Origin of the sequence: Pantoea sp. MBLJ3 (assembly GCF_000816655.1) — a bacterium.
In the GTDB taxonomy this organism is placed as follows: domain Bacteria; phylum Pseudomonadota; class Gammaproteobacteria; order Enterobacterales; family Enterobacteriaceae; genus Pantoea; species Pantoea eucalypti.
Map to the genome: position 1 here is coordinate 113,694 of NZ_JSUT01000003.1, position 113,221 is coordinate 226,914.

Below are 113,221 nucleotides of genomic sequence, written 5' to 3' on the forward strand. Positions count from 1 at the left end.
GTCGGCACCGGTTCGATCAAAGGCTTTGCTATTACCACCGCAATTGGTATCGCGACCTCAATGTTCACCGCGATTATCGGTACCCGTGCCATTGTTAACCTGGTTTACGGTGGCAAACGCATCAACAAGCTGTCTATCTGAGGAGTGCGTTGTGGCACAGGAATATAACATTGAGCAGTTAAACCACGGGCGTAAAGTCGTCGACTTTATGCGCTGGGATAAGCTGGCCTTCATCATTTCAGGACTGCTGATTCTTGCCGCGATTGCGATCGTGGGTGTGCGTGGTTTTAACTGGGGCCTCGATTTCACCGGTGGTACGGTGATTGAGATCGCGCTGGAAAAACCGGCCGACCTTGAAGTCCTGCGTGGTGATCTGGTGAAAGCGGGCTTTGACGAGCCGCTGGTGCAGAACTTTGGCAGCAGCCGTGACGTCATGGTGCGTATGGCACCGGTGACCGGCCCGGCGGGTACTGAGTTAGGCAATAAAGTGGTGTCGGTGATTAACCAGACTACCCAGCAAAACGCGACCGTTAAGCGCATTGAGTTCGTTGGCCCGAGTGTGGGTAGCGACCTGGCGCAGGCGGGTGCGATGGCGCTGCTGTCTGCACTGATTGCGATTCTGATCTATATCGGTTTCCGCTTTGAGTGGCGTCTGGCGCTGGGTACCGTGCTGGCGCTGGCGCATGACGTGATCATCACCTGCGGCCTGCTGGCGCTGTTCCGCATTGAAATCGACCTGACAATTGTTGCCTCGCTGATGTCGGTGATTGGCTACTCGCTTAACGATAAAATTGTGGTCTCTGACCGTATTCGTGAAAACTTCCGTAAGATCCGTCGCGGCAGCTCTTACGATATTACGAACGTGTCACTGACACAGACGTTAAGCCGTACCCTGATTACCTCGCTGACGACGCTGGCGATGATCCTCATCCTGTTCGTGTTTGGTGGTGCGTTGCTGAAAGGCTTCTCACTGACCATGCTGATTGGTGTGACGATTGGTACGATTTCATCCATTTATGTCTCTTCGGCGCTGGCGCTGAAGCTGGGCATGAAGCGTGAACATATGATGGTGCAGAAAGTCGAGAAAGAGGGCGCCGATCAGCCTTCTATCCTGCCTTAATCACGCGTCAGAAATAAAAACGGGCAGCCAACAGGCTGCCCGTTTTTTTTGCACCGCGGCTATGGGTTAGCGGGTGCGGCAGGGGAAGTCTGAGTCGGCGCATCCCCGGTTACGTTATGCACGCGGACATAACCCAATTGCTCCGGTGTCAGGCCACTGAGCCGCAGCGGGATGCTGGTCGAATGCTGGGGCAGCAACGAGGCCGGCACCGTGACGGCCTGGCTCAGACTGTCGCTGTTTAGCGGTTTACCGGTCGCCGGGTCGAGCTCACCCCAGATCACCGTCGCATGCAGGGCGGGCAGAGGCCGGTCGTCCATTGAACGCACAGTCAGGGTTGCCCGCGAGCCGCTGGCTTCAGCGGTCACAGGCGACAGCGTCAGTCGCAGTGTGCCGAGCTGGGTTTGCAGAGCCACTGGCGTTTTCGCCTGCGGCACCAGCCATGCGCCTTGTTGCAACTGACTGTTAAGCTGTCCCTGGATTTCCAGTGCACTGGCCTGCGTGGTCAGGTGCTGCATCTGCTGATTTAGCTGACTCACTTCCTGATGCAGCTCTCTGACCTGCGGATTGCCTGCCGTGGTGCTGCAGCCACTCAGCGTTACCAGAGAGAGCGCCACCGGAATCCAAACCATCCTGCTCATAAGTTATCCTTGTCCGTTATTTTGGAATACGTAAAACCTGGCCAGGATAGATCTTATCAGGATGCGAGAGCATTGGCTTATTCGCTTCGAAAATCTTGTTATATTCGTTAGCGTTGCCGTAAACCTGTTTGGAAATCGCGCTCAGCGTATCGCCTTTTTTCACGGTGTACAGCTCTGACTCGACCGCGGTATCTGTCACGGTCACCTTGTCTTCAACTTTCGTGATGCCTGCAACGTTACCTGCAGCAATCAGAATCTTTTCTTTCAGCTCCTGGGACAGGCCATCACCGGTCACGGTCACGGTGTCGCCATTGACCTTGACGTCGACCTTGTCGCTGTCAGGCAAGCCGAGCTTGTTAATGTGATCCTGCAGCTTTTTATTCTGGTCATCTCCGCCGTTTACCGCGTCCCAGAGTTTTTCACCGGCTTCTTTCACAAAGTTAAACAGACCCATACAACCTCCAGAGTGTTAGTGGAAAATTTTACTTGCAGCTCTTAAAGCGTAGTCCCTTTTGCCGCAGACGAAATTTAGCCGCGTTTATCCTGCGATGAGAAGCCCGGTAAAGGCACGGAAGAGATTTTGTTGATTCGCAGTTCGCGCTACACTGTCAGACCCATCACTCTCGCGTCAGGAAACGTCATGCATTGCCCATTCTGCTCCGCTGTGGACACCAAAGTGATTGATTCTCGTCTGGTTAGTGAAGGCTCTTCGGTGCGTCGCCGCCGCCAGTGCCTGGTGTGTCATGAACGCTTCACCACCTTTGAGGTGGCGGAACTGGTGATGCCACGCGTGGTGAAGAGCAATGATGTGCGCGAGCCTTTTAATGAAGACAAAATGGCCAGCGGGATGATGAAAGCGCTTGAGAAACGTCCGGTGAGTGCCGATGCGGTTGAAAGCGCTGTGAACCATATTAAAACGCAGTTGCGCGCGACTGGCGAACGTGAGATCCCCAGTAAACTGATTGGCAATCTGGTGATGGATGAGCTGAAGAAGCTCGACAAAGTGGCCTATATTCGCTTCGCCTCAGTTTACCGCAGCTTTGAAGATATTCGTGATTTTGGCGAAGAGATCGCCCGGTTACAGGATTAAACCATGGATGAACTTTACATGGCGCGCGCGCTGGAACTGGCGCGACGCGGTCGTTTTACGACCATGCCGAACCCCAATGTCGGCTGCGTGATTGTGCGCGATGGCGAAGTAGCAGGCGAGGGCTGGCATCAGCGTGCCGGTGAACCGCATGCCGAAGTTCACGCCCTGCGCATGGCGGGCGAAAAAGCCCGTGGTGCAACCGCCTATGTCACGCTGGAGCCCTGCAGCCATCATGGTCGCACACCGCCCTGTTGTGATGCGCTGATTGCTGCTGGCGTTAGCCGTGTTGTGGCCGCGATGCAGGACCCCAATCCGCAGGTCGCAGGACGCGGGCTGCACCGTCTGCATCAGTCAGGCATTGCGGTCAGCCACGGCCTGATGATGCCGGAAGCGGAAGCGCTGAATCGCGGCTTCCTCAAGCGGATGCGCACCGGCTTTCCCTGGATTCAGCTCAAGCTGGGCGCGTCACTGGATGGCCGCACGGCAATGGCCAGCGGTGAAAGCCAGTGGATAACGTCGGCTGCGGCCCGCCGGGATGTCCAGCGTCTGCGTGCGCAAAGCGCCGCAATCCTCAGCAGCAGCGCTACGGTGCTGGCGGACGATCCCTCGCTGACGGTGCGCTGGTCTGAACTTGATCCGGAGAGCCAGTCACTGCTTGATGAACAGCAACTGCGTCAGCCGGTGCGGGTGATTGTTGACAGTCAGAATCGCGTCACGCCGCAACATCGGCTCATTTCTCAGCCGGGCGAAACCTGGCTGATGCGTCATCAGCCGGATCAACAGCACTGGCCCGCTGAGGTGACGCAGATTGCCGTGCCGCTGCGCGAACAGCAGCTGGATCTGGTGGCGATGATGATGCTGCTGGGACAGAAACAGATTAACAGCGTCTGGGTTGAAGCGGGTGCCTCACTGGCCGGGGCGCTGTTGCAGGCCGGGCTGGTCGATGAACTGATTGTTTATCTGGCACCTAAGCTGTTGGGTCATGAAGGACGTGGCCTGTGTCAGCTGCCGGGGCTCAGCTCGCTCGCTGACGCGCCTGCCTTCCGTTTCAGCGACGTCCGGCAGGTCGGTGACGATTTACGCCTGACCCTGACACCCCAATAACACGGTCGGAAAAGCGAGAGCACGCCGCCCAAGAGTATGATAGAATCCGCCCCCCTGCGCGGGGCTAACCAAACCCCTGAAAGGATAAGTATGAAAGTTATCGAAGCTGCTGTTGCAACGCCTGAGGCCAATGTTGCCATCGTTATTGCGCGTTTTAACAACTTCATTAATGACAGCCTGCTGGATGGCGCAGTTGATGCCCTGAAACGTATCGGCCAGGTCAAAGATGACAATATCACCGTAGTCTGGGTGCCAGGTGCCTACGAACTGCCTCTGGCAGCCCGTGCGCTGGCTAACTCCGGCAAATATGATGCGATTATCGCACTCGGCACCGTCATTCGTGGAGGCACTGCCCACTTCGAATATGTGGCGGGTGAAGCCAGCTCCGGTATCGCCAGCGTTGCCATGAACAGCGAGATTCCTGTCGCGTTTGGCGTGCTGACCACTGAAAGCATCGAGCAGGCCATTGAGCGTGCCGGCACCAAAGCGGGTAACAAAGGTGCTGAAGCGGCTCTGACTGCGCTCGAAATGATCAACGTATTGAAAGCCATTAAAGCCTGATTTTTGTAAGGGGAATTTTGTGAAACCTGCTGCTCGTCGTCGCGCCCGTGAGTGCGCTGTTCAGGCGCTTTACTCCTGGCAGTTGTCGAATAACGACATTGCCGATGTGGAATACCAGTTTCTGGCGGAACAGGACGTCAAAGACGTCGACATTACCTACTTCCGCGAACTGCTGTCCGGTGTGGCGACCAACAGTGCGTATCTGGATGGACTGATGAAGCCCTATCTGTCGCGTCAGCTCGAAGAGCTGGGCCAGGTAGAAAAAGCTATCCTGCGCATCTCGCTGTATGAGCTGAGCAAACGTAACGATGTGCCTTATAAAGTGGCCATCAACGAAGGGATTGAGCTGGCGAAAGTCTTCGGTGCCGAAGACAGTCATAAATTTGTTAACGGCGTGCTGGATAAAGCCGGTCCACAAATTCGACCCACTCGCAAATAAACAAAAAGGCCGGCTTGCCGGCCTTTTTTCATTAAGGGTTAAGCGGAACGCAATTATGTCTTGTGGTGAATTTGAACTCATCGCACGCTACTTCAACCGCAGAACACGCAGCCGCCGTGATGTCGAACTCGGCATCGGTGACGATTGTGCGTTACTTAGCGTGCCGGAAAAACAGACGCTGGCGATCAGCACCGATACCCTGGTCGCGGGTGTGCACTTCTTACGGGATATTCATCCTGCCGATCTGGGTTACAAAGCCCTGGCTGTGAATCTCAGCGACCTTGCTGCTATGGGCGCCGATCCCGCCTGGCTGACGCTGGCCTTAACGTTGCCGCAGGTCGATGAAAGCTGGCTCTCGGCCTTTAGTGAAAGCCTGTTTGAACTGCTGGAATATTACGATATGCAGCTGGTGGGTGGTGACACTACGCGTGGCCCGCTGAGTCTGACGCTGGCGATTCACGGTCTTTTGCCGCAGGGCCGCGCCCTGAAACGATCCGGCGCGAAGCCGGGCGACTGGATCTTCGTGACCGGTACGCTGGGTGACAGCGCGGCGGGTCTGGCGTTGCTGCAGCATCACTGTCGCATCAACGATCCGGCAGTGCATGAAGCGCTGATTAAACGTCATCTGCGTCCGATGCCGCGCATTCTGCAGGGTCAGGCACTGCGTTCGCTGGCTTCTTCTGCGGTGGATATTTCCGACGGTCTGATTTCCGATCTCGGCCATGTGCTGAAAGCCAGCGGCTGCGGCGCGCGGCTTAACCTGGATGCGTTGCCGCTATCGGCGGCCCTGCGCGACCACTTCGAGCCTGAGCAGGTACTGCGCTGGGCGCTGAGTGGCGGCGAAGACTATGAACTCTGCTTCACTGTGCCAGAGGTTAATCGCGGCGCGCTGGATGTGGCGCTGGGGCATCTGGGCGTGCCTTATACCTGCATCGGACAAATAGCACCGGAGTCGGAAGGCTTGACGCTGCTGGATAATGGCAAGCCCGCCACCTTCCGTCACAAAGGGTTTGATCACTTTGATGCTAAATAACGACGTGGCCAAACGTCGCCTGCGGATGAGCAATCCCTGGCATTTGCTGGCGACCGGTTTCGGCAGCGGATTAAGCCCGGTTGTGCCGGGCACCATGGGATCGCTGGCGGCCATCCCATTCTGGTGGCTGATGACTTTCCTGCCGCAGGATCTCTATTCGCTGGTGGTGCTGGTGGGTATCTGCGTCGGCGTTTATCTCTGCCATCGCACCGCCAAAGATATGGGCGTACACGATCACGGCAGTATTGTCTGGGATGAGTTTATCGGCATGTGGATTACGCTGATGGCGATTCCGGTCAACAGCTGGCAATGGGTGCTGGGGGGCTTTGTGCTGTTCCGTATTCTTGATATGTGGAAGCCATGGCCGATTCGCTGGTTTGACCGCAATGTGCATGGCGGCATGGGCATTATGGTTGATGACATTATTGCTGGCGTGATTTCCGCTGCCATGCTCTATGGAATCGGGGTCTGGCTGGCGGCTTAACCGCCATGCTAAACGCCTGATAAGAGGTGACGCCCGGGAAGGGCGTCACGTCAGGTTTACTCGAATCCTACCGCCTGATGTGGCTGATAGACCTCTTCCAGCAGGGTAATTTCCTCGTCACTCAGCGTGACATCCACCGCCTTAACCAGATCGTCAAACTGCTCAGCACGGGACGCGCCAATAATCGGTGCCGTGACGGCAGGTTTGCTCAGCAGCCAGGCCAGGGCCACCTGCGCCCGCGTTACGCCTTTACCTTCCGCCACCATCGCCAGTCGTTCTGCAATCGCGGCATCGTTCTCTTCGGTGTTGTCATAAAGCTTTGCCATTACCTGGTCAGAGGCAGAGCGCGCGGTGTTTTCACCCCACGGGCGGGTCAGCTTGCCGCGCGCCAGCGGACTCCAGGGCAGCACGGCGATCTGCTCCTTCAGGCAGAGAGGATGCATTTCCCGTTCCTCTTCGCGCTGAATCAGGTTGTACTGATCCTGCATGCTGACAAAGCGGTGCCAGCCCTGTTCAGACTGCATCTGCAACGCCTGAGCAAACTGGCTGGCGTGCATTGACGAGGCACCGATGTAGCGGGCTTTGCCAGACTGCACGACGTCATGCAGCGCTTCCAGCGTCTCCTCCAGCGGGGTGTTGTAGTCCCAGCGGTGAATCTGCAGCAGATCGACATACTCCATGCCGAGGCGCTGCAGGCTGTCATCAATGGATTGCAGGATATTCTTGCGCGACAGGCCCTGTGAAAGATTAGTCAGGGGGAAATAGACTTTGGTGGCGACAACAACCTCTTCACGGCGGGCAAAATCTTTTAGTGCCCGGCCCAGAATCTCTTCGCTGCTGCCATCAGAGTAGCTGTTAGCCGTATCGAAGAAGTTGATACCTGCATCCAGTGCCTGCTGAATCAGTGGACGGCTGCTCGCTTCTGGCAGCGTCCAGGCGTGGTTGCCGCGCGTTGGCTCGCCATAGGTCATACAACCGAGACAGAGACGAGACACCTGCAGATCGGTGCTACCGAGTTGAATCGTATTCATGGTGAAGGCTCCTGCGAAAGTGCAAAGGTTACAGCATAGCAGGATGTTGCGCTCCCTGAGGGGGAGCGCAGCGAAGGGAGGTTACTGCGCCAGCCAGCGGGCGATCTGTTGCTGAATGCCTTCCGCGTCAAGCAGATAGTCATGACGCACTTCATCCTGCGTACCCTGCGGGATAAATTCATCCGGCAGACCGATGTTCAGCACGGGAACAGCCAGACGTTTCGCCATGATAAATTCATTCACGCCACTGCCTGCACCGCCTTTGATTGCGCCTTCTTCCAGCGTAATCAGTGAGTCGTGCGTGGCAGCGAGCTCAGCAATCAGCGCTTCATCCAGCGGCTTTACAAAGCGCATATCGACCAGAGTCGCATTCAGTGCTTCCGCTGTGGCGGCGGCTTCTGGCAACAGAGTGCCGAAGTTCAGAATTGCCAGCTTTTCACCCTGGCGTTTCACGACCGCTTTACCCAGCGGCAGGCTCTGCAGGGGTGCCAGCGGTGTACCGACACCGGTGCCGCGCGGATAGCGCACTGCACTTGGGCCAGCCTGATAGTGATAGCCGGTGTAGAGCATCTGCCGACACTCATTCTCATCGCTTGGGGTCATGATCACCATATCCGGCACACAGCGCAGATAGGCGAGATCAAACGCGCCCTGGTGAGTCTGACCGTCCGCACCCACAATACCACCGCGATCAATGGCAAACAGGACCGGCAGTTTCTGGATGGCGACGTCGTGAATCAGCTGATCATAGGCACGCTGCAGGAACGTCGAGTAGATGGCAACAATCGGTTTGTAGCCGCCAATCGCCATACCCGCTGCGAAGGTCACCGCATGCTGCTCGGCGATTGCCACATCAAAATACTGTTTAGGGAACTCACGGGAGAAGGCCACCATGCCGGAGCCTTCACGCATCGCCGGGGTAATCGCCATCAGCTTCGGATCGTCGGCAGCCATTTCGCACAGCCAGTTACCAAAGATTTTGGAGTAGCTCGGCAGACCTTCCGCACTTTTTGGCAGTTCGCCAATTGCCGGGTCAAATTTAGGCACGGCGTGCCAGGCAATCGGATCTTCCTCTGCCGGCGCGTAGCCTTTGCCTTTCTTCGTCATGATATGCAGGAACTGCGGCCCTTTCAGGCTGCGCATGTTGCTCAGCGTATTCACCAGCGTCAGCACATCGTGGCCGTCAACCGGGCCGATGTAGTTAAAGCCCAGCTCTTCAAACAGCGTACCCGGCACGACCATGCCTTTGAGGTGTTCTTCGGTGCGTCTTACCAGCTCTTTAATCGGCGGCAGGCTGGTCAGCACACGCTTGCTGCCTTCGCGCAGTCGCGCGTAGGTTTTACCTGACAGGATCTGCGCCAGGCGGTTATTCAGCGCACCGACGTTTTCAGAGATCGACATCTCGTTGTCGTTAAGGATGACCAGCATGTCTGGCTTGATATCACCGGCATGGTTCATCGCTTCAAACGCCATGCCCGCCGTGATGGCGCCATCGCCGATAATACAGGCGGTGCGACGGCCCTGGCCTTCACGTTCAGCCGCCGCGGCCATGCCGAGACCGGCACTGATCGAGGTCGATGAGTGTCCAACGCTTAAGACGTCATATTCACTTTCACCGCGCCACGGAAACGGGTGCACGCCATTTTTCTGACGAATGGTGCCGATGCGATCGCGGCGCCCGGTCAGAATTTTATGCGGATAAGCCTGATGACCCACATCCCACACCAGATGGTCAAAGGGGGTGTTATAGACATAATGCAGCGCGACCGTCAGTTCGACTACGCCCAGACCCGACGCAAAATGGCCGCTGGAGCGGCTTACACTGTCTAACAGATACTGACGCAGTTCATCACACAGCGCAGGCAACTTCTCTTTGGGCAGGGCGCGCAGCTCCTGAACCGTGTTTGCCAGCGCCAGTGTCGGGTATTTAGCAATATCAAAACTCATCAGAGACTCATTATGGAAGTTATTTGTCGCGTTCAATTATGAAGCTCGCCAGCGCCTGCAGTGCTGTAGTGTTATAAGAGTGCGCAGCGAGCAATTCTAAAGCATCAAGAGCTTCCTGATACAAATCCCGCGCTTTTGCACGGGCATTTTCAAGGCCTAACAATGAAGGATAGGTGCTTTTTCCCAGATCCTGATCGGCACCCTGGCGTTTTCCGATCACGGCCGTATCGCCTACGACATCGAGAATGTCGTCCTGCACCTGAAACGCGAGACCAATAGCCTCAGCATAGCGGTCGAGCAGCGGCAGCGCTTCACGGCCCGCATCGCCTGCCGTTAACGCGCCTAACCGGACCGCTGAGCGGATCAGCGCACCGGTTTTGTGGCGGTGGATCTGTTCAAGCTGGTCCAGATCGACAGATTTGCCTTCCGCCGCTAAATCCAGCGCCTGTCCGCCACACATCCCGGCTACGCCGCTGGCCTTAGCCAGTTCGGAGAGCATCATCAGACGGTATTCGGCACTGACACCCGGCATCGCTTCATCTGCCAGGATAGAGAAGGCCAGCGTCTGCAGGGCGTCGCCCGCCAGAATCGCCGTATCTTCGCCATATTTAATGTGACAGGTTGGCTGCCCGCGACGCAGTGCGTCATCGTCCATCGCAGGGAGATCGTCATGTATCAGAGAGTACGCATGGATGCATTCAACCGCGGCGGCGGGCGCATCCAGACTCGCCGGGTCGGCGTGGAGCATTTCACCGGTAGCGTAGACCAGAAAAGGACGCAGGCGTTTACCGCCTAATAATGCCCCATAATGCATGGCATTCACCAGAGGAGAACTCTGAAAAGGAAGTGGCTCTATAAAACGCGTCAGGGCAGCGTTCACCTGCTGCTGATAAACGTCGAGTAATCGGGCGAAATCCATTAGTCGTTTTCCGGCGTGAAAGCGGTGAGGTCGGCCTCTTTATCATCGTTCAGCAGAATACGAACCCGCTGTTCAGCCTGCTGCAGCGTCTGCTGGCCATTTCGCGCCAGCTGCACGCCGCGCTCAAATTCGTTCAGGGCTTCTTCAAGCGGCAGTTCACCACTTTCCAGACGGCTGACAATCTGCTCCAGCTGCTGCAATGACGTTTCAAAGCTGGCTGGCTGTTCGGCTTTTTTCGGCATATTTCGTGTCGACTCACGGTTGGGACATTATCTCGCAATCGGTCATGGTAGCTGAGACCCAATGATTAGCAAAATAATCAATGCGGCGGCTGATGAAGAAGCAGTCACCTGACAAAGGTGATATACTCCCGCGCCTCGGATGCGGTTGCGCATTGCAGCCCGCAATTTTGTGATTTTACCAGCTAAGTGCCGCCTGTTTTAGCACTTATTTGCCCAACGAAGCTGTGTCGCCATGAAGTTTATCATCAAGTTATTTCCTGAAATCACCATCAAGAGTCCGTCGGTGCGTTTGCGCTTTATCAAGATTCTTGCCAGCAATATTCGCAACGTCCTGAAAACCGTCAGCGACGACATCGCCGTTGTGCGCTACTGGGATCACATTGAAGTGCGGTCAAAAAATGCAGCGCTGGCGGACATTATTCCCGATGAGCTCGCCCGCATTCCCGGTATTCATCACGTTTTAGCGGTCGAAGATCGCGAGTACACGGATATTCATCACATCTTTGAACAGACGTTAGCGCAGTATCGCGACAGTCTGGAAGGAAAGAGTTTCTGTGTGCGTGTTAAGCGTCGTGGCAAGCATAGCTTCAGTTCGCAGGATGTGGAGCGCTATGTAGGCGGCGGTCTGAACCAGCATATCGAAAGCGCCCGCGTGCAGCTTAAAAATCCGGACGTGACGGTGAATCTGGAAGTTGAAGAGAATCGTCTGACGCTGGTAACTGCGCGCTACGAAGGCCTGGGTGGCTTCCCGATTGGCACGCAGGAAGATGTGCTGTCGCTGATTTCCGGCGGTTTCGACTCCGGCGTCTCCAGCTATATGCTGCTGCGTCGCGGCAGCCGTGTGCATTACTGCTTCTTTAACCTTGGTGGAGCCGCCCATGAGATTGGCGTCCGTCAGGTTGCGCACTATCTGTGGAATCGTTTTGGTCGCTCACACCGCGTACGCTTTGTAGCGATCAATTTTGAGCCGGTCGTCGGTGAGATCCTCGAGAAAGTGGATGACGGCCAGATGGGCGTAGTGCTGAAACGCATGATGGTGCGGGCTGCCTCGACGATTGCTGAGCGCTACGGCGTACAGGCACTGGTCACCGGTGAAGCGGTAGGCCAGGTGTCGAGCCAGACGCTGACCAACCTGCGTCTGATCGATAACGCGTCGGATACGCTGATTCTGCGTCCGCTGATCTCTCATGACAAAGAGCACATTATCCGAATTGCCCGTGAAATCGGCACCGAAGATTTCGCCAGCACCATGCCGGAATATTGCGGCGTGATCTCAAAAAGCCCGACCGTGAAGGCGGTGAAAGCGAAGATTGAGGCGGAAGAGCAGAATTTCGACTTCACGATTCTCGATCGGGTTATCGAAGAAGCGACCAACGTCGATATCCGCACCATCGCTGAGCAGACAGAAGAGGAGGTGGTGGAAGTTGAGACCGTCGCCTTGCTGAGTGAGAACGATGTGGTGCTGGATATCCGATCTATCGATGAGCAGGAAGAGAAGCCTCTGACGCTAAACGCGACGGAAGTGAAATCGCTGCCGTTCTATAAACTCAGTACGCAGTTTGGCGATCTCGATCAGAATCGCACCTGGCTGCTCTACTGCGACCGTGGTGTGATGAGCCGTCTGCAGGCGCTCTATCTGCACGAACAGGGCTTTAAAAACGTTAAAGTTTACCGCCCGTAGTCACGTTTCAGAGCCAGTCAGCACCTGTTCAGGACTGACTGGCTTTCTCGTTTTAAGCCTTAGTATTTAAGCCTGATAGTCATAAATGCCGGGAGCCAGCACCAGCTGTGCGGCAACCTCGCGCGCCATCTCTTTTCCCACCAGCAGATCAATCAGCTTCAGCGCAAAATCCATTGCCGTGCCGGGTCCCTGACTGGTCAGCAGATTAACGCGCGGATCCCAGACGACACGGCGCTCCATCCACTTATCTGCCGGAATGGTCTCTTTTAAGCCGGGGAATCCGGTCATGTTACCGACCGGGAAGAGATCGTGGGGGATCAATACGGTGCCTGCCGCTGCGCATATCGCGGCGACAATTTTCTCATTGAGATGAAACTGACGCACCGTTTCGACTAACAGCGGACTGTCACGGAAAGTCTCAGCCCCTTTAAGGCCACCAGGCAGGACGATGGCGGCGAAGTCATTGTCGGCGACTTCAACCAGTGTGACGTCAGCCAGCAGACGCACACCGCGAGAGCAGACGATCTCCCGGCTGCCATCGCTTTCGACGCTGGCGGTAACAACGTTTAGCCCGGCCCGAACCAGCAGGTCGATAGTGGTGACAGCTTCGGTTTCTTCACTGCCATGTGCCAGGCAAACCAGCACCGATGCGTTCGCGGTCATAATGGGACTCCTTGCGTTTTACAATGTCATACAGACGGGTGTTCTCCGTCAGCACCAGGCCGTGCGTCCGGGCGCGGCGCAGCAGAAAGCCGCTGATATAGTCGATTTCGGTGAGCCGTTGCGCGCGAACATCCTGCAGCATTGAAGAGGTGTTGGCCGCAGTGCTTTCAATCACGTCGAAGATGATGTCCTGAAGGCTTTCACTGGCTATGCTCTGGCCTTCGCGCTCCATGACCCAACTGATCTCTTCACACAGTTGCGCGATCTGTTCCGGATAAGCACGCAGTGCACCGTTCTGACACGCATATTCCACGCTGAGCGGGTTGATGACGCAATTGACGGCCAGTTTGCGCCAGCAGGCGGCCCGGATATTGTCATGCCAGGCAACGTCGGGCAGGGCAGGGTGCAGGATATCGGCGAGATCGCTATAAGCGGCGCTTTTACGGTTGCCGGGGCCGATATGGGTGATACCACTGGCAATGTGTTTGATGACGGTGCCATCGCGCATCGCCGCATGGGTAGTGACGCCGCGCAGCAGTGGCTGAGTCAGCCCTTTCAGCTCTTCAAGCGTCCCCATGCCGTTGTGCAGCAGCAGCACCGGGCAGTTCTTCTGCAGCACGCTCTCCAGGTTTTTCACCGCAGGCGAGACCTGCGGGGCTTTGAGCGTGACGAGCAGCAGCTGGCTTTCCGCCAGAAAGAGCGGATCATTGGCAATAAACGTGCGGTTCGATATGTTGCCTTGTGGGTCAACCACATTGGCTGAACAGTAGGGCTGCGGCACCCGCAACCATCCCTGTACCTCATGTCCCTGGCGGGCCAGTGCTGTCAGCCAGACCTGTCCCAGCGCACCGCAACCTAACACGGTAATTTTCATGCTGCCTCCCGCTGGCGGGCTATCCATCTATTATTCATTGTCACACTTTCATTATAGCGTTGTGTGCAGCCTGATTTTATTTAGCACCTTAAGACGCGTATTATGCATGTCACTTTAGCGTCAGGAGAAGAAGAGATGCCATCTTTCGATATCGTTTCAGAGGTCGATCTGCAGGAAATTCGCAATGCGGTGGAGAATGCCAACCGTGAAGTGTCTACCCGCTTCGATTTCCGCAACGTGAGCGCCGAGTTTGAGCTCAACGAAAAGAATGAAACCATCAAGATCACCAGCGAGTCTGATTTTCAGGTTAAGCAGCTGGTCGATATTTTGCGTGAGAAGTTACTGAAGCGCGGGATTGAAGGCGGCGCCTTAGAGGTGCCCGAAGAGATTGAGCATAGTGGCAAAAGCTGGGCGGTCGATGCCAAACTGAAGAAAGGCATTGAAAGCGACGTCGCGAAGAAGCTGGTGAAGCTGATTAAAGACAGCAAGCTGAAAGTGCAGACCCAGATTCAGGGTGAAGCATTGCGTGTGACCGGCAAAGCACGTGATGATTTGCAGGGCGCGATGGCGATCGTGCGCGGCAGTAATCTGGGCCAGCCGTTCCAGTTTAAAAACTTCCGCGATTAAGCGGGATTGGCTGAGTTTTCAGCATGAATGCAGTGATATAAACCCGGCTAATGCCGGGTTTTTTGTTTTCTGGCAGGAGCAGCGCTGCATCGTTCCAAATTTGTGAGCCGTATGAATAAAGGCGTGGTTTGTGACGTCAGTGGCATCGTGTGCTGGCTTGCATCTCTTTGAAGAAGTGGGTGTGAGCTGTAGGGCGTCTGTGCGATCACGCACTTGCTCAGGGAGCCTGTGCCTTTCGCAAAGACGCAAAAGCGCCATCCATGGCGGCTCAGCGCGGGCCATCCATGGCCCGCGATGCTTTGCTACAGGCACAGGCTCCCATCGCTATGAATTTCTGAGTTGTCTGTAAGAATGGTTATGCGGGTTGGAGGTTGCTTAGAAACTTAAATGCGGGTGAACCATTCAGCAACTCAAAAGCTTAGGAGGCGAAGGGAATACGGCCAGAGGAGGAAAGCGTCCCGCGCCATGGATGGCGACATTTGCGACTTTCCGATCTGACCTTGCCCCCTGCGCCAGCTCGATCCTGAAGCGAAACGAGCTGACGTTATCACCAAACTTTTTTAAGCTAGCAACTCCCCAGCAGCGCTTCCAGTTCAGGGCGGCTGGTGACCTTACTATCAATTTTGATATACGCGCTTTTCTCTTCCGGCACGATAAACACGGAGTTAACGCCAGGCTGCGCTTTCAGGCGCTGCTCCAGATTTGGCACAGCCAGAGCCGCATCACTCAGCACGATGCGCAGGCTACTGACATAAGGCGGCTCCTGCATCGTCATGCTGACAAACAGCCAGGCCGCAGCCACCATCGCGCCAACCAGGAACACGGTCTGAGCATCGAAATGACCAAATACCCAGCCACCCATACTGCCACCAACGGCCACACCCAGGAACTGGCTGGTGGAGTAGATCCCCATCGCCGTACCTTTATAACCTGCAGGGGACTCTTTACTGATCAGTGAAGGCAGGATGGCTTCCATCAGATTAAAGGCGAAGAAGAAGAGCTGAACACCCACGACCAGCGTCCAGAAATGACCTTCCGCGCCCCACAGTACAATCTCAGCAATGACAATCATCCCGACGCAGCCGACAAACACGCGCTTCATACGACGCTTCACTTCGGCATAAATAATAAACGGCACCACGCCGGCAAAGGCGATAAGCATAGTGGAAAGATAAACTTTCCAATGCTCGGGGGCCGGGAATCCAGCCTGCTCAAACTGTCCGGGTAACGCCACAAAGCTCGACATCAGCAGAACATGCAGGCAGAAAATACCGATATTGAGCTTTACCAGACGCGGGTTAGCCAATACTTTGCGGAAGCTGCCTTTCACCATACCCGATTCACGGTTCAGGACATGATGGGAAGCGGACGGCACCACAAGCAGGGTAATCACGATACCCAGCGACGCCAGAATCGCAATCATCCAGAACAGCGCATGCAGACCCAGCGCGTGCGTAACAATCGGGCCGACAACCATAGCAATCGCGAAGGTCACGCCAAAACTGATGCCGATAAACGCCATTGCTTTGGTGCGGTTCTGCTCACGGGTTAAATCGGATAACAGGGCCATTACGGCAGCCGCAATCGCGCCTGAACCCTGCAGCGCACGACCCAGAATAATGCCCCAGATGGAGTCGGTGCAGGCGGCGATAACGCTGCCCAGAACAAACAACAACAGTCCGCCGACAATTAACGGCTTACGGCCGATGCGATCGGAGAGCAGACCAAAAGGAATCTGAAAGATTGCCTGAGCAAGGCCATAGATGCCAATCGCCAGACCGATTAAGGTTTCACTTGCGCCCTGTAATGCCATGCCATAAGTGGTCAGTACCGGCAGGACCATAAACATTCCCAGCATGCGCAGGGAAAAGACCGTACCGAGGCCCCATGTGGCGCGCAGCTCCACCGGAGTCATTTTATTATCGTTCATTCCAACCTCTGTTAATGTGCTGCTTTTATTCTAGGTGGCGGGGCAGGGCGGGTAAAACAATAGTTTTTAAGCAGTGGTAACAAAAAGAAAGGGCGCGATAATCGCGCCCTTTTCATGCTGTATCGGTGCCAGTTACCAGACGTAAGTCAGCAGGTCCTTTGAAGCCGGAGCCAGCGAATCTACCGACATCATCACGCTCAGCGCGGTGATGGTCACGATAGAAAAGACAAACAGCTTGCGTGCCCAGACACGGTCATCTGCGGTTTTGTAACCCGATAACGCCATGCCCAGCCACCAGACGCTGACCGCAGCAGCCACAACCAGATATTTGTAACCCGCGTAGCCACCCAGCGTCAGCATCAGCGTGGCAATCATAAACGCCAGAATATAGAGCGTAATATGATTCTTAGCCACGGAAATGCCTTTCACCACCGGCAGAACCGGGATGTTCGCTGCCTGATAATCTTTAAAGCGGAAGATAGCAATCGCGTACGAATGCGGCATCTGCCACAGGCTAAAGATCGCCAGCAGGATTAACGCACCAGCATCAAACTGGTTAGAGACTGCACAGTAGCCGATAACCGGCGGCGCAGCACCTGACAGACTGCCAATCAGCGTTCCGTAAACGGAATTACGCTTCATGTAAAGACTGTAGATACCCACGTACACCACGAAGCCCATCACCGCCAGCCACATGGCCAGCGGATTAGCACCGAAGTAGAGCAACGCAAAGCCGGCAATACCCAGCACAGTGGCATAAACCAGGCTTACTTTCGCGGAGATGAGGCCTTTTACCAGCACCCGATTCCTGGTTCTCTCCATCTTGATGTCAATGTCGCGGTCAATCACGTTGTTGAAAACACAACCCGATGCAACCACCAGTGACACGCCCACCAGGGTGATGAGAAACAGGGCGTAATCTGTGTTGCCTTTGGAAGCCAACAGAAATCCGCCGATCACAGAAATTAAATTCCCGAAAATAATTCCTGGTTTTGTAACTTGCAGGTATTGCTTAAACATTACGCGTGACTCTTTAGTGAGGCATCATGTTGTAGTTGAGGTTCCACATGATCCACAGTGAGCCCACTACGACAATCAGGATGATGATGGCCGAGAAAACAATGGCTACCATGTTCCAGCCACCCTCAGATTTGCTGTCTAAGTGTAGGAAGTAGACCAGGTGAACCAGCACCTGGATTACCGCACAAACCAGAACAACACCGAGGATAGTACCGTGAGATGCACTGCCATCCATTACCATCCAGAACGGGATGGCCGTCAGGATGATAGAGAGGATGAAGCCGATCATGTAGGACTTCACGCTACCGTGTGAAGCGCCATGTTCGTTAACAGAATGACTCATTACATGGCTCCCATCAGGTAAACAACGGTGAAGACGCAAATCCAGACCACGTCCAGGAAGTGCCAGAACAGGCTCAGACACATGATACGGGTGCGGTTAGTCGCGTTCAGGCCACGTTTAGAAACCTGGAACATCAGAACCAGCATCCAGATCAGACCGGAGGTCACGTGCAGACCGTGAGTACCGACTAGCGTAAAGAAGCCAGACAGGAAGCCACTGCGATCCGGACCAAAGCCTTCAGCAATCAGGTGATGGAATTCATAGATTTCCATCCCGATGAAGCCCAGACCGAACAGGAAGGTCAGCGCCAGCCAGCCGATAACGGCACCTTTTTGCTCCTTGTTCATGGAGATAACAGCCATGCCGTAAGTGATCGAACTCAACAGCAGCAGGGCGGTTTCTACCAGAACAAACGGCAGCTCAAAGATATCTTTACCTGCCGGGCCACCGGCAGTGTTGTTGACCATGACAGCATAGGTCGCAAACAGGGTTGCGAAGATAATGCAGTCACTCATCAGGTAGATCCAGAAGCCAAAGACTTTATTGGCTCCTGCATCGTGATGCCCATGCTCCGCATGGGCGTCGTGGTGATGTTTAAGAGTTTCAGTTGACATTATTTCAGACCTGCTTTGCTGATTTCGTCAAAGTGCTGGTTTTCAATCTTCTGAACTTCAGCAACCGGAACGTAGTAATCCACGTCTTCGTCGAAGCTCTTCACGATCCAGGTAACGATCATGCCGAGGAAGGAAAGACCAGCCATCCACCAGATATGCCAGATCAGCGCGAAGCCCATTACAGTAGCGAATGCGCAGATGACGATTGCAGCACCACTGTTTTTCGGCATATGAATCTCTTCATAAGATGCCGGCTGTTTGTACGCTTCGCCTTTCTCTTTCATTTCCCAGAAAGCATCACGCTCATGCACATGTGGGATGACAGCAAAGTTATAGAACGGTGGTGGTGAAGAGGTTGCCCACTCCAGCGTACGACCGCCCCACGGGTCACCTGTCACATCACGGTTCTGATCACGGTCACGTACTGAAACGTAGAACATGGTCAGCTGACACAGGATACCCATTGCAATCAGACCAGCACCGACCGCCGCAACCACCAGAAGAGGGTGGAACTGTGGATCGATATCCTGGCTCAGACGACGGGTCATGCCCATGAAGCCCAGTGCGTACAGCGGCATAAAGGCAACGAAGAAGCCAATGATCCAGAACCAGAATGCGCGCTTACCCCAGGTTTCGTTCAGGGTGAAGCCGAATGCTTTCGGGAACCAGTAGGTCACGCCTGCCATACAACCGAAGACCACACCACCGATGATAACGTTGTGGAAGTGAGCAATCAGGAACAGGCTGTTATGCAGAATAAAGTCAGCGCCCGGAACGGCCAGCAGTACGCCGGTCATACCCCCTACAGAGAAGGTTACCAGGAAGCCAACGGTCCACAACATGGCAGAGTGCATCTGAATGCGGCCCTGATACATGGTGAACAGCCAGTTAAAGATTTTAACCCCGGTCGGAATCGCGATGATCATCGTCATGATACCGAAGAAGGCGTTAACGTTGGCACCTGCACCCATGGTGAAGAAGTGGTGCAACCAGACGATAAACGACAGCACGGTAATGGCGATGGTCGCCCACACCAGAGAGGTATAACCAAACAGACGTTTTTTGGAGAAGGTCGCGGTAATCTCTGCGAACACACCAAACACCGGCAGTACCAGGATATACACTTCCGGATGGCCCCAGACCCAGATCAGGTTGACGTACATCATCATGTTCCCGCCCATTTCATTGGTGAAGAAATGGAAGCCGAGATAACGATCAAGGGTCAACAGCGCCAGGGTCACGGTCAGAACCGGGAACGCAGCGATGATCAGGACGTTGGTGCACAGCGCGGTCCAGGTAAAGACCGGCATTTTGAACAGGCTCATGCCCGGTGCGCGCATCTTCAGGATAGTCACGAAGAAGTTAATACCGGTTAAGGTCGTACCAATACCTGAAAGCTGAAGGCTCCAGATCCAGTAATCGACCCCGACGCCGGGACTGTACTCCGCGCCGGAAAGCGGCGGATAAGCCAGCCAGCCGGTCTGTGCGAACTCGCCCACGCCCAGCGACAGGTTAACCAGGATCACACCGACCGCAGTAAACCAGAAGCTCAGGTTGTTCAGGAACGGGAACGCGACGTCACGTGCACCAATCTGCAACGGAACGGCGATGTTCATCAGGCCAACCACGAAAGGCATCGCCACGAAGAAGATCATAATCACGCCGTGCGCGGTAAAGATCTGGTCGTAGTGGTGCGGTGGCAGAATGCCCGCTTCACCGGCCGAAGCCATAACCTGCTGGGTACGCATCATAATGGCATCAGCGAAACCACGAATCAGCATGACGAATGCCATGATGATGTACATGATACCCAGGCGTTTGTGGTCGATTGACGTCAGCCATTCAGACCACAGATATTTCCACTTACCAAAATAGGTAATCGCAGCGACCAGCGCCGCACCACCTATCAGGATAGCGGCAACCGTAACCATGATAATCGGCTCATGGTACGGCACTGCATCAAGTGTTAATTTTCCGAACATCGTATTATTCCTCGGCTCCCGCGGAAGCGGCGTGACTCATGTCCATACCTTCATGCTGTGGCATGTCCATTTTCCCGTGGCTCATCTTGAACTTGTCGATGACTTGCATGAACAATTTAGGATCAGCTGAAGAGAAATATTCCACCGGGTGATTTTCGCTTGGCACAGCCACTTTCTCGAAATCATCCATAGTAGTCAGCGTGTTAGGGGCTGCTTTAACTTTAGCCACCCACTGCTGGAATTCCGCATCGTCTTTGGTTGCAATGGCTTTAAACTTCATGCCAGAGAAACCACGACCACTGAAGTTCGCAGAGATACCGTCGAAAATTCCCGGCTCATTCGCAATCAGATGCAGTTTGGTCTGCATACCAGCCATCGCATAAATCTGGCTGCCGAGCGTTGGGATGAAGAAAGAATTCATGACGGAGTTAGACGTAATTTTGAAGTTCACCGGAGTGTTTGCCGGGAAGGCAATCTGGTTCACGGTCGCAATACCCTGCTCCGGGTAAATGAACAACCATTTCCAGTCCAGTGCAACCACATCGATCTCAACCGGTTTCACATCAGATTGCAGCGGTTTGCTGGGCTCCAGTGCGTGGGTCGATTTCCAGGTCAGCACACTGAGGAAGATAATGATCAGGATCGGAATGGTCCAGACCACGGCTTCCACTTTGTTAGAGTGTGACCAGTTAGGGCTGTACTTCGCATTCGTGTTGGATGCCCGATATTTCCAGGCAAACACCACGGCCATCAGGACTGCGGGAATCACGACGATCAACATCAGGCCAAAGGCAGTCAGTATCAGCGAACGTTGCTCCAGTGCAATCTGTCCTTTGGGATTTAACAATGCACTATCGCAGCCACTCATTAATAAAGTGCCTGCAATTAATGACAAAATCCCCAAACTTTTATTGTATTTACTGAGTCTCATTTAACGACCTCAATGACAAAGGGCTCTATTGTCGTTTAAGTGTGCGCGCATTTTACGGGAAGGTTTATGCAGTGTAAACCAGCTTAAGGATGTGTCAGATACGTGTTGACACCTTTTGCTAAGGGTGTCACAGATGTTGCGCCAGGTGACAAATAATTAACGCAGACAAGCAGTTGGCATCAATATAACAAAAACCAATGGAAGTAACCGTAAAAAAATCAGGGAAAGGAATAACCCTTACTTTTAACTCCCAAATATTTAACAAGTCTGCATCATTTGCGCGATGAAATTTAACTAAAGTAATTGCTCACCGGTTTTTAGTATTTCCGCTACGCCTCCTCAGGTCATATTCTTATTTTTTAAAAATAACACGCGATGATAAATGATGGCGACTTATCGGCATGGCATAAAATAAGTCGCCGTTCGTTAACCTATCGATTTTACTTAAGCATCTGATGCAGGTAACACCGGCGTTTTCTTCAGCGCCCGGTAGTCCAGCAACACCCCGGCAAGCACCGCCAGTAAGGAGAGGGTCATGCCCAGCTCGAACAGGCGGGTCAGCAGCGGTGCCAGCGCAGTCAGTCCCAGTGCGTTCAGTGCCAGCGCTACCAGCCAGAGAGCCAGTACGCCGCATCCGGCTGCAAACAGACGATTAGTCCAGCGATAACCATGAGGATAGTAGCTTCGTGTGAGGAAATTGCCACTTTGCTCGACCTGATTCAGTGTGTGTCGACAAAAAGTCAGCAGTAGCAGCCCAGGCAGTCCCGCAAATACCGTAAAAGCATAAAATGTTGGCCAGCCCCAGAGTTCAACCAGCCAGCCCGCAGCCGGGCCAACATAGACCCGACCAACGGCTGAGAGCGCCGACAGCAGGGCAAACTGTGTTGCAGAGAAGGATTTGTTGCAAAGGGTCATTAACAGGGCCACGAAGGCCGCCGTGCCCATGCCGCCGCACAGGTTTTCAACAAAAACCGCGCTGGCCATACTCCACAATTGTTTGTCGGTCACCGCCAGCAGCCAGTAACCAAAGTTTGAGACTGCCTGCAGCACGCCGAAAATCATCAGTGCCCGGAACAGACTCAGACGCTGCATCAGAACACCGCCATAGAGCGCCCCGATAATCGTCGCCAGCAGGCCCAGCGTCTTGTTGACCAGGCCGACGTCACCGGCATTGAAGCCGACGCCACGAATCAAAAAGGTGGTGGTCAGCGAGGCGGCGAATGCATCGCCCAGCTTGTAAAGAATAATCAGGGTAATCAGCAACCAGGCGTTGTTACGCTGGAAAAAATCCTTAAGGGGATCAACAACCGCCTGACGCAGCGAATGTGGGGTAGAGATGCGTGTGTCGGGCTCGCTGGCCGCAAGCGTCGCGATAATACCCGGCACCATCATCAGCGCCATCAGCCAGTAGGTTGCCTGCCAGCCCAGATAGCGGTCAGCCAGCCACAACGCCAGTCCGCCTGAAATCAGCATCGCCAGACGATAACCCAGCACGGTAATCGCGGCACCGCTGCCACGTTCTTCAGGTGGCAGGATATCCGTTTTCCAGGCATCAAAGACAATATCCTGAGAGGCGGAGCAGAAAGCGATCAGCACCGCCAGCGCGGCCATCAGGGTCAGATCGCGTCCTGGTTGCAGAAATCCCATCGCGAAAATCCCCCCCACCAGCGCCAGCTGACTGAGCAGCAACCAGCCGCGGCGGCGGCCCAGAAACGGCGGCGTATAGCGGTCCATCATGGGTGACCAGAGAAATTTAAAGACGTAGGCCTGGCCGACCAGCGAAAAGAAGCCAATGGTTTTTAAATCGACATTTTCCACCGTCATCCACGCCTGCAACGTGCCCGATGTCAGTGCCAGCGGCAATCCCGAAGCGAACCCAAGGAGCAACAATACGGCGGCGTTTTTCTGGCTGAAGAGGCGAAGGTAGTGGTTCATGCGGATCCTGCAGATAACAAAATGCCCTGCACAAGGCAGGGCAGAAGAGAGAGGGTGTTAACGGGCGTTTTGCTTGATGAAGTCGTTGACGCTGGTGTCCTGCGCCATATCCGCGATCACATCGCTCATGGTGGAGTTAACCGCGTTGGTGATCTTCTGGTTACTGGCGTTGAACGCGCCTTCTACGCTGTAAGTCTGGCGGTAGTTTTTAACCTGTTTGTTGCCGTTTTTTGCGGTCGCAATGATCGAAATGTCCGCTTTGGTGGTGATGCTATAGCGCACATTGCCCTGCGTCACGTCAGCATAGAGGTTGTTAACCACAATCTGAAGGTCTACCGCGCCATTAGGACCAACCATATAACCGCGAGCGGTCATCTGCTTCTCCAGCACTTCCTGCAGCAGGAAACGCAGATCGCGCGAAGGTGTTAAGGTCACTAGCTGACCATCACGGTTTACTTTTGCCAGCGCCTGATCTTTACGCTGGTCGGCACCGTTGATGCTGACGGTTACGCCCATCAGGCCCGGGTCCTGCTGTGGCAACTGAATTTTAGGCTGGATTGTCAGGGTATTATTGCTGGTTGCACAGCCGGCTAAAATGAACGCAGCCAACAGTGGGAATAACAGTTTTTTCAACATACTTTTTCTCGTTGGTGTCAGGGGGTTGGTTTGCAAAAACTGGAGGCATCATAGCATTGCCCGGCAGTGAAAAAAGCCCTGTTGCCGGTGAAATTGTGTCTGAAACCGTTTTAAGCCCCTTCTCTGACAGGTTAGTTTGCTGTTCGTTTCAGCTACGTTATTATGCGCGTCGGAGGCGGGCTGACATAAAATGCAATATTTAGCCTCTGCTGACGGGTAAGCGCACTAAAAGCGACTAAGATTGAATGAGATGGGGCACAGCGCTCGCCATTGAGGAGTAATAGCCATGATCCGCGAACAAATAGAAGAAAAGCTGCGTGTGGCATTTCAGCCAGCTCATCTGGAAGTGCATGACGAAAGCTACCGGCACAACGTTCCTGCCGGCTCAGAAAGTCACTTCAAAGTGGTCATTGTCAGCGACTGTTTTGCAGGCCAGCGCTTTCTGGCGCGTCATCGCTTAATTTATGGCGAGCTGGCGGCTGAATTAGCGGGCAGCGTTCATGCTTTAGCCCTGCATACTTACACACTGAAAGAGTGGGAAGGATTGCAGGATACCGTACTGGCTTCGCCTAACTGCCGTGGTGCCGGTACACTCGCCTGACCTCCCTTCTCTAAAACGGCCTGCGGGCCGTTTTTTCTGTTATTTAGCGAAAAACGCGATCCCTGGCTCAAAAAAGCAGCAAACCTGCTGAAAAGTGGTGAGTTAGCGTCCTCGACTCATTCCAGCGATGCCGCTATAATGCTGCGTCTATTTTTCCGGAATGTCTTCGGGACGCTTCTGGTAACAGGGATCAGGTTCTCTTCACGGAAGCCGTCCCGGTTGTTGGATACGGCGCATTTCACTATGTGTGGTGTCTGAAGTTGACCGAGCACGTGATTTTTTGAGGTAACAAGATGCAAGTTTCTGTAGAAACCACTCAGGGCCTGGGCCGTCGCATTACGATTACTGTTGCAGCTGACAGCATCGAAAGTGCAGTAAAAAAAGAACTGGTTGACGTTGCCAGGAAAGTCCGTATCGATGGTTTCCGTAAAGGCAAAGTGCCGATGAACATCGTTGCGCAGCGTTATGGCGCTTCTGTCCGTCAGGACGTGCTGGGCGAGCTGATGACGCGCAACTTCGTTGACGCCATCATCAAAGAAAAAATTAACCCGGCTGGCGCACCAAACTACGTGCCAGGTGAGTACAAAGAAGGTCAGGATTTCACTTACGCGGTTGAATTCGAAGTTTATCCGGAAGTTGAGCTGAAAGGCCTGGAAAACATCGAAGTCGAAAAACCAGTCGTTGAAGTCACTGACGCTGACGTTGATACCATGCTGGACACGCTGCGTAAGCAGCAGGCCAACTGGATCGAAAGCGACGCTGCTGCAGGCCCGGAAGATCGTGCCACTATCGATTTCAACGGTTCTGTTGACGGTGAAGAGTTCGAAGGCGGCAAAGCCACTGATTTCGTACTGGCCATGGGCCAGGGCCGCATGATCCCAGGCTTTGAAGAAGGCGTTGTGGGTCACAAAGCGGGCGAGACTTTCACTATCGATGTGAAATTCCCGGACGACTACCACGCAGAAACCCTGAAAGGGAAAGATGCGAAGTTCGAGATCGTGCTGAAGAAAGTTGAAACGCGCGAACTGCCAGAGCTGACTGAAGAGTTCATCAAACGTTTCGGCGTTGAAGATGGTTCAGTTGCCGGTCTGCGTACCGAAGTGCGTAAGAACATGGATCGCGAGCTGAAAGGCGCTATCCGTAACCGCATCAAAACGCAGGCGATCGACGGTCTGGTTGAAGCTAACGAAATCGACGTGCCAGCTGCGCTGGTTGACAGCGAAATCGACGTTCTGCGTCGTCAGGCTGCACAGCGTTTCGGTGGTAACGAACAGCAGGCGCTGGAACTGCCACGCGAACTGTTCGAAGAGCAGGCTAAACGCCGTGTTGTTGTCGGTCTGCTGCTGGGCGAAGTGATTCGTACCCATGAGCTGAAAGCTGACGAAGCACGCGTAAGCACCATGATCGAAGAGATGGCTTCTGCGTATGAAGATCCGCAGGAAGTGATCGAGTTCTACAGCAAGAATAACGAGCTGATGAACAATATGCGCAACGTCGCGCTGGAAGAGCAAGCGGTTGAAGCAGTCCTGGCGAAAGCTAAAGTGACTGAGAAAGAGACCAACTTCCAGGATCTGATGAATCAGACCGCTCAGGCCTGATCTCACATTTAACCGTCTGTGCTAAGCCCGTGACTGAAAAGTCACGGGCTTTTTTGTGTTTTGCGTACAGAACGGCACTCTTCGCTGCTATTTGTTTAATTAATCGGCAAATTATTCACGCATCGCTTTTTCCGGGTTAGCGAACAGGGAAAAGATTGTTATGCTTGAAACATGCGTGCAGCATCCCCAGATAGTGGGAGTATGCAGAAATGAGAGTGAGGCTGGCTGATTAACCGTCCTGAAGGTGTCGGAAAAGGTGCGACGTGGAGTTTCCCGCGCGTCTTACGTAGAATCGGTACAGAATGTTGCCAATGAAATTTATCCAGGAGACGGTAATGTCATACAGTGGCGATCGTGAATATACTGCACCGCACAATGCGCTGGTGCCAATGGTGGTTGAACAAACTTCGCGTGGTGAGCGTTCATACGACATCTACTCCCGTCTGCTGAAAGAGCGTGTCATTTTTCTGACCGGCCAGGTTGAAGACCACATGGCAAATCTGATCGTGGCGCAGATGCTGTTTCTGGAAGCTGAAAATCCGGAAAAAGATATCTATCTGTACATCAACTCACCTGGCGGTGTGATCACGGCCGGTATGTCGATCTACGACACCATGAAATTTATTAAACCGGATGTCAGCACCATCTGTATGGGACAGGCCTGTTCAATGGGTGCGTTCCTGCTGACGGCGGGTACCAAAGGTAAACGTTTCTGTCTGCCAAACTCACGTGTAATGATCCACCAGCCGCTGGGCGGCTATCAGGGCCAGGCGTCAGATATTGAGATCCATGCGCGCGAGATCCTGAAAGTTAAGCAGCGTATGAATGAGCTGATGGCTGAGCATACCGGTAAAACGCTGGAAGAAATTGAGCGCGATACCGAGCGTGATCGTTTCCTCTCTGCAAGTGAAGCGGTAGAGTATGGATTAGTCGATTCAATTCTGACGCATCGCCAATAAGACCCGACTTACCGTTGTCCCTGGTCTATAGTTAACAGGACAACGGTACTATTATGGGTTGAATGAATTTCGGCCGTCTCTGCACGGCCTGAGCCGTACGCGTGTATGGCCTGAGAACTAGAAGAGGTTAACTGATGACAGATAAGCGCAAAGACGGTTCAGGAAAGTTGCTGTACTGCTCTTTTTGCGGCAAAAGCCAGCATGAAGTGCGAAAGCTGATTGCCGGGCCGTCAGTGTATATCTGCGATGAATGTGTTGACCTGTGCAACGACATCATTCGCGAAGAGATTAAAGAAGTTGCGCCGCATCGTGAACGTAGTGCGTTGCCAACCCCACATGAAATTCGCCATCACCTTGATGATTATGTCATCGGCCAGGAAAGAGCGAAGAAAGTGCTGGCGGTTGCCGTTTACAACCACTACAAGCGTTTGCGCAACGGCGATACCAGCAATGGCATCGAACTGGGCAAAAGTAACATTCTGCTGATTGGTCCCACCGGTAGTGGTAAAACGCTGCTGGCAGAAACCCTTGCACGCCTGCTGGATGTGCCGTTCACCATGGCTGACGCCACTACGCTGACTGAAGCCGGTTATGTGGGTGAAGACGTTGAAAACATCATCCAGAAACTGCTGCAGAAGTGTGATTACGACGTTCAGAAAGCACAGCGCGGCATCGTTTATATCGATGAAATCGACAAAATCTCACGCAAGTCAGATAACCCGTCGATTACCCGTGACGTGTCAGGTGAAGGCGTACAGCAGGCTCTGCTTAAGCTGATTGAAGGCACCGTCGCTGCCGTTCCACCGCAGGGTGGACGTAAGCATCCGCAGCAGGAGTTTTTGCAGGTTGATACCTCGAAAATTCTATTTATCTGCGGCGGCGCATTTGCCGGCCTGGACAAAGTGATTTCCCAGCGTGTTGAAACCGGATCCGGTATCGGTTTCGGCGCCACCGTGAAAGGGAAGTCGCAGAAAGCCAGCGAAGGCGAATTGCTTTCACAGTGTGAACCTGAGGATTTGATCAAATTTGGTCTGATTCCTGAGTTCATCGGTCGTCTGCCAGTGGTTGCCACTCTGAGCGAACTGAGCGAAGAAGCACTGATTCAGATTCTGCGTGAACCTAAAAACGCCCTGACGAAACAGTACCAGGCGCTGTTTAACCTGGAAGGCGTTGAGCTGGAGTTCCGTGACGAGGCGTTAACTGCCATTGCGAAGAAAGCGATGTCACGTAAAACCGGTGCACGTGGTCTGCGTTCCATCGTAGAAGGCGCATTGCTGGAAACGATGTATGATTTGCCTTCCATGGACGACGTGGAAAAAGTAGTGATTGATGAATCAGTTATTGAAGGTCAGTCTGAGCCCATGTTGATCTATGGTAAGCATGAAGCGCAGGCGTCTGGCGAATAATTAAACAGATCGTCCATGTTGTCATAATAAAAAAGGGGAAAATGTTTCCCCTTTTGCTTTTCTCGCCTCTGTGACGTTGAATGTCGGATAAGCATCCCCATATACTCAGATACCTGTGGGTTTAACTGCATACCTGCCTGATGCGGTTCCCATCACCTGGCGGACATTAAACAAAGAGAGAGCTCTATGAATCCTGAGCGTTCTGAACGCATTGAAATCCCCGTGTTGCCGCTGCGCGACGTGGTGGTTTATCCGCACATGGTAATTCCGTTGTTTGTTGGCCGGGAAAAATCAATTCGGTGCCTTGAAGCCGCAATGGATCATGATAAAAAAATCATGCTGGTCGCACAGAAAGAGGCTTCAACGGATGAACCTGGCATTAACGATCTCTTTTCAGTAGGGACCGTAGCCTCAGTATTGCAAATGCTGAAACTGCCGGACGGCACCGTCAAAGTTCTGGTCGAAGGTTTACAGCGCGCCCACATTACGACGCTGGCCGATAACGGTGACCATTTTGTGGCACAAGCTGAATATCTGGTTTCGCCAGAGATCGAAGAGCGCGAGCAGGAAGTGCTGGTGCGCACGGCGATCAATCAGTTTGAAGGCTACATCAAACTCAATAAAAAGATCCCACCAGAGGTTTTAACCTCGCTGAACAATATTGACGATGCGGCCCGCCTTGCCGACACCGTCGCAGCACATATGCCACTGAAACTGGCAGACAAACAGTCTGTGCTGGAGATGTCCGACGTCAACGAGCGTCTGGAATATCTGATGGCGATGATGGAGTCTGAAATCGATTTGCTGCAGGTTGAGAAGCGTATTCGCAACCGTGTTAAGAAGCAGATGGAGAAAAGCCAGCGCGAGTACTATCTGAATGAGCAGATGAAGGCGATTCAGAAAGAGCTGGGCGAGATGGATGACGCGCCTGACGAGTACGAAGCGTTAAAACGCAAAATCGACGCGGCAAAAATGCCGGAAGAAGCGCGTGAGAAAGCAGAAGCTGAGCTGCAGAAGCTGAAAATGATGTCCCCGATGTCCGCTGAAGCCACCGTGGTTCGCGGCTACATCGACTGGATGGTTCAGGTTCCGTGGAACGCGCGCAGCAAAGTGAAGAAAGATCTGCGTAAAGCGCAGGAGACGCTGGATACCGACCATTACGGCCTGGAGCGCGTGAAGGATCGTATTCTTGAGTATCTTGCGGTTCAAAGTCGCGTCAGCAAAATCAAAGGGCCGATTCTCTGCCTCGTCGGACCGCCAGGGGTAGGTAAAACTTCTCTGGGTCAGTCGATCGCGAAAGCGACCGGACGTAAATATGTGCGTATGGCGCTGGGTGGCGTGCGTGATGAAGCAGAAATCCGTGGTCACCGCCGTACTTACATCGGCTCTATGCCGGGTAAATTAATCCAGAAAATGGCGAAAGTGGGGGTTAAAAACCCGCTGTTCCTGCTGGATGAGATCGACAAAATGTCTTCTGACATGCGTGGCGATCCTGCGTCTGCCCTGCTGGAAGTGCTTGATCCTGAGCAGAACATTGCGTTCAACGACCACTATCTGGAAGTCGACTATGACCTCTCTGATGTGATGTTTGTGGCAACGTCGAACTCAATGAATATTCCGGCACCGCTGCTGGATCGTATGGAAGTGATTCGTCTGTCGGGTTACACCGAAGATGAAAAGCTGAATATCGCTAAGCAGCATCTGCTGACTAAGCAGATTGAACGTAACGCCCTGAAAGCCAGCGAAATTACGGTTGAAGACAGCGCGATTGTCGGCATTATCCGTTACTACACCCGTGAAGCCGGTGTGCGTAGCCTTGAGCGTGAGCTGTCGAAGTTGTGTCGTAAAGCGGTGAAATCACTGCTGATGGACAAGACTAAGAAGCACATCACCATCAATGGCGAAAACCTCAAGGACTTCCTGGGCGTACAGCGCTTTGACTATGGCCGTGCTGACAGTGAAAACCGTGTCGGTCAGGTTACTGGCCTGGCCTGGACGGAAGTGGGTGGCGATCTGCTGACCATTGAAACCGCCTGCGTGCCGGGTAAAGGCAAACTGACTTACACCGGTTCTCTGGGTGAAGTGATGCAGGAGTCGATTCAGGCTGCACTGACCGTAGTGCGTGCCCGTGCCGAGAAGCTTGGCATCAATGGTGACTTCTACGAAAAACGTGATATTCACGTTCACGTGCCAGAAGGCGCCACACCGAAAGATGGTCCAAGTGCCGGTATCGCCATGTGTACTGCGCTGGTTTCCTGTCTGACCGGTAACCCGGTTCGTGCAGATGTCGCCATGACCGGTGAAATTACCCTTCGTGGTCAGGTACTGCCGATTGGTGGGCTGAAAGAAAAACTGCTGGCAGCACACCGTGGCGGTATTAAAACTGTGCTGATCCCGGACGACAACAAGCGTGATCTGGAAGAAATTCCACAGAACGTGATTGCCGATCTGGAGATTCATCCGGTGAAACGCATTGAAGAGGTGCTGAATCTGGCACTGGAAAATGCGCCATACGGCATGCAGGTCGCGACAGCAAAATAGTGATTAACGGCATAAACCGTTAAAAAGCGGAGCTGGCAAGGCAATTGGCGCTTGCCAGCTTTTTTTTGTGCCGCTAATTTAGGTGGCTGCCGACGCGACGTTCTCAGAGAAATTACGTTGTTTCGGCGTCACTGGCTTGATATAACTTGCTGCGCGCTCGGACCTGGCTGGATGCAGGGTGCGATGTGAAATAATAAAAGAGGGGATGAATAGAGTGAATAAGTCACAATTGATCGACAAAATTGCTGCCGATGCTGATATTTCTAAAGCTGCTGCAGGACGTGTTTTAGATGCATTTATGGGCTCAGTTTCAGATGCGCTGAAAGAGGGTGATGAAGTGGCTCTGGTGGGTTTCGGCACATTCTCTGTGCGTGACCGCGCTGCACGTACCGGTCGTAATCCGCAAACCGGTAAAGAGATCACCATTCCGGCCGGTAAAGTTCCCGGTTTCCGTGCTGGTAAAGCATTGAAAGACGCTGTCAATTAATAACAACGAATAGATTCATTGACGCATTTTCTTCAGTGGATTAGAGGACGATTAACCCGTTCTCATGTAACATACGGGCACATCAATCTGATGTGCCTTTTTTTTGTTTTAACCGGTGAGAATCGGGCCGTAAGATGGACCTGGACCGGATTGAGACTGCCAGCTAAGCCTGCAGTTGCGTGAGTCGCCAGCGAGTGGCGAATTGCGACCGAGCTTTACATTCACACTACAGCGGAGTGTTGCCATACCATGATGGACAATTTACGCGCGGCGTCGAACAATGTCGTGCTCAAGATTATTCTGGGACTGATTATGGTCTCCTTTGTGCTGACGGGCGTTGGCAACTATCTGATTGGCGGCAATAACGATTATGCGGCCAAAGTTAATGGTCAGGAGATCAGCCGTGGACAGCTGGAGCAGGCGTTCAACAGCGAACGCAGCCGTCAGCAGCAGATGCTGGGCGACCAGTTCTCGCAGTTGGCCAGCAACGATGGCTACATGCAGCAGATCCGCCAGCAGGCGCTGTCGCAGTTAATCGATCAGGCGCTGCTTGACAGCTACATCAAAGATCTCCACCTCAGCATCAGTGACGATCAGGTTAAGCAGGCTATCTTCAATCAGCAGGCTTTCCAGACCAACGGCAAATTCGACAATGCGAAATATCTGGCTCTGATCGGCAACATGGGTTTCAGTGCTGACCAGTACGCTGAAGCATTGCGTAAGCAACTTTCTAATCAGCAGCTGATTAATGCCGTTGCTAACACCGATTTCACGCTCAAAGGCGAAGCCAGTAAACTGGTGGACCTGGTTTCACAACAGCGTGACATTCGTCAGGCGACGCTGGACGTCAACGCGCTGGCGGCGAAGCAAACCGTCACCGACGATGAAATCAGTCAGTATTATCAGCAGCATAAAACCAGTTTTATGGCGCCGGAACAGTTCCGTGTCAGCTATATCCTGATGGATGCGGCCAGCATGCAACAGGATGCCAGCGAGGCGGATATTCAGGCCTGGTACGACCAGCATAAAGCAGACTATACACAGCCGCAGCGTACGCGTTACAGCGTGATTCAGACTAAAACTGAAGCCGATGCCAATGCGGTACTGGCCCAGCTGAAAGGTGGCGCCAGCTTCGCGGATGTGGCGAAAGCCAAATCAATCGACCCTATTTCTGCGCGTAAGGGCGGTGATATGGGCTGGCTGGAACCTTCAACGACGCCGGATGAGCTGAAAAATGCGGGTCTGACTCAGAAAGGCCAGATGTCAGGCGTGATCAAATCCTCAGTGGGTTTCCTGGTCGTTCGTCTCGACGATATTCAGCCAGAGCAGGTTAAGCCGCTGAATGACGTTCGCAGCGCCATTGCCGCGAAAGTGAAGCAGGAAAAGGGCGTTGATGCCTTCTACAAACTGCAACAGAAAGTCAGCGAAGCAGCCAGCAATGACAATGAGTCACTGGCGGGTGCGGAGCAGGCTTCGGGTCTGAAAGCGAAAGAGACCGGCTGGTTCAGCCAGGATACGCTGCCAGACGCACTGAACTTCGATGCGGTGAAGCAGGCGATCTTTAATGGTGGCCTTGTGGGGCAAAACGGCGCGCCGGGCAACAACTCCGATATCATCACTGTTGATGGCGATCGTGCCTTTGTGCTGCGTATCAGTGAGCACAAACCAGAAGCGGTAAAACCGCTGGATCAGGTTAAGGCGCAGATCACGGACACGCTTAAGCATGATAAAGCGACGCAGCAGGCGAAAGCCCAGGCGGATAAACTCCTGACCGATCTCAAAGCCGGTAAGCAGGATGCGCTGACTGCCGCGGGTCTGACCCTGAGCGCCAGCAAAACTGTTGACCGTAACGCGCAGGATCCTGTTGCACAGGCGGCCTTTAATCTCCCTCAGCCCGCGGAAAATAAACCTTCATGGGGTGTGAGCGAAGATATGCAGGGCAACGTGGTACTGGTGGCGGTTGATAAAGTTAAAACGGGTAGCATGCCGCAGGCGCAGATTGACGAAATGGTCAAAGGCGTCACGCAGAATAATGCACAGCTGACGTTTGAAGCGTTGCTGCAAAACCTGCGTAAAGAAGCCAAAATTAAGTACGGCGCTGCTGCACAAATGCAGTAAGCCTCGCAGAAACAGTGCAACAACAGTAACAATCAAAGGCCGCATTCGCGGCCTTTTCCATTTCTGCAATTCCACTTTTGTGCCTTGTGCGCAGCGGTGACACGCTGTCGCTGCTGTTTAAACACAAGGAGAAACACAGCATGGCTAAACCTAAACTCGTTGCCCTTTATCTTTCCCTCGCGCTGGGTGGTGCACTCTGTCATACCAGCGTCTCTGCGGCCCCTGAATCTGCCAGCGACGCTGTCACGCAGAGCGCACTATCCGCGTCAAAGCCGGCATCACCCTTACAGCCACAGCAGGAGCAGGTCAGTATCAATGACGCGACAGCGGAACAGCTCACTGCCGTCATGAATGGCGTAGGGTTGAAAAAAGCCCAGGCGATTGTGAGCTATCGCGAACAGTACGGGCCCTTTAGCGCAATTCAGCAACTTAGCGAAGTGCCGGGCATTGGCAACGCGTTGATAGAGCGGAATGCGGGCAGGCTGAAATTGTGAGGCAGTACACATCTGTGATGCTTAAGCCGCGCTGAGCAGGCGACTCTGCTAAAGTGAACAGGTCCAACCAGTTAACTTACAGTAGCAGGAGAGCATGACCATGCAGACCACCATAAAAGTGCGCGGCTATCATCTGGATGTCTATCAGCACGTCAACAATGCACGCTATCTTGAGTTTCTTGAGGAAGCTCGCTGGGAATGGCTGGAAGAGGTTGAAGCATTCCACTGGTTGCAGGAACAGAAACTGGCTTTTGTGGTGGTCAACATCAACATCAATTATCGTCGCCCGGCCGTGCTGGGCGACGTACTCACTATCGACAGTGCAATCACGCAGTTGAATGGTAAAAGCGGCATTATTGCGCAGCGGGTTTTGCTGGCAGGTCAGGAAACCGTCGTGGCGGATGCTGCACTCACGTTTGTCTGTATTGATTTGCGGACCCAGAAGGCGGTTGCGCTGGAAGGAGAATTACGCGAGCGACTGATGCGTCTGATGGCATAAACCGGGTAAAGGCGGCAAACTAAATTCTCTGCCGCCACGCCAGAGTGCCTTAACTAAGGCCGCTCTTAGCTTTCATCGCGGCCATTACGCTATCACGATCGTTGAGATACCCCTGCAAGCCATTAGCCCTTAAATTGCAGGCAGCACACTCACCACATCCGTCACCTTTCACGCCGTTATAGCAGGTCAGCGTCTGCTCACGTACCAGCGAAAGCTGCTGCCAGTAGTCCGCCAGCGCCCAGGTTTCCGCTTTGTTGAGCCACATCAGCGGCGTCTCAAAACGAACCTCGCGCGCCATGCCAAGCGACACCGCATGGTTCAGCGCTTTGACAAACTCATCACGGCAATCGGGATAGCCAGAGAAATCGGTCTCACAGACGCCAGTGATCACCGCTTCCGCTTCAACCTGGTAGGCGTAAACCGAGGCCAGCGTCAGAAAGAGAATATTGCGGCCCGGCACGAACGTACTGGGTAAACCACTGGCCTCAGGATTGTAAGCCGGCACCGGAATGTTATCCCGTGTCAGGCTGCTGACGGCGAGTTCGTTCAGCATGGTCACATCCAGTACTTTATGCGCGCGCGCGCCCAGTTTACTGGCCAGATCCCGGGCAACCTCAATCTCTTCCCGGTGGCGTTGTCCATAATCGAACGTGACGCAGTGAACCTCATCATATTGCTCTAAGGCCTGAATCAGACAGGTAGTGGAGTCTTGTCCACCGCTGAAAACTACAACAGCGCGTTTCATGGTGTTTTCCTGGTCATTAATTTTGCGCTTATGGTAATGCCTCAGTCCGCTGCTGAACAGCTGCAAGGCGGATCAATGGGCGGTGGAATCCAGGCGCGACTGAAATCGAACCAGCCCAGGGTGTTGAGCTCAATGCCTTCAACGCCAGGCGGTGCGTGGATTTGGTAGCGATAATTGAACAGCGGCAGCAGAATGCCCTTCATCATCAGCTGATGATAAAGCTGGTGAAGCGTGTGAGTACGAATGTTGCTGTCCGCGATCTGCTGAATAGCCAGCAGTTGCGCCTGGACGTCTTCGCCCTCTGGTGTGACCCACAGCGGCCGCCATAGCGGATCGCTCTGCAACCAGTTGGCCAATGTAAAGACCGGCGCATCACCAATCAGCCTGTCACCCATCACGATATCTGCTTCATCGAGTTGCTCGATGCGGTGCCAGTTTTTTACCGGGTGAAACACCACGTTCAGGCTGCAACCGTGCCGTTTTAACAGGGCAACCAGCGCCTGTGACATCTGGTGTAATTCAACCGGTAACTGATAATGCAGCGTCAGTGTCGCCGGCAAGGGGACCGGGACATGATTAATCCGCGGCACATCCCAGCCAGGTAACAGTTCGCTGCTGGGCGTGATTAATCCTTCATCCAGTGGCAACCGGCTGACGATGCCGCTTTGCTGAATTAGCTGAAAAAGCGTACGTGCCTGATCGCACGTAAATCCGGCTCGTGGTCGGCAGACCAGATAACAGAAGCCGAGACTGATGCTGCTGCTCACCGGTTGTAACGTCCTGAGTTCATCGGCATCCCCTATGGCAATTTGCACCGGATGACGACAGCTACTGCCGAGAGCAGGATCAAACAACTGAGGCGTAATCCAGTACTCCACGGCTTGCAACAGCGGCCGCTGCAGATGCCAGCGGGAATGACTTTCAATCCTGACCAGCTCAGGACTAAAGTGCGCCAGTTTCCATGGGCCGCTGCCAATGACAGCATCATCAGGATGAGGCAACAGGCATAACAGATGGGCAAGGCGATGAGGCAGCCAGAAGTCAGGGCGTCGCAGGATAAACCGCAGCGCAAGCGGATGGGGGGCATCCACGCTAATCACATCAGCCAGCAATACACGCACGCGCGTATCGTGCAACAGCTGACGGAATTGCGTCACCAGTTGTGCGGCCTGCACTGGCTCGTCGTTGTGCCACATTAGCTGAGGACGTAACCAGAATAACCAGCAACATGATGCCTCATCATGTTGCCAGTGGTGTGCCAAATCGCCCACCGGCTCATCCTGTTCAAACCGGGTCAGTCCTGAGTAGATCTGGCGCACCAGATGCTGTTCAGCCCGTCCGGCAATCTGGCGCGGCTCAGTGCTTTCCATCGGGCGATAGTAGGGAATACGCAGAACCGGCGTATCGTTCTGCCACTGACCACCCATGAGTGGCCGCAGCATATTGATCAGCCTTTCCGGTGCCAGATCCAGCAACTGCAAAGCCTCCGCCGCCTCTCCGGCATCAAGCTGGCGTTGCAGCAACTGCTGTCGTAATTGTTCAGGCGTTTGCAGAAACGTTAATTTCCCCTGCTTGCCACGGCCTGGCTCGCCATGCCAGCGAAGCCAGCCTGCGTGCTGCCACTGTGACAGCAACGTTCGCAGATGGCGTTCGCTGCAGATGCAGTGGCGCGCCATCTCTGCCACGCAGGTCTGCTGAGAGGCGCCCAGACTCTGCTGCCACAGACGTTGAAACTGATTAAGGCGATTAAGTTGGCGCATGCTAAACCCGGAACAGTTTTTTTTAAGTATTCACTATTAGTTCCGTAATTTACAGGCAATAGTAAAGCCATCTTTCATCAGGAGGGGAATCATGGTGCGTTTAGCCGCGTTCGATATGGATGGCACATTGTTGCTGCCGAATCATCAGTTGGGTCAGCAGACTCTGGAGAGTTTGCAGGCATTGCATCTGCGTGGTGTTAATCTCGCGCTGGCAACGGGCCGCCATCTGCAGGAAATGCAGATCCTGCGGGAAAAAATGACACTTCCCGCATGGCTGATCACCGGTAATGGCACCCGCGTACACGATCGGTCTGGCAATCTTATCTTCGCACGTGATCTGCCTCCTGCCGTCGCTGAAGAGGTCATCCACCGCCACTGGGATACCACCGCGACAATCCATATTTTCAACGATCAGGGGTGGTTTACCGATCGACCTGCTCCGGAGCTGCTGCTGGCCCATCAGATGAGCGGATTCGGCTATCAGCTGTGCGATCTTAAAAAGCTGCCTGCGCATCAGGTGACAAAAATCTGCTTTATTGATCAGCATCAGAATCTGTGTCGGCTAAAGATCTCGCTGGATGCCGCATTGGGCGAGCAGGCTACGATCTGCTTCTCTGGGGTGGACACGCTGGAGGTCTTGCCCGCTCACTGCAACAAAGGCAGCGCGCTGGCGCTGTTATGTGATCACCTGTCGCTGACAATGGCGGAATGTATGGCGTTTGGTGATGCGATGAACGATCGCGAGATGCTGGCGCAGGTCGGGCAGGGCTTCATCATGGGCAATGCGATGGCGCAATTGAAAGCCGCACTTCCGCATTTACCCGTATTAGGGCATTGCGAGACACAGGCAGTGTCTCACTATTTAAATCACTGGCTGGCTACACCTGACCTCGCGTATTCCCCCGAATGCTGAGGATTGCCGTGCACCGGACAGGATGTCCGGTTTTTTATTCCAGCTCGCGATGCCACGGCGTGATATCGCCAATATGTTTTGCTACCCACTCTGTCTGATAGTAGCTATCGGGATAACGTTCGCCACTGTCGCAAAGCAGTGTCACCAGCGCCCCTTGCTGATTTGCCGCCCGTAAGCGTTTCGCCACCTGCATCATGCCCCAGAAATTAGTGCCGGTAGAGGCGCCAGGTTTGCGTCCCAGAATCTTTTCCAGTTTCAGCATGGCGGCCAGCGTCGCACCATCCGGCACTTTTATCATTTCATCGATCACGTCAGGCATAAACGAGGGTTCTACCCGTGGACGGCCAATCCCCTCGATCATGCTGCCGCGCGTGCTGGTCAGAGTGGCATCACGCTGCCTCCAGTAGTCGAAAAAGACAGAATGCTGCGGATCCACTACCAGCATTTTCGTTTCCAGTCCCTGGTAACGAATATAGCGGCCCAGGGTCGCTGAAGTGCCGCCGGTGCCTGCACTCATGATGACAGTATGGGGAATGGGATAGGGCTCGTGCTGCATCTGACGAAAGATGCTCTCTGCAATGTTGTTATTGCCACGCCAGTCTGTCGCGCGTTCAGCGTAAGTAAACTGATCCATAAAATGGCCATTCAGCTGCCGCGCCAGCCGTTCAGACTCTGCGTAAAGCTGGCAGGGATCCTCGACAAAATGGCACTGTCCGCCATAAAACGCGATCTGCTCAATTTTACGCTTCGCTGTACTGGCGGGCATCACTGCAATAAACGGCAGGCCCAGCAGCCTTGCGAAGTACGCCTCAGAAACCGCAGTGCTGCCTGACGAGGCTTCTATAATCGGCGTATCCTGTTTAATCCAGCCATTAGAAAGGCCGTAAAGAAACAGAGATCGTGCCAGCCGATGTTTAAGACTGCCACTGGGATGGGTGCTCTCATCTTTCAGATAGAACCAGATGCCGGGAAAATCCGCCAGATCGAACCGGATCAAGTGGGTCTCTGCCGATCGTTGAAAGTCAGCATTAATTTCGTTGATAGCGTGACGAATCCAGCAAGTGTGCATCTCAGGCGTCCGATAAAAAATAATGAGACTATTTTATGGCACGTGCAGGAAAAAGAGATTGCAAAATTACCGCTAAAATCGCGGTAATGGAGAAAATGATTCTCTCGGAGCCCCGAATGTTAGATAAAACTGACCTCAAATTGCTCGCGCTACTGCAGCAGGACTGTACCCTGTCACTGCAGGCATTGGCGGATGCCGTCAACCTTACCACCACACCCTGCTGGAAGCGCCTGAAAAAACTGGAAGATGATGGCATTATTCGCGCTCGGGTAGCGTTGCTGGATGGTGATAAAATCGGACTGTCACTGACGGCATTTATGTTTGTGAAAACCCAGCAGCACAGCCGCGACTGGTATCAGACTTTTGTCTCCGTGGTGAGTAGCATGCCGGAGGTCATGGCCTTTTACCGCATGGCAGGGGAGTATGATTACCTGCTGCGCATTCAGGTGGCCGATATGAAAAGCTATGATGCTTTTTACAAGCGAGTAGTCAATGGGGTGCCCGGCCTGATTGATGTGACATCCAGCTTCGCCATGGAAGAGATTAAATACACCACGGCTTTACCTGTCGCCCTCTGAGGGCCTGAGATTGAGAGCAGCGTTGTGCGATTATTCAGTCAGTTAAGTTGGTATTTCCTGCGGGAGTGGCGGCGCTATCTGGGCGCGGTCATCCTGCTTATTGTTATTGCTATTCTGCAGTTGCTGCCGCCGCATGTAGTCGGCGTGATTGTCGATGGTGTAACACGTGACAACATGAGTTCCAGCCGCATCATGATGTGGATTGGGATCATGCTGGCAACGGCAATCGTGGTCTATCTGCTGCGCTATGTCTGGCGCGTCCTGTTGTTTGGTGCCTCCTACCAGCTGGCGGTTGAACTGCGCGAAGATTTTTATCGCCAGTTGAGTCGTCAGCAACCGGCATTTTACCTGCGTCACCGCACCGGCGACCTGATCGCGCGCGCCACCAACGACGTGGACCGCGTGGTGTTTGCGGCCGGAGAAGGGGTACTGACGCTGGTCGATTCGCTGGTGATGGGATGTGTGGTGTTGCTGGTGATGAGTACTCAGATCAGCTGGCAACTGACGCTGCTGGCGCTGGTGCCGATGCCGATTATGGCTATCGTGATCCATCGTTACGGTAATCAGTTGCACCACCGCTTTAAGCTGGCACAGGCGGCCTTCTCCAGCCTCAACGATCAGACGCAGGAGAGCCTGACCAGCATCCGGATGATCAAAGCCTTTGGTCTGGAACAGCATCAGTCGCAGCAATTTTCCGACATCGCCCGTGATACCGGGGAAAAAAACCTGCGCGTCGCGCGGGTCGATGCCCGTTTCGATCCCACAATCTACATCGCGATCGGTTTCTCAAACCTGCTGGCGATTGGCGGCGGCAGCTGGATGGTATGGCATGATCAGATGACGCTGGGACAGCTCACCAGTTTTGTGATGTATCTCGGCCTGATGATTTGGCCAATGCTGGCGCTGGCGTGGATGTTTAATATTGTCGAACGCGGCAGCGCCGCCTGGAGCCGCATCGGTGCGCTGCTGGCAGAAGCGCCAGCGGTGGAAGATGGCGATAAATCTTTACCCCCTCAACCCGGCATGCTGCAGGTCGCTATTCGCGCCTTTCACTATCCGGCCAGCACAGGTCCGGTGCTAAGCGATATCATCTTCCAGTTGAAACCCGGTGAAATGCTGGGACTGTGCGGGCCAACCGGCAGTGGCAAAAGCACACTGCTCAGCCTGATTCAGCGTCACTTTGATATTCAGCAGGGTGACATCCGCTACCATCAGATCCCGCTGCCGCAGTTACGGCTGGACAGCTGGCGCAGCCGTCTGGCCGTAGTCAGCCAGACACCGTTCCTGTTCTCAGACAGTGTGGCGAACAATATTGCATTGGGGAAACCGGGCGCAACCCAGCTGGAGATAGAACGTGCAGCTATGCTGGCCTGTGTTCATGACGATGTCCTGCGTCTGCCACAGGGTTATGAAACGGAAGTCGGGGAGCGCGGCGTCATGCTGTCCGGTGGACAGAAGCAGCGTCTTTCGATTGCCAGGGCACTCCTGCTGAATGCCGAAATCCTGATTCTGGACGACGCACTTTCTGCAGTGGATGGACGTACCGAACACGAAATCCTGCATAATCTGCGCATCTGGGGGCAGGGGAAAACACTGATTATCAGCGCACACCGCCTGTCGGCGCTGACAGAAGCCAGTGAAATTCTGGTGCTGCAACAGGGCAGCGTGATGCAGCGAGGCGATCACGATGCGCTGGCCAGCAGTGCTGGCTGGTATCGTGATATGTACCGGTATCAGCAACTCGAAGCGGCACTGGATGATGATGAAAATGAGAAAGGAGTGCCGCATGGCTAAGTCTGCACGCTTGTGGCCAACCCTGAAGCGTCTGCTGAGCTACGGCAAGCCATGGCGCAAATCTCTGTCGCTGGCGGTTGGCATGCTCTGGATTGCTGCCGCAGCGGAAGTGACCGGCCCGGTGCTGGTCAGCTATTTTATTGATAACCTGGTGGCGAAGCATCAGATGCCCTGGGGTATCGTTGCCGGACTGGTGGTGAGTTTTATTCTGCTTCAGTTACTGGCCGCCGGGCTGCACTACTGGCAGGCGCTGTTATTCAACCGTGCCGCAATTGGTGTGGTCCAGCAGTTGCGCTGTGACGTGATGAATGCAGCACTCTGTCAGCCGCTGAGCGCCTTTGATACCCAGCCGGTCGGTCAAATCATTTCGCGTGTGACGAACGACACCGAAGTCATCCGCGATCTCTACGTCACGGTGGTCTCCACTGTGCTGCGCAGTGCTGCACTCGTTGGTGCCATGATGGTAGCGATGTTCAGCCTTGACTGGCGTATGGCACTGGTGGCGATGATGATCTTCCCGCTGGTACTGATAGTCATGTTTATCTATCAGCGCTACAGCACGCCGATTGCCCGACGGGTTCGCAGCTATCTGGCAGACATTAACAACGGCTTTAACGAAGTGATCAGCGGCATGAGCGTGATTCAGCAGTTTCGCCAGCAGGCGCGATTTGGTGAGCGTATGGGCGAAGCGAGTCGCTCCCACTATCTGGCGCGAATGGAGACGCTGCGTCTTGATGGCTTTCTGCTGCGCCCTCTGTTGAGCCTGTTTTCAGCGATGGTACTGTGTGGGTTGCTGATCCTGTTCAGCTTCTCGGTGCCTGGCGTGTTTGAAGTCGGGGTGTTGTATGCCTTTATTACTTACCTGGGCCGCCTGAATGAGCCGCTGATTGAGCTGACCACGCAGCAATCGATGCTGCAACAGGCGGTGGTTTCTGGTGAGCGTATTTTCGAGCTGATGGATGCTACGCAGCAGCAATATGGCATCGACCCGCAGCCACTGGCTTCAGGTCGTATCACCCTGAACAATCTCAGTTTTGCCTACCGTGAAAACCGCGATGTACTCAGTGATATCAATCTTGACGTCGCACCGCGTGAATTCGTGGCACTGGTGGGCCATACCGGCAGCGGCAAGAGTACTCTGGCTAATTTGCTGATGGGCTACTACCCGGTGACGCGCGGCGAAATCCGGATTGATGACCGGCCTATTGGTGACCTGAGTCATGCCGTGCTGCGACACGGTATCGCGATGGTGCAGCAGGATCCGGTCGTACTGGCCGATACGCTGCTGGCCAATGTCCGGCTGGGCCGCGACATCAGTGAAGAGGCTGTCTGGCAGGTGCTCCAGCAGGTACAGCTGGCGCCACTGGCGCAGGCTTTACCAGAGGGAATTTATACCCGGCTGGGCGAGCAGGGCAATAATTTGTCGGTCGGACAGAAGCAGCTGCTGGCGCTGGCCCGGGTACTGGTTGATCTGCCGCAGATACTTATCCTCGACGAGGCAACAGCCAATATCGACTCCGGTACCGAACAGGCGATTCAGCAGACACTTGCGACGCTTCGTCAGCACAGTACGCTGGTGGTGATTGCGCACCGACTATCAACGATTGTGGAAGCGGACAAGATTCTGGTGCTGCATCGCGGTCGTGTGGTGGAGCAGGGTACCCATCAGCAACTGCTGGCGATGCAGGGACGCTACTGGCAGATGTATCAGCTACAACAGGCAGGTGAAAATCTGGCGTCGGGCGTGCCTGTAACATCTGAAGGTTGAGCTGCACCTTTTTTGAGCATGTTTATCAGAATAATCTGTACAAATGCACTCCTTTGACGCCTTAAGCACCAAAGGAGTGCAGTCCCTGGCAGTATTCCCCTTCATCCAGGCTTCAGGTTTCCGCTACGGTTAAAACCATGCCTTGCCGCGTCTCGCCTGACTCACTGATTAACGTCAGTTTTACACTCTGGCACAGGCTTTGCTTATATCCCTTCGTGTCCATAAACGTTACCAATTTACTCGCTGGAGGGGATCCAATGAAGCTGGTCACCGTCGTAATTAAGCCATTCAAGCTGGAGGATGTACGTGAAGCTTTATCCTCTATCGGCATTCAGGGACTGACCGTCTCCGAAGTGAAGGGGTTTGGCCGTCAGAAAGGCCATGCAGAGCTTTATCGTGGCGCAGAATACAGCGTAAATTTCCTGCCAAAAGTCAAAATTGATATCGCGATTGCCGATGATCAGCTGGACGAAGTGGTGGATGTCATCAGTAAAGCGGCTTACACCGGCAAAATTGGCGACGGTAAGATTTTCGTGGCTGAACTGCAGCGCGTCATCCGTATTCGTACCGGCGAGACCGATGAAGCCGCTCTGTAATCAAGACTCAGTACTGTGATGGGATGGAATAAAAATGAATAAAATGTTAGCTAAGTTGGGCCTCACCAGCCTGGCACTGTTACCCTCACTCGCGATGGCTGCGCCTGCCGTTGCGGACAAGGCTGATAACGCATTTATGATGATTTGCACCGCGCTGGTGCTGTTTATGTCAATTCCAGGTATCGCGCTGTTTTACGGTGGTCTGATTCGCGGCAAAAACGTTCTGTCGATGCTGACCCAGGTCGCGGTGACCTTCTCGCTGGTTTGCGTATTGTGGGTGGTCTACGGCTACTCCCTGGCGTTCAGTGAAGGCAATGCTTTCTTTGGTGGCTTTGGCTGGGCCATGCTGAAAAACATTCAACTTACCGCCGTAATGGGCAGTTTCTATCAGTATATCCACGTCGCTTTCCAGGCCTCATTTGCCTGTATCACCGTGGGCCTGATTGTCGGTGCGATCGCTGAACGTATCCGCTTCTCTGCAGTACTGATTTTTGTCGGTGTCTGGCTGACGCTCTCCTATTTACCTATCGCGCACATGGTGTGGGCGGGCGGTTTCCTGGCTCAGGATGGTGCGCTGGACTTTGCTGGCGGTACAGTAGTGCATATTAACGCCGCAGTAGCAGGTCTGGTGGGCGCTTATCTGGTAGGCAAACGTGCTGGCTTTGGTAAAGAGGCCTTTAAGCCACACAACCTGCCAATGGTCTTCACCGGCACCGCGATTCTTTATGTTGGCTGGTTCGGCTTCAACGCCGGTTCTGCGTCTGCAGCAAATGAAATCGCGGCATTGGCCTTCCTGAACACCGTCGTCGCAACCGCGGGCGCAGTCCTGGCATGGACCTTTGGCGAGTGGGCGGTACGTGGTAAGCCTTCTCTGCTGGGTGCCTGTTCAGGCTTTATTGCCGGTCTGGTAGCGATTACCCCAGCCTGTGGTTACGTTGGCGTGGGCGGATCCTTGATCATCGGTCTGGTTGGCGGCCTGGCAGGATTGTGGGGTGTGACCACCCTGAAGAAATGGCTGCGTGTGGATGATCCCTGCGATGTGTTCGGCGTACACGGCGTCTGCGGAATTGTAGGCTGTATTCTGACTGGCGTGTTTGCTTCCTCTTCACTGGGCGGCGTGGGCTATGCACAGGGCGTTACCATGGGCCATCAGGTCTGGGTGCAGCTGTTCAGCGTCGGCCTGACTATCGTCTGGTCGGGTGTTGTCGCCTTTATCGGCTTCAAGCTGGCTGACCTGATTGTTGGTCTGCGTGTACCGGAAGAGCATGAGCGTGAAGGTCTGGATGTAAACAGCCACGGCGAGAACGCTTACAACCAGTAATGTGTCAGTACGGAAAAGATTAATCGGGGGCGAGAAATCGCCCCTTTTTTTATTCGCTGCGCTGACGCATCACGCCTTCCTGAACCGTCGACGCCACCAGCACACCTTGCTGATTGTAAAACTCACCCCGGACAAAACCGCGTGCGCCAGAAGCCGAGGTACTGACTACGCTGTAGAGCAGCCATTCAGTGAAGTCGAACGGGCGATGGAACCACATGGAATGGTCGATCGTGGCGACCTGCATGTCCGGTTCTAAAAAGCCTTTGCCGTGCGGCTGAAGCGCGACCGGCAGGAAATTGAGATCGGAAGCATAGCCGAGCAGGTACTGATGAATACGTAAGTCGTCAGGTAGTGGGCCAGTGGCACGGATCCAGACCTGGCGCTCAGGCTTAGCCACATGTCCCCGCAACGGGTTGTGAATCTGTACCGGACGGATCTCCAGCGGACGTTCAGCAATGAATTTCTCGCGTAGCTTTTCTGGCAGAAGATGTGCCATTTTCTGCGCCATCGCCTGTTCAGTTAACAGGTTTTCAGGCCCGACGACTTCAGGCATCGGATTTTGATGTTCAAATCCGCTTTCCGGCGACTGAAACGATGCGGTCATGTAAAAAATCGGCTGTCCATTCTGAATGGCACTTACCCGCCGGGCACTGAAACTTTTGCCATCACGCAGCGTTTCAACATCATAGATAATCGCTTTCTGGCTATCGCCGGGCCGCAAAAAGTAGCTGTGGAAAGAGTGGATAACGCGATCTGGCGGAACGGTTTGCTTAGCGGCATAAAGCGCCTGACCGACCACCTGACCGCCAAAAACCTGGCGCAGACCCAGATCTTCGCTCTGGCCGCGATATAGACCCTCTTCGAGTTTTTCCAGATTTAACAGATTCAGCAGATTTTGCAGTGCCTGACTCATGGCGCATTCCTCAATAAAGTGACCTGCTCAGTGTGAAAGATCGGACCAGTTAACGTCAATCAGACTTTCCGCTTTAGCTGAGCCAGGCAAAATTTCATTTTTGTGCCAACATTAAGGACATACGGCGAGTGAAACGCTGTAAGCAGGATTCGCTGCCGACAATCATTTTGATCAAATGGAGACGACATCAATGAAACTCAGGCATGTGTGTAGTGGTGTAATTATGGCGCTTGCTGTTGCGGGATGCGCCGATAAGAGTAAACCCGTTCCGACCCCCACTCTGGGTTCTGCGGTTGCAGGCCAGACCGCGGCAATTGCGCAGCCTAACGTAAGTGGCTCTGTATTTATCCGCCAGCGCATTGCGCTGCCGCCGGATGCGGTGTTAACGGTAACCCTGTCTGATGCCTCTGTATCCGACGCACCATCAAAAGTGCTGTCGCAACGCGTGGTGCGTACTGAAGGTAAACAGGCACCGTTCCAGTTCGTGCTGCCGTTTAACCCGGCCGACATCCAGCCTAATGCGCGCATTCTGTTAAGCGCAGCGATCTCAATCGACGGCAAGCTGGCTTTTGTCACTGAAGGCGTGAAGCCGGTGATCAACCAGGGTGGCACTAAAGCTGAACTGCTGCTGGTACCCGTGCCATCAATGGCGATGCCAACCCAGCCGGGGGCAGCGACCACCGTTCCTTCGACCTCACCGACTCAGGTGACGCCGTCTGCAGCTGTTCCTGCACCAACCCATATTTAATCACTTTTCGGGGCGACCTTGTCGCCCCTTTTACTGCCTGAAATCCCAGCGATACGTTCCGATATCAAGCTGTCCCTCATCACTTACCTCTATGCCTTCGGCTTCCAGTGCATCGCGCTGTCTGAACAGACGGTCGCCCTGCAGTGAAATTTTACCGTGACGATTGACGACGCGATGCCAGGGAAGGGCAGTACCTTCAGGTAACCGACTGAGCACGCCGCCGACCTGACGTGCCGCCCGCGGAGAACCTGCCAGCAGCGCCACATCGCCATAGGTAGTGACATGGCCATACGGAATAGCGGCAACAATTTGCCAGATGCGTTGCTGAAAGGTGTCAGGCTGATCCATGTGTTTATTTCATCTGCTTATTTCATCAGGAATAGGGTCTTAACTTTAGCATGGGGAGAAAGCAGTGAAAGCGTTATAGCGGCGGTTGTTCAAGAAAACAACGGTTGTCCCGACTACGCTTGCAATTGCACCCTCCTTCCCAGATAATACCCCCGCTCTCGTAAAGAGGGCTTGTCAATGGGGGCCCTGTTGGTTCTCCCGCAATGCTAGCTTGTGAACTCGGTCAGATCCGGAAGGAAGCAGCCGTAGCAGGTGACGCGTGTGCCGGGATGTAGCTGGCAGGGCCCCCACCACTTTCTCCCTCGCAATATCCCTTCACAGAAACTGCAGACAGGCAAAACCCGCCTGGCCGATTGGTTTGACGGCAGGCAGGAATATCCGGTACTAAAAAGTGTAAAGCTAAGTACTAATCAATAAAACTAGCGGACAAATTTCCAGACTGAACCCGGGACTTTATCGTAAAGCTTGTTCATCGTCAGTTCTGCCAGACGATGGTCAGCTGCCGAGTAAAATACCGCTAACTCATCTTCAGGTAATTCATACTTATTTTTTTCAATGACCCTTTCCAGGGTATCCAGTGAACGGCAACGCCGTAGTCGCATCAAATAATCAGTTTTAGTCAGGGTTTTGTTCATAAATAAACCGTTCTCATGTCTGTACTATAATGAATGGCTCGGTTGCTGGAGAAAAGCGCACTCTTCAGTGAACAGATTAAATAAGCGTTTAGCTGAACGTTGCCACCGTTGAAGATCCGGACTATTGACACCATAGTTGCTGAATAACATAAAGGTATCATCAAGATATTCATCGATTTGCGAAATCAGCGCTTCATCTTCAACGTGCTTAATTTTGTAATTCATGGTGAAAGAGGCGATGTGCTCAATCAAATCGTTAAGCTGCAGATTGCTTTCAGAAGTGGGATCATTTACCCAGCCATGATGGCTGTCGGTTAATGTTGCCATGCTGTCGTCAAACAGGCTTTCACATAGGTATTTAAGCTGGGCAATATCATGCCGTTTCGGTGAGTATTCGTCCATCTTTTTCCCCTCCATAGCTAGCACAGTTGCCGCAGGGCAGCGAGTCACGATAACGCCGCCGGGAAGCGATTATTCGGGCAGTTATTAAACGGGATATCTTAAAGATAGTGTAAAACCATTAGTTCTGCTCACCTCCATTACTAAATATTACAATTCATCGCTGGGGGAGGGTTGTGCATTGTCAATCGCATCAAACTCAAGTGCACCGGGCACAATGCGAAACTTCACCTGCTCCGATTGCGTTACTGTTTCATTTAAATCCTGACAAGGACTAAATAAATTCCAGTCAAAATCGTAAAGTAATTTAAAACTATCCAGATCCTGATATTCAACACAAATAATTTTTAAACTGCCAGGAACTAACTGCGCATTCTGCGAATACCAGCGTAAATCCCCTACCAGCAAATCTGTTATTTTGAGAATATTCCGCTGAACAATCTCCGCTAATTTTGTGCAGTCTGATTCGCCTACAGCAATATCACATTCAATTCGTGACAACATATCTGGTCCGCTTATAACCGTTAATAAACCTATCATTGGATTTCTGCAACCAGTTTGCAAGCCAGCAGAGCACAAAACCGTTAATTGTTAACCTGCGCCAGTGGTGTGAGCAGGCTGCATCGCATGTCTGCGACGGCCAGTGACACCTGGTGTTATTTATCTTTTGATACACATTCGCGCATAGGTGCAACAACAATATTCGATATATTATTGTTATGTTATAACATATTGGTGAAGTGATGCGTCAGAGTGGATTACTTATGTCATTAGGTGGGCGACTGGCTATCGCACTGCTGTTCATTGCGCTGCTTGCTGTGGCGATAAAATGGGGGATCAGCACATGATCCGGTTCAACGCACTTCGCGCGGGCTATCAGGGACAGGCTGTTACCCCCGCCATCAATGGTCAGCTCAGCGCTGGCTCGATGACAGCCCTGGTCGGCGCGAATGGTAGCGGCAAATCAACACTGTTAAAAACCATCGCGGGCTTGCTGCCACCAATAGCGGGGCGCTGCGAGCTGCAGGTTTCGCGGCGGGCTATTGGCTGGATGCCACAGCGTACTGAACTGGAGACGCGCTTTCCCCTGACGGTATTTGAACTGGTTTCAATTGGCTGCTGGCCTCGCTGCGGCTGGTTCGGCGGCATCAACCGGGAACTGCGTCGGGAAATCTGGCAGGCGCTGGAGGCGGTTCAGATGCGTGATTATGCAGATGCGCAGCCCGCGACCTTATCGGGCGGACAGCTTCAGCGCGTCTTGTTTGCGCGACTGTTGTTGCAGCGCAGCCAGCTCTGGCTACTGGATGAGCCTTTTAACGGCATTGATAGTCAGACGGTAACATTACTGATGTCGATACTGGAACAGCAACAGCAGGCTGGAACAACGCTGCTGGTGGTGCTGCACGACCGTCCACTGGTCGCTCGCTACTTCAGTAATGTGATGTCGATGGATGATACGGAGGTCAGTTGCACCTGGCTCCCTGATCCCCCTCTGCGGAGTTATGCGCCGTGACGTTGATACAGCCTTTTATTGAGTTTGGGTTTATGCGGCGCGCACTGGTTGCCTGCGTCGCGCTGGCTATCAGTGCCACGCCACTCGGCGTATTTCTTTCGCTGCGCCGTATGAGTCTGATTGGCGATGCGTTATCACATGCCGTGTTGCCGGGTGCGGCTATTGGCTATCTGATCTCCGGACTGTCACTGGTCGCGATGGGTATCGGCGGCCTGATCGCAGGTTTAGCCGTGGCGCTGCTCTCGGGCGCGGTGAGTCGATACACGCCCTTAAAAGAGGATGCCAGTTTTGCCGGGTTTTATCTCGGTTCGCTGGCGCTGGGCGTCACGCTGGTCTCACTGCGCGGCTCAAGCGTGGATCTGCTGCACGTGCTGTTTGGCTCGCTGCTGGCGGTGGACAACGCTGCACTGTTGCTGGTTGGCGGCATCGCCGCCTTTACGCTGATTATGCTGGCGATCATTTATCGTCCGCTGGTCATCGATGCCTTTGACAGTGACTTCCTGCGGGCGCAGGGAAAATGGAGTGCACCGCTGGTGCATGGTCTGTTTTTAATGCTGGTGGTGCTGAATCTGGTGGCGGGCTTTCAGGTGCTGGGCACGCTGATGTCGGTGGGATTAATGATGCTGCCCGCTGCCAGCGCCCGTTTCTGGAGTCGCCATCTTGCCGCGATGCTGGCTATCGCCATTTTCATGGCAATGCTTTCAGCCCTGGCTGGCCTGATGCTCTCCTGGCACTTTTCATTACCGGCCGGTCCCGCTGTGGTGCTGAGCGCCGCCATGCTGTTTTTTTTCTCCATTCTTGCAGGGCCATGCGGCGGGATTTTGCGCCGCCATTAATCTTAAGGGGTATCTATGAAAAAATTACCGGTTAGCCTGGCGCTCGCTGCGCTGTTTGCCACGCCATTTGCAATGGCAAAAACGGTGGATGTCGTGGCCAGTTTTACTGTGCTGGCAGATATCGTCAAACAGGTCGGCGGCGATCATGTCAACGTAAAAAGTCTGGTGGGACCGAATGGCGATCCCCATACGTTTGAACCGACGCCACAGGACAGCCAGGCGCTGGCGAAGGCCGATCTGGTGTTTGTCAGCGGACTGGGACTGGAAGGGTGGATGGATCGCCTGGTCAGCGCGTCGGGATATCGCGGGCAGCCCGTGGTCGCTTCAACGGGTGTGACTACCCGCAGCATGGAGGAGGAGGGCAAAACGGTGACCGATCCACACGCCTGGAACAGCATGCAGAACGGCGTTATCTACGCGACCAACGTGATGAATGCGCTGGTCAAAGCCGACCCTGAAGACGCGCCAGCAATCCGCAAGCGTGGGCAGAATTACATACAGCAACTGCAGGCGCTGGATAGCTGGGCAAAAACGGCCTTTAACGCTGTGCCTGCCGACAAGCGTAAAGTGCTGACCAGTCACGATGCGTTTGGTTACTTTGGACAGCGATATGGCGTAACGTTTCTGGCACCCGTCGGATTCTCTACTGAAGCAGAAGCGAGTGCCAGCAACGTGGGGAGCTTAATCAACCAGCTCAAACAGCAGCACATTAACCGCTATTTCATCGAGAATCAGACGGACCCGCGGTTAGTGAAACAGATAGCCAGCGCGACCGGTGCTGAGCCAGGTGGTGAGCTCTATCCGGAAGCGTTATCCACGGCTTCTGGCCCGGCGGCGACTTATCAGGCGGCCTTTAAACATAACGTGAATGCGATGCTGAAGAGTATGCAATAGGCATAAAAAAGGCCGGGCGAGCCCGGCCAGTCATCACGACACAAACTAGCGTTTCTTCTTCCTTCCCTGTACAGCCTTAAAGCGTGGATTTGTTTTACAGATGACGTAAACACGTCCTTTCCTGCGCACCACTTTGCAATCCCGATGGCGATTTTTGGCGGAGCGCAGAGAGCTTAATACCTTCATGAGTTACCTCTTCTTTGCGGCCAGGAAAGAACCGAAACGCTGGTTAAAGCGTGCGGTGCTGCCTTCTTTAGCAAAATCTTTCTGTTTGCCGGTGTAGAAAACATGCGAGGCGGATGACACGTCCAGAGTGACGTAGGGCAGTGTTTCGCCTTCGAACTCAACTGTGCGATCGGTTTTAATGGTGGATCCGATTTTGAACCACACATCCGCGGATGTGTCATGGAAGACCACGTGACGATAGTGAGGATGAATATTCGCTTTCATAATGCACGCCTATGTAATGTTATAATATAACATTATTATGCGCCGCACTTTTCAGCATTGCAACTGCCAGCGCGTTATTAAAAGCAGAGGATCTGCAAAGAGCAGGGACAGAATCGCAGGCATAAAAAAGGCCGCTTGCGCGGCCTCAGATGATTTACAGCTTAGTGAGTCTGGTTATGTTCAACCGGATGACTGTTCGCTGATTCTTCTTTTTTCTTGCCAAAGCGGCGGCGTACCACCACAAAGAACACCGGCACAAAGAAGATCGCCAGGATGGTCGCGGTAACCATACCACCGATTACGCCTGTACCTACCGCGTTCTGCGAACCGGAGCCAGCACCGGTACTGATCGCCAGCGGCAGCACCCCGAGAATAAACGCCAGTGACGTCATCAGGATAGGACGCAGACGCATACGACACGCTTCCAGCGCAGCTTCAATCAGCCCTTTGCCCTCTTTATCCATCAAATCTTTAGCAAATTCGACAATAAGGATGGCGTTCTTGGTCGACAGGCCGATGGTGGTCAGTAACCCGACAACAAAGTAGACGTCATTGCTTAAGCCACGCAGAGTGGTAAAGAGCAGTGCACCAATGACCCCGAGCGGGACAACCAGCATAACCGAGAAGGGAATCGACCAGCTCTCGTACAGTGCGGCGAGACACAGGAAGACCACAATCAGCGAGATAGCATAGAGCGCAGGGGCCTGATTACCGGATAAGCGTTCCTGATAGGACATGCCAGTCCAGTCATAGCCGATACCGGCAGGCAGTTTCGCCGCCAGCTCTTCCATCAGATCCATTGCCGCACCCGAACTTTTACCGGGAGCTGCCTGTCCCAGGATTTCCATCGCAGGCAGGCCGTTGTAACGCTCAAGGCGCGGTGAACCATACTGCCATTTCGCTGACGAGAAGGCAGAGAAGGGCACCATGGTTCCACTGCTGTTGCGCACGAACCATTTACCAATGTCGTCCGGCAACATGCGGGAGTCCGCTTTACCCATCACGTAAACTTTTTTCACACGACCGCGGTCAATGAAGTCGTTCACGTAAGAGCCACCCCAGGAAGCCGCCAGCGTAGTGTTGATATCACTGAGTGATACGCCCAGTGCCTGCGCTTTTTCCTGATCGATGGTCAGCTTGTACTGCGGTGTATCTTCCATACCGTTCGGGCGCACGCCAACCAGCGTATCAGGATGCTGTGCAATCATACCAAACAGCTGATTACGCGCTTCCGTCAGCTTATCGTGACCCAGGTTATTCTGATCGATGAGCTCAAAATCGAAGCCAGTCGCGTTACCCAGTTCAATGATAGCGGGCAGGTTGAACGGAATGACCATCGCATCTTTGATTGCGCCCAGCGCCTTCATGGCGCGGCCAGCAATCGCCGGAACTTTCATGTCTGCGCCGGTACGCTCATCCCACGGCTTGAGACTGACGAAGGCGATACCGGTATTCTGTCCACGACCAGCAAAGCCGAAGCCGTTAACGGTGAACACCGATTTAACCGTGTCTTTCTCCTGCGTCAGGAAGTAGTCCGTGACCTGATCCAGCACTTTCTGAGTACGCTCCTGCGTTGCGCCTGCAGGCAGCTGCGCCTGAGCCAGCAGCAGACCCTGATCCTCTTCCGGTAAGAATGAAGAGGGCAGTCGCATAAACAGAAACGCCATTCCGACCACGATGACCAGATAGATCAGCATGTAGCGACCCGTACTGCGAACCATGTGGCCGACACCATCCACATAGTGACTGGTGCTTTTGTCGAATATACGGTTGAACCAGCCGAAGAAACCGGTGGTTTTCCCGTGATCGCCTTTTTTGATCGGTTTCAGCATGGTGGCACAGAGTGCCGGCGTCAGAATAAAGGCGACCAGCACCGATAGCGCCATCGCCGAAACGATAGTAATGGAGAACTGGCGATAGATAACGCCGGTCGAGCCACCAAAGAACGCCATCGGAATAAATACAGCGGCCAGTACCAGCGCGATACCGACAAGTGCGCCCTGAATCTGCTCCATTGAACGCTTCGTTGCTTCTTTTGGCGGTAATCCTTCTTCCGCCATCACGCGCTCAACGTTCTCAACCACCACGATGGCGTCATCCACCAGCAAGCCGATGGCCAGCACCATCCCGAACATCGTCAGGGTGTTTATCGAATAACCAAATGCGTTGATAACGGCAAACGTACCCAGCAGTACCACGGGCACAGCGATAGTCGGAATGAGCGTGGCGCGGAAGTTCTGCAGAAACAGATACATCACCAGGAACACCAGCACAATCGCTTCGATCAGCGTTTTCACCACTTCGAAAATCGAGATCTTAACGAAAGGTGTGGTGTCATACGGATAGACCACTTTCAATCCGGCCGGGAAGGTCGGCTGTAATTTGGCCAGTTCTTCTTTCACCGCATTGGCGGTATCCAGCGCATTCGCACCGGTGGCCAGCTTGATACCGATACCGGACGCAGGCTTGCCATTATAACGGGCAACGATTTCGTAGTTTTCTGCACCGAGTTCAATCCTTGCCACATCACGCAGACGAACCTGAGAACCATCTTCGTTCACTTTGAGCAGGATTTTGCCGAACTCATCCGTTGAGGTCAGACGGGTTTGCGCAATGATTGAGGCGTTGAGCTGCTGTCCTGGCACCGGCGGCGTACCACCTAACTGACCGGCAGCGACCTGGGTGTTCTGAGTGTTCAGCGCACTGATCACATCAACCGGCGTCAGGTTGTAGTTGTTCAGCTTGTGCGGATCCATCCAGATACGCATCGCGTACTGCGCACCAAATACCTGGGTATCACCCACGCCTTTGGTACGGCTGATCGGATCTTTGATTGATGACGAAATAAAGTCAGAAATGTCATTCTGCGTCATGTTGTCATCGTCGCTGATGAAGCCCGCAACCATCAGGAAGCTACTGGACGATTTCTTAACCTGAATCCCCTGTTGCTGCACTTCCTGCGGCAGCAGCGGCGTCGCCAGCTGCAGTTTGTTCTGCACCTGAACCTGCGCGATATCTGCATCTGTACCCGACTCAAAGGAGATGGTCAGGGTCAGCGTACCGGATGAATCGCTGCTCGAGGACATATACATCAGTCCATCGATACCGTTCATGTTTTGTTCGATAACCTGGGTCACCGAGTCCTGCAGCGTTTTAGCATCCGCACCAGGGTAGGTGGCCTGAATCTCAATCGCCGGCGGGGCAACATTGGGATATTGCTCGATCGGAAGTTTGAGAATCGACAGCGCACCGACCAGCATGATGATGATGGCAAGCACCCACGCAAAGATGGGTCGATCGATAAAGAACTTAGCCATGAATCAACGGCTCCTGTTATGACGGTGACTTGTCAGACTGCGGCTTTGAATCGGGTGCCGCTTTCGCATCGTCTGAGACTTCTTGTGGGGTCACCTGTGCGCCCGGCTTGGCACGCTGCAGACCGGTGCTGATCACACGTTCACCCGCTTTAACACCGTCAGTGACTAACCATTTGTCGCCAATCGCCTGAGAGGTGGTGACCTGACGCGCTTCAACTTTGTTATCTGCACCCACGACCATGACCGTTGCCTGACCCGTTGGGGTACGGGTTACCGCCTGTTGCGGAACCAGCAATGCATCAGGATTGGTGCCTTCATCCAGACGCGCACGAACAAACATGCCCGGTAACAGGGTATGGTTCGGGTTCGGGACAATGGCGCGCAGGGTGATAGAACCGGTGGTTTCATCAACGGTGACGTCAGAGAACTCCAGCGTACCAGGCTGTGGATAGCTGCTGCCGTTCTGCATCAGCAGTGTCACGTTGGCTTTGCCCTCGCTCTGCTTCAGCTGACCCGACTCCAGTTCTGAACGTAAGCGCATAAAATCTTCGCTCGACTGGGTGACGTCGACATACATGGGATCAAGTTGCTGCACGGTGGCCAGTGCGGTGGTTTGTGCGCTTTGTACCAGCGCACCTTCCGTTACCGACGATTTACCGATGCGGCCACTGATAGGCGAGGTGACTTTGGTGTAAGCCAGATTAATGCGGGCCGTTTCGACATTGGCTTTTGCTACCTGAACTGCAGCCTCGTTTTGCGCGGCTGTAGCAACAGCGGTGTCATAATCCTGCTGACTGATATATTTGGTGCCGAGCAGAGGTTTATAACGTTTGACGGTCAGCTGAGCGATATGTGCGTTAGCCTGCGCCTGCGTTAAATCACCTTTGGCGCTGTCATAGGCTGCCTGATAGGTAGCCGGATCGATCTGATAGAGAGACTGACCTGCTTTAACGTCGCTTCCTTCAATAAAGTTACGCTTCAGAATAATACCGGACACCTGCGGACGGACTTCAGCCACACGGTATGCCGAGGTGCGGCCTGGTAATTCAGTTGAAATCTTAAGGGGTTCCGTTTTCAGTGTAACAACACCTACGGCTGGCGGTTGCTGGGCGGCTTGTTGGGATTTATTGTTGTCACATCCTGTTAACAAAAAGCTGCCTGATAGCATCAGGACGGCCGCCAGAGGCGATAATCCTCTGATTTTATTCATAAATAAACCTCTAGTGTCCGGTATCAATTGGTCAATGGATCACAAAATGAAAAACCCATTGCTGTGGCAAGGCGCAGGTCATGCTATGGTACATACATTCACAAATGTATGTAAACTTACCTGTTTGTAAAAAAAGCCCACTATGGCACGAAAAACCAAAGCGCAAGCACTTGAAACACGGCATCAAATTCTTGATGCCGCTATTGTTCTCTTTTCGCAGCAGGGCGTCTCAGCCACCTCACTGGCAGATATCGCCACCGCAGCCAGCGTTACGCGCGGGGCAATCTACTGGCATTTCAAAAACAAAGCCGATGTATTACACGAAATATGGCTTCGTTGTGATGCGGGTCTGGACGATGTGGAACTTGAGTATCAGACAAAATACCCTGGCGATCCACTCTCTGTGTTGCGCGCAATGCTGGTCTATATCTTTGAAGCGACTGCAAAGGATCCACAGCGACGCGCGTTGATGGAGATCATTTTCCATAAATGCGAGTTTGTGGGCGAAATGTCAGCACTGAAGAATATGCAACAAAGCTTACTGCTGGAATGCTACGATAAAATTGAAGATGTCCTGCGCCAGTGCATTGACGCCGGACAACTTCCGGGCACTCTCAGCACGCGTCAGGCTGCCCTGATTATGCGCGGTTACGTCAACGGTATGATGGAAAGCTGGCTGTTTTCGCCGGACAGTTTTGATTTAGCCGCAGACGCACCCGTTCTGACCAACGCCTTTATCGATATGCTGCGCCTCAGTCCGACGCTGACGGCTTCCTGTTAGGTCGGCTGGCTATCGCGCTTGTTCTCGAAATCGCGCTGCACCATAGCCAGCGCGGAGAGCACGGTCTCAACCGGCAATTGATGCTCTTCCAGTAGCTGAATCAGATCAACAGCCAGTTTGACGTCGTCAGGGGCGTTTTCCAGTGACATCTTGTCTCCTAAATACGTAATCGGGCCGCGACCAGCAGCATCAGTAACGCGCCGACAATCGCTATGCCCAGGGCGCCAGCATGCAGCGTTGCCAGCGAGCCCAGTTCAAAATAGGCGGCGATATAGCCGCCGATCAGTGCGCCGATCATCGACAGCGTCAGGGTCGCCATCAGGCCACCGGGCCGACCCGGTATCAGCAGACGCTTTAACAGGCCCAGCAGTAGCCCGCAAATTAGCCAGCTCAGTAAACCCATGGTTCGTCTCCAGGCAGAATTGCACTCAGTATAGAAGCGCTTTTCTCACGCTGCGCTTTATTCGCTGTGCTCACCGCCGCGCAGGGAAGCGCCCCATTCGACAGAGCGAATCGCCTGACGACAGCGCGCCAGTCTTCCCTCTAGTGTTTCCAGATCCTGCTTCAGCTGACGCTGGACCGCCAGCGTTTCGGCCAGTGCCAGCCGCTGTTCACGCTGATCGATCATCGCCAGTAAGCGCCGTTCAAATTCACGGTACTCCTGATATTTTGAGGCGCGTGGGTTCTTAACCGGCTGTTCACGTTGGGTACGCAGCTTTTGGGTACTCGCCTCGCGTTGCAGGGCAGCAATCTGATCCACCAGGTGTTCAGCCAGCCAGGCACTGCGCGCCAGATCGTTGACGCTGTCGCACAGTCGGGCGAAATTCTGTTCCACTTCCAGCAGGTAATCTGCCAGCCGCGTGCCTTTGGTGTGAAAAAGCTGCGAGTCAAAGCGTGGCATACGGCACTCACCATCCGGATGACGCGCAATCTCCTGACGCAGGTCGATCAGAAGCTGTTGCAGGCGCTGTTGCAAAGCGATCGCACTCATCGCGTGACGTCCGGTTGTGCTAACGTAGTCGGATGAGGAAAGAGCTGGGCGGGATTCATGCAACGCATTCTGTTATTAACCCTCGGCTGGCTGGCGATTGTGCTGGGGACGCTGGGCATTGTATTACCTTTATTACCTACCACGCCATTCATGCTGCTTGCGGCCTGGTGTTTTGCGCGGTCATCGCCACGCTTCCATCACTGGCTGCTGTGGAAATCGCCATTTGGCCGCTATCTGCGCCACTGGCAACAGCATCGCGCAATGCCGCCGGGCGCCAAAGTCCGTGCTATCTGCCTGATAGTCGCAACATTTAGTCTTTCGCTTTTCCTGGTGCATCAGCTCTGGGTACGCATCATGCTGCTGATCATGCTGGCGGCGCTGCTGCTGTTTATGTGGCGTATTCCGGTGGTGGCAGAAGCAGCGGACGCACCCAAGTCGCCGCGATAAAGTTGCATTTAGCCGGTCATTTGCTTAGATTTGGGCGTCTTCGTGCGTGGCTTCCCTTTGTGAATTGACTTCCGCTGAGCCTTTTACCAGGTATTAGCGCTTTTGAAGCTGCGCGAAACAGAATTTTTTACCAGGCGTATCATTATGACCGACACTGCGCAGCAGCTTGAATTCATTAAAAACAGCATTAAAAGTATTCCCGATTATCCTAAGCCAGGCATCCTGTTCCGCGATGTCACCAGCCTGCTGGAAGATCCCAAAGCCTATGCCGCGTCGATTGCGCTGCTGGTTGAGCGTTACCGTAATAAAGGCATCACTAAAGTGGTGGGTACGGAAGCGCGCGGTTTCCTGTTTGGTGCCCCGGTGGCATTAGGCCTCGGCGTCGGTTTTGTTCCGGTGCGTAAGCCCGGCAAACTGCCGCGTGAGGTTTACAGTGAAGCTTATGAGCTGGAATATGGCACCGATCAGCTGGAATTGCACAAAGATGCCATCCAGCCGGGCGATCTGGTGCTGGTGGTTGATGACCTGCTGGCGACCGGTGGGACCATTGAAGCGACCGTTAAACTGATCCGTCGTGCAGGCGGTGAAGTGAAAGACGCGGCTTTCATTATTAACCTGTTCGATCTGACCGGTGAATCGCGTCTCAATGCCCTGGGCGTTGAGAGTTACAGCCTGGTCAAATTCCCCGGCCACTAAGCCACTCTTTCGGCCTTGCCACCCGGCGAGGCCGTCACGCCTCTGGCGTCAAGATAACGAGTGCCAGCCAAAAGCGTAGCTGATAGACTACTGCAATCTTATACAGGGGTTGCAGAGCGTCTGCGCTCATCTTTCCATCCAACTTCGTCGAATCCACATGAGCTATCAGGTACTTGCGCGAAAATGGCGTCCCCAGGCTTTTGCTGATGTTGTCGGTCAGGAACATGTTCTGACGGCGCTGGCGAATGGATTGTCTCTGGGACGCATCCATCATGCTTATCTCTTCTCCGGCACCCGCGGCGTGGGGAAAACCACCATTGCGCGTCTGCTGGCCAAAGGCCTTAACTGCGAAACCGGTATCACCGCCACGCCCTGTGGTCAGTGTGATAACTGCCGTGAAATTGAGCAGGGCCGCTTTGTCGATCTGATCGAGATTGACGCCGCATCGCGTACCAAGGTTGAAGACACCCGCGATCTGCTCGACAACGTGCAGTACGCCCCGGCCCGTGGACGCTTCAAAGTCTATCTGATTGATGAAGTGCATATGCTGTCGCGTCACAGCTTCAATGCACTGTTAAAGACGCTGGAAGAGCCGCCTTCACACGTTAAGTTTCTGCTGGCGACTACCGATCCGCAGAAACTGCCGGTGACGATTCTTTCGCGTTGCCTGCAGTTCCATCTCAAAGCGCTGGATGTTGATCAAATCCGCCAGCAGCTCGAGCATGTGCTGAAGCAGGAACAGATTGAGAGCGAAACCCGGGCGCTTCAGCTGCTGGCGCGCGCCGCCGATGGCAGTATGCGCGATGCGCTGAGCCTCACCGATCAGGCGATTGCCATGGGGCAGGGCGCGGTGACCAGCAACACGGTCAGCGTCATGCTCGGCACGCTGGATGATGAACAGCCGCTTGGGCTACTGGAAGCGCTGGTGGACGGTGACGGTCAGCAGGTCATGACACTGCTGAGCCAGGCGGCTTCACGCGGTGTGGAATGGGAGGCGTTGCTGGTGGAGATGCTGCGCCTGCTGCACCAGATTGCAATGGTGCAACTGCTGCCGGCTTCGCTCAGCGATGATGACGAGAGCAACGCTCTGCGACTGCGCGAACTGGCTCGCGTGGTGCCACCCGCCGATCTGCAACTCTATTATCAGACGCTGTTGATGGGCCGCAAAGATCTGCCGATTGCGCCCGATCGCCGCATGGGCGTGGAGATGACGCTGCTGCGCGCACTGGCGTTCCACCCCAAAGCGGCGGTGGCAGAACCGATTGCCCGTCCCGCGCTAACCCAGCAGATGGCACCTGTCGCGCCGGCGCAGACGGCACCGGCACCTTCCGGGCCTTCACCTGTCGCACGACACGCGGCAGCACAGCCCGCCACATCGTCACCTGCTCAGACAGCGTCACCTGTGGCGCAGCAGCCTCAGCAGCCGATGCCTGCGCCGCAACACCACGTTGCCGCTCAGCCGCAGATGGCCGCGCCCGATGCAGCTCCGCAACCCGCGCCGCCGCCGGATGCGGCACCTGAAGCGCCACTTTCAAGCTCCACCAGCCAGCTCCTCCAGGCGCGCACGCAGTTGTTGCGTCAGGGAGCGAACAAACCAAAAAAGAGTGAGCCGGCGGCGCCAGGTGCGCGGCCGGCCAACTCGGCACTGGAGCGGCTGGCTTCGGTTACCGAGCGCAGTCAGCAGCGTATCCGCGATCGCGAGCCTGCCGCGCCGGTAAAAGAGGAAGCGTACCGCTGGAAAGCCGTTAATCAGCAGGTTGAAGTGGCAGAGCCGGTCGCGACGCCGAAGGCCTTGCGTTCTGCGCTGGAGCATGAGAAAACCCCTGAGCTGGCGGCGCGACTGGCGGAAGAAGCGCAACAGCGCGATCCCTGGGCCGCAGAGATTGCGACCCTGCCGCTGCCAAAACTGGTGCAGCAGCTGGCATTAAATGCCTGGAAAGAGACCACCGAAAACGGGGTCTGCCTGCATTTACGCAGCAGTCAGCGTCATCTGAATTCACCGTCGGCGCAGCAGGTGTTATGCGATGCACTGAGTGAGCGTGCCGGGCAGAAAGTTGAACTCTCGGTCGTTGAAGACGATAATTCATCGGTGTTGACGCCACTGGAGTGGCGTCAGGCCATTTACGAAGAGAAACTGGCGCAGGCGCGTCAGTCGATCACCTGTGATACCCACATCCAGACGCTGCAGCGATTTTTCGATGCTGATCTGGATGAGGAGAGTATCCGACCTGTTTGAACACGCTGCTGCTATCGTAACGATAGCGTTGTAGCCTTAGCTGAGAGAGAAAACTATGTTTGGTGGTAAAGGCGGATTGGGCAACCTGATGAAACAGGCCCAGCAGATGCAGGACAAAATGGCCAAGGTTCAGGAAGAGATCGCCGCGATTGAAGTGACCGGCGAATCGGGTGCTGGCCTGGTAAAAGTGACCATTAACGGCGCGCACAACTGCCGTCGCGTGGAAGTCGATCCCAGCCTGCTGGAAGATGACAAAGATATGCTGGAAGATCTGATCGCTGCGGCGTTCAACGATGCGGCACGTCGCATTGATGAAACCCAGAAAGAGAAGATGGCGTCTGTCTCTTCGGGTATGCAGCTGCCACCAGGCTTTAAGATGCCGTTCTGATGCAAACCAGTCCACTGCTTGAATCATTGATGGAGTCGCTGCGCTGTCTGCCCGGCGTTGGGCCGAAATCGGCACAGCGCATGGCTTTTCAGCTGCTGCAGCGCGATCGCAGCGGTGGTATGCGCCTGGCGCAGGCGCTGACCCGGGCGATGTCGGAGATTGGTCACTGTGCTGATTGCCGGACATTCACCGAGCAGGAAATTTGCACCATCTGCGCCAATCCACGGCGTCAGCAGAATGGTCAAATCTGCGTAGTGGAAAGCCCGGCAGATATTCACGCCATTGAGCAGACCGGCCAGTTTGGCGGCCGCTACTTTGTGCTGATGGGACATCTGTCGCCGCTCGACGGCATTGGTCCGGCAGATATCGGCCTGGATCGTCTGGAACAGCGACTGGAGAGTGAAACGCTGCAGGAAGTGATCCTCGCGACCAATCCGACGGTGGAAGGCGAGGCGACCGCAAACTACATTGCGGAACTCTGTGGTCAGTATGGCGTTGACGCCAGCCGTATCGCGCACGGTGTGCCGGTGGGCGGAGAGCTGGAGATGGTCGATGGCACCACGCTGTCCCACTCGCTGGCAGGTCGACAGAAGTTTAAATTTTAATCACTTGCCGGTGTTGTGAAAGACACCGGCTTGAAAACCCCCGCGTCATCCCCACATCAACCTCAACAACGTTTGTTCAACCTGTTTTGTTGAGGTAGCAATGACCATGAAAGGACAAGAGACCCGTGGCTTTCAGTCGGAAGTAAAACAACTTCTGCACCTGATGATCCATTCTCTCTATTCAAACAAAGAGATTTTCCTGCGTGAGCTGATTTCCAATGCCTCGGATGCGGCAGACAAACTGCGTTTCCGCGCGTTGTCAGATTCCAGCCTGTATGAAGGTGACGGCGAGCTGCGCGTTCGTCTCTCTGTTGATAAGGACAACCGTACCCTCACGCTCAGCGACAATGGTATCGGTATGCGTCGCGATGAGGTCATTGAGAACCTCGGCACAATCGCCAAATCGGGCACCAAATCCTTCCTGGAATCCCTCGGCTCCGATCAGGCTAAAGACAGCCAGCTGATCGGTCAGTTCGGTGTGGGCTTCTACTCTGCCTTTATCGTGGCAGATAAAGTCACCGTACGTACCCGCGCTGCGGGCGCATCTGCCGATGAAGGTGTGTTCTGGGAATCTGCGGGCGAGGGTGAATATACCCTGGCTGAGATCGAGAAAGCCGATCGTGGTACTGAGATCACGCTGCATCTGCGCGAAGGCGAAGATGAGTTCCTGGACGCATGGCGCGTTCGCAGCATCATCAGCAAATATTCCGATCACATCGCGCTGCCGGTTGAGATTGAGAGCAAAGATGAAGAGGGCGAGGGAACTCACTGGGAGAAAATCAACAAAGCCCAGGCGCTGTGGACCCGTAACAAAGCTGAGATCAGCGACGACGAGTACAACGAGTTCTACAAACATATCGCCCATGACTACAGCGATCCGGTCGCCTGGAGCCACAATCGGGTGGAAGGTAAGCAGGAGTACACCAGCCTGCTCTACATTCCGGCGCGTGCGCCATTTGATATGTGGAACCGCGATCAGAAACATGGCCTGAAACTCTACGTGCAGCGCGTCTTTATCATGGATGATGCTGAGCAGTTCATGCCGAACTACCTGCGCTTTGTGCGTGGTCTGATTGACTCCAGTGATCTGCCGCTCAACGTCTCCCGCGAGATCCTGCAGGATAGCCGCGTGACCCAGAGCCTGCGTGCTGCGCTGACGAAGCGTACTCTGCAGATGCTGGAAAGACTGGCGAAAGATGACAACGAGAAATACCAGACCTTCTGGAATGAATTCGGCCTGGTGCTGAAAGAGGGTCCGGCGGAAGATAACGCCAACCAGGAAACGATTGCGAAACTGCTGCGCTTCGCCACCACCCAGAGCGAAGGTTCAGCACAGACCATTTCACTGGAAGACTACGTCAGCCGCATGGTGGAAGGTCAGGAGAAGATTTACTACATCACTGCTGACAGCTATGCCGCTGCGAAGAGCAGCCCGCACCTGGAGCTGTTCCGCAAAAAAGGCATCGAGGTGCTGCTGCTCTCTGACCGCATCGACGAATGGATGATGAGCTACCTCACTGAGTTCGACGGTAAGACCTTCCAGTCGGTCAGCAAAGCGGATGAGTCGCTGAGCAAGCTGGCGGATGAAGAGACCGAAGAGCAGAAAGAAGCGGAAAAAGCGCTGGAGCCATTTGTTGAGCGTGTGAAAAATCTGCTGGGCGAACGCGTGAAAGAGGTGCGTCTGACCCATCGTCTGACCGACACGCCAGCGATTGTGACTACCGATGCCAACGAGATGACCACGCAGATGGCGAAGCTGTTTGCGGCGGCCGGACAGGAAGTGCCGGAAGTGAAGTACCTGTTTGAAATCAACCCGGATCATCCGCTGGTGAAACGTGTTGCGGATACGCAGGATGAAGCTCGCTTCGGTGAGTGGATTGAGCTGCTGCTGGATCAGGCGTTGCTGGCAGAGCGCGGTACGCTGGACGATCCAAACCAGTTTATCCGCCGCATGAACCAGCTGCTGACCGCATAACGGCAACAGGCCGGTGGTTTTCACCGGCTTTTTTTATGGCTGTGCGGCCTCCTGCAGCCAGTCACGAAACACACGGATCTCTGTATCCTGACGACGGCTCTGCTTCGTCATCATCCAGGTCGCACGCTCCACGGGAACAAAGCCCAGCGGGGCGATCAGCGTGCCATCTTCCAGCTCTTTGCGAACCAGCAAACGCGGTGCCATCAGAACACCCAGACCACTTCGTGCGGCCTGAATGCCCAGCGACAGCGTCTCAAAATGTTTACCGCTATTAAAGCGACCCCTGACTCCGGTCTGGACCGCCCACTCTGACCAGGCGTGCCGTCGGGTATCTGCATGGAGCAGAGGCAGTGCTACCAGATCCTCTCCGACCCGCAGTTGCGTGGCAAAATGCGGTGCGCAAAGCGGTCCAATCTCATCCTCGCTGACCAGCGTGGCGTCTAAATCGGGTTCAGGTGGATCGCCATGGCTGAGGATCAGTACATCCACATGTTCGCTGCGCAGTTGCGCGATCTCAGCGAGCGGCAGAAAGTGAACTTCAATCTCCGGATAGCGTTGGTAAAAGCTGGCGATTCGGGGGATCAGCCATTGTGACAAAAAGCTGGGAGCACAGGAGACGCGGATTTGCTGAAGCAGGCCGGTGCGAATAGTCTCGCAGCTGCTGCGTAACTCACTGAATGCCTGCTGACAGCTCAGAAGCAGCCGGTCGCCGTGTGCGGTCAGTTTCACGCGGCCATGACTACGGACAAACAGCGGCTTACCCATCCAGCTCTCCAGCTGGCGAATCTGATGGCTGATGGCGCTGTGGGTCACATGCAGATGTTCAGCCGCCACACTAAAGCTGCTGTGTAAGGCTGCCTGGTGAAAATAGTGCAGCGCTCTGAGTGGTGGCAGTCCGTTCATCCCTATCTCCTGTGCAGAAACCTAACAGGGATTGTTAATTTATATCATTTTAAAGTCCAGCCGCATTGACCTACTCTGTAAAGCAAATTCTGGCGGGTTGACTCAGCCTTATATCTGTGTTTTTTTCAGCGATATTCCGCCTCGCTTAACCTGCGCTCACGCCGCACACTCCATGAAGCGAGACAACCATGGCTCACAGCCCTTTATCCTCTGAAACGTCAGCAGAGGCGCGCCATCGGTTACGCCTGGCGCTCTCACGCTTTTACCGGCTGGAGCAATTCGATCTCTTCTTAGCGCCCTCACTGCATGTAGCGCAGGTCCTGCTTTCTCAGCTTTTTCTGCGTCAGGAGCAGGCACGTAATCAGCAGCGCTACGCCTCGCGTTATCCGATCACCGAACTTAGTAACCTGCCAGCGGTTCCGCTGATAGCAGGCAGCATTATGCTGGTTCCTCATATCGAATTGCCGAATGGCCGCGTGCGTCCCTTACAGGATTGCCAGAATCAGGGCGTGACTGAGGCGAGCGAGAGCTTCGCCAGCGTGCTGCATCAAAGACTGATCGATGAATCCCATCTGTTTGTTACCCGGCTGGATCGCCACGCTGAGATCTGCAGCGATCTGGTGCTCGTAGCGTTGCGGACCCATGACTTCAGTACGCTGGTGCGCAGCGAACTGCGGCTATTTGAACAGGGACTGACTCTTAACGCCACGTACGAGGCGCTGCGCCGCTTCGACGATCCGCTGTGGCGCCCCTACAATGCTGCCACCGTCGATGCGCTTTCCCTGTCATCCCCGCTGCCGCTGAACTCCTGTCATCAGCCTGGTTTGCCGTTCGCCAGCTTTAATGTTCCGGCCTCGCTGATCTCTGCGCTGTCAGATGCGGACGATGTGGTGAAATGGCCGCAGCTGGCGAGGCTGCAGCTGAATGCTAACGTGCGGGGCAGCGGCAAAAAAAGCGTGAATATGACGCATCATCTGAGTCGGCGACTGCAATTTCTGCTCAGCGCAGGTGGTAAATCTGAAAAAGCGTCAGTCAGGCCGGGCGGGTCGGGGTCAGGGCCAGAAAGCCGCTAAAGTCACCCTGCGCGATCCGCGCCCTTCCTTGTGATGAGCGGGTCATAATGGTATGTTCTTCCGCTTCTAAGATAGATCAATGCGATTCGCAAGGGGATTTACGCAATGCGTATTATTCTGCTCGGAGCTCCGGGCGCAGGTAAGGGGACTCAGGCCCAATTCATCATGGAGAAGTACGGTATTCCGCAAATCTCCACCGGCGACATGTTGCGTGCAGCAGTAAAAGCAGGCAGCGAGCTGGGCAACCAGGCGAAAGCCATTATGGATGCTGGCAAACTGGTGACCGATGAGCTGGTGATTGCGCTGGTCAAAGAGCGTATCACTCAGGAAGACTGCAAAAACGGTTTCCTGCTGGACGGTTTCCCGCGCACCATTCCTCAGGCAGATGCAATGAAAGAGGCCGGGATCAAGGTTGATCACGTGCTGGAGTTTGCCGTACCGGACGAACTGATCGTTGAACGCATCGTGGGCCGTCGTGTTCACACCCCATCTGGCCGCGTTTATCACGTCACCTTTAATCCACCGAAAGTGGAAGGCAAAGATGATCTGACCGGCGAAGAGCTGACCACGCGTAAAGACGATCAGGAAGAGACCGTGCGTAAGCGCCTGGTGGAATACCATCAGATGACCGCGCCACTGATTGCTTACTACAGCAAAGAAGCGGAAGCGGGCAACACCGCCTATCACAAAATCGACGGGACCCGTAAGGTGACCGAAGTGAGTGCTGAGCTGGCTAAGATCCTCGGCTAAGCTCAACGGGGCCGGTATTACTGGCCCCTTTTGCAGTAATCGATTTTACCTCCCACTAATTCCGCTACAATTTCCCCGTTTTCACGCATCCCCGCTGTCATCAAGGAACTCCAATGAGGCAAGATAAGCCCGGCGTGTTATTGGTAAATTTAGGTACGCCAGACGCCCCAACCACACCTGCAGTTAAACGCTATCTGAAACAATTTTTAGGCGATCCGCGCGTGGTTGATGCGCCGCGCTGGCTCTGGTGGCCGGTTCTCAATGCTGTCATTCTGCCGTTTCGCTCGCCACGCGTCTCTAAACTCTACGCATCGGTCTGGATGGAAGGGGGATCACCGCTACTGGTTTACAGCATGCGTCAGCGCGATGCCCTGGCGGCCCGTGTTGATATGCCCGTCGAGCTGGGCATGAGCTATGGTAACCCGAGCCTGAAAAGTGCAGTCGATAAGCTGATGGCGCAGGGTGTGACCCGCCTGATTGTGCTGCCACTCTACCCGCAATTCTCCTGCTCCACTGTGGCCTCAGTGTGGGATGGTCTGACCGCCGTATTCAAAGATTACCGTTCGCTGCCTGACGTACAGTTTATTCGCGACTATGCCGAGCATCCGGCCTATATCGCCGCGCTGAAAGCGACGGTGGAGCGCTCATTTGAGCGGCACGGTCAGCCCGATCTGCTGGTGTTATCGTTCCACGGCATTCCGCAGCGTTTTGCCAACGAAGGCGATGACTACCCGCAGCGCTGTGCGGATACCACAGCGGCCCTGGTTAAAGCGCTGGGTCTGCGTGACGGTCAGTACATGATGACCTTCCAGTCACGTTTTGGTCGTGAACCCTGGCTGATGCCTTACACCGACAAAACCATGGAAAGCCTGCCCGCCAAAGGGATCAGGCATGTTCAGGTGATGAGTCCGGGCTTCTCCTCTGACTGTCTGGAGACGCTTGAGGAGATCAGTGGCGAAAACGGCGAGATCTTTATGCATGCCGGTGGTGAGAAGTTTGAGTATATCCCTGCGCTGAACGCCGATGAGGCGCATATCGACATGATGGCGCAACTGGTCGACGCACGCCGTTAAAGCGCAGGCGGAGAGTGTGATATCATTCTCCGCCTGTTTTTCCAGACGGCACCTCCCGATGAAATTTCCCGGCAAACGCAAATCCAAACACTACTTTCCCGTCAGCGCACGCGATCCCCTGTTACAACCCGCACAACACGACGTTGATGCCGGCAGCTGGGTGGTGGGTATCGACCAGACGCTGGTGGATATCGAAGCCAAAGTCGATGACGCTTTTCTTGAGCGCTACGGCCTGAGTGCCGGGCACTCGCTGGTCATCGATAATGCCGTCGCGGAAGCGCTCTATAACGAGCTGATGCGCGAAGCGCTGATCACCCATCAGTTTGCCGGTGGCACCATCGGTAACACGCTGCATAACTTCTCGGTACTGGCTGATGACCGCTCGGTGCTGCTGGGTGTTATGTGCAATAACATCCAGATTGGCGGCTACGCCTATCGTTATCTCTGTAACACGTCAAGCCGGGTCGATCTCAACTATCTGCAGGGTGTCGATGGCGCTATTGGCCGCTGCTTTACGCTGATTGGTGAACATGGCGAGCGAACGTTTGCTATCAGCCCAGGCCAGATGAACCAGTTACATCCGGATAACGTGCCGGAAGAGGTGATTGCCGGTGCCTCTGCCCTGGTACTGACCTCTTACCTGGTGCGCTGCGCCGAAGGTGAGCCGATGCCGCAGGCGACGTTACGGGCGATTGAGTATGCCAAACGTCACAACGTGCCGGTGGTGCTGACGCTGGGCACCAAACATGTGATTGGCGACAATCCTGAGTTCTGGCGGGACTTCCTGCGTGATCATGTCAGCATCGTGGCCATGAATGAAGAGGAAGCGCTGGCGCTGACCGGCGAAGCCGATCCACTGCTCGCTTCCAATATGGCGCTGGATTGGGTGGATCTGGTGCTCTGCACCGCCGGCCCGATTGGGCTTTACATGGCGGGCTACACCGAAGACGAGTTCAAACGTAAAACCAATCATCCGCTGTTGCCGGGTGCGATTGCTGAGTTCAACCAGTACGAGTTCAGCCGCGTAATGCGCCAGCAGGATTGCCAGCAGCCGCTGCGTGTTTTCTCGCACATCGCGCCTTACATGGGTGGACCGGAAAAGATCATGAACACCAACGGTGCCGGTGATGGGGCGCTGGCGGCGTTACTGCATGACATCACCGCCAATAACTATCACAGCCTGAATGTGCCGAACTCCAGCAAACATGCGCGTCCGTATCTGACCTATTCGTCGCTGGCGCAGGTGTGTAAGTATGCCAACCGTGTCAGCTATCAGGTGCTGAATCAGCATTCGCCGCGTTTAACCCGCGGCCTGCCGGAGCGGGAAGACAGTCTGGAAGAGTCTTACTGGGATCGGTAAAGCGGGTCGCCACAGGGCGGCAGACAGTTTGCAAACTTAAATGAGGGTGAATCTGACAGCAATGGATTAATTCAACGCGCAGGGAACAGGGTCAGAAGAGGAAAGCGTCCCGCGCCAGGACGGCGCGGGCCGAGCATGTCATGGATGACGGCTTTTGCGTCTTTCCGCTCTGAACCTGTTCCCTGTGCCGTCTCGGTATCACAGCTATACGGGCCAGACTTAATCAGCGCACTACGTCGCAGGGCTGTAAATCCTCGCCCTGCGTCATCTCATCCTGCAGGATTTGCAGCATACTGCTGGCAATCTCACGCTCACCCATCACCACGCGAGTGGCGCCACGTTCCATGATGTACTCCACTTCATCGTCATAGTGGGCGCGGGCGATAATCTCGATATTCTGATGCTTTTCACGCGCGGCGGTGACCACTTCTCCCGCCTCATATCCATTCGGGATGGTCAGCAACAGCCAGCGGGCGCAGTCGAGTCGGGCCAGTTCCATGGTGTCCGCGCGAGCCGCATTTCCCAGCACGGCTTTGATGCCTTGCTCGCGCAGTGCTTCAACACGCGTGCGGGAATTCTCAACCACCACCAGCGGAACATTGGCTTCAAGCAGCTTCTGGCCAATCAGGCTGCCAACACGACCATAACCCACAATCACGGCGTGATTGCAGAAATCGACCGGGATCTGCTTCTCTTCTTCAATTGCTTCTTCCAGCGTCTGCTCTTCCATTGTCTCCGTTTTCGCCAGGAAACGCTCAAGCAGGGTAAACAGAATCGGGTTCAGCATAATCGACAGGATGGCGGCGGCCAGCACCAGATTGCGGCCCTCATCATTCAGCAGCCCCAGCGAAATACCCAGGCCGGCCAGAATAAAGGCGAACTCACCAATCTGCGCCAGGCTGACCGAAATGGTCAGAGCCGTACGACGCGAATGGCCAAGCAGCGACACCAGCAGCCAGGCAGCGACTGACTTACCCACAACAATAATCACCAGCGCGCCCAGCACCGCCAGCGGCTGCGTGATCAGAATCGACGGGTCAAACAGCATGCCGACCGACACAAAGAACAGTACGGCAAACGCATCGCGCAACGGCAGGGTATCGCGCGCAGCGCGGTGGCTCAGTTCCGACTCGTTCAGCACCATACCGGCGAAGAAAGCGCCCAGCGCAAACGACACATCAAAGAATTCAACCGCACCAAAGGCGATGCCCAGTGCCAGTGCTAACACCGCCAGTGTAAACAGCTCGCGTGAGCCAGTGGCGGCGCTGCGGGCGAGAATCCAGGGCACAGCACGGCGTCCCACCACCATCATCAGCACCATAAAGGCGGCGACTTTGCCAATCGTCCACAGCAGGTCCCAGACCAGCAGTCCGGCGCTGGCGTTACCCTGTTCCATCATGCCGGCAATCGCAGGCAGCAGCACCAGCGTCAGTACCATCACCAGATCTTCAACGATCAACCAGCCAATCGCTATCTGTCCACGCTGGCTGTCGATCAGCTGTCGCTCCTCTAACGCGCGCAGTAACACCACGGTACTGGCGGTAGAGAGGCACAGACCAAACACCAGGCCCGTCATCCATGACCATCCCATCGTCCACGATAATCCCATTCCCAGTAACGTCGCGACCGCGATCTGTGCGATGGCACCGGGAATGGCGATCGACTTTACCGACATCAGATCTTTCATCGAGAAGTGCAGGCCGACACCAAACATCAGCAGGATAACGCCGAGTTCTGCCAGTTCAGGGGCCAGATTCGTATCTGCAACAAAGCCGGGAGTAAAGGGACCGGCCAGCACGCCAGCTATCAGGTAGCCGACCAGGGGAGAAATTCGCAGGCGATTTGCCAGCATCCCAAGGAGAAATGCCAGAACCAGTGCTCCGACAATGGTAGTGATCAGCGGTGTGGTGTGATGCATGCCTGTCTCCCTGTATACAAATGTGTCCGCTTGTAACAAATGAGTTTAAAACAAAATCTATTCTTTCGCTGAGCAATTTGCGGGAATACCTTAAAAAACCACGAAAAAAAGTCAAATGTACAGTTGAGTGGGTGTTTTTATTCATTATCCGCAATATTCACTGATTTGACGCTTCAGACCCGGGGATGAGAAATAAATATCAGATGCAGTAAATGATGCCGTTCTGGCGTGAAAAAGAGATAAATGTGTGTGCAGAGCAGTTAAATTCTGTCAGCGGCACTTTTTACAGCAGTCAGCAGGGAGGTCAGCAATAGCGTTTACTGCCTGTATCTGCACTCTCCACCAATAACCGGACAGGGTCACTGGTAAAGCGCGTTATCGCACTAACGCCGCTTTGCAGGGCTGTCCTGCTCATCAAAGGCGGATCAGAAATAAAAAGATCAGGGCGTGTCAGGCAGATGAATGTGCATTGGCCTTGAGTTCGCCGGGGGAATGTGCGACACAGTGGGGCAAAGCGGCAGAAAGTCGGGCCAGACGATAAATTAAGGAGAGTCACAGTGTTGTTATCTAAATGGACAGGGGTGGGCGTGGCACTGCTGGTGGCCGTGATGCCGCTGTTTTCACAGGCTGCCCAGGCCGATCGCACCTATCGTTTCAGTCTGCTGCACACCAACGATGAGCACGGTCACTTCTGGTTTAATGAACAGGGTGAGTATGGTCTGGCCGCGCAGAAAACCCTGATGGATACCATGCGCTACGATGTTCAGTCCCGCGGCGGTGGCGCATTGATCCTCTCTGCCGGTGATGTGAACACGGGCGTGCCGGAGTCCGATGAGCTGGACGCTGAACCCGATTTCCGCGCGATGAATCTCATTGGCTATGATGCGATGGCGCTGGGCAACCATGAATTCGACAAGCCGATCGCGGTCCTGCGTAAGCAGGAGAAGTGGGCGAGATTCCCGCTACTGGCCGCCAACGTGTATCAAAAAAGCACCGGTCAGCGCCTGTTCAAACCCTGGGCGGTATTCAACCGTCTCGGATTAAAGATCGCGGTGGTCGGGCTTATCACCCCGGACACGGCGAAACTGGCTAATCCGGCCGGACTGACAGATACCGAGTTCCGCGATCCGGTCGCTGAAACGGTGAAAGCGGTGGCTGAATTGCGCGCCACCGAGAAGCCGGACGTGATTGTCGCGCTGACCCATCTGGGCCACTATGACGACGGTAAACACGGCAGCAACGGCATAGGTGATGTCACGCTGGCGCGCAGCCTGCCTGCCGGAACGATCGACCTGATTGTCGGCGGTCATTCGCATGATGCGGTCTGCATGGAAAAAGAGAACGTCAGCGTAAAAAATTATCAGCCAGGCCAGCCGTGTGAGCCGGATAAGCAAAATGGTATCTGGATTATGCAGGCTGACAAGTGGGGCAAATATGTCGGCCGCGGCGACTTCACCTTCCGTAATGGTCAGGTGACGCTGGAGGCTTATCAGCTGGTGCCGGTTAACCTCAAACATAAGATAAAGAATGCAGATGGCAGCGAAACCTGGCTGACCTGGCAGGAAGAGATCCCGAAAAACACCGCCATGATGAAGTTGCTGATGCCGTTCCAGAAACGTGCAGAGGCGAAGTTAATCGTGAATGTTGGTAGCGCTGACGGCAATTTCAGTGGTGAAAAAGAGCAGGTTCGCTTTGAGCAGACGAATCTGGGCCAGCTGATTCTGCGCGCCCAGATGGCGTTCACCAAAGCCGATTTTGCGGTGATGAGCGGTGGCGGTATTCGTACCTCACTGAAAGCAGGCAAGCTGAACTGGCGTGACCTGTTGCAGGTTCAGCCATTTGGCAATCAGGTGGTTTCGGTCACCCTGACCGGTGCGGAGATCAAAAAATATCTGGATGTCGTTGCTAATATTCAGCCTGATTCAGGCGGCTACGCGCAGTTTGCCGGCATCAGCCTGACCACCGACGGTAAGCAGGTCAGCAACGTCAGCATTAACGGTAAACCGCTGCAGGACACGCAGATTTATCGCATGGCGACCAACAGCTTCAATGCAGCAGGTGGCGACGGTTACCCGCGTCTGGATAATCACCCCGGGTATGCCAACAGTGGAGCCGTTGATGCGCAGGTGCTGCGCGACTTCATTAAGGCGCATTCGCCAGTGAAAGCCAGCGACTATGAGCCGAAAGGGCAGATCGTGCATTTGACGGATGAGCAGATTAAGGCGCGGGATGAGGCGGCGGAAAAAGCGCGGAAGCGTAATTATCCCAAAATGATTCTGGCGTGGATCTGGCCGTGGGGGAACCAGACAGCCGCCACGCATTGAACTCACCGGGAGGCGCTTACGCCTCCCGTCTTCCTTACGCCCGGCAGGTGTGACGCTTGATCCAGCGCTCGCGCAGTTTGTCCCATACCCAGTTGTAGGCCATGGTGTAGGGCAGGAAGAAGAGGAAAAAGGCCACTTCGACCAGCAATGCCTGACCCAGAGAAATATCCAGCATCCAGGCGGCAATCGGCAGACCAATCAGGATAAATCCGCCTTCAAACCCCAGTGCATGTAACACACGCACGCCGGGTCCGCGTTTCTGGCCCGGCGCATAGAGCCTGTCAAATCCGCTGTTATAAATCATGTTCCATAGCATCGCGACCGTTGAGAGCATAATCGCCAGCGATCCCATCTGAAACAGCGGCTTATCCATCACCCATGCCGCCAGCGGCGAAACGGTCAGAATCGCCAGCGTTTCAAAGCAGACAGCATGAAGAATACGTTCTTTAATTGAGCGGGTACGCATTGTTAATTCTCCTTGAATAATGCGGCGCATTTTCACACGTCAGAATGCTAAGATAAAATGAACACCTATCGAAAAAAGCGATGGTTCAGATGCGTTACTCCCCGGAATCCCTTGAGGCTTTTATGCAGACCGTGGCGAGCGGTTCTTTCTCTGCGGCGGCGCGCGCGCTGGGTAAAAGTCAGTCCACCATCAGCGCAGCAGTGGCAAATTTAGAAGATGATCTCGGTTTCGTGCTGTTTGATCGCGCCGGTCGTCAACCCATCCTGACCGAGCAGGGACGCCGTGTTATTCCTCAGGTTCAGCAAATCCTCGCCGCCAGTGAGCGGCTGGATGCGCTGGCGATACGTCTGTCGCAGGGCGTTGAGCCCCGGCTGAGTTTTGCTATGTCCGATTTCTGGCAAACCGATCACCACGAGCATCTGCTCAGGCAATTTGATGCCCGTTATCCGGAGATTGAACTGGAGGTCATGATTGCCGAGGATGGCGATGTGCTGGATCTGCTGCAGGCCGGGCGGGTCCATCTGGGTGTGGTGCGGGCACAGCCTAATCTGCCGGTGGATATTGCGGTAGCACGACTGCAGGTTGAAGCGCAGATGGCCGTCTTTTTACATCGCGATCATCCGCTGGCGCAGCTTAGTACCGTAAGCGAAAGCGAGCTGGAAGGCGTTCGTCACCTGCGGCTAAACACCTGGGTTGAGGACTCTGAACCCGCGCCGATGGGACGAATCTGGTCGGCACCCACGTACTTACTGCTGTTAGAGATGGCGGAGCAGGGATTTGGCTGGACTGTTTTGCCGCGCTGGCTGGTGAAGCAGTTTGGACATGACGTCCTGAAAGAGCTGTCGATGCCGGGCTGGCCGCAGCATATCGCCATTGAGGTGGTGTGGTCGCGACGCACGCCACCTGGCCCGGCGGGCCGCTGGATGATCGATCAGCTTTGCGCCCAGCCACGGGTTTAATCGTGGCGGGCGATATCCGCAAACGGGGCGTCCAGCAGCCGCGAAAGATCCTGTGGTGCCAGTTCGATATCCAGTCCACGCTTACCGCCTGAAATAAACATGGCGTCAAATGCGCTGGCAGAATGGTCAATCACCGTAGGCAGCCGTTTTTTCTGCCCCAGTGGACTGATACCGCCCACCAGATAACCCGTGACCCGCTGCGCCAGCTGCGGGTCAGCCATATCCGCTTTCTTCGCGCCCAGCGCTTTTGCCACCTTCTTGAGATCCAGCTGTGTCGAAACTGGCGTAATCGCCACCGCCAGCTGTTTCGCCTCGCCATTCAGCGCCACCAGCAGTGTTTTATACACCTGCCGCGCATCCAGATTGAGTTTGCGCACGGCTTCATCACCAAAATGCGTTTCGTGACTGTCATGCTCATAGGGGTGCAGGATGAAGCTGACTTTTTGTTTTTCCAGCAATTTTACGGCGGGCGTCATACGGGCTCCTTACTAAGAAAAATCTTATTGCGCAGATCCATTGAAAAAGGTGGCGAAATTTTGTTCTTTGCGTAAAATTGGCCTCGCGCCCGCAATCTGATTGCTGGCGATAACCAAAATCATAAACAAATTCCTCTTTGACGGGCCGATAACATTATCGGCTCTCTTTTTTTCAGGGCTTCTTCAGCATCTCAGGCAGATTAGCTTCGCCGTACAGATGCAGCGCGCCGACCGCGACCACATAGTTTCCTGCCGCGAGCCCTCGCAGGCTGTGACACCATTGTGCATTGCGCTGACCGATCAACGTATCATTCAGCGCCTGACTAAACGTGGCGGGCAGGGTAATTTCCGGCTGGCGTGGCGGCGTATCGAGCCACCAGCTCACCATCATCTGCAGCAGTCGCGCATTGGTATGCCAGTGCAGCAGCGTATCCTGTAACAGCGCCATACCGTCATCCGGCAGTGCGGTCAGCAGGGCGATCTGTGCATCTGCGCCTTCCAGTTCAATCACCGGCTTGTTCAGATCTTTTGCTGCCTGCAGCAACTGATAATCGATGCCGTAGTCAGGTCGCAATCCCAGTCTTTGCGCCTGCTGTGCCTGTAACATCAGCGCCACCTGCCAGGCGGGCAGGTTATCCAGCAGGCTCAGGTTGAGACTCATCTCCTGACACAGTGCGGTGAGCGTTTGCATCGTACTGCTCTCCAGCCGTGTCGCGAGTGCTGGACGATCGCCCCGGTGATCAAAGGGTGATCCACCCTGCGTAATATCCGCTTCCACTATGAGCGCATCCGCCTGCTGCAACCGATGCAGCAGGCGCGGCGGCAACGGTTGCATGTCGCGCGTTCCCATATGGATGCTGCCCACCAGATGCAACTGACGATCGCCAAGCCGGACATCCATCGCAGGCCAGCGGTAACTGGCGGGAAAAAGTTGGCTGATAAAGCCGCGCAGTGAGCGCCAGATGTTGCCTGTCATTCCCAATCCTTGCGGTTCAAAACGCCATGCTAGCGACTTCAGAGAACGAAAAACAGCGCTGAAACGGCGATTACTGGCGCGGCGGCTGGTAACGCAGCAGGCGGTTTGCATTGCTGACCACCGTTATAGAGGAGAGCGCCATCGCTGCACCCGCCACAATCGGGCTAAGCAGAGTACCGGTCAGCGGATAGAGCACACCCGCAGCCACCGGAATACCGATGCTGTTATAGATAAATGCGCCAAACAGGTTCTGCCGGATATTGCGCAGTGTCGCAGAAGCGAGCGCTAACGCATCCGCCACGCTGTTCAGGTCGGCACGCATTAATGTAATGCCTGCCGTTTCCACGGCGACATCGCTGCCGCCGCCCATGGCAATGCCCACTTCGGCCTGCGCCAGCGCAGGCGCGTCATTGATACCATCACCGACCATCGCAACGCGGCGGCCCTGTTGCTGTAAGGCTTCAATGGCAGCCGCTTTGCCATCCGGCAACACGCCAGCAATGACTTCATCAATACCGGCTTCGGCTGCAATGGCGCGCGCGGTATTTTCATGGTCACCGGTCAGCATAATCAGGCGATAACCCTGCTGATGCAGCCGCTTCAGGGCGGCGCCACTTTCTGGCCGAAGCTGATCGCGGAGCGCAATCAGACCGGTTAGCTGGCCCTGTTCCGCCAGTAACACCGGCGTTGCCCCCTGTTGTGTCAGGCGCGCAATTTCTGCTTCTGCCACCTGATAATCAATGCCGCTGTCGTGTAACAGTGCAGCATTACCCAGCAGCAGCGTTCTGCCATCCAGATTACCGCTGACCCCTTTACCGCGTATTGTACGAAATTGCGCTAACTGAGGCGGTTGCGTCAGTTTCGCTTCAGCGACAATCGCTTTCGCCAGCGGATGACCCGAGGAAAACTCCAGCGCGGCCGCAGTCGCTAACACGGATTCACGGCTGGCATCACCCCAGACCAGCACCTCGCTGACCTGCGGCTTACCGGCGGTGAGAGTACCGGTTTTATCAAACACCAGCGTGTCGATTTGGCTGGCGCGCTGCAGGGCATCGGCGTCGCGGACCAGCACGCCCAGTTCAGCGGCACGTCCAACACCGGCAATAATTGACATCGGTGTCGCCAGTCCCAGCGCACAGGGGCAGGCAATAATCAGGACGGTAGTCGCGATTACCAGCATGTAAGCGATGTGTGGCTGTGGCCCGAACAGATACCACACTGCGCCGCTGAGCAGTGCAATCAGCACCACGACCGGAACAAAAACAGCAGAGATACGATCGGCCAGACGTCCCACATCCGGTTTGCTGCTCTGTGCCTGACGTACCAGCCGGATAATGCGCGACAGGGTGGTGTGATTCCCGGTGGCCCGGGCGGTAAATTCAACCGAGCCGTCCTGCACCAGCGTGCCGGCGAAGATCGCCGCACCCGGATTTTTGCTTTGCGGCACCGCTTCGCCGGTAAGCATCGCTTCATCAAACCAGGCTTCACCCGTGACGATTTCACCATCGACCGGAACCCGATCGCCGGTGACCAGGCGCAGCGTCATGCCAGGCTGGACGTCGCTTACCGGGATCAGCCGGTCACCCTGTTGATCGACCAGCCGCGCCTGGGCCGGCGTCAGATCAAGCAGGCGTTCCAGCGCCTTAGACGATCGCTGACGCGCCCGCTGCTCCAGCGCATGCCCCAGATTGATCAGTCCCAGAATCATGACGCTGGCTTCAAAATAGAGATGGCGTGCCTGCGGCGGGAAAAAGTCGGGCCACAGCACCACGCTAAAGGAGTAGACCCAGGCGGCGCCTGTGCCGAGTGCCACCAGCGTATCCATGGTGGCGCTGCCATTGCGTAAACTGCGCCAGGCACTGCGATAAAAGTGGCTGCCGGTCACGACCATGATCAGCAGGGTTACGACGCCCAGCGCCAGCCAGGTGGTGTGGTTGCTGTCGGTGAGCATCATGTTGTTGCCCACCATGCCCCAGATCATCAGTGGCACGCCAAACGCCAGGGCGACAGCAGCCTGCCAGCTGAAACGCCGCATGGCACGGCGAGCGCTGTGCTGCTGTTTTTCACGTCGCTCCTGCTCGTCATCAACGACCTGTGCGCCATAACCTGCGGCATCGACGGCAGCCACAAGCTGGTGCGGGTCAGCATTACCCAGCACCAGCGCGCTGCGTTCACCGAGATTGACCCGTGCCTGGCTGACACCGGTAACCTGCTGCAGCGCTTTTTCAACACGACTGACGCAACTGGCACAGGTCATGCCTTCAATCAGCAGCATATGGGCAGGCAACGCTTTTTCTGCCGGATGAGAAGCGGTCTCCGTTGTCAGCGCCTCCGGCGGCGGCTCCGATGCTGTCAACGGTTCAGACTTTGGGGAGGCGTCTGCTGTTTTCAGCGTGGCGTGATAACCCGCCTGTTCCACAGTAGCAATCAGCGCGGCCGCATCCGCCTGACCAGAAACCTGCGCTTCCTGTTGAGTGACCTCAGCCAAATCAACATCGTCGCGTTGTTCCAGTGCCTCTTTGACGCGTTTGACACAGTGACCGCAGGATAAGCCGTCGAGTGCCAGGGAAATAGTGTGTGACATAATCAACTCCTTCTGTAATCCCATTTGACGAATTGGTCAGTTCCGATTCATGCTTAAGCATAAACCTTCCATCAAGGGGAAGGTCAAGGGGACGCAAATGAACATCAGCGATGTGGCGAAAAAGACCGGGCTGACCAGCAAGGCGATTCGCTTTTACGAAGAGAAAGGCGTGGTGACACCGCCGTTGCGCAGTGAAAATGGTTACCGCACGTATAGCGGTCATCACATTGACGAGCTAAACCTGTTACGTCAGGCGCGTCAGGTGGGGTTCACGCTGGATGAGTGTCGTGAGCTGGTGGCGTTTTTCAATAATCCCTCGCGCCACAGTGCTGATGTCAAAGCCCGCACGCTGCAGAAAGCTGATGAAATCGCGGCGCACATTGAAGAACTCCACACCATGCGCGCACGCCTGCTGGCGCTGGCGGACGCCTGTCCCGGCGATGACAGTGCCGAGTGTCCCATCATCAATAATCTGGCCGGATGCTGCGGTCAGCGTGGCTGAATACGCAGTGTGATGCCCTCAACACCCACCACGACCACCGCTGTGCCCGCAGGCAGATCCCGATCTGCCTCAACACGCCAGCTGCTGTCCCCGATGCGCACATGGCCGGTGCGGTTGTGCAGGGCGGTATCCAGTGTAAGCTGCAACCCGATCATCTGGCTGCCGCGCTGGTTCAGAGCGTTGGGTTTTTGATGCGCCTCGCGGTGGCGCATCCAGCGATACCACAAAAAAACACACACCAGCGTCATCGCGGCAAACAGGGAGCCCTGTGCCGTCCAGCTCACTGGCATAAACCATTCAATGAGGCCGACAATAACCGCCGCCAGACCGCTCCACAGCAGATAACCGCTGGTGCCCAGCATCTCAGCCGCCAGCAGTAATCCACCCAGCGTCAGCCAGAACCAGTGCGGGTGCGCGATAATGTCGGCCAGCATCAGCGTTTCGACTCAGTGCGTGAGTCCTTCAGCAGTTCACCGATGCCTGCAATTGAACCCAGCAGACTGCTTGCCTCCAGCGGCATCATGACGACTTTGCTGTTATTCCCCTCACCGATTTTTTGCAGCGCATCGGTGTATTTTTGTGCCACGAAGTAGTTGATCGCCTGAATATCGCCTGCTGCGATCGCTTCAGAGACCATTTTCGTGGCGTTAGCTTCTGCCTCAGCCTGACGCTCACGCGCCTCTGCCTGAAGGAATGCCGACGTACGTTCACCTTCGGCTTTAAGGATTTGCGACTGCTTTTCCCCTTCAGCGCGCAGGATTGCCGCCTGCCGTACGCCTTCGGCTGTGAGAATGTCGGCGCGTTTGGTTCGCTCCGCTTTCATCTGCGCATTCATCGCGCCAATCAGTTCCTGCGGCGGACGCACGTCACGAATCTCGATACGGGTGATCTTAACGCCCCACGGATTCGTCGCTTCATCCACGATGTGCAGCAGGCGGGTGTTGATGCTGTCGCGCTGTGACAGCATTTCGTCCAGCTCCATACTGCCAAGAACAGTACGCATGTTGGTCATGGTGAGGTTCAGGATAGCCTGCTCAAGATTGCTGACTTCATAGGCGGCACGCGCAGGGTCAACGACCTGAATAAAGCAGACGGCGTCGATGGTGACGTTGGCGTTGTCTTTAGAAATGATCTCCTGCGAGGGAATATCCAGTACCTGTTCCATCATGTTGATCTTACGACCGACACGATCCATGAACGGCACTACCAGACTTAATCCTGGCTGCAGGGTGCGGGTATAACGGCCAAAGCGCTCGACCGTCCATTGAAAACCTTGTGGCACGATTTTAACGGTCGCCCAGACCGCTACCAGTGCCAGAATAATCAGGGCAGGAATAACAGTAATCATACAACCTCCGCATTGTCAGATTAACGGGCCGAGTCGCTTCGGCCCGTGGTGCTGCTGTTTAATACAGCAGGGAGTAGAGCTGGCGACGATAGCGCGCAGCCAGTGCATCGCCGGTCCCCAGCGCGGCCAGAATTTCCTGTAGCATTTTGCGCGCCTGGCCATCAGCGGCATTAAGATCGCATTTCAGGAAGCTGAACAGCAGTTCCAGTGCTTCTTCATTACGACCCACCTGATGCAGCTGTAACGAGAGTTTAGCAGCCAGTCCGGCGTTAGTCGGATCCGCTTCCAGCTCGGATTGCAGCTGCTGAATCTCCGGCGTATCCGCAGCCTGTTTCAGCAGATCGATCTGCGCCATCAGGCTCTGATAACGGGTATCCTGGTCCTGCAGCGGCACCACTTTCAGCACTGCCTCCGCTTCATCGCTGCGGTTCAGGGTAATCAGCACCTCCGCCAGCAGGAAACCAATTTCGCTGGACTGGTTGCTCAACTGCCACGCATCTTTTAACAGTGGCAGCGCCTCCAGCGGTTTCTCTTCCTGCATCAGCGCCATCGCCTGTTGCGCTTTCAGCTCTTCTTCGCGCGGCAGCACTTTTTCCAGCAGGGCGCGGATCGCTTCTTCTGGCTGTGGTCCCTGGAAGCCGTCGACCGGCTGGCCATCCTGGAACAGGTAGACGGTCGGAATTGAACGCAGACCAAACTGCGAGGCCACCCGTTGCTCTTTGTCACAATCCAGCTTTGCGAGGATAAACTGACCCGCGTACTCCTGGGCAAGACGCTCCAGCACCGGCGTCAGCTCCAGACAGTGCTGGCTGCGCTCAGACCAGAAGTAGAACAGCACCGGCAGCTGCATCGACTGCTCAAGGGTCTGCTGCAGGTTAGATTCGTTGATGTCGATGATAGAAGCTTGTGGTGACATGGATAAGTCTCTTTGCAAAAAGTGTTCTAAGAATATGGGGCCAACTGGCCCGGCTTCAAGCGCTATTACGCAGGCCTGATTAATGGCTGCGCAAAATGCGATCCAGCATCCAGCCAGGCAGTAACCGTTTCAACAGGCTCATTACGTGTGCGACCAGTGTCACCGGGTAGCGTAAACGTGGATGTTTACTCTCGAGTGCGTGACGAAGTTTAGGCAGAATGGCTTCCGGTGGCAGGGTGAAGCGTGCCGCGATGCCGGGGTTACGCACCGGATTATGCTGTTCGCCCTGCGTCACATTATCGGTAAAGCGCGTCTCAATCGGTCCCGGTTCTATCAGACTGACCCGAATGCCACTGCTGCGCACTTCCAGCCGCAGTGCATCGCTCCAGGCTTCCAGTGCATATTTACTGGCAGCGTACGCGCCCCGGCCTGGCGTGGAGATCAGTCCCAGCACCGAACTGGTATTCACAATGCGGCCATCGCCGCTGGCTTGTAACGCAGGTAACAGCCGCAGCGTTAATTGATGTACACCGAAAAAGTTGCTGGAAAACTGCTGTTCAAGTTGCTGACGGGAGAGGGTACGAAGCGGTCCATAGAGGCCAAACCCGGCGTTGTTAAACAGCGCATCCAGACGGTTATCGCATAACGCGAGTATCGCATCTGCTGCCTGATCCACGCTCTGCGGATCGTCCAGATCGAGCTGTAGCCCGGTAAAACCCAGCGTGTTCATACGCGCGACATCTTCGGCTTTGCGGCAGGCGGCGATCACCCGGTAACCTCGCGCCAGTAAATCGTGGGCGGCGACCAGGCCAATGCCGCTTGAACAACCTGTAATCAGAATAGTTTTTTGCATTTATTTACCCTATTTGCGCATCCTGGCGCGTTACGGCTGCTTAACTAAGGGGGCCAGTTCTTTTGCCATTAACGCAGAGATAAACGGCTGAGCATCAGGATTCGGATGAATACCATCCTGCTGCATCCATTCGGGTTTCAGATAGACCTGCTCCATAAAAAAGGGCACCAGAGGGATGGCATGCTGCTGTGCGAGCTCCGGATAGATGCCGCTGAACGCCTCGGTGTAGCGGCGGCCATAGTTGGCGGGCAGACGGATCTGCATCAGCAAGGGTTTCGCATTAGCGGCTTTGACATCGTCGATCACTTTACTCAGATTCTGTGCGATAGCGTCGGGCGGGAAACCGCGCAGACCATCGTTACCGCCCAGTTCGATTAACACCCATTGCGGCTTATGCTGTTTTAATAGCGCAGGCAGGCGCGCCAGTCCCTGGGCAGCAGTATCACCGCTGATGCTGGCGTTGACCACTTTCGGTTTCTGCTGCCACTGCTTATCAAGCAGGCTGGGCCAGGCCGCAGTGGCAGACATGCGATAGCCCGCACTCAGGCTGTCGCCCAGCACCATCAGGGTATCTGCAGCAGCAAGACGGGATACCAGCAGAAGAATCAATAACAGGAAGGGATAATGCCAGCGGAAAACATTGTTGAAGTTCATCATCTTACTAAGTCCGTCGGTCAGGGAGAGCATCAGTTAACCATCCTCACCGGAGTTGAGTTGGTTGTCAAACCAGCCGAGACCATTGCGCTGATTGGCGAGTCGGGTTCCGGCAAGTCTACCCTGCTGGGCATTCTGGCCGGGCTGGACGATGGCAGCAGCGGTGAAGTGCATCTGCTGGGTCAGCCGCTGCACCAGATGAATGAAGAGCAGCGTGCAGCACTGCGTGCCCGGCAGGTTGGTTTTGTGTTTCAGTCATTTATGCTGGTACCGACTCTGAATGCGCAGGAAAACGTTCAACTGCCATCACTGTTGCGCGGCGACAGCGATCGCCAGAGCCGCGAACAGGCGCGTGAACTGTTGACGCTACTCGGGCTGGGTGAGCGTCTGCATCATCTGCCCGCCCAGCTGTCCGGCGGCGAACAGCAGCGGGTCGCGCTGGCCCGCGCCTTCAGCGGTCGTCCGGGCCTGCTGTTTGCCGATGAGCCCACCGGCAATCTCGATCGTAAAACGGGTGACCGTATTGCCGACCTGCTGTTTTCTCTTAATCGCGACTTCGCCACCACGCTGATTCTGGTGACGCATGATGAACAGCTGGCGGCGCGTTGCGACCGTCGATTGCGGCTGCGTGACGGAAAATTGTGGGAGGAGCAATGATCTGGCGCTGGTTCTGGCGCGAGTGGCGCTCCCCCTCACTGCTGATCGTCTGGCTGGCTCTGACGCTGGCGGTAGCCTGTGTACTGGCGCTGGGCTCAATCAGCGATCGCATGGAAAAAGGGCTGAATCAGCAGAGTCGTGATTTTATGGCGGGTGACCGCACGCTGCGTAGCACTGAAGCTGCCCCGGAAGCCTGGCTGGAAAAAGCGAAGGAAAACGGCCTGACGGTCAGTTCTCAACTGACTTTCATGACCATGACCTTTGCCGGGCAGTCGCCACAACTCGCCTCAGTCAAAGCGGTCGATGATCGCTATCCGATGTTTGGCACCTTACAGACGCAACCTCCGGGGCTGAGACCGCAGGCAGGCACCGCGCTGGCAGCACCGCGCCTGATGGCGCTGCTCAATCTGAAAGTGGGCGATACGCTGGAAGTGGGAGACACCCAGCTGCGCATCAGCGGCGAGGTAATTCAGGAGCCGGATGGCGGCTTTAACCCGTTTGAGATGGCGCCACGTCTGCTGATTAACCTGGCAGATGCGGCGAAAACCGGTGCAATTCAGCCGGGCAGCCGCATCACCTGGCGCTATAAATTCTCTGGTAATCCTGACCAGCTGACCAGCTATGACCGCTGGATTGAGCCGCAGCTGAAGGCGGATCAGCGCTGGATCAGCGTTGAGAACACGGAAGATGCGCTGGGCCGTTCGATGCAGCGCGCGCAACAATTCCTGCTGCTCTCGGCCTTGCTGACGCTGATGCTGGCGATTGCAGCCGTGGCGGTCGCCATGAGTCACTACTGCCGCAGCCGCTACGATCTGGTGGCGGTGCTGAAAACCCTGGGTGCGACGCACGGCGCGTTGCAGCGCTTAATCATCGGTCAGTGGCTGGCGGTGCTGCTGCTGGCGGCGATTGCCGGTGGCCTGGTGGGGCAGGGTGTGGAAGCGATCCTGATGGCGATGCTGAAACCGGTATTGCCTGCCAGCTTACCGGCAGCCAGCGTCTGGCCATGGATCTGGGCAGTGGGTTCATTGTTTGTAATTTCGCTGCTGGTGGGACTGCGTCCCTATCGTCTGCTGCTGGCAACCCAGCCGCTGCGGGTGCTGCGGCGCGATGCGGTGGCAAATCTCTGGCCGCTGAAGTTCTATATTCCGGTAATGATCGTGGTGGTCGTGACGCTGTTAGCGCTGCTGGTCGGCGGCAGTAAAATGCTCTGGGCGCTGCTGGCGGGTGTGGTGGTGCTGGCAGGATTACTGGCGTTACTCGGCTGGGGAACTCTGCTTCTATTGCGTCGGCTGGTGGTGCGCAATCTGGCATTGCGACTGGCGATCAACCGGCTGCTGCGCCAGCCCGGCATGACGCTGAGCCAGCTCGCCGCTTTTTCACTGTCGTTTATGCTGCTGGCGCTGCTGCTGGTAATGCGTGGCGATCTGCTGGATCGCTGGCAGCAGCAGTTACCGGCGGATAGCCCGAACTTCTTCCTGTTGAACATGACGGCCGATCAGGTGCCGCAGGTGCGTGACTTCCTGCAGTCGCATCAGATCGCGCCCGGGACCTTTTACCCGATTGCGCGAGTACGGCTTAGTGAACTCAATGGCAAACCGGCCGATCCGAAGCTGGATAACGCCCTGAACCGTGAGCTCAACCTGACGGAACTGGCCGATCGCCCGGATCACAATCCGCTGGTGGCAGGCAACTGGCCACCAAAAGCGGGTGAAGTGTCGATGGAAGTGGAACTGGCGGATCGGCTGGGGCTGAAGCTCGGCGATACCCTGACGTTCGACGGCGATACGCAGACGTTCAGCGCACGTATTACCAGCCTGCGTAAAGTGGACTGGGAAAGCCTGAAGCCGAACTTCTTCTTTATCTTCCCGCCGGGGGCGCTCGACAGCCAGCCGCAGACCTGGCTCACCAGCTTCCGCATGGAGGCGAATCCGGTTCTGCTGGCGCAGCTGAATCGTGCTTTTCCGGCGCTGAGTCTGCTGGATATCGGCAGCATCATGCAGCAGATCGGTCAGGTACTGACGCAGGTCAGCCGGGCGCTGGAGATCATGGTGGTACTGGTCACTGCCTGCGGTGTGTTACTGCTGCTGGCGCAGATTCAGGTCGGAATGCGGCAACGCAGGCAGGAGCTGGTGGTCTACCGCACGCTGGGTGCGGGCAAAAGACTGCTACGCACCACGCTGTGGTGTGAGTTTGCCCTGCTCGGCGTCGTCTCGGGCGTGGCGGCCGCGATGGGAGCAGAAGCGGCGCTATGGGGATTACAGACAAAGATTTTCGATTTCCCGTGGCAGCCTGACTGGACATTATGGCTGGCACTGCCGTTATGCGGCGCGTTGCTGTTATCGCTGTGCGGTGGCTGGCTTGGGATTCGGTTACTGAAAGGGAAGGCGTTGTTCAGGAAGTTTGATGCGGCATAAGGCAGGGCTGACTAAGGCGGCATGAGGCCGCCTTTAACCTTTATCCGGAACGCCCCAAGAACCCGCAAGCGGGTAACGGGAAACTACAGCTTTTCAACGGCCCAGGCGATGCCGCTGGCGTACTCTTCCGGGAGCAGGGGCACCAGCGCATTGAGTGCTGTTTTGAGCCGCCTTGCATCGCTGTCGGTCAGATTCAGATGACCCACTTTACGGCCCGGTCGCACCTCTTTGTCGTACCAGTGCAGATGCACCAGCGGCTGCTGCAGCCAGTTGAGATTCACATCGGTGCCGATCAGATTAACCATTACCGACGGCGCAAATACCATCGGCTGTGGCAATGCCAGACCAAGAATGGCGCGCAGATGCAGCTCAAACTGGCTGATCGACGCACCGTTCTGCGTCCAGTGACCACTGTTGTGCACGCGGGGCGCCAGCTCATTAATCAGCAGCCCATCAGGCGTAACGAAACACTCCATTGCCATTACGCCAACGTAATTCAGTGCCTGCATAATGGCGCTGAGCATCGATTCAGCCTGCTGCTGCTGAGCCTGGTCTGCCTGCGGAAACGCTACACTGGTGCGCAGAATGCCATCCTGATGCAGGTTATGCGTCAGCGGATAGAATACAACGGTGCCATCGTGACCGCGTGCGCCCACCAGTGAGACTTCACCGGAAAAGTTGATGCCCTGCTCAACGATACATTCGCCGTAACACGCTTCGGGTAGCTGATGCGTCTCATCAGCACGCAGACGCCACTGACCTCGCCCGTCGTAACCGCCGGTGCGGCTTTTCACGATGGCCAGTTCGCCCAGCGAGTCAAACACTGCCGGCCATTCGCTTTTATCGGCCAGCAACTGCCATGGCGCGGTGGCAAGCCCCAGCTGGTCCAGCAGCTGTTTCTGCGTCAGACGATCGGCCAGACGCGGAAAAATATCACGGTTAACAAAGGCCGGATGGCTCGCCAGTTCGCGCGTCAGCGCGGTCTCCGGCCAGCGTTCGATTTCGGCGGTGATCACACTGTCAGCGATGGGCAGGGAAGCAGGATCCGCCTCCAGACCCACCGGATAGACCGCGATCCCCAACGGTTCACCTGCCTGACGCAGCATACGACCCAGCTGGCCGTTGCCCAGTACGCAAACCGGCTTCATGCATCCACCCGCGGATCAGGATGGTTCAGCACCTCATCGGTCTGACTCTGACGCCAGGTCGTCAGGCGTGACGCCAGCCCACTGTCATGCAGCGCCAGAATCTGTGCGGCCAGCAGCGCGGCATTGGCTGCGCCTGCTTTGCCAATCGCCAGCGTTCCGACCGGAATGCCGCGCGGCATCTGCACAATTGAATAGAGGCTATCCACGCCGCTTAGTGCAGCGCTCTGCACCGGTACACCCAGCACTGGCACCAGAGTTTTTGCCGCCAGCATACCTGGCAGATGTGCTGCGCCACCTGCGCCAGCAATAATCACCTGAAAACCGTTATCGGCTGCCGTTTCGGCAAAGCTGAACAGTTTATCCGGGGTACGGTGCGCAGAGACTACTTCAACATGAAAAGGGACGTCCAGGCTGGTGAGGATCTCAGCGGCGAACTGCATGGTGGCCCAGTCACTTCTGGAACCCATAACAATGGCGATGCGGGCCGGGGCGTTGGATGACATGCGGTCAACTCCTGTGAATAGACAAACAGACCTGGCCGGGCGGACAGGTTTTGAAGGGCACCGAGAATAGCATGAGAAGCACGCAAGGAAAACGGTTGCGTCCCGCTAACGTCCGCGAATTAACCGCAGATTAGAAGTCGAAATCGATGAGCTGAATGCCGCTGGCGTCGAGCTGAATCATGGAACCCCGGCTGTGCCAGGCACCCAGCACCGCGCGTTCCGCCGTTTCACCCTGCAGGTTCAGCGTATGAATGGCGGGGCGATGGGTATGACCGTGGATCAACAGCGGCACCTGCTGGCGCAGCATAGCGGCAGTGACCGCCTCCTGGTTTACATCCATGATGGTCTGGGATTTGTGCTGGTTTGCCTGTTTACTGTCGGCGCGCATCCGGGCCGCAATGCGTTTGCGGATCCTCAACGGCAGCGCCAGGAACAGTCGCTGGATCCACGGATTGTGCACTTTGGCACGAAAGCGCAGATAACCCGCATCGTCGGTGCAGAGCGTATCACCGTGCATGATGAGCAGCCGATGGCCGTAGAGCGTCAGCACCTGCTCTTCCGGCAGCAGCGTCATGCCGCTTGCGCGCGCAAAGCGTCGGCCAATCAGGAAATCCCGATTGCCATGGATGAAGAAGACCGGAACCGGGAGGGCGCGCAGGGCGCGGGCAATCTGCTGATGCAGAGGATTGGGATCGTCGTCACCAATCCAGGCTTCGAACAGATCGCCGAGAATATAGAGCGCGTCGCAGTGGGGCGCTTCGCGCTGTAAAAAATGCAGAAAACCGGCGGTAATCGCCGGTTCTTCCTGACACAGATGGATATCTGCGATAAACAGCGTGCGCGACATTACTCGCTGACGGTCACTTTCTGGATAACGACGTCATCTTTTGGCACATCCTGATGCATGCCGCTGCGGCCAGTAGAGACTGCTTTGATTTTCTCGACCACATCCATGCCTTCAACCACTTCAGCGAACACGCAGTAGCCCCAGCCCTGAACGCTTTCGTCACGGAAGTTCAGGAAGTCGTTGTCAGCTACGTTGATGAAGAACTGTGCGGTGGCAGAGTGCGGCGCAGAAGTACGTGCCATTGCCAGCGTACCTTTGGTGTTTTTCAGACCGTTGTTCGCTTCATTCTGAATTTCGGCTTTGGTTTCTTTCTGCTTCATGCCCGGCTCGAAGCCGCCGCCCTGAATCATAAAGCCGTTGATTACGCGGTGGAAAATGGTGTTGTCGTAAAAACCTTCACGGCAGTAATCCAGGAAGTTCTGTACGGTTGCCGGCGCTTTATCATCGAAAGTTTTGATTACGATATCGCCATGGTTCGTCTGGAAAGTTACCATTTTTGTCGTCCTGTAAAGGTTGTCATCAGTTGCTGAGGTCGCGGTGTCGATTGGCGTACCTCTTTTTGTCGACCGTTCTTATATCATAATTTCCAATGACGCGTCAGCAGCACGGCGCAGTTGGCTTGCTTTGCGTCGCGCGAGCGATAAAAATACGGCACAATGTCTGGATACTTAAAAGTGCCAACCACACGCGAAAACGGAACCGTTCAATGCTTAAGATTTATAACACCCTGAGTCGACAGAAAGAGGAATTCAAACCCATTCATGCCGGTAAAATCGGGATGTATGTTTGCGGCATCACGGTGTATGACCTCTGTCACATTGGTCATGGGCGGACGTTCGTAGCATTTGACGTCGTGGCGCGCTACCTGCGTTACCTCGGTTATCAGCTTAATTATGTCCGTAACATCACTGACATTGATGACAAAATCATCAAACGCGCCAACGAAAACGGCGAGAGCATCGAAACCCTGACCAACCGCATGATCGGCGAGATGCACAATGACTTCGCTGCGCTGGGGATCCTGCCGCCCGATGAGGAGCCGCGCGCGACCCGTCACATCGCTGAGATTATCGAGCTGGTGGAAAAGCTGATTGCTCGCGGTCACGCCTATGTAGCGGACAATGGCGACGTGATGTTCGATGTGCTCAGCGACACCGATTACGGCGCGCTGTCGCGTCAGGATCTGGAGCAACTGCAGGCGGGCGCACGCGTTGAAGTGGCCGATGTGAAGCGCAACCCGATGGATTTCGTGTTGTGGAAAATGTCCAAAGCGGATGAGCCAGCCTGGTCATCGCCGTGGGGCAACGGCCGTCCTGGCTGGCACATTGAGTGTTCTGCGATGAACTGCAAACAACTGGGTACGCATTTCGATATCCATGGCGGCGGTTCAGACCTGATGTTCCCGCACCATGAAAACGAAATCGCTCAGTCGAGCTGCGCCCATGACGGCCCTTACGTCAATTACTGGATGCACTCCGGCATGGTGATGGTTGACCGTGAGAAGATGTCCAAATCACTCGGCAACTTCTTTACCGTGCGTGACGTGCTGCAACATTACGATGCGGAAACAGTGCGTTACTTCCTGATGTCCGGTCACTATCGCAGCCAGCTTAATTACGGCGAAGATAACCTGAATCAGGCGCGTGCGGCGCTGGAGCGTCTCTACACGGCGCTGCGCCACACCGACAGCAGCGTGCCTGCAAGCGGCGGCGACGCGTTTGAAGCGCGTTTCCGCAGCGCGATGGATGATGATTTCAACACCCCGGAAGCCTACTCGGTGCTGTTCGACATGGCGCGTGAAGTCAACCGTCTGAAAAGTGAAGATGGTGCTTCAGCACATGCGCTGGCGTCTAAACTGCGCGAAATGGCTAACGTGCTGGGTATCCTGCAGCAGGATCCTGAGCTCTTCCTGCAAAGCGGCGCGCAGGTGAATGACGAAGAAGTTGCCGAGATTGAGCATTGGGTGAAGGCTCGTGCCGATGCACGCGCTGCCAAAGCCTGGGCAGAAGCGGATATCGCGCGTGACAAACTTAACGCGCTGGGTGTCATCGTCGAAGATGGGCCACAAGGGTCCAACTGGCGTCGAAAATAAACCGGAGAGGGCGAGCAATCGCCCTTTTTTATTATGGCGATTGAACAGATTCAGATCCGCGGCTTCCGCTCAATACGGAACCTGACGCTATCGCTTCAGCAGCTGAATGTGGTGAGCGGTCCCAACGGCTGCGGTAAATCCAACCTCTATAAAGCGGTGCGGTTGCTGCATGAGGCTGCCAGCGGTCGTCTGGCGCTGGCGCTGGCTGAAGAAGGCGGCATCCAGAAAGCGATGTGGGCAGGCGGTTTGCGCCGGGGCGATCGCCGACACGATCCAAAGCGACTGGAGCTGGCGGTGGTAATGGATGACATGGATTACCAGCTGGAGATTGGTTTTCCCGAGCCACTGTCGACCAGCCTGTTCAATCTGGATCCGCTGGTGAAGCAGGAACGGCTCTGGCTCAGCGGCCAGCGACGTCGTCCTTCTGCCTGCATCATGCAGCGCGAAAACCAGACCGCCTTTCTGCACAACGTTGAAGGTGAGCGCGTCGCCTATCCGGCGGTGTTGCATCCGGAGGAGTCGCTGTTTGGTCAGCTTGGCGAACCCCATCTTTATCCGGAGCTTTCGCAACTGCGCGAACGTCTGCAGCAGTGGCGCTTCTACCACGAGTTCGCGGTCTGGCCCGGCTCACCGATTCGTGCGCCGCAGATTGGCGTGCGTGCGCCGGTGCTCGCTCATGATGGCCGCAATCTGGCAGCGGCCTGGGCGACCATCGTGGAGCGTGGTCATTCAGAACTGTTGTTTGAGGTTATGGCGCAGGCGTTTCCCGACTGCCAGTTTGACGTCGAGGTGCAGAACGGCCGTTTTCAGATGCTGATGTCCCGTCATGGCATTCTGCGTCCGCTGGAGAGCGCGGAGTTTTCTGATGGCACGTTGCGGTTTCTTTGTCTGGTTGTGGCGCTGCTCAGCCCGCGTCCACCCGCCTTTATGGCACTGAATGAACCGGAAAACAGTCTGCATGAGGATTTGTTGCCTGCGCTGGCGCGGTTAATCGCCGAAGCCAGCGAGTACAGTCAGCTCTGGATCACCAGCCATTCACCCCGACTCGCAACGCTGATTGCGCAGCATACGGCGGTGAATCATATTGCACTGGAGCAACGGGAAGGGGAGACGCGTGTGAAGGAGAATGAACCGCTGTAATAGCGTCCCCGCAGGGACGCTCCGGAATTACTCGACCACAGTGATGCGGAAACCGGCAAATTCCACGGTCTGACCGGCTACGATCTTGCAGCGCTTACGGGTTTCAACCGCGCCATTCACCTTCACTTCACCCTCGGCAATCACGACTTTCGCCTGTGCACCGCTCTGAACCCAGCCTTCCAGCTTTAACAGGTCACACAGATCGACATGCGGGAATTTACCCAGTGAAAAACTTGTCATTTAAAAAACCTCTTTATCATGAAACTCTTCGCACGCCTGCAGCGTGTTTTGAATCAATGTTGCTACTGTCATTGGACCCACACCGCCTGGCACCGGGGTAATGTAAGATGCGCGCGCTGATGCGCTGTCATAGTCAACGTCGCCTACGACTTTGCCGCTCTCCAGACGGTTAATGCCCACGTCGATAACGATGGCACCGGGTTTGATCCAGTCGCCCGGAATAAAGCCTGGCTTGCCCACAGCAACGACCAGCAGATCGGCGTGCTCAATGTGATGACGCAGATCTTTGGTAAAGCGATGGGTAACCGTTGTCGTACAGCCCGCGAGCAAGAGCTCCATGCTCATCGGACGACCAACGATGTTGGATGCCCCGACCACCACAGCGTTCAGGCCATAAGTGTCAATGTTGTAGCGCTCCAGCAGCGTGACGATACCGCGTGGCGTGCAGGGACGCAGGGTTGGTGCACGCTGACACAGGCGGCCGACGTTATAAGGGTGGAACCCATCGACATCTTTGTCAGGCGTAATCCGCTCCAGCACTTTCACGTTATCGATGCCCGCTGGCAGCGGCAGCTGTACCAGAATGCCATCGATTTCATCATCCTGATTGAGCTTATCGATTAGCTCCAGCAGCTCAGCCTCGCGGGTGGTGGCAGGCAGATCGTAAGAGCGGGAGTGGAAACCAACCTCTTCACAGGCGCGGCGTTTGCTGGCCACATAGATCTGCGAAGCCGGATTTTCACCCACCAGAACCACTGCCAGACCTGGGGCACGTTTTCCGGCCGCCAGACGCTGCTTCACTTTTTCCGCAACCTCAACGCGCACCTGCTGCGCAATCGTTTTACCGTCAATAATTTTTGCTGCCATCAGAGAGGAAATCCACTGTGTTGTGTTGAATCGGGGAAGGGCGCTATTTTGTCAGAAGCGTGGGCTGCTGTCAGTTACAGTTTCAGCCGTGTATGCGCTTTCCGATGTTTTCGTCGCGACGATACCAGCCTGCATGCGTATGATATCTGCAGGACAATCCGGGGACGATGTAATGATTTGGATAATGCTTGCGACTCTGGCGGTGGTATTTGTCGCTGGATTTCAGCTGCTCACCGCGGGCTCACGCCACGCCGCCCAGCGGCTCAGCAAACGACTGCAGCTGCCACCGGTACAGGTGGAATCAATGATCTCTATGATGGGAAAAGAGGCCGCGAAAGAGTTTACCGACTATCTCAGCCACGATAATGAAACGCATCTGCATAATGGCGCAGCGGTACTGCTGATCTGGCAGGTGTTGATTGTTGATGGCAGCGAGGAGAACAGCCAGCGCTGGCATACGATTCTCAGTCGCGCCGGTTTTTCACCGCTTATCAGCCGCCAGCAGCTGCTACTCGCGCTGGGCTTTCTGCGCCAGCTGGAACCGGACAGTAAGGAACTGCACGCACTTCGTGAGCAATACAACGCGCGCTTCACATCACAAGGGATTGAGCTGGAAGGAGAATTGACCGGCAGCAGTAAACTCGTGTCGCTCAGCGAATGGCGCAGTCGTCACTGACGCCAATTGGTTATTCCCGCAGCACTTCGCTGCGGGGAAACGGCAAAAACGTTGACGTACCCGCTTCCCGACGTATAATCCGTGCCATCTCCATGCGCCCTTAGCTCAGTTGGATAGAGCACCGGCCTTCTAAGCCGTAGGTCACAGGTTCGAATCCTGTAGGGCGTACCAAATTCTCTCCTATTTTTTGCATACTGAGACTCTTTTTTCTCTATTGTCAGTATGATACCTCAACATTTTACTCTTATTTATGTTCAAAAAACGAATTGCCCGCATTACTCGCATGGCTGTTTGGATAGGTTAGTATTTTTCTGTGCTTACGATCTGCTTATTGTGCATGCTGTTTTTTGCATATAGCATTTTAATATCATGCGCAATTGCATGGATATGATGTTCAGGCAGAGCCTTCTGAGGTGAGGAAACGTTGATACCAGTGCTGGCCAGGTAAGCAGGTTGGTTAGCATGTGTCTCGTTCACTGTGCTATATTTCGCACGTATCGCAACGTTATTCAGGATGAATCAGATGAACGAATTTGAGCAAGAACTCTATAATAACGGCTTCTCTGCTAAAGATATCGGTAAGCTCAAGAGCATCATTAAAAAAGACGAATCAAAAAAAGATACACTACAAAGCCTCGTTATTGATTTGAGTAAACGCTTCTGGGGCGGTGTCATTGCTCTTGTTATTTTGCTACTGATTGGACTGGATGGCATTTTCAATGCGGATGCTTCAAATGCCATTCCATATATTATTGTTCTGACGTTTGCATTTCTTGTGGTCTATTTTGTGACTCCTCTGAACCTCTCCTGGAAAGCTAACAGGTTTATCAGAAAAACCAGAGGTTAGTTTTGTGCAGGGCTATTTTGCATTTGGTATAGGTTCAAACCTACTCCAGCCCCCTTATAGGCTGCTCCAGCGCCTTTTAAGGCAAGTGCTGGTTTACTCATAACCTGAACCTTGCGGTAATAGTCTGTTGGCAGATATTTGTATAGCCGCCATGCTTCTGGCTTTAAAGTCAGTTTGAAAATGCCATAGTATGATGTTGTCAAATCAACTACCTGATAGGCTAACAAGCCGAGTCGCTTATCAAAACCAAAAAAATCTGCAACATCTTCATATTTATCTCTTATTGGGTTCGATGGGTGAGGCACACCGCTGAGTTTTCCTATGCTCTCAATCCCTGATCCCACTCCATTCATCACCAGGGTCGAACCCGCTACAACACCTAAAATATTACCTGTAGTGACAGAACCTACAATCAGACCGACACCAGCCACGATTTGCAAGCCACTTAACACCACGCCGATCCCATTGATGACATATCCAATGACCTTTTCATGGTCATGATAAAACTGCACCGAAGACGATACGACAGCTTCACCGGTCCTAAGCATTCTGTCCTGAATCTTGAGATGCTGACTTTCCTGCTTAAGATTCTGAATGCACTCCTGACACTGATCGTCAGAATTTGAAGTACGAATGGTATGGATCTGTAAACGAGCGAACTCGCGCACCTCATCCTGGAATTTCAGTTTTACAAGAGCATCCTTGAGGTGAAATTGAGAAAGTGAAGTAGCTATATTAACTAACTGATTAGCTTCAAGATTTGCCATCGTCAGAAAGTAGTTTGAGAGTCTTTTTGTGTCCCAGTAGTTGTCCATAACAGTGCCTCTGTAAAAACGTGGTCTCACTAAACGTGATTTTCAGATCCTAAAATAGCTGGAGTTGTATGGGATCACAAATTGAGGTGTGCAAGTTTTGCAATGCTGAGCAATTTATCGATGATTGACCTGCTGACCTGCTGACCTGCTGACCTGCTGACCTGCTGACCTGCTGACCTGCTGACCTGCTGACCTGCTGACCTGCTGACCTGCTGACCATGAATAGTGATGTATTCATAAGTCACTGGAGAAGATCCTTTGAAGAAGTATTTTTCCTACACACCAATCTTCAGTATTCTCCGCGAGACAGAAGCCGGTGTTTTGGCCCGGGAGCTCTGCCACAGGCTGTATACCGGAAGTCTCATCAGCTGCTAACCGTACTCAGGATTTCGGTCAACACACCATCAATATGTAGCCTGCATAAATTTATAAGGCAGAAGCTATTATAATCAGGGGTTAAAACTATTTTTTAAAATATACGAATATTTTTTAACGTGATTTTGTTCATTTTTATTCAGGAGCTGGCTGTAAAAATAACATATTCTTTTCATGTTGTATGATTTTCAATTCTTTGTTGCTGGTCATTTTTTCTGTGTAATCTGATTATACATGCTCGAAAGCTGTTCTTCAGTGAGTGATGCGCCAACCTTTATTTAACATTAATTTAAAGTTGGTTCATTTTTGATTGTGTCTTTGTTTAAGGTTCCTGAACTTAAAGGTGGTGTCAGGAAAAAAATTTAGTTACATTAGTTTCGCATTAACGAGATGATGAATGAAATTACATAATATGGATCCGGCTGGTAATAATGATTTTTTGGGTGGATGGCTTGTTTTTTATTAGGGCGTTTAAAGGAAGGTAATAAGCAGGTGATTTTTTTAATTATTCCTTTTATTCTTGCTCGCAGTGTGAAATTGCTTCGCTTAATACGATAGGTGAAGGTTTTGACGTTAACATGCTTTTTCAGGGCGAAGTGAGCTATTAAAGTTATCTGTTTAATTTTATCCTCTGGCTTGCGGGCATGATAAATGTCAGAGAACTAATACATGCTGGGACACCCACTGCAGTGGAACCAAATGTCCTCTTCAGGAATCTGATCATGTTAATAAACCAGAGCAAAGTGACAGCGAGGATTATGAACGTCAACACTGAGCGTGGGTAAAATTCAAAAGCGAGGTTAATACGCCGAATTCAACTTATTTGAGATGTCACCAAATTCCATTGTCTTTTCTATGGGGCTGTTTTTAGCTTGCTACCGATTTTGCTGGTGAACTGAGCGGATTTTTTAAATATTAAAAATCTAATTTTCTCTTGAGATCTTAATGTCTGTGAGTTTAATTCATGTCAGAAACCCAAAGTAAACTGGGCAAGGCCCGGCCGCCACGCGTGCATATTACCTATGACGTTGAAGTTGGTGGCGCGGAAACCCAGAAAGAGTTGCCACTGGTTATTGGTGTGATGGGCGAATTTTCGGATGAAAAAAAGCCCCTTCGTGAGCGACGCTTTGTTCAGATTGATAAAGACAATTTTAATGAAGTGATGCAGGGCATGAAGCCTGAAATCGAAATGCTGGTTGATAATGAACTGAATAATGACGATGGAAAGCTGTCGGTCGCACTGCGTTTCAATTCTATTGAGGATTTCGCTCCTGAAAATATAGCTCTACAGGTGGAGCCTCTGAAAAAACTACTTGAGCTGCGGGAGCAACTGAGTGATTTACGCAACCGTACAGCCAGTAATGATCGCCTGAAAGAACAACTGGCGGAACTGCTGGCCAATCAGCCTTCAGAAACGAAAGTTGATAATGTGGGAGAAGAGGCAGAATGAGTGCTGAGGAAATGCAGGCTGCAGTCACAGAGGCGGTCAGTGCCGATTACCTTGATCAGATAATTGACAATACCCAGGCTATCAGGCGTGAGTCTGATCGCAGCAAGCTGAGGTCTCAGCTTGACAGTTTCCTCAGTGAGGTGGCAACAGGCGCTGTTGTTGTAAGTAATGACCTGGTGGGTAGCATTGAGGAGCGCATCACAGTCATTGATGCCCTTCTTTCGGCGCAGATCAGCAAAATCATGCAGGCGCCAGCGTTTCAGAAAATGGAATCTTCGTGGCGGGGTCTGCAGAAGCTGGTTCAGAGCAGCGTTACGGAAAACACGAAAGTCCGGGTGTTGAATTGTACCAAAAAAGAGCTGATCCGCGATTTTAAATCTGCCTCTGATTTTGACCAGTCAGTCCTGTTCAAAAGCGTCTATGAGAGCGAATACGGCACTTTTGGTGGAGAGCCGTACTCCGCATTTGTGGGCGATTTTGAATTCGACGCCATGCCGGAAGATTTATATCTGCTGGAGCAGATTTCTCATGTTGCGGCGGCGGCTCACGCCCCTTTCCTCACGGCAGCGGATGCCGGCATGTTTGGTATGAATAACTTTCAGGAGATGCCGCGTCCCCGGGATCTCGGCAAGCTTTTTGACACGTCAGACTATATCCGCTGGCGTTCTTTCCGACAGAGCGACGACGCCCGCTACGTTGGACTCACACTTCCCCGGGTTATAGGTCGCCTGCCTTATGGTGCCAAAACAACACCAGTAGAGATGTTCAATTTCGAAGAGAAAATCGACGAGAGCCGTGAGGGAGCCTGCTATCTGTGGATCAATGCCGCCTATGAACTGGCCGGCCGAATGATTTCTGCTTTTGAAGATCATGGATGGTGTGCGGCTATTCGCGGTGTTGAAGGTGGTGGTCTGGTGAAGTCGATGCCGGTGTATAACTACATTTCGCATACCGGCGAGAAGGTATTGCAGTGTCCAACGGAAGTGGCTATCTCCGACCGCCGTGAAAAAGAGTTAGCAGACCTCGGGTTCATTCCTCTGGTGTACTGCAAAGGAACGGATTATGCCGCCTTTTTCGCTGTGCAGTCGGCAAATAAACCGCGGAAATATGACTCCAACCTTGCAAACGCGAATGCGCGGTTATCAAACCAGCTGCAGTACATTATGACCACATCAAGGTTTGCTCATTACCTTAAATCGATTGTGCGGGATAAAGTCGGCAGTTTTATGTCCAGAACAGAATGTCAGAACTTCCTGCAAAACTGGATTAATCAATATGTGGTGGGCTCTGACAATGTCGGCCTGCATATTAAGGCCAGCCATCCGCTGCGCGAAGCCCGGATTGAGGTAGTGGATGTCCCGGGATGTCCCGGAAGCTATCGTGCCGTGGCCTATCTGAGGCCTCACTTCCAGCTTGAGGGACTGACGATGTCGCTTCGGCTTGTAGCTGAATTACCTGCATCGGCAGGCTGATAAAAAACGTATTATAACCAGGAGAAGATATGTCCAGTGCAAGTAATCTATTTATGCAAATCGACGGTGTAAAAGGAATTGTAACTGATAAACAGTATAAACAGTGGATTGCTATCGGTCATGCATCAATGGGCGTGCATAGCCAGGCCAGTATTGATAATGGCAGTGGGCAACTGAATAGCAGCGGCGTGCATTTTGAAGATATTTCTATTGCGAAGGCGCTGGATGCCACATCAACCCAACTGGTTGATATGGTTGCGCAGGGAACCAACGTTAAAAAAGTGATTATTGCGCTGAACGTCAAAACTGACAATAAAGATAATGAAATTTGCCGCTGGGAATTTGAGAATTGCATTTTTACCAGCCATAACATCAGCCTGCATAATTCAAACGGTATACCTGATGAGCAGCTTGCCATGGTATTTGGCTCGGTTAAGTTCCAGACCAGTATGATTACGTCTGAAGGTTCAACCAGTAAACAGGGTCCTGTTGGCTGGAATCAAGTCACTAATACCAAACTTTAAGTTAAGCGGCAGCGCGCTTTATAGCGTGCTGCTTATGGGAACATTATGCTTTTACAGCTGCTGTCTGATGATAATCCTGTCGCCCAGGATGAAATCCCGGAAATTATTTCGGATGACGGGGTGCTCGCAGCGGAGCTATTGATGCTGCTCTCATCCAGGCCTCGGCACTACCACGTTTCAGACATGCCTGAAATATGTCAGTCGGTCATTAACTACGGTATCAGCGATGTGTTTCCGGGAGGGATATCCAGAAGTGATAGAAATATTATTCTTGAATCCCGCATTTTACGTGCGCTTCAGCTTTTCGAACCGCGTTTAAAAGACGTCATGGTGTCCGCCGGAAACGAAAGTTATGGATGCAGTTCCTTTATTATTGAGGCTGAAAAAAATAATGCTCCCATCCGTTTTTATCTGGAATGGGATGACGTCCTCAGCCATTTCTCATTACGTTAACAGTGGTTTCTGACATGCTGTCAAAGAAGTTGCTTTCTTATTATCAGAATGAGTTGAGCTATCTCAGAAAATACGGAAAACGGTTTTCCCGTCATTTTCCGAAGGTTGCCCGACGTCTTGGCATGTCAGATGGACTGTCCGAGGATCCGCACGTTGAGCGGATCATCGAGTCTTTTGCACTTGTTACTGCGCAAATTCAGCAGCGTCTGGATGAGGATATGCCTGAAGTAACCGAAGCTCTGCTGACCGTTCTGGCTCCTCAGTTTCTCCGGCCGTACCCGTCGGTATGTATTGTACAGATGCAGCCTGACAAAAGAATCAGCGGACTGACCACTGGCTGTGAGGTTGAGGCCGGGACAATGCTCTATACCCGACAATCAGAGGAGCATGTCTGCCATTTCAGGACGCTTTACCCGGTCATTATGGAGCCCATGACGCTTGAGGAAACAAGTCTCAGGTTTGATAACAGCACTCTGCGCTGGCAACTGGAATTACGGCTTCAGGTCTGGCCGGGAGCAATCCTGAATTCACCCTCACTGCGCTTTTATCTTAATGGCAGCAGTCTGGCAGTGAATATACTTTACACACTGATAAATGATGAGATTGAAGCCTTTTCACTGGTTTGCGGAGAAAAGCATTATTTACTTTCTGAATCTGATATTCAGGTCGTGGGATTTAACCGTGCAGAGAGTATTCTCGAATGCGATCCCCGTATATCACCGGTCTATGCTCTGCTTCAGGATTATTTTTATTTCCCTCAGAAGTTCCATTTTATTGATTTCAGCCTGCCCGCAGGACTCACTGTGACATCGAATGAGGTCATGTTGTTCAGGCTGCGTTTTCGCCAGTGCGCGATGGTTGCAATGCTGGATAAAATTGCTTGCTCGGTTGACCGACATTTTTTCCGGCTGCACTGTACGCCGGCAGTAAACCTTTTTCCAATGCGCGCTGAACCTCTGGTTCCGCACGATGATACTGCGGAATATCCTGTGAGACCCGATATCCGTCATGGTGATGCTATAGGAATATGGTCAGTGAACCGCGTTTGTGCCACGCACAAAACGGGTAATGAAATCAGCACAAGGGATATCGCGCCGCTGTTTGGTCTGTCGCATTCCGTTACAGGGGGAGAGCAGGGGACATACTGGCAGTGTATGCAGCGTGAAACCGTTGATGAAAGTGGCCCTGCAAACCGCCTGTTTATTGCTTTTTCCGACCGCGGTGAAAAGCCTCTGACGCCGAAGAATGACTTGATTAATATAGAACTGACCTGCTATGACCGGGATATACCCTCCAGCATACGCAATGGTAATCCTGAAGGGGATTTCGAGTCGGATCTGGCAGTAGCGGGAGTGACCATTACGGCACTCACGCGGCCCACGCGAACCGTCTCTCAGCAGGTAAAACAGGCTTCACGCTGGCGGCTCATCTCGCATTTATCCCTCAATCATATGCTCATCAGCGGCGATAACGGGGTTCAGGTCCTTAAAGAAACATTTGCGCTATATAACATTAATGATAATCCCGCTATTCAGCAGCTGATCGGATTAATCAAACATGTCGTTGTAACACCTGTGACCGCTCGTCTGGTGAGCAACGATCCCCTGTCAATGGCGCGTGGGGTTGAGATCTGTGTGACTTTCCAAAGTTCCGCCGCAGAAGAACCTGAGTATTTTCTATTCTGTCGTTTTATTGAGCACTTTCTTTCGCTTTATGCACCAGTAAACAGCTTTTCACAGGTCGTAACCTGCATCGAATTTCATCAGGAAAGCCGGCGAGTGTGGCCTGTGCGGAGCGGGAGGCTGTCGTGGATTTAAGTACGATTTTCAGCCGATATAACTTTTTCCAGCAGGTTCGCCTGATGTTGCGGCGCCTGAAGGAACGACCTGAGAGTAACGGAACAAAATCGCTGACCAGTGATATCAGTTTTGTATCGCCTCTTTCACTTGACGCTCCAGCAGGCGAAGTGGGTCAAATTATCAGAACGGAAGAGGGAGTATGGCAGGTTGAGGTTCTGATGTATGGAATGACGGGTGCTCTGGGAGCACTACCCACGACGTATACAGAATGGATGCTGGAGCGCTATTACCGATACGGTGATAAAACGGCGAAAGCATTTATTGATATCTTTAATAACAGATTGCATGCCCTGCGTTATCTGGCCTGGCTTAAATATCACTATTACGCCTCGTATGAGTTGAACAGTCAACGCCCTCTCAGCGAGGCGTTGCTGGGGCTGGCTGGCGTCATGCAGTCTGCTCCTGCGCTTCAGAATGAAGCCTTCGCAGGTCTTTTTATGCACCCTGTGCGGTCAGCCCTGAACCTTGAAACATGGCTGGAAAACCTTTTTTCCGTTCCCGCCCGAGTGCGTTCTTTCACCGGAGGATGGCTGAAGGTTCCTTCTGAGCAGTGTTGTCATCTTGGTCATGTCAGGCTGACTCTGGGACAGGCCCCTATGCTGGGTCAGATGCGCAGAGACAGGGCTTCCGGCTTTACAGTGGAATTGGGCCCGTTGCCATTAAGTCATGCGCCACAGTATCTGCCTGGCGGAAAATTCTATGCCGACCTGTTAAAACGCATTCGCGAATATGTTGGTCCCGGACTGGCATTCTCGGTCGAAATAATTACAAAACATGATCGCCACGGCGTCCCGGGGGGATGTCTCGGTGTGGATCTTTGTCTCGGGCAGCCCGGACCAGGTTTTCATCGTGTTTATTTACCCGTGTGCCGTGAACAGGAATAAATAAATGTTATCAGGTCAGGAAAATCGCTTTATCCGTTTTGTCGGACAGTCTGCATCGTCTCTGGTTCTGTTGTCCCTGGAAGGTAAAGAACAGTTGTCTGCGCCGTACGACTTCACAATCCGCTTTCGTTCAACACTGACATCGTCAGAAACGGCGAGTTTGCTGGGTGAGGAACTTGCCTGCCATGTTGGTTCAGGACAGCGCTCGCGTTATGTGCAGGGGGTCGTAACAGAAATGGAAGAAGAAAGCGATGACAGGGGGATCTGTACCTGGCACGCACGGTTACAGCCTCGCCTGGCTCTGCTGAAAATGGGCCGTAATCTGTCCGTATATCAGAATATAACGGTACCCGACCTGGTGTGTCGTTTGTTACGCGGGAATAACATCACCGATATTGACCTGCGGTTACATGGCAGTTATGCACCGCATGAATACTGTATTCAATACCGTGAATCGGACTTTGATTTTATCAGCCGACTTCTTGAGCAGGAAGGAATTTACTATTTCTTCTGCCAGACCAAAGATCGACATACGCTTGTCCTGGCCGATCATCCATCCGGTCACTACCGTGCAATAACACCTGAGCTGGCCTATCAGCCTGAAGCGGGAAAGGGTGAGGATGGCGGCATTTCGAGCTGGTCATCCCGTGTAAGTCTGGCAGTGTCTTCTGTTCATTATAAAGCGTTCAGTTTCGAACAGGCGGCTACCGCAGAGGGCGAATGTCTGTGTAATAACCTGGAATACAGTGCTCAGGGGATCAGTTTCGTTGATGCGTATGACCTGAGTGACCGGGAGACGCTGCAAAGCGCTGCACGGCTGAAAATGGAGCAGCTTGAAGCGCAGACCCGCTATGCGCATGCCCGCATTCAGGCATGGTGGCTAAGTTGCGGCGAGACGTTCTGTCTCACGTCGCTGCCTGATCAGGCAGGCGAATATATTATGCATTCCCTGACATTTCAGGCTGTCAGCAACCTGGATGATGGTTTACCCGATTTTAAGTGTAACGCGTCAGTTTTTGATACCGCCAGAGTGTGGCGGCCTGAGTGTGTCACGCCCGTACCTGACATACCCGGAGTACTTACGGCGACTGTGGTCGGTCCTGCCTCTGAAGATGTGCATACGGATGAGTACGGCCGCATAAAAATACAGTTCCCCTGGGACAGCGAAAATAAGAATGATGACAGCAGTTCCTGCTGGGTCAGGGTATCTCAGCCCTGGAGCGGCGCGCGCTTCGGTGCCATGTTCATCCCCCGCATCGGCAGTGAGGTGGTGGTTAGTTTCCTGCTCGGCAATCCTGACAATCCGCTTGTTACCGGCACCGTCTCCAACGGCAGGAACCTTCCTTTGCTTAACCTGCCCGGTGAGAAAGAACAGGCGGGATTTGTATCAAGAAGTTCTCTCAATGGTTCAGTGGAAGAGGGGCATCAGCTCCGTTTTGACGACAAAAAAGGAGAAGAAAAGCTAACTCTCGTCGCCCAAAAAGATATGGATGTGGTGGTCAAAAATAATCTGACGACGGCCGTTACTTCTGCGGTTAAAGAGACCATCGGCTCTGATCGCTCCACGGAAATCACCAAAGGAAACGATGCGCTCATTCTGCATCAGGGAAATTGTAACCTGACCCTGGAACAGGGAGATTTTAACACCCTCCTTCAACAGGGAAACATGGCGCTGGGTCTGCAGCAGGGGAATTACAGCCTGAAAATTAATGGTCACCTGCAGCAAAATCTGAAAGACGGAAGCCATTCACTCAGCATATCCGGGGGAGGCAGCACAATAAAGGCAGATAAGCGCTGTGTTATCGAGTCAACCCAGGCGGTTGAGCTGAAAGTGGGCAGCAGCAAAATCTCCATTACCCCGGCCGGAATAACGCTGAGCGGCACCACCATCAAAATTGAAGGGACAGCCACGGCAGAACTGGGTGGTGCAATGGTCACGATCAAAGGAAGCGGCATGACCCAGGTCAAAGGTGGCGTGGTCATGATTGGCTGAGGATGACAAAAATGACTGTGTCTAAGATTTTATCCCCGGAAGGGGTTGCGAAGATTCGGGATTCGGCGTCCTGGCATGAAAACATGCATAGCCTGCTGACCGCTTTGCACTGGGAAGACGCGCTTGGGTACTGGGTAAACGCGTGTACGGCTGAGAAATTGATTGCCTGGCTGCTACCGCATTCAGTCAGCACGCTGCCGCCGGGTGAATCCACCCATGCATTTGAAGCCGATATCAGTAACTGGCTTAAAACCTACGAGGATAACTACCGCTGGCGTATTTTTCATCAGGCTGAATCGCTGGGTTTTTCCACACCTGCAGGTGCTCTTGGCCTGGCGATTTTCTGGACGGGAAGCCTGACGCAGCCGGAATATGAAGCTGTATATGCTGACGAACATCTTACGCCCCTGATGCTCTGTACCGTGTTGCGACTCCTGAGCATCAGGCTTGCCGGACCCGATACGCCGGATTTTGGCGCACGGCAACTCTATTCTCTTTGGCTTCCGGTGCAGGAGAACGAATGATGGGACAGCCAGCAGCACGAGTCGGCGATATGCATATCTGCCCGATGGTCACTCCGGGAGTGCCGCCAATTCCTCATGTGGGAGGGGCGGTATCAACGCCCGGTACACCCACGGTGCTGATAGGCGGCGTGCCTGCAGCGACAGTGGGATCGCTTGCCATCTGTGTGGGGCCACCAGACAGTTTAGTGGCGGGAAGTACCTGCGTATTCATTGGTGGTAAGCCAGCGGCGCGTATGGGGGACATCTGTGCCCATGGTGGAACGGTTGTCGCAGGTTGCGTCACAGTGCTGATTTCATGAAAGGGCATAGGGATGAAAATTGATTTAGACGAGCTTCTCTTGCCCCTGCCCGGAGGGCAGCCAGCGGGCAGATGCATGGAATATGAATCTGTATATGAAGAGATCCGTCAGGCGCGTGAGAGCGATCCGGACTTTCTGCCACAGGACGAATGGCGGACACCCCTGCGTAAAGCCGACTGGCCAAAAGTAATACGTCTTAGCGCATCAATACTGCGTGAAACCAGTAAAGACTTGCAGGTCGCCTGTTGGCTGGTTGAAGGGACCAGCCAGCAATACGGGATTGTCGGTATCAGGGAAGGCCTTGCTTTTCTGCATCGTTTTGTTGCCCGTTACTGGGACAGTGGCTGGCCCAGGAAAGACGATGACGATGGCCTGTTGATTAGTCATGCCATCGTCAGCCGGCTTGATCGGCAACTGTCTGATCTGATTATTCAGCTTCCTTTGCTCAGTCAGCCTGAAAGCACGCTCGAATACTGGCGGAAGGTACTGGCTTATGAACATCAGGCGTCAATGGCTCCGGGTGAACGCGGCAGCGAGGATTTTTCAGCCGAAACGTTTCACCTTTGGGCCTCCCGGCAGTCAGCGGAAAAGTTAGCACGACTGTCTGATGAATTGTTACTGCTGTCAGTATGTCTTACAGATTTTGAAGCCACATATCAGACGCTGAATCCGCAAAAAGAAGGACCAGCACTAGGGCAGACAGCTCAGGGAATTAAAGACCTGCAGGCATTTTCACAACGACTGGCCGGGTTAGTGACACCAACCAGCGAAGATGTCATGTCGCTTAATGTTCTCGCACGGAATGACGAACAGCCTGTGTTAAAAACCAATGAGCTGGCTTCAGGATCAGGCAATCAGCAAATGTCTCGCGATCTGGCGATCACCCAGATGTTAACGATTGCTCATTTTTTTCGTCAGTCTGAGCCCTCGAGTCCGGTTCCATTTTTAATGGAGCGAGCTGCCCGCTGGGCTGACATGACGCTGACGGAATGGCTGGAAGAGATGCTGAGTGATAACAACACTCTTCAGGATATTAATAACGTGCTAACGGGGCCAGGGAAGGAATGATTATAAAAGGGAAAAATCTGTGCTGTTTCAGCCTGATATGGATGTTGTCAGGTTGTGCGGGACATCAGAGCAGTTTGCAAAATTCAGCGAAACCAGATCTGTCAGCGCCGTTTTCAGCTGGAGCCATTAGCGTAACGCTAAATGCCAGGCCTGACCTGAATCTGGTCAACGGCATGGCCAACAGTTGCACTATTTTAGTGCTTCAGGCTGCAAAAGCCGAAACGCTTGAACAGATACTCATCAATCCTGTGAAAGTAAAGAGCCTGTTTGCGGGGGCAGGAGTCGGGACGGATGCGGCAAACGGCCACGCAGTTTTACAGATTGATCGTTACACCATGATGCCGGGACAGACAACCACGTTGCATGTCGACAGGGCAATGCACACGCGATACATGGCGCTGATTGCAGGGTACTACCCATTCCCGGGTAAACAGCACCAGATCCAGGAAGATATTCCTGTAAGGAAATACAAGACAGGATGGCTGAATCCCGTCTGGCATCGCGAACTTTCACCATTATCTCTGGCAATCACGCTGGGAAGTGAGGGAATTATCAGCACACAGAAAAACGTTCAGAAAAGCCAGGCTCCGGATGTCAGCCTGCCTGACATTGATCTGACTGAGACAAAAAATAGCGGAGCAGATAAACAATGAACGCTGAAGAACAACAGATCTATTGGCATTCTGGACTTTATCTGCAACCTCAACATTTCCAGTCGCTCGATCTCCATTATGCATGGTTGCATGCCCGTCATCGGCAGCAGGCGCAACCTTATAACTACGGGATTAGTGAGATGTCTGTGAACAGGGCTGCTCTGAACGATTATGTCATGAGTGTTGATAGCATTCGTTTCTTTCTTCCGGGTGGAGATTATCTGACGTACCCCGGAAACTGTCGTATTCAAAAAAGAAACTTTCGTGATGCCTGGAAACTTCGCGATCATCCTTTAACGTTATGGCTGGCATTACCGCGGTTTGACGCTGCCCACTGTAATGTGACGTTGCCAGAAAAGGAAAACAGCCATGTGGTAACTCGCTGGCTGAGTATGGCAAACGCTCCTCTGATGAAAGACGTGCATGGTAGCGGTCCTGAAACTGAAGTAAACCGTATCTTATATAATGTTTTGTTGCTGACGAGCGAGGAAAAAGAGGCCGCAACCAACTGTGAATGCATCCCATTGGTAAGGTTGTGTCATGAGGGTGAGCAAGTGGTCTTTGATTCAATGTTTTCACCTCCTGCCGTTACGCTCTGTGGCAGCCCCTCACTGCATAAGCTCATTGAGAGCCTTGTGTTCGAAATCGGAGCCAGAACCCGGAAACTCGAAGAATATAAGCGTCCGGAACAGCTGGTCAGCCGTCAGGAACGGAGCGATCAGCTAATTCAACTGATGACTATGCGCTCTCTTAATCGCGCATTACCCGTGCTGAAAAATTACATGGCGGCTGCTCAGGTACATCCCTGGAGTATTTATAATTTACTGAGTCAGCTTGTCGGCGAACTTTCCTCATTCAGTGATTGTTGTAATTGTCTGGGAGAATGGAAAGGGGAGGAAAATATCGCCCTGTATTATGATCATGAAAAACTATTTGACTCATTTTATCGTCTGAGAACGACGTTAACTATGCTTATGAACAGCCTGGTGCTTGAAGACAGCACGTATATAAAGCTGAAAAATGAGAATGGCATATTTTGTGGAGAGATAACGAAAAATCAGGAACTGAAGAAAGGCGATGTTTTATTGTTATTACGTACTTCGGAAAAAATCCTGAGCCAAAGTGGTCAGTTCAGTGCGGCAGGCTTTAAGCTTGCCTCGGGTAATACGATTGACGGATTGATTCGACATGCTTTGCCAGGGGTAGCGCTCACCGCCTGCGAAAATCCACCTCGGGGAGTGCCTGTTCGCAACGATTATTATTATTTTCACATACACCACAATTCTGACCAGTGGCGTTCTGTAGCTGAAAATGGGGAGGTTGCGTTTTATTTTCCTGAAATGCCGGATGACCTGGAAGTGCAGCTGGTTTTTACGGGGGCAGAATGAATTCTCTGTTAAATCATTATCTACCTGTGTTCAGTATGGGAATAAAGTTCAGTCTGACGCCCGAGGATTATCCTGACTGTAATCATTTCAGAAATGAGTGCATTACATTGCTGGATAAGGCTATGCTGAACTCAGAATTATTATACAGCCTGCAGGACTGTGAGGATTCACATTTTGCGGTGATTGTATGGCTTGATGAAATGGTATTAAAAACGTCACCGGACTGGGTAAATGAATGGCGCACCAGCATGCTGCAAAGTCAAAGGTTCCGGACGGCGATCGGGGGCGAGGAATTTTACACCCGTCTTGATAGAATTGATTTAGTGAATAAGGACCTGAGGCAGGTTTACCTTTTTTGTTTGCTCATGGGTTTCCAGGGGAAGTATGCTCATAAGAGGAGCGATGAATTACAGTTGCGTATCAGTGATGAAAGGAAATGTCTTCCAGATGAATGGCAGTCCTGGCCCGGTGTTGCGAGAATTATAGCAACGGACGTCGAATTAAATTCGCGCCAGTCTTTTCAGAGGTTGCGTTTTTTTCATAACAAAACATCATTGTTTTTATTTGGTGCTATTTTTTATCTGACAACTCTTTCAGGACTGCATCTGTTAATCCGGAACTAATATGTTAAAAAAGATAATTCCCGTTATAATCTGGGCGGTTTTGCTGTGCATTCTTTTCATCTTTTGCCTTTTCCTGTCAGTATGGATGGAAATATCTCTTGTTTACGCCATTGTTTTATGGTTTTTTTTTATTTTTTCTGTTTGTCTGGTTAGTCTGCTTCGGAAATCGTTATCCGCCTTGCAAAAACAGGATTATTTTCAGAAGCTTTTTTCCCGCCATGTATTTTCCCGTACAGAACGGATCCTGTATACACACTGGAGATCGGGCGTACGTAGATTAAAAAAAGCCAAAAGAATAAATAAGGTCTATCCCTGGTTTTTTATTACCGCAGCAGGCAACAGTCATTCAACCCTGCTGTCGGGGTCAGAGATGATGCCAGCTTCGGGATGTCGGGAAAATCGGGAGATCACGCCAGCCCGAACCCTGCGGTGGTGGTTTTTCCAGCCACTGTCATTTCTGGAACTGCCCGGACTATTTTCTGAGTCCGGATGTGTGAAAAAAGTCTGGAAACGAACTGCGAGCTGGTTTCATGCGGCTCCGCCGCCGGCCGGCGTTGTCGTCTGCATTTCTGTTACCGAATTGCTGAATCTTCGCGATGAGCCGCCTGTCATCAGGGGGAGGCGTATACGTGCTTGCCTGGAGCCGTTGCTGAATAAAACCAGAAGACGTTTGCCGGTTTATGTCCTGGTGACAGAGTGTGAAAATATCCCGGGATTCAGCCGCTGGATAAGTGCGCTATCACCAGAACAACAGCACCAGCCTCTGGGATATTTCTGGCTCACGCCTCCCGCGATTGATAGCCGTGATCCCTCATTCCTCAGTCCCCTTTTCGATGCCATGAGAGAGGGGCTAAATAACGTGCGTATCAGCATGTTTTCCGGAGCAAAGCCTGATGCTGATACACTTTTTCTGCTGGACATGCCTGAGCAGATGCAGTCGCTTCAGCCTGTATTGCATCAATATATTGCGTCCATCTGTGGGGATGATGTCAGTTCAGACTCTACGGTCCCGGCATTAGGCGGGATCTGGTTTACGGCAACAGAACCTGTTAGCAACACATCAAATGAGAGAAAGAGTTATTTTACAGGAGAGTTGTTTTCCAGAACGCTGCCATTTATCAGTAGCAACAGCAAAATATTATACACATGCCCTGTCCGCGGCTTTTTGAGCCGCTGGGGAACGCTTTTTATCGCGAGCATAGTTACATTTCTGCTGTTGATTAGCGCGACAATGACCTTTCATGTTGTTGATACCGATAAAAGCAGTGATGTAATTAGCTCTCTTTCTCAGCTGGAATCGATTGATGCTGCTCTTCAGCATCCGGTCCGCTATTTACCTTTCATAAGTGTGCTTTATTCCCGCCAGGCCGAGATTGAGGATAGGATATTATCCTATTCGGTGATTCATTATCAGGATGATCGCGAGGTTATCAGCCGTTACCACCAGGATTTCAAACTGGCCGTTCCGGAAAAACAACGTGAACTCATCATGGAACTTGCTCGTGCTGTTGTGGCAAAAGAAAGCCTTCTGAACGGCAACGCACTGGCTTCGTCATCAGGAAAGTCACCGATATCTCCTGCCCTGACAATGATGACTAGCGATATTTCCCTGACTCCACGCCAGAGTTTGCTGCTCCAGCGTGCACTTTTGTTGCGTAATGGAGGAGAACAACAGATATCCCGTTTAAGACGTTTACTGGGTGAACTTGTCAGTGACGATCCACAGTGGCGATGGCTGCTGGCATCAACTCAGCAGATTTCGCCTGTACGTTCGGGAAGCTTTTTTCCAGGAAGTGGTGACAAAGTTAGCATTGATGGCATCTGGACAGCGGAGGGGACGCAACAAATTTACCGCTGGCTGAAAGAGATTCACTACGCAGCAGGTAAAAAAATAGACTTACCCGCCTTGGCACGGTTTGAACAACGCCTGCCTGCACTACGTCAGTCGGCCTGGATTAAGTTTATTATACAGCTGAACAGACTGCCTGTTTCGGATCTGAGTGAGCAACAGTGGTCTGATATCTTGCTCAATATTGCCCAGGGAAACAGTCCTGCAACAGGCCTTGCGCGTATGGTAAATCAGCAGCTTGCAGACATCAGTCATGCTGACGCTTCGCCCTGGCTGTTACAGCTGCGAAAGCTGGTTGAATTGCAGACGAACAGTGTTTCAGGAACGCTGGTTCGACAGTTCAGTCAGCGCAAGCAGGAGCTGGATTTTGTCTTCGGGGAGTGGCTTAAAAAGGGCAAGGGCGCTCAGGTTATTACTGACGCGGGCTTACAGGCACAGTCGTGGACGGATTGGCAGAGCAGTTTACATTCTGCCGTATCAGATGCACTTAATTCGCCATCAGATACTCCCTTGCTGACGTCAGGTCTGTTTGCCCCTGTTCAGGGAAACGAAAACAATCCACTTCCTGCACTGAGTAAGCGTTTCACAGCATTGCGTAAAAACCTGATCTCTGTGACGCCAGATGCCGGTGTTGACGCGGTCTGGACACTGTATGGGCAGGATAAAAAATTGATAATCGCTCATGCCATGCAACAGAGTGGATGCTGGTTACAGCATCAATGGCAAAGCACGGTGCTATGGCCACTGGAGCAGAACGCCAGGCGAATAGACTATCCGGCACAACAGGCTCTCGCACACCAATATATTTCCTCCTTTATGCGTGATTCAGCAAAACATGTTCTCGCTATCGGTAAGAACGGTGCTGAAGCAGGCAAATTTGAAGGCCAGCATATAAAGCTGAGCCAATCGTTTATCTCCCTGATAAACGCGGAACTCAATCCCGATGATTTGCTGCCCATGCCTGAGCGGGATAAAACCCGTAAGGATGACAAATTAGCCCTGCTCAGAGCCCAGCAGAAAAGTCTCGAAGATAAGCAGAAACAGCTGGAGAGCACGCCCAGAGAACTGAGCCTGCATAGCCTGCCAGCCACAGTACCTGGTGGTGCCGGGCTAATGCCTGTCGGCACAAAACTTACTCTTTTTTGTGACGATCAGCGCTGGGTACTGAAGAGTATGAACTTCGATGAACAGGCGCTTTTCAGATGGCGGCCGGGTCATTGCGGCCGGGTGGCACAGCTTATTCAGTTTCCCGGCTTCAGCCTTGAATATAACTACACAGGAGAGAGTGCCTGGCCAGATTTCCTCAACGATATAGCAGAAGGGCAGCACACTTATCAGGCGGAGGATTTTTCCGACCAGGCTGCATTATTGCGTGCGCAGGGTATTAAACAAATTATGGTTCGCTATCAGCCAGCCAGCCAGGCTGATGTTCAGGAGACCTGGCGGCAATGGCAGGCGCTTGAACACGCACTTGATGAGAATAATAGCGCGCAGCAAGCGTCTCTCATTCAATCCGGCGATGGACGCTTTTCTGAACCGCAAAAACACCTGCTTTCCCGCCTTCCTGCAAAAATTGCAAGTTGCCCCTGACCAGCTGTCGGATGAACTGTTCATTTAGTATAAAAATCAGGAAAAAAACATGAGTCAGTATTTGAAAAAAATTACGGAAGTCTTTTCTGCCGATGCGCGGCACTGCCTGAATGCGGCAGTGAGTCAGGCCGTTAGCCGGACTCACCATGAGGTGAGTGTTGAGCATTTACTGCTGGCGCTAATCACTACTCAGACGGTATTGCTTGAACAGCTGTGTCTGGGGGCGGGGCTCAGAGGGGACCAACTGGCAGACGCGCTGACGCATAGTCTGAACCAGCAGCGCAGCGGCAATACCTGTGGACCCGTACTGTCTGAGTCCCTTGTCCGGCATCTTGAGAAAGCATGGCTGCATGCCAGCATTTG

Annotated in this window: 114 protein-coding genes, 1 tRNA gene, 1 other RNA gene and 1 other annotated feature (2 of these 117 only partly in view); of the genes, 66 read left to right on the plus strand and 50 right to left on the minus strand. The window is 53.9% G+C overall.

Features of this window, described 5'->3' with window-relative positions; genetic code table 11:
• Positions 1-141, plus strand: partial view of a protein translocase subunit SecD gene (secD, locus tag NP77_RS03575; protein WP_072040347.1) — the final stretch only. 1,707 nt of this gene lie to the left of the window's left edge; 141 of the gene's 1,848 nt are visible here — the last part of the coding sequence; its start codon lies beyond the left edge, outside the window; it ends in the stop codon at positions 139-141.
• Between the two features lie 10 nt (positions 142-151).
• Complete coding sequence (gene secF / locus NP77_RS03580; RefSeq protein ID WP_003852511.1) at positions 152-1,120, plus strand: protein translocase subunit SecF; 969 nt, start codon at positions 152-154, stop codon at positions 1,118-1,120.
• A 59-nt stretch (positions 1,121-1,179) separates the two neighbouring features.
• On the opposite strand, the gene NP77_RS03585 is transcribed toward secF, so the two are convergent.
• Entirely contained in the window at positions 1,180-1,758 is a 579-nt protein-coding gene (locus NP77_RS03585; protein ID WP_039659070.1) for a DUF3251 domain-containing protein, read from the minus strand.
• A gap of 16 nt (positions 1,759-1,774) precedes the next feature.
• Positions 1,775-2,212 (minus strand): peptidoglycan-binding protein LysM, encoded by a 438-nt coding sequence (gene lysM, locus NP77_RS03590; protein ID WP_003852513.1) that lies wholly within the window; start codon positions 2,210-2,212, stop codon positions 1,775-1,777.
• Between the two features lie 186 nt (positions 2,213-2,398).
• Here lysM and nrdR point away from each other — a divergent pair, with 186 nt between their 5' ends.
• The 6 genes from nrdR (at position 2,399) to pgpA (ending at position 6,469) form a co-directional block, all read left to right on the plus strand.
• On the plus strand, positions 2,399-2,848 hold the full coding sequence (gene nrdR, locus NP77_RS03595) for a transcriptional regulator NrdR (protein WP_003852514.1): 450 nt from the start codon (positions 2,399-2,401) through the stop codon (positions 2,846-2,848).
• A 3-nt stretch (positions 2,849-2,851) separates the two neighbouring features.
• Entirely contained in the window at positions 2,852-3,952 is a 1,101-nt protein-coding gene (ribD, locus tag NP77_RS03600; RefSeq protein ID WP_003852515.1) for a bifunctional diaminohydroxyphosphoribosylaminopyrimidine deaminase/5-amino-6-(5-phosphoribosylamino)uracil reductase RibD, read from the plus strand.
• 90 nt (positions 3,953-4,042) lie between these two features.
• Positions 4,043-4,513: a 6,7-dimethyl-8-ribityllumazine synthase gene (ribE, locus tag NP77_RS03605; RefSeq protein WP_003852516.1), complete on the plus strand. Its 471-nt coding sequence runs from the start codon at positions 4,043-4,045 to the stop codon at positions 4,511-4,513.
• A 19-nt stretch (positions 4,514-4,532) separates the two neighbouring features.
• On the plus strand, positions 4,533-4,952 hold the full coding sequence (nusB, locus tag NP77_RS03610) for a transcription antitermination factor NusB (protein WP_003852517.1): 420 nt from the start codon (positions 4,533-4,535) through the stop codon (positions 4,950-4,952).
• A 55-nt stretch (positions 4,953-5,007) separates the two neighbouring features.
• Positions 5,008-5,985 (plus strand): thiamine-phosphate kinase, encoded by a 978-nt coding sequence (gene thiL / locus NP77_RS03615; RefSeq protein WP_003852519.1) that lies wholly within the window; start codon positions 5,008-5,010, stop codon positions 5,983-5,985.
• Entirely contained in the window at positions 5,975-6,469 is a 495-nt protein-coding gene (pgpA, locus tag NP77_RS03620; RefSeq protein ID WP_003852520.1) for a phosphatidylglycerophosphatase A, read from the plus strand. The genes thiL and pgpA overlap by 11 nt, the downstream gene beginning before the upstream one ends.
• 56 nt (positions 6,470-6,525) lie before the next feature.
• Here the strand turns inward: pgpA and NP77_RS03625 are convergent, their stop codons facing one another.
• From NP77_RS03625 to xseB, 4 genes are all read right to left on the minus strand, one after another.
• Positions 6,526-7,500: an aldo/keto reductase gene (locus tag NP77_RS03625; RefSeq protein WP_039659073.1), complete on the minus strand. Its 975-nt coding sequence runs from the start codon at positions 7,498-7,500 to the stop codon at positions 6,526-6,528.
• A gap of 81 nt (positions 7,501-7,581) precedes the next feature.
• A complete protein-coding gene (dxs, locus tag NP77_RS03630) occupies positions 7,582-9,447 on the minus strand; it encodes a 1-deoxy-D-xylulose-5-phosphate synthase (RefSeq protein WP_008924885.1) in 1,866 nt (621 codons plus the stop codon).
• Positions 9,448-9,466: 19 nt separating this feature from the next.
• Positions 9,467-10,366 carry a (2E,6E)-farnesyl diphosphate synthase gene (gene ispA, locus NP77_RS03635; protein WP_003852522.1) on the minus strand — a complete coding sequence of 300 codons (900 nt, stop codon included), beginning with the start codon at positions 10,364-10,366 and terminating at the stop codon, positions 9,467-9,469.
• The gene (gene xseB, locus NP77_RS03640; protein ID WP_003852524.1) at positions 10,366-10,608 is read right to left on the minus strand and encodes an exodeoxyribonuclease VII small subunit; all 243 of its coding nucleotides are present in this window, start codon (positions 10,606-10,608) and stop codon (positions 10,366-10,368) included. Before xseB ends, ispA begins: the two co-directional genes overlap by 1 nt.
• A 232-nt stretch (positions 10,609-10,840) precedes the next feature.
• Between xseB and thiI the strand changes: the two genes are divergently transcribed.
• On the plus strand, positions 10,841-12,289 hold the full coding sequence (gene thiI / locus NP77_RS03645; RefSeq protein ID WP_003852525.1) for a tRNA uracil 4-sulfurtransferase ThiI: 1,449 nt from the start codon (positions 10,841-10,843) through the stop codon (positions 12,287-12,289).
• A 66-nt stretch (positions 12,290-12,355) separates the two neighbouring features.
• Here thiI and yajL read toward each other — a convergent pair whose 3' ends face one another.
• Both yajL and panE read right to left on the minus strand, forming a co-directional pair.
• Positions 12,356-12,952: a protein deglycase YajL gene (gene yajL / locus NP77_RS03650; protein ID WP_003852527.1), complete on the minus strand. Its 597-nt coding sequence runs from the start codon at positions 12,950-12,952 to the stop codon at positions 12,356-12,358.
• Complete coding sequence (gene panE / locus NP77_RS03655; RefSeq protein ID WP_039659075.1) at positions 12,906-13,826, minus strand: 2-dehydropantoate 2-reductase; 921 nt, start codon at positions 13,824-13,826, stop codon at positions 12,906-12,908. The genes yajL and panE overlap by 47 nt, the downstream gene beginning before the upstream one ends.
• Positions 13,827-13,961: 135 nt before the next feature.
• Between panE and NP77_RS03660 the strand changes: the two genes are divergently transcribed.
• Positions 13,962-14,453, plus strand: a complete 492-nt coding sequence (locus tag NP77_RS03660; protein ID WP_003852530.1) for a YajQ family cyclic di-GMP-binding protein — start codon at positions 13,962-13,964, stop codon at positions 14,451-14,453.
• 565 nt (positions 14,454-15,018) lie between these two features.
• Here NP77_RS03660 and NP77_RS03665 read toward each other — a convergent pair.
• From NP77_RS03665 to NP77_RS03700, 8 genes are all read right to left on the minus strand, one after another.
• Complete coding sequence (locus NP77_RS03665) at positions 15,019-16,383, minus strand: MFS transporter (protein ID WP_008924887.1); 1,365 nt, start codon at positions 16,381-16,383, stop codon at positions 15,019-15,021.
• 132 nt (positions 16,384-16,515) lie between these two features.
• Positions 16,516-17,403, minus strand: a complete 888-nt coding sequence (cyoE, locus tag NP77_RS03670) for a heme o synthase (protein WP_008924888.1) — start codon at positions 17,401-17,403, stop codon at positions 16,516-16,518.
• Positions 17,404-17,416: 13 nt separating this feature from the next.
• Entirely contained in the window at positions 17,417-17,746 is a 330-nt protein-coding gene (locus NP77_RS03675; RefSeq protein ID WP_008924889.1) for a cytochrome o ubiquinol oxidase subunit IV, read from the minus strand.
• On the minus strand, positions 17,746-18,360 hold the full coding sequence (locus NP77_RS03680) for a cytochrome o ubiquinol oxidase subunit III (protein ID WP_008924890.1): 615 nt from the start codon (positions 18,358-18,360) through the stop codon (positions 17,746-17,748). The genes NP77_RS03675 and NP77_RS03680 overlap by 1 nt, the downstream gene beginning before the upstream one ends.
• Positions 18,360-20,342 carry a cytochrome o ubiquinol oxidase subunit I gene (cyoB, locus tag NP77_RS03685; protein WP_008924891.1) on the minus strand — a complete coding sequence of 661 codons (1,983 nt, stop codon included), beginning with the start codon at positions 20,340-20,342 and terminating at the stop codon, positions 18,360-18,362. The genes NP77_RS03680 and cyoB overlap by 1 nt, the downstream gene beginning before the upstream one ends.
• 4 nt (positions 20,343-20,346) lie before the next feature.
• Positions 20,347-21,273, minus strand: a complete 927-nt coding sequence (gene cyoA, locus NP77_RS03690; protein ID WP_008924892.1) for a cytochrome o ubiquinol oxidase subunit II — start codon at positions 21,271-21,273, stop codon at positions 20,347-20,349.
• Positions 21,274-21,717: 444 nt separating this feature from the next.
• Positions 21,718-23,208 (minus strand): muropeptide MFS transporter AmpG, encoded by a 1,491-nt coding sequence (ampG, locus tag NP77_RS03695; protein ID WP_008924893.1) that lies wholly within the window; start codon positions 23,206-23,208, stop codon positions 21,718-21,720.
• Positions 23,209-23,265: 57 nt separating this feature from the next.
• Positions 23,266-23,844 (minus strand): lipoprotein, encoded by a 579-nt coding sequence (locus NP77_RS03700; RefSeq protein WP_008924894.1) that lies wholly within the window; start codon positions 23,842-23,844, stop codon positions 23,266-23,268.
• Between the two features lie 286 nt (positions 23,845-24,130).
• On the opposite strand from NP77_RS03700, the gene bolA reads away from it, so the two are divergent.
• The 9 genes from bolA to NP77_RS03745 all read left to right on the plus strand — a co-directional run bounded on the left by bolA (position 24,131) and on the right by NP77_RS03745 (position 34,547).
• On the plus strand, positions 24,131-24,445 hold the full coding sequence (gene bolA, locus NP77_RS03705; protein ID WP_008924895.1) for a transcriptional regulator BolA: 315 nt from the start codon (positions 24,131-24,133) through the stop codon (positions 24,443-24,445).
• A 293-nt stretch (positions 24,446-24,738) separates the two neighbouring features.
• Positions 24,739-26,043 (plus strand): trigger factor, encoded by a 1,305-nt coding sequence (gene tig, locus NP77_RS03710; protein ID WP_039659077.1) that lies wholly within the window; start codon positions 24,739-24,741, stop codon positions 26,041-26,043.
• 335 nt (positions 26,044-26,378) lie between these two features.
• Positions 26,379-27,002 (plus strand): ATP-dependent Clp endopeptidase proteolytic subunit ClpP, encoded by a 624-nt coding sequence (clpP, locus tag NP77_RS03715; protein ID WP_003850496.1) that lies wholly within the window; start codon positions 26,379-26,381, stop codon positions 27,000-27,002.
• Between the two features lie 134 nt (positions 27,003-27,136).
• Entirely contained in the window at positions 27,137-28,408 is a 1,272-nt protein-coding gene (clpX, locus tag NP77_RS03720; RefSeq protein ID WP_003850494.1) for an ATP-dependent protease ATP-binding subunit ClpX, read from the plus strand.
• Positions 28,409-28,594: 186 nt separating this feature from the next.
• Positions 28,595-30,949: an endopeptidase La gene (gene lon, locus NP77_RS03725; protein ID WP_003850493.1), complete on the plus strand. Its 2,355-nt coding sequence runs from the start codon at positions 28,595-28,597 to the stop codon at positions 30,947-30,949.
• 214 nt (positions 30,950-31,163) lie between these two features.
• Positions 31,164-31,436 carry a nucleoid-associated protein HU-beta gene (gene hupB, locus NP77_RS03730; protein WP_033731763.1) on the plus strand — a complete coding sequence of 91 codons (273 nt, stop codon included), beginning with the start codon at positions 31,164-31,166 and terminating at the stop codon, positions 31,434-31,436.
• 249 nt (positions 31,437-31,685) lie between these two features.
• On the plus strand, positions 31,686-33,554 hold the full coding sequence (gene ppiD, locus NP77_RS03735; protein WP_008924898.1) for a peptidylprolyl isomerase: 1,869 nt from the start codon (positions 31,686-31,688) through the stop codon (positions 33,552-33,554).
• Between the two features lie 140 nt (positions 33,555-33,694).
• Entirely contained in the window at positions 33,695-34,048 is a 354-nt protein-coding gene (locus tag NP77_RS03740; protein ID WP_008924899.1) for a helix-hairpin-helix domain-containing protein, read from the plus strand.
• A 100-nt stretch (positions 34,049-34,148) separates the two neighbouring features.
• A complete protein-coding gene (locus NP77_RS03745) occupies positions 34,149-34,547 on the plus strand; it encodes a thioesterase family protein (protein ID WP_003850485.1) in 399 nt (132 codons plus the stop codon).
• 49 nt (positions 34,548-34,596) lie between these two features.
• On the opposite strand, the gene queC is transcribed toward NP77_RS03745, so the two are convergent.
• Both queC and NP77_RS03755 read right to left on the minus strand, forming a co-directional pair.
• Positions 34,597-35,292: a 7-cyano-7-deazaguanine synthase QueC gene (gene queC / locus NP77_RS03750; protein ID WP_008924900.1), complete on the minus strand. Its 696-nt coding sequence runs from the start codon at positions 35,290-35,292 to the stop codon at positions 34,597-34,599.
• Positions 35,293-35,333: 41 nt separating this feature from the next.
• On the minus strand, positions 35,334-37,052 hold the full coding sequence (locus NP77_RS03755; RefSeq protein WP_039659079.1) for an SgrR family transcriptional regulator: 1,719 nt from the start codon (positions 37,050-37,052) through the stop codon (positions 35,334-35,336).
• 91 nt (positions 37,053-37,143) lie between these two features.
• Between NP77_RS03755 and cof the strand changes: the two genes are divergently transcribed.
• Positions 37,144-37,965 (plus strand): HMP-PP phosphatase, encoded by an 822-nt coding sequence (gene cof / locus NP77_RS03760; protein WP_039659081.1) that lies wholly within the window; start codon positions 37,144-37,146, stop codon positions 37,963-37,965.
• A 34-nt stretch (positions 37,966-37,999) separates the two neighbouring features.
• On the opposite strand, the gene NP77_RS03765 is transcribed toward cof, so the two are convergent.
• Positions 38,000-39,034: a PLP-dependent cysteine synthase family protein gene (locus NP77_RS03765; RefSeq protein ID WP_039659083.1), complete on the minus strand. Its 1,035-nt coding sequence runs from the start codon at positions 39,032-39,034 to the stop codon at positions 38,000-38,002.
• 116 nt (positions 39,035-39,150) lie between these two features.
• On the opposite strand from NP77_RS03765, the gene NP77_RS03770 reads away from it, so the two are divergent.
• From NP77_RS03770 to amtB, 5 genes are all read left to right on the plus strand, one after another.
• Entirely contained in the window at positions 39,151-39,612 is a 462-nt protein-coding gene (locus NP77_RS03770) for an Lrp/AsnC family transcriptional regulator (RefSeq protein WP_033742960.1), read from the plus strand.
• A 24-nt stretch (positions 39,613-39,636) separates the two neighbouring features.
• Entirely contained in the window at positions 39,637-41,406 is a 1,770-nt protein-coding gene (locus tag NP77_RS03775) for a SmdA family multidrug ABC transporter permease/ATP-binding protein (RefSeq protein ID WP_039659084.1), read from the plus strand.
• Entirely contained in the window at positions 41,399-43,174 is a 1,776-nt protein-coding gene (locus NP77_RS03780) for a SmdB family multidrug efflux ABC transporter permease/ATP-binding protein (protein WP_039659086.1), read from the plus strand. The genes NP77_RS03775 and NP77_RS03780 overlap by 8 nt, the downstream gene beginning before the upstream one ends.
• Before the next feature lie 257 nt (positions 43,175-43,431).
• A complete protein-coding gene (glnK, locus tag NP77_RS03785) occupies positions 43,432-43,770 on the plus strand; it encodes a P-II family nitrogen regulator (RefSeq protein WP_003850469.1) in 339 nt (112 codons plus the stop codon).
• Between the two features lie 34 nt (positions 43,771-43,804).
• On the plus strand, positions 43,805-45,091 hold the full coding sequence (amtB, locus tag NP77_RS03790) for an ammonium transporter AmtB (protein ID WP_003850465.1): 1,287 nt from the start codon (positions 43,805-43,807) through the stop codon (positions 45,089-45,091).
• A 49-nt stretch (positions 45,092-45,140) separates the two neighbouring features.
• On the opposite strand, the gene tesB is transcribed toward amtB, so the two are convergent.
• Positions 45,141-46,004 carry an acyl-CoA thioesterase II gene (gene tesB, locus NP77_RS03795; protein WP_003850463.1) on the minus strand — a complete coding sequence of 288 codons (864 nt, stop codon included), beginning with the start codon at positions 46,002-46,004 and terminating at the stop codon, positions 45,141-45,143.
• A 190-nt stretch (positions 46,005-46,194) separates the two neighbouring features.
• On the opposite strand from tesB, the gene NP77_RS03800 reads away from it, so the two are divergent.
• Complete coding sequence (locus NP77_RS03800) at positions 46,195-46,752, plus strand: YbaY family lipoprotein (RefSeq protein WP_008924908.1); 558 nt, start codon at positions 46,195-46,197, stop codon at positions 46,750-46,752.
• Positions 46,753-46,782: 30 nt separating this feature from the next.
• On the opposite strand, the gene NP77_RS03805 is transcribed toward NP77_RS03800, so the two are convergent.
• Complete coding sequence (locus NP77_RS03805) at positions 46,783-47,100, minus strand: MGMT family protein (RefSeq protein WP_039659087.1); 318 nt, start codon at positions 47,098-47,100, stop codon at positions 46,783-46,785.
• Positions 47,101-47,287: 187 nt separating this feature from the next.
• Here NP77_RS03805 and ffs point away from each other — a divergent pair.
• An RNA gene (ffs, locus tag NP77_RS22750) (signal recognition particle sRNA small type) lies at positions 47,288-47,384 on the plus strand.
• A gap of 135 nt (positions 47,385-47,519) precedes the next feature.
• On the opposite strand, the gene NP77_RS03810 is transcribed toward ffs, so the two are convergent.
• The 3 genes from NP77_RS03810 to NP77_RS03820 all read right to left on the minus strand — a co-directional run bounded on the left by NP77_RS03810 (position 47,520) and on the right by NP77_RS03820 (position 48,638).
• Positions 47,520-47,735 (minus strand): HHA domain-containing protein, encoded by a 216-nt coding sequence (locus tag NP77_RS03810; RefSeq protein ID WP_003850458.1) that lies wholly within the window; start codon positions 47,733-47,735, stop codon positions 47,520-47,522.
• Between the two features lie 24 nt (positions 47,736-47,759).
• A complete protein-coding gene (tomB, locus tag NP77_RS03815) occupies positions 47,760-48,137 on the minus strand; it encodes an Hha toxicity modulator TomB (protein WP_003850455.1) in 378 nt (125 codons plus the stop codon).
• Positions 48,138-48,284: 147 nt separating this feature from the next.
• Positions 48,285-48,638 (minus strand): hypothetical protein, encoded by a 354-nt coding sequence (locus NP77_RS03820; RefSeq protein ID WP_003850454.1) that lies wholly within the window; start codon positions 48,636-48,638, stop codon positions 48,285-48,287.
• Between the two features lie 340 nt (positions 48,639-48,978).
• On the opposite strand from NP77_RS03820, the gene NP77_RS03825 reads away from it, so the two are divergent.
• From NP77_RS03825 to NP77_RS03835, 3 genes are read left to right on the plus strand one after another with little or no spacing between them, the layout of a single operon-like run.
• Positions 48,979-49,647, plus strand: coding sequence for a metal ABC transporter ATP-binding protein (locus NP77_RS03825; protein WP_039659286.1), 669 nt, complete (start codon positions 48,979-48,981; stop codon positions 49,645-49,647).
• Entirely contained in the window at positions 49,644-50,483 is an 840-nt protein-coding gene (locus tag NP77_RS03830) for a metal ABC transporter permease (RefSeq protein WP_003850449.1), read from the plus strand. Before NP77_RS03825 ends, NP77_RS03830 begins: the two co-directional genes overlap by 4 nt.
• 15 nt (positions 50,484-50,498) lie before the next feature.
• Positions 50,499-51,377, plus strand: a complete 879-nt coding sequence (locus NP77_RS03835; RefSeq protein WP_039659090.1) for a metal ABC transporter substrate-binding protein — start codon at positions 50,499-50,501, stop codon at positions 51,375-51,377.
• 45 nt (positions 51,378-51,422) lie between these two features.
• Here the strand turns inward: NP77_RS03835 and ykgO are convergent, their stop codons facing one another.
• The 4 genes from ykgO to NP77_RS03850 form a co-directional block, all read right to left on the minus strand.
• Positions 51,423-51,563 carry a type B 50S ribosomal protein L36 gene (gene ykgO / locus NP77_RS22755; protein WP_003850445.1) on the minus strand — a complete coding sequence of 47 codons (141 nt, stop codon included), beginning with the start codon at positions 51,561-51,563 and terminating at the stop codon, positions 51,423-51,425.
• 3 nt (positions 51,564-51,566) lie between these two features.
• Positions 51,567-51,827, minus strand: coding sequence for a type B 50S ribosomal protein L31 (locus tag NP77_RS03840; RefSeq protein ID WP_008924911.1), 261 nt, complete (start codon positions 51,825-51,827; stop codon positions 51,567-51,569).
• A 161-nt stretch (positions 51,828-51,988) separates the two neighbouring features.
• Positions 51,989-55,144, minus strand: coding sequence for a multidrug efflux RND transporter permease subunit AcrB (locus NP77_RS03845; RefSeq protein ID WP_003850443.1), 3,156 nt, complete (start codon positions 55,142-55,144; stop codon positions 51,989-51,991).
• Positions 55,145-55,160: 16 nt separating this feature from the next.
• Positions 55,161-56,354 (minus strand): efflux RND transporter periplasmic adaptor subunit, encoded by a 1,194-nt coding sequence (locus NP77_RS03850; protein WP_003850440.1) that lies wholly within the window; start codon positions 56,352-56,354, stop codon positions 55,161-55,163.
• Positions 56,355-56,496: 142 nt separating this feature from the next.
• Here NP77_RS03850 and acrR point away from each other — a divergent pair, with 142 nt between their 5' ends.
• The gene (gene acrR / locus NP77_RS03855) at positions 56,497-57,135 is read left to right on the plus strand and encodes a multidrug efflux transporter transcriptional repressor AcrR (protein WP_003850439.1); all 639 of its coding nucleotides are present in this window, start codon (positions 56,497-56,499) and stop codon (positions 57,133-57,135) included.
• Here the strand turns inward: acrR and rsmS are convergent.
• Genes rsmS through priC form a run of 3 tightly spaced genes read right to left on the minus strand, consistent with a single transcriptional unit; the run spans position 57,132 to position 58,126 of the window.
• Positions 57,132-57,284, minus strand: a complete 153-nt coding sequence (gene rsmS / locus NP77_RS22760; RefSeq protein WP_003850436.1) for a pleiotropic regulatory protein RsmS — start codon at positions 57,282-57,284, stop codon at positions 57,132-57,134. The two genes, acrR and rsmS, sit on opposite strands and share 4 nt — an antisense overlap.
• Positions 57,285-57,292: 8 nt before the next feature.
• Positions 57,293-57,538, minus strand: a complete 246-nt coding sequence (locus tag NP77_RS03860; RefSeq protein ID WP_008924913.1) for a membrane protein — start codon at positions 57,536-57,538, stop codon at positions 57,293-57,295.
• 57 nt (positions 57,539-57,595) lie between these two features.
• Positions 57,596-58,126, minus strand: coding sequence for a primosomal replication protein PriC (gene priC, locus NP77_RS03865; protein WP_003850432.1), 531 nt, complete (start codon positions 58,124-58,126; stop codon positions 57,596-57,598).
• Between the two features lie 57 nt (positions 58,127-58,183).
• Between priC and NP77_RS03870 the strand changes: the two genes are divergently transcribed.
• From NP77_RS03870 to htpG, 6 genes are all read left to right on the plus strand, one after another.
• Complete coding sequence (locus tag NP77_RS03870) at positions 58,184-58,573, plus strand: DUF454 family protein (RefSeq protein ID WP_003850431.1); 390 nt, start codon at positions 58,184-58,186, stop codon at positions 58,571-58,573.
• A 144-nt stretch (positions 58,574-58,717) separates the two neighbouring features.
• The gene (gene apt, locus NP77_RS03875; RefSeq protein WP_008924915.1) at positions 58,718-59,269 is read left to right on the plus strand and encodes an adenine phosphoribosyltransferase; all 552 of its coding nucleotides are present in this window, start codon (positions 58,718-58,720) and stop codon (positions 59,267-59,269) included.
• A 157-nt stretch (positions 59,270-59,426) separates the two neighbouring features.
• The gene (dnaX, locus tag NP77_RS03880; protein ID WP_039659093.1) at positions 59,427-61,505 is read left to right on the plus strand and encodes a DNA polymerase III subunit gamma/tau; all 2,079 of its coding nucleotides are present in this window, start codon (positions 59,427-59,429) and stop codon (positions 61,503-61,505) included.
• Positions 60,847-60,908: a sequence feature (DnaX frameshifting element), on the plus strand. Its footprint overlaps the gene before it by 62 nt.
• Positions 61,506-61,560: 55 nt before the next feature.
• Positions 61,561-61,893, plus strand: coding sequence for a YbaB/EbfC family nucleoid-associated protein (locus tag NP77_RS03885; RefSeq protein ID WP_003850423.1), 333 nt, complete (start codon positions 61,561-61,563; stop codon positions 61,891-61,893).
• Positions 61,893-62,498, plus strand: a complete 606-nt coding sequence (gene recR / locus NP77_RS03890; RefSeq protein WP_003850420.1) for a recombination mediator RecR — start codon at positions 61,893-61,895, stop codon at positions 62,496-62,498. Before NP77_RS03885 ends, recR begins: the two co-directional genes overlap by 1 nt.
• Before the next feature lie 100 nt (positions 62,499-62,598).
• Positions 62,599-64,473, plus strand: a complete 1,875-nt coding sequence (htpG, locus tag NP77_RS03895) for a molecular chaperone HtpG (RefSeq protein WP_008924917.1) — start codon at positions 62,599-62,601, stop codon at positions 64,471-64,473.
• A 33-nt stretch (positions 64,474-64,506) separates the two neighbouring features.
• Here the strand turns inward: htpG and NP77_RS03900 are convergent, their stop codons facing one another.
• Positions 64,507-65,376 carry a LysR substrate-binding domain-containing protein gene (locus NP77_RS03900; RefSeq protein WP_003850416.1) on the minus strand — a complete coding sequence of 290 codons (870 nt, stop codon included), beginning with the start codon at positions 65,374-65,376 and terminating at the stop codon, positions 64,507-64,509.
• Positions 65,377-65,564: 188 nt separating this feature from the next.
• Between NP77_RS03900 and NP77_RS03905 the strand changes: the two genes are divergently transcribed.
• The 4 genes from NP77_RS03905 to NP77_RS03920 all read left to right on the plus strand — a co-directional run bounded on the left by NP77_RS03905 (position 65,565) and on the right by NP77_RS03920 (position 69,632).
• Positions 65,565-66,449 carry a DUF6024 family protein gene (locus NP77_RS03905; protein ID WP_039659095.1) on the plus strand — a complete coding sequence of 295 codons (885 nt, stop codon included), beginning with the start codon at positions 65,565-65,567 and terminating at the stop codon, positions 66,447-66,449.
• Positions 66,450-66,554: 105 nt separating this feature from the next.
• Positions 66,555-67,199: an adenylate kinase gene (adk, locus tag NP77_RS03910; RefSeq protein ID WP_003850412.1), complete on the plus strand. Its 645-nt coding sequence runs from the start codon at positions 66,555-66,557 to the stop codon at positions 67,197-67,199.
• Between the two features lie 113 nt (positions 67,200-67,312).
• Complete coding sequence (hemH, locus tag NP77_RS03915; protein ID WP_003850410.1) at positions 67,313-68,272, plus strand: ferrochelatase; 960 nt, start codon at positions 67,313-67,315, stop codon at positions 68,270-68,272.
• Between the two features lie 58 nt (positions 68,273-68,330).
• Positions 68,331-69,632: an inosine/guanosine kinase gene (locus tag NP77_RS03920; RefSeq protein ID WP_003850408.1), complete on the plus strand. Its 1,302-nt coding sequence runs from the start codon at positions 68,331-68,333 to the stop codon at positions 69,630-69,632.
• Between the two features lie 223 nt (positions 69,633-69,855).
• Here NP77_RS03920 and ybaL read toward each other — a convergent pair whose 3' ends face one another.
• Positions 69,856-71,550 carry a YbaL family putative K(+) efflux transporter gene (gene ybaL / locus NP77_RS03925; protein WP_039659097.1) on the minus strand — a complete coding sequence of 565 codons (1,695 nt, stop codon included), beginning with the start codon at positions 71,548-71,550 and terminating at the stop codon, positions 69,856-69,858.
• A 557-nt stretch (positions 71,551-72,107) separates the two neighbouring features.
• Between ybaL and ushA the strand changes: the two genes are divergently transcribed.
• Positions 72,108-73,874 carry a bifunctional UDP-sugar hydrolase/5'-nucleotidase UshA gene (ushA, locus tag NP77_RS03930; RefSeq protein WP_039659098.1) on the plus strand — a complete coding sequence of 589 codons (1,767 nt, stop codon included), beginning with the start codon at positions 72,108-72,110 and terminating at the stop codon, positions 73,872-73,874.
• Between the two features lie 34 nt (positions 73,875-73,908).
• Here the strand turns inward: ushA and NP77_RS03935 are convergent, their stop codons facing one another.
• Positions 73,909-74,340, minus strand: a complete 432-nt coding sequence (locus tag NP77_RS03935) for a multidrug/biocide efflux PACE transporter (RefSeq protein ID WP_039659099.1) — start codon at positions 74,338-74,340, stop codon at positions 73,909-73,911.
• 89 nt (positions 74,341-74,429) lie between these two features.
• On the opposite strand from NP77_RS03935, the gene NP77_RS03940 reads away from it, so the two are divergent.
• On the plus strand, positions 74,430-75,299 hold the full coding sequence (locus tag NP77_RS03940; RefSeq protein ID WP_039659289.1) for a LysR family transcriptional regulator: 870 nt from the start codon (positions 74,430-74,432) through the stop codon (positions 75,297-75,299).
• Here the strand turns inward: NP77_RS03940 and ybaK are convergent.
• From ybaK to copA, 3 genes are all read right to left on the minus strand, one after another.
• The gene (gene ybaK, locus NP77_RS03945) at positions 75,296-75,775 is read right to left on the minus strand and encodes a Cys-tRNA(Pro)/Cys-tRNA(Cys) deacylase YbaK (RefSeq protein ID WP_039659101.1); all 480 of its coding nucleotides are present in this window, start codon (positions 75,773-75,775) and stop codon (positions 75,296-75,298) included. The two genes, NP77_RS03940 and ybaK, sit on opposite strands and share 4 nt — an antisense overlap.
• A 172-nt stretch (positions 75,776-75,947) precedes the next feature.
• Positions 75,948-76,751 (minus strand): TraB/GumN family protein, encoded by an 804-nt coding sequence (locus tag NP77_RS03950; RefSeq protein ID WP_039659103.1) that lies wholly within the window; start codon positions 76,749-76,751, stop codon positions 75,948-75,950.
• Positions 76,752-76,821: 70 nt separating this feature from the next.
• Positions 76,822-79,335 carry a copper-exporting P-type ATPase CopA gene (gene copA / locus NP77_RS03955; RefSeq protein ID WP_039659105.1) on the minus strand — a complete coding sequence of 838 codons (2,514 nt, stop codon included), beginning with the start codon at positions 79,333-79,335 and terminating at the stop codon, positions 76,822-76,824.
• 97 nt (positions 79,336-79,432) lie between these two features.
• Between copA and cueR the strand changes: the two genes are divergently transcribed.
• Positions 79,433-79,837 (plus strand): Cu(I)-responsive transcriptional regulator, encoded by a 405-nt coding sequence (gene cueR / locus NP77_RS03960; protein WP_003849426.1) that lies wholly within the window; start codon positions 79,433-79,435, stop codon positions 79,835-79,837.
• Here the strand turns inward: cueR and NP77_RS03965 are convergent.
• From NP77_RS03965 to tesA, 5 genes are all read right to left on the minus strand, one after another.
• Entirely contained in the window at positions 79,825-80,271 is a 447-nt protein-coding gene (locus NP77_RS03965) for an NfeD family protein (RefSeq protein WP_003849428.1), read from the minus strand. The genes cueR and NP77_RS03965 overlap by 13 nt on opposite strands.
• Entirely contained in the window at positions 80,271-81,185 is a 915-nt protein-coding gene (locus tag NP77_RS03970) for an SPFH domain-containing protein (protein WP_003849430.1), read from the minus strand. The genes NP77_RS03965 and NP77_RS03970 overlap by 1 nt, the downstream gene beginning before the upstream one ends.
• A 58-nt stretch (positions 81,186-81,243) precedes the next feature.
• Positions 81,244-82,101, minus strand: a complete 858-nt coding sequence (locus tag NP77_RS03975) for a co-chaperone YbbN (RefSeq protein WP_039659108.1) — start codon at positions 82,099-82,101, stop codon at positions 81,244-81,246.
• Between the two features lie 79 nt (positions 82,102-82,180).
• The gene (locus NP77_RS03980; RefSeq protein ID WP_039659110.1) at positions 82,181-82,954 is read right to left on the minus strand and encodes an SDR family oxidoreductase; all 774 of its coding nucleotides are present in this window, start codon (positions 82,952-82,954) and stop codon (positions 82,181-82,183) included.
• Positions 82,955-82,984: 30 nt separating this feature from the next.
• Positions 82,985-83,611, minus strand: a complete 627-nt coding sequence (gene tesA, locus NP77_RS03985; protein WP_181162210.1) for a multifunctional acyl-CoA thioesterase I/protease I/lysophospholipase L1 — start codon at positions 83,609-83,611, stop codon at positions 82,985-82,987.
• Between tesA and ybbA the strand changes: the two genes are divergently transcribed.
• Both ybbA and ybbP read left to right on the plus strand, forming a co-directional pair.
• Positions 83,579-84,265 (plus strand): putative ABC transporter ATP-binding protein YbbA, encoded by a 687-nt coding sequence (gene ybbA / locus NP77_RS03990; protein ID WP_010259059.1) that lies wholly within the window; start codon positions 83,579-83,581, stop codon positions 84,263-84,265. The genes tesA and ybbA overlap by 33 nt on opposite strands.
• On the plus strand, positions 84,262-86,679 hold the full coding sequence (gene ybbP, locus NP77_RS03995; protein WP_039659111.1) for a putative ABC transporter permease subunit YbbP: 2,418 nt from the start codon (positions 84,262-84,264) through the stop codon (positions 86,677-86,679). The genes ybbA and ybbP overlap by 4 nt, the downstream gene beginning before the upstream one ends.
• 83 nt (positions 86,680-86,762) lie before the next feature.
• Here the strand turns inward: ybbP and purK are convergent, their stop codons facing one another.
• From purK to ppiB, 4 genes are all read right to left on the minus strand, one after another.
• Complete coding sequence (purK, locus tag NP77_RS04000; protein WP_039659113.1) at positions 86,763-87,827, minus strand: 5-(carboxyamino)imidazole ribonucleotide synthase; 1,065 nt, start codon at positions 87,825-87,827, stop codon at positions 86,763-86,765.
• Positions 87,824-88,330 (minus strand): 5-(carboxyamino)imidazole ribonucleotide mutase, encoded by a 507-nt coding sequence (purE, locus tag NP77_RS04005; protein ID WP_003849444.1) that lies wholly within the window; start codon positions 88,328-88,330, stop codon positions 87,824-87,826. Before purE ends, purK begins: the two co-directional genes overlap by 4 nt.
• Positions 88,331-88,460: 130 nt before the next feature.
• Positions 88,461-89,177: a UDP-2,3-diacylglucosamine diphosphatase gene (lpxH, locus tag NP77_RS04010; RefSeq protein ID WP_039659115.1), complete on the minus strand. Its 717-nt coding sequence runs from the start codon at positions 89,175-89,177 to the stop codon at positions 88,461-88,463.
• Positions 89,177-89,671 carry a peptidylprolyl isomerase B gene (ppiB, locus tag NP77_RS04015; RefSeq protein ID WP_003849447.1) on the minus strand — a complete coding sequence of 165 codons (495 nt, stop codon included), beginning with the start codon at positions 89,669-89,671 and terminating at the stop codon, positions 89,177-89,179. Before ppiB ends, lpxH begins: the two co-directional genes overlap by 1 nt.
• A gap of 212 nt (positions 89,672-89,883) precedes the next feature.
• Here ppiB and cysS point away from each other — a divergent pair, with 212 nt between their 5' ends.
• Together cysS and NP77_RS04025 are read left to right on the plus strand one after the other, a co-directional pair.
• Entirely contained in the window at positions 89,884-91,269 is a 1,386-nt protein-coding gene (gene cysS / locus NP77_RS04020) for a cysteine--tRNA ligase (RefSeq protein ID WP_039659117.1), read from the plus strand.
• Positions 91,270-91,302: 33 nt separating this feature from the next.
• Complete coding sequence (locus NP77_RS04025) at positions 91,303-92,409, plus strand: AAA family ATPase (RefSeq protein ID WP_039659118.1); 1,107 nt, start codon at positions 91,303-91,305, stop codon at positions 92,407-92,409.
• Positions 92,410-92,436: 27 nt separating this feature from the next.
• Here NP77_RS04025 and ybcJ read toward each other — a convergent pair whose 3' ends face one another.
• Both ybcJ and folD read right to left on the minus strand, forming a co-directional pair.
• The gene (ybcJ, locus tag NP77_RS04030; RefSeq protein ID WP_003849455.1) at positions 92,437-92,649 is read right to left on the minus strand and encodes a ribosome-associated protein YbcJ; all 213 of its coding nucleotides are present in this window, start codon (positions 92,647-92,649) and stop codon (positions 92,437-92,439) included.
• A complete protein-coding gene (folD, locus tag NP77_RS04035; RefSeq protein WP_003849457.1) occupies positions 92,650-93,516 on the minus strand; it encodes a bifunctional methylenetetrahydrofolate dehydrogenase/methenyltetrahydrofolate cyclohydrolase FolD in 867 nt (288 codons plus the stop codon).
• A 172-nt stretch (positions 93,517-93,688) separates the two neighbouring features.
• Between folD and NP77_RS04040 the strand changes: the two genes are divergently transcribed.
• The 3 genes from NP77_RS04040 (at position 93,689) to NP77_RS04050 (ending at position 95,039) form a co-directional block, all read left to right on the plus strand.
• On the plus strand, positions 93,689-94,192 hold the full coding sequence (locus NP77_RS04040) for a DUF1198 family protein (protein ID WP_039659119.1): 504 nt from the start codon (positions 93,689-93,691) through the stop codon (positions 94,190-94,192).
• 94 nt (positions 94,193-94,286) lie between these two features.
• Positions 94,287-94,363: transfer RNA gene (locus NP77_RS04045), tRNA-Arg, on the plus strand.
• Between the two features lie 352 nt (positions 94,364-94,715).
• On the plus strand, positions 94,716-95,039 hold the full coding sequence (locus NP77_RS04050) for a hypothetical protein (protein WP_008924965.1): 324 nt from the start codon (positions 94,716-94,718) through the stop codon (positions 95,037-95,039).
• On the opposite strand, the gene NP77_RS04055 is transcribed toward NP77_RS04050, so the two are convergent.
• Both NP77_RS04055 and NP77_RS24045 read right to left on the minus strand, forming a co-directional pair.
• On the minus strand, positions 95,036-95,854 hold the full coding sequence (locus tag NP77_RS04055) for a DUF4225 domain-containing protein (RefSeq protein WP_039659120.1): 819 nt from the start codon (positions 95,852-95,854) through the stop codon (positions 95,036-95,038). The genes NP77_RS04050 and NP77_RS04055 overlap by 4 nt on opposite strands.
• Positions 95,855-96,600: 746 nt before the next feature.
• Complete coding sequence (locus NP77_RS24045) at positions 96,601-96,882, minus strand: IS1 family transposase (RefSeq protein ID WP_082040829.1); 282 nt, start codon at positions 96,880-96,882, stop codon at positions 96,601-96,603.
• A gap of 311 nt (positions 96,883-97,193) precedes the next feature.
• Between NP77_RS24045 and tssB the strand changes: the two genes are divergently transcribed.
• The 15 genes in view from tssB to tssH are tightly spaced (at most 49 nt apart) and all read left to right on the plus strand, a layout consistent with a single transcriptional unit that may run on beyond the window.
• Positions 97,194-97,679, plus strand: coding sequence for a type VI secretion system contractile sheath small subunit (gene tssB / locus NP77_RS04060; RefSeq protein WP_003854105.1), 486 nt, complete (start codon positions 97,194-97,196; stop codon positions 97,677-97,679).
• Positions 97,676-99,151: a type VI secretion system contractile sheath large subunit gene (gene tssC / locus NP77_RS04065; protein ID WP_052250630.1), complete on the plus strand. Its 1,476-nt coding sequence runs from the start codon at positions 97,676-97,678 to the stop codon at positions 99,149-99,151. The genes tssB and tssC overlap by 4 nt, the downstream gene beginning before the upstream one ends.
• Before the next feature lie 29 nt (positions 99,152-99,180).
• Positions 99,181-99,675: a type VI secretion system tube protein Hcp gene (locus NP77_RS04070; RefSeq protein ID WP_008924967.1), complete on the plus strand. Its 495-nt coding sequence runs from the start codon at positions 99,181-99,183 to the stop codon at positions 99,673-99,675.
• A 45-nt stretch (positions 99,676-99,720) separates the two neighbouring features.
• Positions 99,721-100,128, plus strand: a complete 408-nt coding sequence (locus NP77_RS04075; protein ID WP_003854098.1) for a GPW/gp25 family protein — start codon at positions 99,721-99,723, stop codon at positions 100,126-100,128.
• 14 nt (positions 100,129-100,142) lie between these two features.
• Entirely contained in the window at positions 100,143-101,945 is a 1,803-nt protein-coding gene (tssF, locus tag NP77_RS04080) for a type VI secretion system baseplate subunit TssF (protein WP_039659122.1), read from the plus strand.
• Complete coding sequence (tssG, locus tag NP77_RS04085) at positions 101,936-102,871, plus strand: type VI secretion system baseplate subunit TssG (RefSeq protein WP_008924969.1); 936 nt, start codon at positions 101,936-101,938, stop codon at positions 102,869-102,871. Before tssF ends, tssG begins: the two co-directional genes overlap by 10 nt.
• A 4-nt stretch (positions 102,872-102,875) precedes the next feature.
• Entirely contained in the window at positions 102,876-104,864 is a 1,989-nt protein-coding gene (locus NP77_RS04090) for a type VI secretion system Vgr family protein (protein ID WP_008924970.1), read from the plus strand.
• Positions 104,865-104,875: 11 nt separating this feature from the next.
• On the plus strand, positions 104,876-105,388 hold the full coding sequence (locus NP77_RS04095) for a hypothetical protein (RefSeq protein ID WP_008924971.1): 513 nt from the start codon (positions 104,876-104,878) through the stop codon (positions 105,386-105,388).
• On the plus strand, positions 105,388-105,687 hold the full coding sequence (locus NP77_RS22770; RefSeq protein WP_181162220.1) for a PAAR domain-containing protein: 300 nt from the start codon (positions 105,388-105,390) through the stop codon (positions 105,685-105,687). The genes NP77_RS04095 and NP77_RS22770 overlap by 1 nt, the downstream gene beginning before the upstream one ends.
• A 12-nt stretch (positions 105,688-105,699) precedes the next feature.
• Positions 105,700-106,755: a type VI secretion system protein TssA gene (gene tssA / locus NP77_RS04100; protein WP_039659123.1), complete on the plus strand. Its 1,056-nt coding sequence runs from the start codon at positions 105,700-105,702 to the stop codon at positions 106,753-106,755.
• Positions 106,752-107,408 (plus strand): type VI secretion lipoprotein TssJ, encoded by a 657-nt coding sequence (locus tag NP77_RS04105; RefSeq protein WP_039659126.1) that lies wholly within the window; start codon positions 106,752-106,754, stop codon positions 107,406-107,408. The genes tssA and NP77_RS04105 overlap by 4 nt, the downstream gene beginning before the upstream one ends.
• Positions 107,405-108,796 (plus strand): type VI secretion system baseplate subunit TssK, encoded by a 1,392-nt coding sequence (gene tssK, locus NP77_RS04110; RefSeq protein WP_039659127.1) that lies wholly within the window; start codon positions 107,405-107,407, stop codon positions 108,794-108,796. The genes NP77_RS04105 and tssK overlap by 4 nt, the downstream gene beginning before the upstream one ends.
• Positions 108,793-109,419 carry a DotU family type IV/VI secretion system protein gene (locus NP77_RS04115; protein ID WP_008924976.1) on the plus strand — a complete coding sequence of 209 codons (627 nt, stop codon included), beginning with the start codon at positions 108,793-108,795 and terminating at the stop codon, positions 109,417-109,419. The genes tssK and NP77_RS04115 overlap by 4 nt, the downstream gene beginning before the upstream one ends.
• Position 109,420: 1 nt before the next feature.
• Positions 109,421-112,858: a type VI secretion system protein gene (locus tag NP77_RS04120; RefSeq protein WP_039659128.1), complete on the plus strand. Its 3,438-nt coding sequence runs from the start codon at positions 109,421-109,423 to the stop codon at positions 112,856-112,858.
• Between the two features lie 49 nt (positions 112,859-112,907).
• On the plus strand, positions 112,908-113,221 hold the beginning of the coding sequence (gene tssH, locus NP77_RS04125; protein WP_039659129.1) for a type VI secretion system ATPase TssH. 2,239 nt of this gene lie beyond the right edge of the window; only the first 314 of its 2,553 coding nucleotides appear in the window; it begins with the start codon at positions 112,908-112,910; the stop codon falls past the right edge of the window.

What these genes read in the sequence shown, in the direction of transcription:
- NP77_RS03585 (WP_039659070.1), bottom strand. Translation starts at nt 1,758, where the DNA reads ATGAGCAGGATGGTTTGGATTCCGGTGGCGCTCTCTCTGGTAACGCTG.
- lysM (WP_003852513.1), bottom strand. Translation starts at nt 2,212, where the DNA reads ATGGGTCTGTTTAACTTTGTGAAAGAAGCCGGTGAAAAACTCTGGGAC.
- nrdR (WP_003852514.1), top strand. Translation starts at nt 2,399, where the DNA reads ATGCATTGCCCATTCTGCTCCGCTGTGGACACCAAAGTGATTGATTCT.
- ribD (WP_003852515.1), top strand. Translation starts at nt 2,852, where the DNA reads ATGGATGAACTTTACATGGCGCGCGCGCTGGAACTGGCGCGACGCGGT.
- ribE (WP_003852516.1), top strand. Translation starts at nt 4,043, where the DNA reads ATGAAAGTTATCGAAGCTGCTGTTGCAACGCCTGAGGCCAATGTTGCC.
- thiL (WP_003852519.1), top strand. Translation starts at nt 5,008, where the DNA reads ATGTCTTGTGGTGAATTTGAACTCATCGCACGCTACTTCAACCGCAGA.
- pgpA (WP_003852520.1), top strand. Translation starts at nt 5,975, where the DNA reads ATGCTAAATAACGACGTGGCCAAACGTCGCCTGCGGATGAGCAATCCC.
- NP77_RS03625 (WP_039659073.1), bottom strand. Translation starts at nt 7,500, where the DNA reads ATGAATACGATTCAACTCGGTAGCACCGATCTGCAGGTGTCTCGTCTC.
- dxs (WP_008924885.1), bottom strand. Translation starts at nt 9,447, where the DNA reads ATGAGTTTTGATATTGCTAAATACCCGACACTGGCGCTGGCAAACACG.
- ispA (WP_003852522.1), bottom strand. Translation starts at nt 10,366, where the DNA reads ATGGATTTCGCCCGATTACTCGACGTTTATCAGCAGCAGGTGAACGCT.
- xseB (WP_003852524.1), bottom strand. Translation starts at nt 10,608, where the DNA reads ATGCCGAAAAAAGCCGAACAGCCAGCCAGCTTTGAAACGTCATTGCAG.
- thiI (WP_003852525.1), top strand. Translation starts at nt 10,841, where the DNA reads ATGAAGTTTATCATCAAGTTATTTCCTGAAATCACCATCAAGAGTCCG.
- yajL (WP_003852527.1), bottom strand. Translation starts at nt 12,952, where the DNA reads ATGACCGCGAACGCATCGGTGCTGGTTTGCCTGGCACATGGCAGTGAA.
- panE (WP_039659075.1), bottom strand. Translation starts at nt 13,826, where the DNA reads ATGAAAATTACCGTGTTAGGTTGCGGTGCGCTGGGACAGGTCTGGCTG.
- NP77_RS03660 (WP_003852530.1), top strand. Translation starts at nt 13,962, where the DNA reads ATGCCATCTTTCGATATCGTTTCAGAGGTCGATCTGCAGGAAATTCGC.
- NP77_RS03665 (WP_008924887.1), bottom strand. Translation starts at nt 16,383, where the DNA reads ATGAACGATAATAAAATGACTCCGGTGGAGCTGCGCGCCACATGGGGC.
- cyoE (WP_008924888.1), bottom strand. Translation starts at nt 17,403, where the DNA reads ATGTTTAAGCAATACCTGCAAGTTACAAAACCAGGAATTATTTTCGGG.
- NP77_RS03675 (WP_008924889.1), bottom strand. Translation starts at nt 17,746, where the DNA reads ATGAGTCATTCTGTTAACGAACATGGCGCTTCACACGGTAGCGTGAAG.
- NP77_RS03680 (WP_008924890.1), bottom strand. Translation starts at nt 18,360, where the DNA reads ATGTCAACTGAAACTCTTAAACATCACCACGACGCCCATGCGGAGCAT.
- cyoB (WP_008924891.1), bottom strand. Translation starts at nt 20,342, where the DNA reads ATGTTCGGAAAATTAACACTTGATGCAGTGCCGTACCATGAGCCGATT.
- cyoA (WP_008924892.1), bottom strand. Translation starts at nt 21,273, where the DNA reads ATGAGACTCAGTAAATACAATAAAAGTTTGGGGATTTTGTCATTAATT.
- ampG (WP_008924893.1), bottom strand. Translation starts at nt 23,208, where the DNA reads ATGAACCACTACCTTCGCCTCTTCAGCCAGAAAAACGCCGCCGTATTG.
- NP77_RS03700 (WP_008924894.1), bottom strand. Translation starts at nt 23,844, where the DNA reads ATGTTGAAAAAACTGTTATTCCCACTGTTGGCTGCGTTCATTTTAGCC.
- bolA (WP_008924895.1), top strand. Translation starts at nt 24,131, where the DNA reads ATGATCCGCGAACAAATAGAAGAAAAGCTGCGTGTGGCATTTCAGCCA.
- tig (WP_039659077.1), top strand. Translation starts at nt 24,739, where the DNA reads ATGCAAGTTTCTGTAGAAACCACTCAGGGCCTGGGCCGTCGCATTACG.
- clpP (WP_003850496.1), top strand. Translation starts at nt 26,379, where the DNA reads ATGTCATACAGTGGCGATCGTGAATATACTGCACCGCACAATGCGCTG.
- clpX (WP_003850494.1), top strand. Translation starts at nt 27,137, where the DNA reads ATGACAGATAAGCGCAAAGACGGTTCAGGAAAGTTGCTGTACTGCTCT.
- lon (WP_003850493.1), top strand. Translation starts at nt 28,595, where the DNA reads ATGAATCCTGAGCGTTCTGAACGCATTGAAATCCCCGTGTTGCCGCTG.
- ppiD (WP_008924898.1), top strand. Translation starts at nt 31,686, where the DNA reads ATGATGGACAATTTACGCGCGGCGTCGAACAATGTCGTGCTCAAGATT.
- NP77_RS03740 (WP_008924899.1), top strand. Translation starts at nt 33,695, where the DNA reads ATGGCTAAACCTAAACTCGTTGCCCTTTATCTTTCCCTCGCGCTGGGT.
- NP77_RS03745 (WP_003850485.1), top strand. Translation starts at nt 34,149, where the DNA reads ATGCAGACCACCATAAAAGTGCGCGGCTATCATCTGGATGTCTATCAG.
- queC (WP_008924900.1), bottom strand. Translation starts at nt 35,292, where the DNA reads ATGAAACGCGCTGTTGTAGTTTTCAGCGGTGGACAAGACTCCACTACC.
- NP77_RS03755 (WP_039659079.1), bottom strand. Translation starts at nt 37,052, where the DNA reads ATGCGCCAACTTAATCGCCTTAATCAGTTTCAACGTCTGTGGCAGCAG.
- cof (WP_039659081.1), top strand. Translation starts at nt 37,144, where the DNA reads ATGGTGCGTTTAGCCGCGTTCGATATGGATGGCACATTGTTGCTGCCG.
- NP77_RS03765 (WP_039659083.1), bottom strand. Translation starts at nt 39,034, where the DNA reads ATGCACACTTGCTGGATTCGTCACGCTATCAACGAAATTAATGCTGAC.
- NP77_RS03770 (WP_033742960.1), top strand. Translation starts at nt 39,151, where the DNA reads ATGTTAGATAAAACTGACCTCAAATTGCTCGCGCTACTGCAGCAGGAC.
- NP77_RS03780 (WP_039659086.1), top strand. Translation starts at nt 41,399, where the DNA reads ATGGCTAAGTCTGCACGCTTGTGGCCAACCCTGAAGCGTCTGCTGAGC.
- glnK (WP_003850469.1), top strand. Translation starts at nt 43,432, where the DNA reads ATGAAGCTGGTCACCGTCGTAATTAAGCCATTCAAGCTGGAGGATGTA.
- amtB (WP_003850465.1), top strand. Translation starts at nt 43,805, where the DNA reads ATGAATAAAATGTTAGCTAAGTTGGGCCTCACCAGCCTGGCACTGTTA.
- tesB (WP_003850463.1), bottom strand. Translation starts at nt 46,004, where the DNA reads ATGAGTCAGGCACTGCAAAATCTGCTGAATCTGTTAAATCTGGAAAAA.
- NP77_RS03800 (WP_008924908.1), top strand. Translation starts at nt 46,195, where the DNA reads ATGAAACTCAGGCATGTGTGTAGTGGTGTAATTATGGCGCTTGCTGTT.
- NP77_RS03805 (WP_039659087.1), bottom strand. Translation starts at nt 47,100, where the DNA reads ATGGATCAGCCTGACACCTTTCAGCAACGCATCTGGCAAATTGTTGCC.
- NP77_RS03810 (WP_003850458.1), bottom strand. Translation starts at nt 47,735, where the DNA reads ATGAACAAAACCCTGACTAAAACTGATTATTTGATGCGACTACGGCGT.
- tomB (WP_003850455.1), bottom strand. Translation starts at nt 48,137, where the DNA reads ATGGACGAATACTCACCGAAACGGCATGATATTGCCCAGCTTAAATAC.
- NP77_RS03820 (WP_003850454.1), bottom strand. Translation starts at nt 48,638, where the DNA reads ATGTTGTCACGAATTGAATGTGATATTGCTGTAGGCGAATCAGACTGC.
- NP77_RS03825 (WP_039659286.1), top strand. Translation starts at nt 48,979, where the DNA reads ATGATCCGGTTCAACGCACTTCGCGCGGGCTATCAGGGACAGGCTGTT.
- NP77_RS03835 (WP_039659090.1), top strand. Translation starts at nt 50,499, where the DNA reads ATGAAAAAATTACCGGTTAGCCTGGCGCTCGCTGCGCTGTTTGCCACG.
- ykgO (WP_003850445.1), bottom strand. Translation starts at nt 51,563, where the DNA reads ATGAAGGTATTAAGCTCTCTGCGCTCCGCCAAAAATCGCCATCGGGAT.
- NP77_RS03840 (WP_008924911.1), bottom strand. Translation starts at nt 51,827, where the DNA reads ATGAAAGCGAATATTCATCCTCACTATCGTCACGTGGTCTTCCATGAC.
- NP77_RS03845 (WP_003850443.1), bottom strand. Translation starts at nt 55,144, where the DNA reads ATGGCTAAGTTCTTTATCGATCGACCCATCTTTGCGTGGGTGCTTGCC.
- NP77_RS03850 (WP_003850440.1), bottom strand. Translation starts at nt 56,354, where the DNA reads ATGAATAAAATCAGAGGATTATCGCCTCTGGCGGCCGTCCTGATGCTA.
- acrR (WP_003850439.1), top strand. Translation starts at nt 56,497, where the DNA reads ATGGCACGAAAAACCAAAGCGCAAGCACTTGAAACACGGCATCAAATT.
- rsmS (WP_003850436.1), bottom strand. Translation starts at nt 57,284, where the DNA reads ATGTCACTGGAAAACGCCCCTGACGACGTCAAACTGGCTGTTGATCTG.
- NP77_RS03860 (WP_008924913.1), bottom strand. Translation starts at nt 57,538, where the DNA reads ATGGGTTTACTGAGCTGGCTAATTTGCGGGCTACTGCTGGGCCTGTTA.
- priC (WP_003850432.1), bottom strand. Translation starts at nt 58,126, where the DNA reads ATGAGTGCGATCGCTTTGCAACAGCGCCTGCAACAGCTTCTGATCGAC.
- NP77_RS03870 (WP_003850431.1), top strand. Translation starts at nt 58,184, where the DNA reads ATGCAACGCATTCTGTTATTAACCCTCGGCTGGCTGGCGATTGTGCTG.
- apt (WP_008924915.1), top strand. Translation starts at nt 58,718, where the DNA reads ATGACCGACACTGCGCAGCAGCTTGAATTCATTAAAAACAGCATTAAA.
- dnaX (WP_039659093.1), top strand. Translation starts at nt 59,427, where the DNA reads ATGAGCTATCAGGTACTTGCGCGAAAATGGCGTCCCCAGGCTTTTGCT.
- NP77_RS03885 (WP_003850423.1), top strand. Translation starts at nt 61,561, where the DNA reads ATGTTTGGTGGTAAAGGCGGATTGGGCAACCTGATGAAACAGGCCCAG.
- recR (WP_003850420.1), top strand. Translation starts at nt 61,893, where the DNA reads ATGCAAACCAGTCCACTGCTTGAATCATTGATGGAGTCGCTGCGCTGT.
- htpG (WP_008924917.1), top strand. Translation starts at nt 62,599, where the DNA reads ATGACCATGAAAGGACAAGAGACCCGTGGCTTTCAGTCGGAAGTAAAA.
- NP77_RS03900 (WP_003850416.1), bottom strand. Translation starts at nt 65,376, where the DNA reads ATGAACGGACTGCCACCACTCAGAGCGCTGCACTATTTTCACCAGGCA.
- NP77_RS03905 (WP_039659095.1), top strand. Translation starts at nt 65,565, where the DNA reads ATGGCTCACAGCCCTTTATCCTCTGAAACGTCAGCAGAGGCGCGCCAT.
- adk (WP_003850412.1), top strand. Translation starts at nt 66,555, where the DNA reads ATGCGTATTATTCTGCTCGGAGCTCCGGGCGCAGGTAAGGGGACTCAG.
- hemH (WP_003850410.1), top strand. Translation starts at nt 67,313, where the DNA reads ATGAGGCAAGATAAGCCCGGCGTGTTATTGGTAAATTTAGGTACGCCA.
- NP77_RS03920 (WP_003850408.1), top strand. Translation starts at nt 68,331, where the DNA reads ATGAAATTTCCCGGCAAACGCAAATCCAAACACTACTTTCCCGTCAGC.
- ybaL (WP_039659097.1), bottom strand. Translation starts at nt 71,550, where the DNA reads ATGCATCACACCACACCGCTGATCACTACCATTGTCGGAGCACTGGTT.
- NP77_RS03935 (WP_039659099.1), bottom strand. Translation starts at nt 74,340, where the DNA reads ATGCGTACCCGCTCAATTAAAGAACGTATTCTTCATGCTGTCTGCTTT.
- NP77_RS03940 (WP_039659289.1), top strand. Translation starts at nt 74,430, where the DNA reads ATGCGTTACTCCCCGGAATCCCTTGAGGCTTTTATGCAGACCGTGGCG.
- ybaK (WP_039659101.1), bottom strand. Translation starts at nt 75,775, where the DNA reads ATGACGCCCGCCGTAAAATTGCTGGAAAAACAAAAAGTCAGCTTCATC.
- NP77_RS03950 (WP_039659103.1), bottom strand. Translation starts at nt 76,751, where the DNA reads ATGACAGGCAACATCTGGCGCTCACTGCGCGGCTTTATCAGCCAACTT.
- copA (WP_039659105.1), bottom strand. Translation starts at nt 79,335, where the DNA reads ATGTCACACACTATTTCCCTGGCACTCGACGGCTTATCCTGCGGTCAC.
- cueR (WP_003849426.1), top strand. Translation starts at nt 79,433, where the DNA reads ATGAACATCAGCGATGTGGCGAAAAAGACCGGGCTGACCAGCAAGGCG.
- NP77_RS03965 (WP_003849428.1), bottom strand. Translation starts at nt 80,271, where the DNA reads ATGCTGGCCGACATTATCGCGCACCCGCACTGGTTCTGGCTGACGCTG.
- NP77_RS03970 (WP_003849430.1), bottom strand. Translation starts at nt 81,185, where the DNA reads ATGATTACTGTTATTCCTGCCCTGATTATTCTGGCACTGGTAGCGGTC.
- NP77_RS03975 (WP_039659108.1), bottom strand. Translation starts at nt 82,101, where the DNA reads ATGTCACCACAAGCTTCTATCATCGACATCAACGAATCTAACCTGCAG.
- NP77_RS03980 (WP_039659110.1), bottom strand. Translation starts at nt 82,954, where the DNA reads ATGCAAAAAACTATTCTGATTACAGGTTGTTCAAGCGGCATTGGCCTG.
- ybbA (WP_010259059.1), top strand. Translation starts at nt 83,579, where the DNA reads ATGCCAGCGGAAAACATTGTTGAAGTTCATCATCTTACTAAGTCCGTC.
- tesA (WP_181162210.1), bottom strand. Translation starts at nt 83,611, where the DNA reads ATGATGAACTTCAACAATGTTTTCCGCTGGCATTATCCCTTCCTGTTA.
- ybbP (WP_039659111.1), top strand. Translation starts at nt 84,262, where the DNA reads ATGATCTGGCGCTGGTTCTGGCGCGAGTGGCGCTCCCCCTCACTGCTG.
- purK (WP_039659113.1), bottom strand. Translation starts at nt 87,827, where the DNA reads ATGAAGCCGGTTTGCGTACTGGGCAACGGCCAGCTGGGTCGTATGCTG.
- purE (WP_003849444.1), bottom strand. Translation starts at nt 88,330, where the DNA reads ATGTCATCCAACGCCCCGGCCCGCATCGCCATTGTTATGGGTTCCAGA.
- lpxH (WP_039659115.1), bottom strand. Translation starts at nt 89,177, where the DNA reads ATGTCGCGCACGCTGTTTATCGCAGATATCCATCTGTGTCAGGAAGAA.
- ppiB (WP_003849447.1), bottom strand. Translation starts at nt 89,671, where the DNA reads ATGGTAACTTTCCAGACGAACCATGGCGATATCGTAATCAAAACTTTC.
- cysS (WP_039659117.1), top strand. Translation starts at nt 89,884, where the DNA reads ATGCTTAAGATTTATAACACCCTGAGTCGACAGAAAGAGGAATTCAAA.
- NP77_RS04025 (WP_039659118.1), top strand. Translation starts at nt 91,303, where the DNA reads ATGGCGATTGAACAGATTCAGATCCGCGGCTTCCGCTCAATACGGAAC.
- ybcJ (WP_003849455.1), bottom strand. Translation starts at nt 92,649, where the DNA reads ATGACAAGTTTTTCACTGGGTAAATTCCCGCATGTCGATCTGTGTGAC.
- folD (WP_003849457.1), bottom strand. Translation starts at nt 93,516, where the DNA reads ATGGCAGCAAAAATTATTGACGGTAAAACGATTGCGCAGCAGGTGCGC.
- NP77_RS04040 (WP_039659119.1), top strand. Translation starts at nt 93,689, where the DNA reads ATGATTTGGATAATGCTTGCGACTCTGGCGGTGGTATTTGTCGCTGGA.
- NP77_RS04050 (WP_008924965.1), top strand. Translation starts at nt 94,716, where the DNA reads ATGAACGAATTTGAGCAAGAACTCTATAATAACGGCTTCTCTGCTAAA.
- NP77_RS04055 (WP_039659120.1), bottom strand. Translation starts at nt 95,854, where the DNA reads ATGGACAACTACTGGGACACAAAAAGACTCTCAAACTACTTTCTGACG.
- tssB (WP_003854105.1), top strand. Translation starts at nt 97,194, where the DNA reads ATGTCAGAAACCCAAAGTAAACTGGGCAAGGCCCGGCCGCCACGCGTG.
- tssC (WP_052250630.1), top strand. Translation starts at nt 97,676, where the DNA reads ATGAGTGCTGAGGAAATGCAGGCTGCAGTCACAGAGGCGGTCAGTGCC.
- NP77_RS04070 (WP_008924967.1), top strand. Translation starts at nt 99,181, where the DNA reads ATGTCCAGTGCAAGTAATCTATTTATGCAAATCGACGGTGTAAAAGGA.
- NP77_RS04075 (WP_003854098.1), top strand. Translation starts at nt 99,721, where the DNA reads ATGCTTTTACAGCTGCTGTCTGATGATAATCCTGTCGCCCAGGATGAA.
- tssF (WP_039659122.1), top strand. Translation starts at nt 100,143, where the DNA reads ATGCTGTCAAAGAAGTTGCTTTCTTATTATCAGAATGAGTTGAGCTAT.
- NP77_RS04090 (WP_008924970.1), top strand. Translation starts at nt 102,876, where the DNA reads ATGTTATCAGGTCAGGAAAATCGCTTTATCCGTTTTGTCGGACAGTCT.
- NP77_RS04095 (WP_008924971.1), top strand. Translation starts at nt 104,876, where the DNA reads ATGACTGTGTCTAAGATTTTATCCCCGGAAGGGGTTGCGAAGATTCGG.
- NP77_RS22770 (WP_181162220.1), top strand. Translation starts at nt 105,388, where the DNA reads ATGGGACAGCCAGCAGCACGAGTCGGCGATATGCATATCTGCCCGATG.
- tssA (WP_039659123.1), top strand. Translation starts at nt 105,700, where the DNA reads ATGAAAATTGATTTAGACGAGCTTCTCTTGCCCCTGCCCGGAGGGCAG.
- NP77_RS04105 (WP_039659126.1), top strand. Translation starts at nt 106,752, where the DNA reads ATGATTATAAAAGGGAAAAATCTGTGCTGTTTCAGCCTGATATGGATG.
- tssK (WP_039659127.1), top strand. Translation starts at nt 107,405, where the DNA reads ATGAACGCTGAAGAACAACAGATCTATTGGCATTCTGGACTTTATCTG.
- NP77_RS04115 (WP_008924976.1), top strand. Translation starts at nt 108,793, where the DNA reads ATGAATTCTCTGTTAAATCATTATCTACCTGTGTTCAGTATGGGAATA.
- NP77_RS04120 (WP_039659128.1), top strand. Translation starts at nt 109,421, where the DNA reads ATGTTAAAAAAGATAATTCCCGTTATAATCTGGGCGGTTTTGCTGTGC.